The following is a 115343-nucleotide window of genomic DNA, read 5'->3' as shown; positions in this document are numbered from 1 at the left end:
GCGGTAAGGCTGCCTATTTGATCGGCCGTATTTGTATGCCGGATGATACTCTACCATTCGTACTTGCGCTGCAAACCAATGACTCACAACAGATTTTCGTTGATGCGCTGCTCACTGAACGCAAAGACTTGAGCGTCATATTTGGCTTTGCTCGTTCCTATTTTATGGCCGATACCCAATTCCCGGCCGAAGTTGTCGCATTTTTGCAAGAATTACTCCCCAATAAAAAGCAATTCGAATTGTATATGGCCTTGGGTTTTTATAAGCATGGAAAAACCGTATTTTATCGGAATTTTCTTGAACATTTGCAGCAAAGTAACGACAACTTCTGTATTGCTCCCGGTATCCGCGGGTTGGTCATGGCCGTCTTCCATTTACCTTCTTACGGCGTGGTGTTTAAAATCATCAAAGACGAATTTGCAGAAAGCAAAAAAATCACTCGAGACCACGTAAAAGATTGCTATCGGCTGGTAAAAACCTCAGACAGAGTTGGACGTATGGCCGACACTCACGAATATGTGAATTTTCGTTTTCCGCGCGCACGCATGGAGCCTGAGCTGATCGACGAGCTGCTCGAAACTTGCCATTCCAGCATAGAACTAACCGATAACGAGGTGATCATTAAGCATCTCTATATTGAGCGCAAGATGATCCCGCTTAACCTTTATCTACAGCAAGAAACCGACCCAGAAAAGATCCGCAATGCTATTGATGAATTGGGTACCTGCATTAAACAAATTGCGCTCGCCAATATTTTCCCCGGCGATATGTTACACAAGAATTTTGGCATTACTAAGCATGGCCGAGTTGTATTTTACGACTATGACGAAATTTGTTTCATGCATGAGCGCAACTTTAGAGCTTTGCCGAAATCTGATGATCCCTACGTATTGGATACTCTTTCTGTAGCGCCTAACGATGTTTTTCCTGAACAATTTGAACATTTCATCGTTGGCAAAAAACAATTTAAAGATATTTTAAAAGAATTGCATGGGGATCTAATGACTCCAGAGTATTGGCAAGAGGTACAGCGCATTACTGCAACTGGAGCCATCCAAAATTTCTCCCCTTACCCGCCTAGCCGACGTTTTACTCGCTAGCTTTTGATTGCGGCTTGTTTTAACCAAAGGCCATTAGCAAACGAACTAACAAAGTGATTGCGCAAGCAAAGCCAAGCACCCAGAAGATACTCCGCAAAACGTGCCAATTAAACCAATAACACAGCAAATAGATTAATCGGCTTGCGACAAAACCAACGGCTAACAGCTTAGCGGTGTCATCGATTGCCCCAAGGGCAATGACAGTCACTGCCGCAGGGGTGAAATAGGCGATAGCTTCAAAACTGTTTTTGTGTGCCGCGAGTGCGCGCGCGCCGAATCCGTGCAGTTGGGACTGCTGCTCGCGCGGATGCCGGTTATCATAGCCTGCCAACTGGTGCATGGCTAAGGCAACGGGAGCTTTGGCCACGATAGGTAAAATAAGGGTAATTAACAAGCAAATTAGCATAACCGCCATAGTAGCGTCCTCTATTGTTTTTCTGGTCTGGTAAATAACCTGGATGAAAAATTTGTCATGTAAATAAACTAATCTAAATTTAACTACGCCCACGTATGAATGGCAAAACTTTCGATACCGACTCCTATGAATTGTTTAATCATTGAAGACGATAATGCGGTAAGCCAATACATACAGCATGGCTTACAAGCACATGGGCATGACTGCACTGTGTGTCGAGATGGAGAAGCTGGCTTGCAGGCATTGGCGACGGAGCAATTTGCCGCGGTTATTTTAGATCGCATGTTACCTAAACTTGACGGATTGGCGGTTTTACAAGAGGTTCGACAAACTTATAACGATCTGCCTGTGCTGATATTAAGTGCCCAAAGCAAAGTTGATGACCGCGTTTCCGGCTTGCGCGCAGGCGCTGATGACTACCTTACCAAGCCTTTTGCTTTTGAAGAATTGCTGGCGCGCCTGGAAATACTGGTTCAACGCCATGGCAAAAATCCAACAGTTACTGTTCCGGAAACCACGCTAGCAATTGGCGATCTTAGACTTGATCTGCTCAATCGAGAAGTCACGCGTGAAAATGAAAGCTTTGTGTTAAAAGCCCGTGAGTTTCGGTTACTCGAGTTTTTGATGCGCAACCCAAATAAAATAATAACCCGTTCTATGTTACTTGAACACGTGTGGGATTATAACTTTGATCCACAAACCAACATTATTGATGTGCATATTAGCCGTTTACGCAACAAAATTGATAAAGGTTTCGCGCATACTATGATTGAAACTGTGCGGGGTGCTGGGTATCGGTTACACGCTGAAACCGAAACTAATACGACGTAGTATCTCGGCCTTTGCGCTTACCCTCATACAAATGATGATCGGCAACATTAATGCATTCGTCCAACGTTTGCCCAGGCTTGATCTCACTAACCCCAATGGTTAACGTAACCTTTACTACCTGCTGTTCGAAATTAACTTCAAGTCCCTGCATCGCTTGACGAATTTTATTTGCTGTCGCAACTGCCGCTGTCAAGTCAGTATTTACCGCAAGCAAGATAAATTCCTCTCCGCCCCAGCGCGCCAAAAGATCATGCTTGCGGACTAATTGGCTCATAACCTGCGCGCATGCTACTAATACACGATCACCGCAGGCGTGACCCATTGTGTCATTAATTTGTTTGAAGTGGTCGATATCAATCATCAAAATAGAAAACGGCACACTCAAACGTTTGAAACGATCCAATTCAAGCTCAGCATGAGCGCGAAAGTCACGTCGATTGCGCAAGCCGGTAAGTTCATCGGTTGACGATAAACGCATTAATTTCCGGTTACTGTCTTCCAAATCTTGCGTTCGTTTTTCAACTAAGCGCTTCAACTTTTCTGAACGTTTTTGCAGATCCCAGACCCGCCACTTGTAAATGGCAGTGATTGTTAGCAGCGTCAATAATACCCACAACACTTGTGACCAGGTATTCCAATACCAAGGGGGAGTCACCACAATCTCAATACTGGCTTGATTCTCACTCCAAACGCCATCTTTGTTAGTTCCCCGCACGTGTAAGCGATAGCGGCCCGGGTCCAAGTTTGTATATGTTGCAACCCGATGACGCGCGATTGCAGTGTTCCAGTCTTGATCAAAACCATCCAATTTAAATGCATATTGATTGGTTTCGGGTGCGGCGAAATCTAAAGCACTAAATTCAATACTAAATACATTATCGCTGTGGGCTAGGTTGATGCGTCTAGCAATATGAATAGGTGCATTCAATATGCTTATTTCAGCATTATCCAAGTTCGCGATTACCGGTTTATTCAAGACCAATAAATTCGTTAACACCACATTAGGCTGCCATTGCGAAACGCCGATTTCGTCGGGATAAAAATGACTAATCCCACGTGGACCAGCGAAAACCAACTGGCCATTCGTCGCTTGAACACTATGGTTAATATAATAGCCCTCGGAAAATGCCCCGTTTTTCTTATTGAAATAACTGATTTCTTGCGTTTTGATATCGACGTGTGCAATACCTTCGGTAGTACTGGCCCATATGTCACCTTTTCGATCAAGCTGGATCCCACCAATCGATAATGAGGCTAAATGTGAGTCAGGATAAAGTGCCTCGAATTCTATTTCAGCATTTCTCTTAATCGACATTGCATAAATGCCCGAGCCTTGCGTCCCCAATAAAAACTCCGTTGCATTAACTTGAGAGACCCAAGTAACGACGCGCGGACTGCGTTGTGCTGATACCCTTGAGTCATCGTGAAGGTTGGTAATTTGACCGGTTTTCTTATCTATCATTAACAACCCTTCAATGGTTCCGGCCAAGACAAAATCCGGGTGAGATGCTAATGCATGAGTGACAGTCGCGACTTCCCAATGACCCAGCTGTGCACCTGATTGTGCATTGATCCGATACAGTCCACTATTGAAAGTTCCGACCCAAAGTTCACCATTTGCGTAAGCAATATGAAAAACATTCGCATCAGACAAAAAACTGGCTGGCTCCAGTTGGGGTTGCCCTAGAGAAAGACGATAAATGCCAGTTGTCGTGCCAACCCAAAACTGACGGTTTGGTTGGTCAAATGCCAAACTCCGAATAGTGACGGTACTTATTTGCTGAATGCTTTCAGGTGTTGGGAACTTTATTGGTCCGCGTACGACTCCAGATTCATCTCGATACCATATGCCGTTTGTAGTGCCAAACCAAAGTCGCTCAGCATCATCAAATGCAAGGCCGCGCACCCAGGTATTGGGGGCTGCATTTAATGATTTTATTTGCAAACTATTGGGATCAAATATAGAAAACCCACCCGTCCAAGTTCCTTGCCAAACGAGTCCTGACTGACTTTCGAAGGTACGAGTCATGTGCGCAGAACTAAGGATGCTCGCTCCCTTGTTATGGTAATAAAAATCGGCCGCTTGAGTGGGATCATCTTGACGCATGATCCGTAATCCCGTCATTGCGCTTATCCAAATATCGCCGTTGCGCAGTTGCTTTATCGCATTGACGCCAGACCGGGTTAATTCGTCGGGTAATCCATGTAAGGGCACTAACGCATCAATTCGGAAATCAGGGGCAGTTAACCGCAATACGCCACGCTCTAGTGTAGAGAGCCAAAACTCTCCCGATTCCAAGCGCTCAATGTCGGTTACCTGAATACCTAGTAAACTTTGTTGCGGCGGAACTTTCGCCGTTAGGTCAATCAGTAATAGGCCTTCCGTTGTAGCAACCAGCGCAAGCTCTGGGGTTATGGCATTGACATCGAGTACCCAAGCACTGGCACTGATCGGAATATCAATCGATACAAAGGCGTCAGTTTCAGTGTTATACCGAAACAAACCATGCCGTGTACCAGCCCATACTTGGCCAAATTGATCCGCGGTTATACTGGGTACGATAAAGCGCTGCTCGCCATCGTTCGCAAGCAGAGGGTAATGTTTGAAGGAATTTGTTGCATATTGGTAACGGCTGAGACCACCAGAGGTTGCGATCCAAATGTCGTCAGATTCTGGGTCTAGCAGCAGCTTGTATGCGAACTCTCCGATCGGCCCTGAACCATCGAGTACTCGGTCTTTTTTATAGATGGCAAAGTTGTAACCGTCATAGCGATTTATGCCGTTTTGAGTTGCTAGCCAGATAAAACCCTGCCGATCTTGCACTATATCCGCCACCGTGACTTGGGACAGTCCGTCACTAACACCAACATGACGAAAATGCGTCGGAATCTTTAGGGTTTCGGCTTTAACAGGGGCCGTATCACCGAACACCAGCGATGCACAGAATACGGTCACTACACACAAATAACGCCTGAGGCAAAGGGTCGGATATATGGTCAGTTCCTGCGCGTTTTAACTTCTACATCATTAAACATAGTCCAGCTTTAACCATCTGCAAGCTGAACGACAAAAGTGAGCCAAACTCTACCGGTCAACAGATAAATCTCTAATGATATCCACCATTTCATTGGTTCGATTATTTATTCGCGCAATAATCGCCCCAGCTTCTTTGATTTTTGTCAGACTGTCATTGGAGTGCTCTTGGATATGATTGATTGCTGTTACTGCAGAAGACGTCAATGCATTGTTTTCCTGCACCATTGCTTCAATTTCTCTGGTTGAGGAGGAGGTGCGCGATGCCAGTTGTCTCACTTCATCGGCAACCACAGCAAATCCTCGCCCTTGTTCACCGGCCCGAGCCGCCTCAATCGCTGCATTGAGAGCTAATAAGTTGGTTTGATCCGCGATCTCATGGATAGTATTCACAATTTTCGCTATTTCCTGCGACTGCTTGCTGAGTTTGTCAATGTTTTCAACGGAAGCATCAAGTTCGGCTTTGGCTTTGTCCATGGTTTCAAGTGTTGCTGCGATACACTCGTCCCCCTCATTGGCAATGTCGTCGGTCTCAACGCTGGTTTTAAGCGCCAGCTCGGCGGTTGTATTGTGTTTTTGGATAGTTGCAGTGATATCTGTGGCGACTTTTACAATTTTTATCAACTTGCCATGAATATCAAATATAGGGTTGTAGGAAGCTTCGAGCCATAGATCATTACCTGACTTATCTTTACGCAGGTAACGGCCCTGTTGATACTCGCCTTGCCCCAACGCTAGCCAAAAGTCACGGTACTCTTGACTGTTAACTAATTCATCGGGACAGAATAAACGATGATGTTGACCTTGTATGTCGGTTAGCGAATAACCGGTGGCATTTAAAAAATTATCGTTCGCAGTTAAGATAATTCCTGCTCCGTCGAACTCAATCGTTGCCATGGAACGGTCAAATGCCGATAACACAGCCTCGGACGCAGTTCTAGCCTTAACATTCGCGGTGACATCTGAAGCGATCTTTACGATTTTAAACACTTGCTGTTGCGCATCAAAAACCGGACAATAAGTAGCTTCCAACCAAATATCGTCACCCGTTTTACCTTTTCGTAAGCACTCCTGTGAGAATGCTTCACCGGCTTTCAGCTTTGACCAAAACGCCTTGTATTCAGGCGAGTCAACCAAGGCTTCTGGGCATAGTTTACGATGATGTTGCCCAATCAACTCCTCTGCGGCATAGCCTACTACCGCAAGAAATTTGTCATTCACTTTCTCAACGATGCCATCGGGTGTAAAGAATATCATCGCATTATTACGATCGAGGGCATCTAAAACCGCTTGATTGCTTTGTGCGATTACTAATTGAGGATGATTATCTAACTGATCTTGCTGTTTACCAAACCACATGAGTGAAACTGCTCCAGTAAAAACAATGCCTTATTGGTATAAGTATATGTCAGCATTTACAGTTATCCATAAAACCCCTTAATATCGCGGCAAAATCTTTACTGTTTTTGCATAAAAATAGTGACTTCGGCCATGACCAAACCAAACTTTCGAATATAGCTACGGTTCATCATGGTATTTTCATCAAAAGCCCAAAACCAATCATCGAACGCAACACGATAGGTGGTACCATCAACGGGTAGGTCCATTTCATAACTGAAATTAAACGCATTTCCATACGCGATCCCTTGCGCTGGTCCGGCTATATCGCCAGCATTGCCAATATAATCACCGCTAGACGTGCGCTGGATCCGCCAAACGCGACTGTCAGGGCCTTCCCCGACGCCATAATCAAACGTTTCATCGAGGATCAATACATCGTCTTGCATACGCCCATCGATATTCACAATGAAGCGCTGAACCACTTCACCACTGCGGTTTTGTACAATCCCCCATGCCCTGACTTGGCCGTTAAAGAAACTGTTAATATCAAACGTCGGTTGAACATTTTTGTAATCTTCACCATCAATCGATACGCTACAGCCTGACAACGCTAGTAGCGCCCCAATGACAAGTGAAAAACGGAAAAGCTTATACATAATCCCTCCAATAGAATAAGTAATTAATATCAACGTTGCATGATGATCTAAAACATCGGTTTATTTTGCGCTTGAAAGTTAGGCTGACGTCCTCGTTGGCGTGTTACTACAAGTTAAGTAGTTTGCGCCGCAAAGCAGGTTCTGATGTGCGCTCACCTAACCAGATATTGAAAAACTGGCGAGTAAACTCAGCATCATCGACTGAACCCAGCAGAGTCGAATCCAAGTAAAATTGGGTTACCCCATCGGCTGCTATGCCAGTGATAGACTGCCCCTCTTGTACATCTGGGAATAATGCCGTCATAGTCTCGCCCCACTGCCGTAAACGCTCCGTATCTTCAAATCCTTGCTGACGAATTTCCTTCACCGAACGCTCAGCAATGTCTTCACCTTTAAAATCGCGCAGATAAGTAATTACCAACGCGAAGCCTTGGTCTGCAGTGTATTGACCTTCGGGCGCATACAGCTTGGCTCGATAAACATCCCAAAAGAAATATTCTAACTTGGCCTCTCCTACCAATTGATATTCCGCCAATCCGAGATTGGAAATTAGTAAATTCGCCATCGTTTTTCCATGCAATCCGAGGAGCAGCAATAAGGCAATTAACCAACGTTGACCGCGCATAAGAGTCTCCTTTTAATAAACCCTATAGTGGTTACGCGGATTTGCTCTCTATGATCAACTCTAGAGATTAATTTTTTGTCATTTCCCGATACTCGCATAACGCTACTTAGGGCGGTTTAAAGCACATAGAAAACAGACATATCAGCCATACAACCCTATACACAAGCGAATAAATGCCGAATAATCCAGAGTTAATTAGTTCCGGATTTGACTGAATCGCATACTTTTGAACGCGCTTATTCACTCGCAATTATCGATAGCCACGCCGAGCCCACTGCAGCGTATATGCCCCACATGGCGAAACGCAGATAAATACGGGCTATGGATCAAACGCGATGATTTGATCCATCCTGTTATTTCGGGCAACAAGTGGCGCAAATTACAACCGTTAGTTGTCGACATCGCGACTACTGCCGAACGGGGTGTCGCGAGTTTTGGCGGCGGGTTTTCTAATCATATTCACGCACTTGGCTACATTTGCCACCGTTTGAATATTCCTTTTTACGCTATTATTCGCGGCGACTACGAGAGTACCCCTACCCCGATGTTGCAAGACATTGACGCTTGGGGAGCAAACATCCGTTATGTAACTAAAAGCGAGTATAGACAACGCACGGAAATCGAGTACCTGCATACTCTGCAACAACGCTTACAGGTAGATTTAGTGATCCCTGAAGGTGGTAGTAAACAAGGTTACCTTCAGGGAATGCAACTGCTGCATGATGAGATCGTGGAACATATCGACCTTCTGATTTGTCCTGTTGCCAGTGGTGGCACACTTGCTGGACTTGCCATGAGTGAGGGTTGTGTGAAAGCATTGCTCGGCGTGGCGGTATTAAAAGGGTCCGACTATTTGGCATCACTCGTCACCGGCTTAATCGACCGAAAACCTCAAACTCCGTATACGCTTACGCATGAACATCATTTTAATGGGTATGCCAAAGCACCAAAAGAACTGAGAAACTTTTGCCAAGACATGGAGCAACAATTAGCAATCCCTTTTGAACCCGTATATTCGGGTAAGGCACTCCATGCGTTTAAACATATCGTTGAAAGTGGTCAATATGCCGCCGGTAGTCAACTTGCCCTGTTGCATACGGGCGGCCTCCAGGGAGCTCGCCCGCTGAAGCGTTGAACCAATAAGCGTGTTCATTCGTTTAATCCGGACTATGTGTGAGGAGAGGCCAATGCGAAAACCACGCTCAACTTCAGCTCCCCCTAAACTGTCACCATTGGTAGAGCGCTCATTAAATTTTGCTAAGTTGCTATTGAATCTTGGGAACTCGTTTTATCCTTTTGCAACACTGACCTACGGCAGCAAAGCCCAATCCGTGTGTTGTTCCGATCATGAGGCAGAAAATGGCAATCTCATTGAACAATTGGAGTGGTTGTTATTTGAGAAAAGTTATCAGCGAGACAACTCGGGGAGTGTGCTAGTTTATCTGGCAGAATATCAGGGCAACCAAACATGCACAGAAGCTGTGGTTGTCTCACTTGTTAATGCGCAGCAGCAAACATCCCAGTATATTTACCCGATAAACCGCAGTAAAAGTGGTATTACTTTCGGGTTGCCACAACTGATCTAGCTGATAACTTCACTTGCAAGATCGTGATTTACTGCTAGCATTCAGCGCAAATTCAAAGAGAGTCTTTAGGATATTAGTTTATGGCAAAAGTACTAATTATTGGCGCCGGTGGCGTAGCCGCGGTAACCGTTAAAAAATGTGCCCGTTTAAGCGAACACTTTGACGAAATTTATTTAGCAAGCCGCACCGTATCAAAATGTGAAGCCTTGCAGCAGGAGGTTGGTGCAGACCGAGTTAAGGCCGTTTTCGCCATCGATGCCGATGACGCGAGTGAAGTAGAAGCCTTGATCAACAAGGTTAAACCAGACTTGGTCATCAACCTCGCCTTACCCTACCAAGACTTGCCCATTATGGATGCATGCCTTGCGACTAAGACCGATTATTTGGATACCGCCAATTACGAACCCAAAGATGAAGCCAAGTTTGAATACTCTTGGCAGTGGGCATATCAAGAGCGCTTTAAGGAAGCCGGCATCATGGCGTTGCTTGGTTCTGGATTTGATCCGGGTGTTACTAACGTTTACACCGCCTATGCGGCAAAACATTACTTCGACGAAATTCATTACTTAGATATTGTTGATTGTAATGGTGGCGATCACGGTCAAGCGTTCGCAACTAATTTTAATCCAGAAATTAACATCCGCGAGATCACCCAACGTGGCCGTTATTTTGAAAATGGCGAGTGGAAAGAAACCGACCCACTAAGTGTACGCGAGGATTTGGATTATCAAAATATCGGTGTCCGGGCTTCCTATTTAATGTTCCACGAAGAATTGGAGTCTATAGTTAAGCACTTCCCGACCCTCAAGCGAGCGCGATTCTGGATGACATTTGGCGATGCCTATCTGACTCATTTACGAGTCTTAGAGGGCATTGGCATGACCAGCATAGAGCCTATCGAATTCCAAGGTCAGAAAATTGTGCCATTGGAATTCTTGAAGGCCGTGTTACCTAATCCAGGGTCACTAGCAGAAGGTTACACAGGTAAAACCTGTATCGGCACTTATATTACCGGTGTTAAAGACGGTAAGGAAAAAACCATCTTCATTTATAATAACTGTGACCACGCAGCATGCTTTGAGGAAGTCGGTGCACAAGCGGTTTCCTATACCACTGGCGTCCCAGCAATGATCGGTGCAGCACTCATGCTGAACGGTACTTGGAAGCAGCCCGGCGTTTGGAATATGGAACAATTCGATCCTGACCCATTTATGGACATGTTAAATAAGCATGGTCTGCCATGGCATGTGCTTGAATGTGACAGCCCATTTGCCCGCTAACGAGGAATGACTATGGACCTGACCACTCGCAGCGATATTCCATCACCGTGCTACGTGCTGATAGAAGAGAAACTCGAACGCAATTTGCAGCTGATGCAACGAGTGCAAGCTGAATCTGGGGTAAAGATCATTCTTGCCCTAAAGGGCTTTTCGATGTGGTCAGCGTTCAAGCAAATCGGTCAATACTTACACGGTGCAACAGCCAGCTCAGTCTGGGAAGCAAAGCTTGCAAAGTATGAAATGGGTGGAGAAGTGCATGCTTACTCGCCAGCCTATAAAGAAGCCGACATGCAGGCTCTGGTTGAGCTTGTGGATCATCTCTCGTTCAACAGCATCGCGCAATGGCAACGGCATCAAGCAAGCGTAGAAGCGGCGGGACTGTCAGTTGGACTTCGTGTCAACCCCGAGAATCAAGAGGCTGACACGCCGTTGTATGATCCCTGTGCCCCAGGTTCACGTCTCGGCATTCGGGCAGACCAGTTGCGAGGCATAGATCTGACCGGGATTGATGGCTTCCATGTGCATAACCTATGTGAATGTGATTCGTTTGCGACCGAACGCACCCTGAAAGCGATTGAAGAAAAATTTTCCCCGTGGCTTGGGCAATTAAAATGGCTAAATTTAGGCGGCGGGCACTTAATGACGCGCCAAGGCTACAATGTCGAGCATCTAATTGCGACTTTGAAGGATTTTAAAGCCCGGTATCCGCATCTAGAAGTGATTATGGAGCCGGGCTCAGCTGTCGCTTGGGATACTGGCCCTTTAATTGCTGAAGTCGTCGATATTGTAGAAAACCAACAGCAAATTGCGATCCTCGACATTTCTGCCACTGCACATATGCCTGATGTACTTGAGATGCCGTATCGGCCTCGCATTTTGCATGCGGGCCAGCCAGGCGACAAGCCTTACAGCTACAAACTAGGTGGTAACTCTTGCCTTGCCGGTGACGTGATTGACGAATACAGTTTTGAACAGCCGCTACAGGTCGGCGACCGCCTGCAGTTTGAAGATATGATGCACTACACCATGGTAAAAACCACATTTTTCAATGGTGTTGAACATCCCGCAATCGCGATCTTACGCAAAGATGGTACGTTGGATGTTATCCGGACCTTTGATTACGAAGATTTTAAAGGGCGTTTATCTTAACGCCCGTTAAAAATAATACTGCACACCTAACTGACCGCTACGTGGCTCGCCGGGGAAATACCGCGGTCCACTAAAAGAAGTAAAATCACCTCGCTCAGCGTAGTGCCGATCAAACAAGTTGTTGATTTGTAACGTCGCCGTCAATTGTGGCGAGAGTTGCCATACTCCGCGTAAATGGAACAGGTGGTGGCCATTGTAACGGTCGGTGTTTTCTGGCGCGATGAAATAATCATCGCTGAATTCCCAGTCTAGCTCGGCGCGTAATGCTGGACTTACCTGCCATTCCAGCTGCGCCCCGCCAAGCCATCGCGGCGCGGTATCCATATCCTGGCCAACCACATCACCTATGCCGAAATCGCTGGCGTAAGAATGCTTGTTATAACTCAGTGCAGACGCTAACGTCCAAGTATCCGACAGCGGTACACGCAGCGAAACTTCAATACCTCTATGCTGAGTCTTGGCATCACTGCGATTAAAAAAATCACTATCACGAATAATGACATTGTCTTTATTCATGGCATATACCGCCGTTTGTAAATTCCAGTCGTTGCCAAAATATTGATAACCGACTTCCACATTTACTGCCGATACGCTATCTAGGTCTGCGCTGCTTTGCGCTCGCTGCAGACGATAGAGTTCGGTGGCCTGGGGGGCTCGATAGCCTTGACCAACCGTCGCATACCAAGCGGCGTTGGGATCAACTTGATAGTACAACGATACTCGTGGGGTCAGATTAAAGAAGTTATCTTTGCGATCATCCGGACGAGAATAGCGACAACCGCCAAAGCTACATGCTTGACCGTTCTCATCCACCCGCCCGCTGACCATACGGTTATCGTAGTCATAGCGCATCGATTCGGCACGCAAACCTACGGTAACCCGCCAGTCTAAAGCCACTTGCCAGTTAACTTGCGCAAATGCAGCCAGTTGTGTGGCATCGACCTGATAATCATATTGTTTACCCGCTGGTATTGTCGCTTGTAAAAAGGCAGACCCTGGCGTTGCCTCCGCTTGGGTTTGCTGTAGCTGCGCTTGAGTCGCTTCAGCATCAGCACCAACCTGCAACTCAATATCAGAATGCAGTTGCCACTGCACCGTTGATAATACGCCGATGCTTTGCTGGCTGTTATCTTCCAATGGCTGGCCCGGTAAAAAGTGCATTAGAAAGGTCATATCCTGCCAACGAAAGTAGGGCGTAATTTGCCAGCTTACATCTTGCTTGGCGACACTAGTAAATTTTGCCCACCCCCGAACGGCACTGGCCTGCCTAAAAGCTTCTGGGTTTGCATTCGAGCGCGCAAGTTCGGTATTTTTATAACTATCCAAGCCGACAATATAGCCGGCAGTTTCTTGATCCAGATGACTCGCACTTATCCCTATTTCCACGTCGGTTTGTGAGCCAGCATTACGATAACGAATATGCATTTTTTGCTGCAATAAGCCTTCTTCATCTCGATATCCATTGTCATCCGTCAGCGACAACTGAATACCCAAGCCGTGCGCTTCGCGATCATTGCCGACAGATATTTGGCCACGCTGATATCCGTAAGAACCCCACTCTGCTTTTACCTGATCAGGTGCTACTATTGGATCTTGTGTAAGTACATTAATCACGCCATGAATCGCATTAGAACCATACACCACAGTACCCGGCCCTTTGAGTACTTCGATCGCTTGAGCGTATTCCGTTCCAGCTTCAAGTAACTCATTAATGTTACAGAAGCCCGCCGCGCGTAAAGGTATTCCATCTTCGGCAGTCAGTAACTCACCGCACGCACCAGCCCCAGTAAAAACCGGCGAGCGAACTGCGGGAAGATATTCTTGGCCATTTCCGCGTTGCAGATTAACCCCCGCAATTCGATTGAGTACCTGTTCGATATGCTGAGGGTTGACCATCACCAGGGCTTGCTCATCCAGCCAACCTAATGCACCAGCGTGATCTTTTGCGACGCTTGCGAGACGCGATGATGTCGTGGTGATCCGTTCAATATCGTTCGCATCAGATCGAGCAAAAGCAATCTGACTTGCAAATAAACAAAGGGGAAAAAGAATGACCAGATATCGTTTCATTTATCTCTTAAATTCAGTTTGAGTGGTGCTGTGCGAACATAATACCAAGTCAGAGTGAGTACACCGTAAGGCTCATCGCAGTGGACTTGCCATTAGTCGAAGCATAACAACATTAAATACAACGTTTATTCGACTGAGCGTTGACTTAAACGCGCGACTCTGGGTTACCGATCATTTGTTTTCCATTAACCAAGCGTAAAGTGTATTTTTTTTCACTCCGAAGTGATCAGCAACGATTGCTGCGGCCTTCTTCGGCGGTAATTCATTGCGCAAAGCTTGCAGCAATGTCAAAGCTTCAGGGGGAATATCTTCATGCGCGGCCTGAGACGGTGAAATCATGACTACAAACTCGCCTTTTTGGTGCTTTTCATCGGCCAACAACCACGCTTTTACGTCTTCTGGTGAACCACTGATATAACGTTCGAAAGCTTTGGTTAACTCTTTGGCTAGAACTACGGTTTGGCTAGGGTGAAGACACTCACAGCAGGCTTCTATGGTCGCTAAAATTCGGCGTGGCGCCTCGTAGCACACGGTCGTCATCGGTGCTGACGCTATCGCTTCTAAACGATTTTTTAACGCTTGCTGTTTCACGGGTAAAAACCCGATAAAGTGAAACTGATCAGTGGGTAGCCCTGCCGCACTCAGTGCGGTAATAGCGGCGCACGGGCCAGGCAGGGCAATCACGGGAAGACCATGAGCACGACAGTGCTGGACCATGACAAAACCGGGATCACTGATTAGCGGGGTGCCTGCATCCGATATCAACGCCACGCTTTGGCCATCTTTTAGGCGCTCACATAACATTTCCGCACGCTGCTGTTCATTGTGCTGATGCAATGAGATCAATTTGGCTTGGATAGAGAAATGCTCAAATAACCGCTTGCTGTGTCGGGTATCCTCTGCGGCAACCACATCAACACTAGACAATATTGCCACTGCTCGCAGCGTCATATCGGTTAGATTACCTATCGGTGTTGGTACAATATATAGCGTGCCGGGTTCAGCGCTTTGATTATTGAGCGCAGCAAAATTTTCAGTCAACTCATTCAGCGGTTGCATAAACTTTCAAATGGGTCCAATCGAGTAAGGCAGTAATTGTACCACGTGATTTGATTAAGCCTCTATTGGAAGTCCAATTGTCCTGTACTTTAGCCCGAATTCGTTCTGCGGTAGTGGTACATCGCAAATACCTAGTGTTACACTCTTAAGCCTGAACTTAATTATTGATCGGTATGCGAGCATTGAACCTTACGGCTAAGTCACACTATGGATTACATCAGATACTGCTAGTCGCACTAGTTCTTCTGGTATCTGGTTGTGGGTCAACCCCTAAGAATACGACCAGCAGACCAGCAGTCCCTGTCCCTAATCAAGCTGAGCAAGCCGAGCAAAATGATCCGTTATCACCTGTAGCATTGATTGAACTTGCGCGGCAGGCCGCTGAACTGGAGTCAACTGAATATGGACTCAACTCAACGGCAGTCGAGTACCTATTACAAGCCGCAGATATGTATGTCGATCAACAACAGTGTGAGCCAGCGCTAACGCTATTACAAGCGCTAAAACCTTCGATTAGCGTAAAGGAACAAGCCAAGTTTAACCTCATTCTAGCAGCCTGCGCTGGCCGCGACGGTTTATCGACAGAAACTCGCATAGATTTACTGCAAACGGTATCCAATGACCCCGCTGTGGTCGCTAAGCAACGTCGGCTATTAGCCCAAGTCTACGCGCAGGAAGGTCTATGGGTCGAGGCCGCCGCTGCATTAGCACGCCAGAGCAATATCTCAGAAGCAGACAATAAACAGATCTGGCAGTGGCTAAACCAAGTACCTGCGTCGCAACAATACCAATGGTTGAAGCAACAAACCGAACTTTCCCCTTGGTTAACGGTAGCGGCGATGCTACGGGAACATGGTGCCGACCCAGAGCGGCTATTTAATACCTTTCAACAATTTGTTATCAGTCATCCTGAACATCCAATTACCTTGTTTCCCCCTGCCGAACTGGTCAATGGTGTGCAAGTGCAGCCTGCTAAGATAAAGCAGGTAGCAGTGTTGTTACCCTTCAGTGGTCGTCTAGCAACTCAAGCGCAGGCAATTAAACAGGGCATTATTGCTGCGTATATTCAACATCAACAAACTGTGACTGCGGAAAATAGTCCCGTCAGCTTGCAGTTTATTGATTCAGAAACGCTAACTACTGACGTTATTGCCACGCAACTTCAAGATATAGACATTGTCATCGGCCCGCTATTGCGGGATGAAATTGTACGCATTGAACCACTCCTACCGGCTTCTACAACATTGCTAGCGCTCAATCGCGTAACCGACAATCTAGTTTTGGAGAACCCAGTCACTGCAACGCACAATGAACTCGATGGTAACGACGCTATAACTGCGAGCGAAATGGCTGCAGACCAGGCCATGCATGAGCGCTATTTCTTTGCTTTGGCGCCGGAGGATGAGGCCCGCCAATTGGCGCGTCAAATCTTCAACCAAGGATACCGAGCACCGGTGATGGTGCATTCACAAGACAATATTAATCAGCGAATGGCAAGTGCATTTTTAGCACAATGGCGAGAACTCAATCAGCGTGCAGACAACCAAGGCATTACTATTGTTAGTTATGACAGCATTAACAGTATGCGCGAAGGTATTGCAAGTGCCTTGGATGTTGCCCAGAGTAAAGCGCGGATCAGTCAACTAGAAAATATTTTAATCCCTGAACTGTACAATGTGCCACGCAACCGCCGCGATATTGATGCCATAATAGCTTTTTCTAGTCCGGATCAAACTGAACTTCTTAACCCCGTTATCGAAGCCAGCCTCAGCCCATTTACCGACAAAGATGTTCCCGTTTATGTCACCTCACGAAGTATTCGTTTTGATAGTAGTAAAAACCTACTGCGAGATTTACAAAACATTCACTTCATCGATATGCCCTGGATGATGCCGAGCCCTGAATGGCAGACATTGATAACAGAGTACGATACGCTCTACCCCAATCAGCGTGAATCATTAAAACGTTTGTTTGCCCTCGGCTACGATGCATTCCAGAAGATGCATGTTATGCGGCATATGGCAGTGATCCCGCAATTAAGTCAATACGGCCTTACTGGTCGGCTGCATTTGAATAGTGAAAAAGAAATTGTTCGGGAGTTACCGCTCGCGATTATTGATAATGAACAGGTTAGAGTGATTGCCAGCCCGAGGTAACCAAAATAAAGCGATTGGTGATATTGCTGAAAGTCGCGCATTGAAGTATTTGTTAGCGCACGGCTTAACGTTTGTAGCTCGTAACTATCGCTGTAAATGCGGCGAAATTGACTTAATTTTTCGGGAACAAGCAACCTGGGTATTTGTCGAAGTGAAGTTCCGCAGTGCCGACCAGTTTGGGCATCCAATTGAACAGCTCTCTCGGGTCAAACTGTGTCGGGTGGTTAATGCAGTACGCGTATTTTTATTGGATAATCACCTCAATGAATTTAATACTGCTATACGGATTGATTTAGTCGCGCTAACTGAAGACTCAATCCAATGGATTAAAAACGTAACGGGATAACAATGATAGAAAAAATCAAAGCGAATTTTACGGAAAGTGTACAAACCAAACTGTCCGCACTGGAAGTGCTTCCTGAGTCCATCGAAAAAGCAGCCACTATGATGACCCAGTGTTTAATCAATGGCAATAAGATCCTGAGCTGTGGCAATGGTGGTTCAGCCGGCGATGCGCAACACTTTTCCTCTGAATTACTCAATCGCTATGAACGGGAGCGACCCAGTTTGCCTGCGATTGCATTATCAACCGATACATCAACCTTAACCTCTATTGCCAACGATTACAGCTACGATGAAGTCTTTGCCAAGCAAGTCCGTGCACTTGGCCAACCCGGAGATATTCTTCTTGCGATATCGACCAGTGGCAATTCTCGCAACGTCATCAATGCCATGCAAGCCGCATTATCACGAGATATGACAATCGTAGCGCTGACCGGCAAAGACGGCGGTGAGATGGCGGGATTCTTTGGTCCCAATGATGTCGAGATCCGCGTACCATCATCGCGCACAGCGCGCATTCAAGAAGTGCATTTGTTAGTGATCCACAATTTGTGTGAATGCATTGACGATACTTTATTTCCTATTGCCGCGGATAGCTAAGCATGCGTAACATCAAAAAGGTTTCACTCTTGAGTGCGATTCTTGCCCTTTCGCTGGTGACGCAAAGTGGCTGTACCCTTTTAGCGGTTGGCGCAGCTGGAACCGTCGCCGCAGTTAGTGCAAATGACCGGCGCACCGTGGGTACTCAACTAGACGACACGACAATTCAAGGGCGTGTTGCTTTTCAGCTTGCCCAAGTAGAGGCCCTGCGCAATCAAGCCAATATTCAGGTTAATGTGTACAACTCGGTAGTGTTGTTAACTGGGCAAGCGCCCAGTGAAGCTTTGCGTCAGATGGCTATCAATGCAACCCAGAAAGTCGAAAATATCAGCAAGATCCACAATCAAATTAGAGTTGCGCAACCAATTGGCGCATCGACACAAGCCAATGATATTTGGTTAGCCAATAAGATCAGAGCCAAATTCATCACCGATGAGCGAGTGCCTACACTTAACGTTTCAGTAATAGCTGAAAATGGTGAGATTTTCTTGATGGGGCGACTATCGACACTGGAGGCCAACGCTGCTGTTGACATTGCTCGCAATGTCGAAGGCGTTAACAAGGTAATCCGTGCTTTTGATTTGAAATCCTAGATTACGCAAGAATCGACGGATTTGGCGCTACGCATTAATGACTTTACCTTGGCTGAGCACATCGAGCTTAGCCCTAAGATTGACAACCACGCGCTACCTGCGTTTGCTCATGCGATAAACGCGTTCGCGCGTCGTTGTCGTAAGCTTAACTCTTAGCGTTTATAGAGTGCTTCCAAGGTAACTGAAGCCAAAGCATGCGCGTTAACCATAAAGCCAGCGACAGCAGAGGATGCCCCTGCGGGGATATCTAATACGTCACTGAGCGCGAATACGGTAAATTGGTAGCGATGGGCAATGTGCCCTTCAGGCGGACAAGCACCGCCGAAACCAACCGTGCCATAATCATTAGTTTTCTGAAAACTCCCAGCAGGAATATTAGCAGAGTCGCTACTACCTGCGCCCGATGGTAGTTCAGTAACATCAGCCGGTATATTGATCAACTGCCAATGCCAAAAGCCACTACCCGTAGGCGCATCAGGATCATAACAAAACACGGCAAAGGCTTTGGTTCCATTGGGCGCTCCATCCCAGGCTAGATGGGGTGAAACATTCTCACCATCGCCACCAAACACATCGGCTTCGTGCTTTTTACTCATAAATTCGCCATGCGCGATATCATTGCTACGAATGGTCATCGCGCCAGGCATGATGGATTTCAGTAATGTTGTCATAATAGAGCCCTCTTATTTTTACTGCTGATACGTTCAGATACGGTAAAAGCGACCATTATTAATTGCCTTTTAACGCAGGCAAAAAACATCAGGAATTCAAATAAACAAAAAAATACCACAAAGTAATAAAATACCGACGTAAGGCAAAGGCGATTGATACCAACGCAAAGGTTTTCGCGAGTGCTCAATAGCCAGCTCAGGGTCTCCACTTTGCGCAGGGAAAAATGGCAACAGAACTAATACCATTAGAAAAATGCACCACACATATGCTGAACCACCAGAAAACAAGGCGCCGAGACATGATCCGATAAACCCGGCGACGAGTACTATTACCCATCAATGAATGCCTTTTATATTAATCTTCTATCGTTTGTTCGTTTAGCCAGTCGTTAAGCATAACCATATCCTTGTGCACGGCTTCTTGGAGCTCTTCCACCCAATCCTGAACATTTTGCCACCATGCAGGGTGATCACCCTGTTGGATTTGATTGGCAATACGCTGCACCCGCGCAAGTCCAACGGAACCAGCAGCCCCTTTAATTTTGTGTGCTTGAGCACAGACTTCGGACTTCTCGTCTGCACTCAGGCTCAACTGTAATATTTCCATGTACTCTGGCATCTTTTCTTGGAACACTTTTACGCTGGTACGCACCATGTCCTCACCTATGGTATCCACTAACATCTGGAGTAAATCCAGATCGAGCACATTGCCTAAATCCTTATTGGGTTTTGCTGTGGTATTGACTCGGTTCGCTGCGCCAGGAGAATAGTCAAACAAGGCGTTAAAGACTTCAATAACACGGCTCTTCTTCAATGGCTTTGCGATAATGTCATCCATGCCATTTTCTAAATACTCTTCTCGCTTTTTAATTACATTCGCGGTCAACGCAACGATGGGTGTTTGCATTACTAAGTCTTCTTCGTGCAGTGTTTTAGCGACTTCAAACCCATTCATGTCAGGCAATTGAATATCCAGCAAAATCAAGTCATAGGTATTTTCACGTGCCTTATCAATAGCTTCTTGGCCGGTCATTGCCACATCGACTTTTTGGCCTAATTTTTCCAGCAGTGCTTTGGCAACCATCACATTCAGCTCAATGTCTTCCACCAATAAAATGTGCAGATTATCAACTTTGAGCGATTCTAATTGCACAGGTTTAGTCGAAATAGCCACCGGTAATTCAACTTCAAAACAAGAACCTTGTCCCACTTCAGAATGCACGGTAATTTTACCATTCATCAAATCGACCATCTGTTTACAAATTGCCAAGCCTATACCCGTGCCGGTTGCAGTCTGGTGATCGGGATGGTCAACTTGATAATACATGGCGAAGATCTTATCGAGTTCCTCTTGTGGGATCCCTACCCCTGTATCCTCAATGACAAATTTAACCAAGGACACGCCCTGTTCGGGTAAGGTAGCCGACACCGTAAGTGCGACACGCCCACGTGGAGTGAATTTGACTGCATTAAACATAATGTTCCATAACACTTGGCGCAGTCGTGTACCGTCAACCTCAATGAGCGTAGGTAATGGTTCTTTGATTTCCCACACAAAATCGAGCCCCTTGTCCGCGGCCAATAGACGAATGATACTGCCAAGCTCATCGGTAAATTCGTGCAACGAAACCGTCTTTAGCGATAGTTCCAATTTATCACGATCAAGCCGGTCCAAATCGATAATATCGTTAAAAATATTTCCCAGCGTTATAGCACTGGCGTAGATTGTACTGACCCAGTTAAATTGCTCTTTACTTAGCTCTGTATCACGCAACATGCGACTTAAACCAACAATCCCGTTCAGTGGAGTACGTAGCTCATGACTGATCGTCGCGATAAAGCGGGTTTTATCTTTACTCGCTTTCGCGGCTTTACTCTCAGCTTGTTTGCGCTCCGTCATATCGCGGCCGAATGCTAACAGCCCCAAACGATTTCCTTCGTTGTCGAAAAATGGGACTTTACGCATTTCAAAATAACGATGACGACCATCGGCAAATCGCAACCAGAGTTCTTCTGTAATACTGGCGTTACTTTCTAATACCTCATGATCACTGGCAACTACCTGTTTCGCCAGATCCTCTTCATAGACATCATGCGGGGTTAAACCCAGCAATTCTTCTTGTGTCTTGCCGGTTAGCTGCTCTGCAACGCGGTTACACCCGGCAAATCGCCCCTCTTCATTGCGGTAGTAGATTAAATCAGGAGAAGCATCGATGATTGAGCGCAATAACGTCGATAAACGACGGGCTTGCAACTCTTGTTCAGACTTATCTTTAATTTCCTTTTCAAGCTCAACAAATACTGTTTCACGCTCAAGTTGAGCGGCTTTACGTTGCTCTATTTCATGATTTAGCTGACGAATATTGTTTTGTAATTCGCGATTAAGAAATACATCTTCTTCCCGCAATTTCTCCATCTGTTGAACCAAATCTTGTAAATCGGTTCTGGAGTGTTCCAAATGTTTCACTAGTTCACTGAAAAAATACAACACCCACGGCGCACTCAACATAGTCAGCACGATGGCACTGATGAAATCATCCGGTTCAATTGAGCTATTTAAACTGACACGAATAATGTATGAACCACCAATGGTAAAGACGAGACTGGCAAGGACAAACAGTATACTTAGCTTTATGGTACCGATACGTTCTACAAATTGTGCAAAACGAATCGCCCAGGAATCTTTTGAAGGTTGTTGTTGCATGTAAATGGTCGTATTGATTCAGCAATACATGCATGTTACCAGTATTAAGCCAAAGTGTTAGCCTCTGCTCGCCCCCTATTTTAGGTATTTTTGGCTCCCTCAACCACTTACCGTGTATTCAGTCGTCCATCCGAATATGTCGGCAGGCATGAAGGGGATAGGCGATTACGACGTAACCCCCTAACCACATAGTTATAATTGCTACAGTTCGAAGCGAGCGCTAGATGCATAGAAATGCAACAAAATCTCTACATTTTGAATATTTATGCTTACCATTACCTTCCAAGAGCACGCCGTTCAGGTTTGTAAACTGGATGTTAATACGCCGTAATTAGTACGAAATTAGAACCATAAAGGCGTAAATTAGTTGCATATGCAACTGTTATATAAATAAGTTAACTTGTTGTTTATATTAAAATTATATCCATTCGTCGCAAACTACAAGAAAGAACAAGGAATCTCCAATTGATTTTCCCGCTGGACACGGGTATTTTGTTCCATCCGCAATAAATAAAAATGAATAAAAATGCGGTTCAATAGGGCCTGTATCCTCACAAGTACAACGACAGTTATGCATTACACACACGCAGTTCAGACATAGCCGAAGGGTGGTCTATGTTAGGTCAGCGTGCATATTAACGTCTGCTAGATCTGCCCTCTTAACGTTGCAGTTAGCACGCTAAGAAAAGCAATAGGAGTTTTGGAATGAGTTTATATAATCCTGCTGACTCACGGGATAACTGTGGATTTGGCCTGATCGCCCATGTACAGGGCGAGGCTAGTCACCGTTTGATATCCACAGCTATTGAAGGGCTGGACCGCATGCAACATCGTGGTGGGATTGCTGCCGATGGTAAAACCGGAGATGGTTGCGGACTCTTATTACAAAAGCCCGACTCATTCTTTCAGGCCGTAGCCGATGACAATGGCTGGCGTTTAAGCAAGAAATACGGTGTCGGAACTATCTTTTTTAGCCAAAACGATGAGCGTCGCGAACGAGCTCGCGCGGTTATAGAACAAGAATTAACCAAAGAAACACTGGCTGTCGCTGGCTGGCGCCAGGTTCCCGTTGACCACAGCGTGTTGGGTGAGCTAGCAAAAACCGGTGTACCGCAAATTGAACAAGTGTTTGTTAACGCTCCCCCAGGCTGGCGTAAGAGAGATTTAGAACGGCGCTTGTTCATGATCCGGCGACGAGTAGAGAAGCAGTTGACGGATGATCCTGATTTTTATGTTGCCTGTTTATCTGCCTTAGTAACCATTTATAAAGGGCTTGTGATGCCCTGCGATTTGCCTAAATTCTATTTAGATCTGGCAGATCCTCGCATGGCAAGTGCGATCTGTGTATTCCACCAGCGCTTTTCAACAAATACCTTGCCCAAATGGCCATTGGCGCAACCCTTTAGATTTCTTGCCCATAATGGAGAAATTAATACCATAAAAGGCAACCGTGATTGGGCCATGGCACGGACCGCAAAGTTTGCCACGCCACTGATCCCAGATTTAAAAGATGCAGCCCCATTTGTGAATACCGAAGGTTCCGATTCGAGTTCGTTGGATAATATGTTGGAGCTGTTTCTCGCGGGCGGTATGGATCTATTCCGAGCGATGCGACTCCTGGTGCCTCCGGCCTACCAAAACAACAAAACCATGGATCCAGAATTACGTGCTTTTTATGAATTTAATTCTATGCACATGGAACCCTGGGATGGGCCTGCAGGTATTGTTCTGACCAATGGGCGTCACGTAGCCTGTAATTTGGATCGCAATGGTTTGCGTCCTGCACGTTATGTGATCACCGATGACGGGTTTATCACGCTCGCTTCAGAGGTCGGGATTTGGGACTATGCACCGGAATCAGTGCTCGAAAAAGGTCGAGTTGGTCCGGGTGAGATGCTGGCGGTAGATACTTATACCGGAAAAATCATGCGTTCTGCTGAAATTGATGATGATCTAAAGAGTCGTCATCCCTATCAAGAATGGTTAACTAAGCATATTCGCCGACTCACGCCGATTGAGCAGATGGACTCGGGGTTGATTGGTAAGCGTGTATTTGATGATGATGTCATTGCGACCTATCACAAGCTGTTTAATTACAGTTATGAAGAAATCCAGCAAATTATCAAAGTTTTAGCTAAAGATGGGCAAGAAGCGGTGGGGTCCATGGGGGATGACACCCCAATGGCGGTCATGTCATCGCGCCAACGCACTCTCTATGACTATTTTCGTCAGCAATTTGCCCAGGTGACCAATCCTCCGATTGATTCATTGCGCGAAAACCACGTTATGTCACTGGCCACCTGCATAGGACGCGAACAAAACGTATTCAGTGAAACCAGTGGTTATGCTGACCGAGTGCTATTTGAATCGCCAGTATTAATGTACACCGATTTAAAGCAGCTGAGAGAATTCAATCCGGATAACTATTATTCCGAAGTTGTCGACCTTAACTATGCCCCGGACGAAGGCCTCAAGAAAGCAATTGAACGTATTTGTGGCGAAGTTGAATACCTGGTGAAACAGAAGCACGCCGCTTTCGTGATTTTGTCAGACCGGCATATTAAGCCAAACCGCATTCCAATCCCGGCAGCCATGGCAGTAGGTGCAGTACATCAACGGTTGGTTGCGAAGCAGTTACGTTGCGACGCTAATATAGTGGTTGAGACCGGCAGCGTGCGCGACCCGCATCACTTTGCCGTATTAATTGGGTTAGGGGCGACAGCGATCTATCCATTCTTAGCCTATGAAACGATTGAACAAATGGCAGAGCATAAAGAATTCGATATTCCTGTGCTCGATGCGGTGTTGAACTATCGTAAGGGGATCAACAAAGGTCTCTACAAGATAATGTCAAAAATGGGGATCAGCACCATTGCCAGTTATCGCAGCGCCAAGTTATTCGAAGCTGTGGGTATTAATCGCAGTGTAATGGACTTATGTTTTAAAGGGGTTACCAGTCGCATCCAAGGGGCCAGCTTCGATGATTTCGAGCAAGACACCTTAAATCTCGCACGCGTTGCTTGGCTGAAGCGTAAAAAGCTAGCACATGGTGGGCTGCTGAAATATGTTCATGATGGTGAATATCATGCATACAATCCAGATGTTGTGCAGAGTTTACAAAAAGCCGTCAAAACAGGTTCATACGACGACTATAAAGTTTACGCCGACCTAGTAAATCACCGTGCCCCTGCCCATTTGCGCGACTTATTAGGTTTAACCAGTTCACTTGAGCCAATTGACATCGCTGAAGTAGAATCTGCCGAACATTTGTTCCCGCGTTTTGACAGTGCCGCCATGTCAATTGGTGCACTGAGCCCCGAGGCACATGAGGCGCTCGCGATAGCCATGAACCGACTAGGCGGCAATTCAAATTCAGGCGAAGGTGGTGAAGATCCCGCACGTTTCAACACTGAACGCAATTCTAAAATCAAACAAGTGGCTTCTGGTCGTTTTGGCGTAACCCCCCACTATTTGGTCAACGCTAATGTTATTCAGATCAAAGTAGCCCAAGGAGCTAAACCGGGCGAAGGCGGGCAGTTACCTGGTGATAAGGTCAATAAATACATCGCTGAGTTACGTTACTCGGTGCCCGGTGTAACCTTAATCTCACCACCACCGCATCACGATATCTATTCGATCGAAGATTTAGCCCAACTGATCTTTGATTTAAAACAAGTTAATCCAGCCGCGCTTATTTCGGTGAAACTGGTCTCGGAACCGGGCGTGGGCACCATTGCGACTGGGGTTGCCAAAGCGTATGCCGATTTGATCACGATTTCAGGTTATGACGGCGGTACCGGCGCAAGTCCGTTAACATCAGTAAAATATGCTGGCAGTCCATTTGAGCTGGGTTTGTCTGAAACGCAACAAGCCCTTGTGGAAAATGGCTTGCGGCACAAAGTGCGTGTGCAGACTGACGGTGGATTAAAAACCGGCCTTGACGTGGTTAAAGGTGCCATCTTAGGTGCTGAAAGCTTCGGTTTTGGTACCGGACCAATGGTTGCACTAGGCTGTAAATACTTACGTATCTGCCACCTAAATAACTGTGCAACTGGCGTTGCAACGCAAGATGAAAAACTGCGTGACAACTATTTTATCGGCCTGCCAGAGATGGTTATGAACTACTTTAAGTTCGTTGCTCAGGAAGTTCGCGAAATCCTTGCTTCACTTGGCGTGCGCCGCCTTGACGATGTGATCGGTAGAACCGAGTTTCTAAAAGTCTTAGATGGCCAAACTGCCAAGCAAACTAAGTTAGATCTGCAGCCATTATTGGACAAGCCAGCAGCCGGCGAACATACGCGCCTATTCTGCTCAGAAACCACCAATGCGCCGCTCGATAAAGGTCTTCTTAATCAGCAAATCATGCGCGACTGTGAAACAGCCATTGCGACTGGCAATGGCGTAAATCTAGAGTATGCCGTTCGCAATACCGATCGCAGTGTTGGCGCGACCTTGTCTGGCGCTATTGCTAAAGTACATGGTAACGAGGGGCTTGATGACAGTCCGATTAAGATCACCCTACGTGGTACTTCAGGCCAGAGTTTCGGGGTGTGGAATGCTGGCGGCGTACATCTGCATTTGATTGGCGACGCCAACGATTACGTGGGCAAAGGTATGGCCGGTGGTAAGATTGTTATTCATCCACCGCGTGGAATTCAGTTCAACCCGCATCACAGTGCCATCATGGGCAATACCTGTTTGTACGGTGCTACTGGCGGTAAGTTATTTGCAGCCGGACGTGCGGGTGAGCGATTTGCGGTACGTAATTCCGGTGCCATCGCAGTCGTGGAAGGGATAGGTGATAACGGCTGTGAGTATATGACGGGCGGGATCGTTGCTGTTCTTGGTAGTATTGGAGTTAACTTCGGTGCCGGTATGACCGGTGGCTTTGCTTATTTGTATGATGCTAATGATGATATTGCTGCACGCGTTAATCCAGAATTGGTAGAGATATTGCCAGTCGAACAAAAAGGTATATTAACTGAGCACTTACGTGGCTTGATTGATCAGCACTACGAGGAGACAGGCAGTGATCATGCGCTGCATTTACTGACCCATTTCAGCGATGAGGTCGCAAAGTTCCGACTCATCAAACCGAAAACCAGTGATGTGAAGAATCTACTAGGGCACATTAGCCGCTCTACGTCAGAACTTCAGTTGCAAGCGCAGTAGTGTGAGGAAGTATTAGTAATGGCCAAGAACGTTTATCAATTTGTAGATGTTGAAAGAATTGATCCGCCGAAAAAGCCCATCTTAGTGCGCAAAGAAGATTTCGGTGAGATCTATCAACCGTTGACGCAGTCGCAAACTGAAGGTCAGGCTGATCGCTGTTTAGATTGTGGTAATCCTTATTGTGAGTGGAAGTGTCCAGTTCATAATTATATTCCGCAATGGCTTAGTTTAGCGAATGAAGGGCGTATTCTAGAGGCTGCTGAGCTCTCGCATAAAACCAATAGTCTTCCTGAGGTATGTGGCCGAGTGTGCCCACAAGATCGCTTGTGTGAAGGAGCATGTACGCTCAATGATGATTTTGGCGCCGTCACTATCGGCAGTATCGAGAAGTACATCACCGATACTGCTTTTAAGATGGGCTGGCGACCGGATATGTCTGGTGTTACCTGGACTGACAAAAAGGTCGCAGTCGTTGGCGCAGGTCCTGCAGGGCTCGCATGTGCAGATATTCTAGTTAGAAATGGGGTCAAACCGGTGGTGTTTGACAAATACCAAGAGATTGGCGGTTTACTTACATTCGGCATTCCATCTTTTAAACTCGAGAAAGACGTAGTAAAGCTTCGTCGCGAGATCTTTACTGAGATGGGCGTTGAATTTGTGCTTAATACTGAGATTGGTAAAGACATTCCATTTCAACAATTATTAGATGAATATGATGCTGTTTTCCTTGGCATGGGGACCTATAAAGCAATGGAAGGTGGCTTTACTAATGAAGAAGCCCCGGGGGTATACAAAGCACTACCTTTTCTCATTGCGAATATCAATCGCTTGATGGGGTTTGAAAAGTCGCCAGACGAGTTTATTAACATGCAAGGCAAGCGTGTGGTCGTTCTCGGTGGTGGTGATACCACCATGGACTGTGTGCGAACCTCTATCCGTCAGGGTGCGGCCAGTGTTACCTGTGCTTATCGCCGTGATGAAGAAAGCATGCCGGGTTCACGCCGAGAGGTTGTCAACGCAAAAGAGGAAGGCGTTGAATTTCAATTTAATCTGCAGCCGCTGGATATTGCTGTAGATGAAAATGGCAACACGGTTGGCGTTAAGCTGGTCCGCACAGAAATGGGCCCACCTGACGCGCAAGGGCGACGCAGACCGGTTGAAGTCGCTGGGTCAGAACATATCCTCGAGGCCGATGCAGTTATCATTGCGTTTGGTTTTCAACCGAGTCCTGCAAGCTGGTTTGCTGATTTCGGCATTATTCTTGATGAGAAAGGCCGGGTACGCGCGCCTGCGCAGGGTACATTTGCGTTCCAAACCTCTAATCCTAAGGTATTCTCGGGGGGCGATATGGTACGTGGTAGTGATTTAGTCGTCACCGCTATCGATGAAGGTCGCAAAGCCGCGGAAGGGATCCTCGACTACATCGGCGTTTAGCGCATCTACAGCAATGCGCCAATGCTCTGGCGCTTTGCTGCATGGATTCTTAAGACTCCCTTACAAACTCACAGATAAAGGTTGTCCCCGATGGCGAATTATCGCTGATGGATATTGTTCCACCCAAACGAATGGTAACGATATTAGCAACAATTTGTAAGCCGAGCCCAACGTTACCCGCTTGGCGTCGAGTGGTAAAAAACGGCTTGAATATCTTTTCCTTGATCTCATCGCTTACGCCACAGCCATTATCACTAAACAGTAAACGCGCTTTATTGGCTTGTATGGACACATCAATCGATATCCGTGGTGACGGCGTCGAATTAAACGCGTGTTCGATAGCATTGAGCGTTAGTTGAGTAATGAGCTGGGCTATCGCACCGGGGTATGTGTCTAGCCGAATACCATCAGGACAATCAAGCTGCCAACTTACCTTCGCGCGCTCTAACGTTGGCCCTAAGTTTACCATTACTTCATATAGGTATGATTTTAAATCGATTGTTCGCTTGGTTTGCGAAATTTGATCGGTCGATAAATTTTTAAAGCTGTGCACTAAATGGTTAGCTTTTTCTAAATTCGAAGCAATCAATGCTGATCCTTCGGTAATACTATGCAGCGTTTTCTCAAAATCAGACCGGGTCACTTTATTTGCGGAAAATTTGCTTAATAGCTTTTGCGCATCATCGTGGATTAAGGATGAAGCCGTTACCGCAATGCCGACCGGCGTATTTATTTCATGCGCAACGCCTACCACCAAAGAGGTTAAAGATGCATTCTTTTCCGATTCTATGAGCTGGGTTTCTGCGTTTACTAACGCTTCACTGCGCTTTTTAATCTCTTGCTCAAGATGTTCGTTGCTCGCCTTCAGTGTCGCCATTCGCCAACGGCTCCACGCAGCAAAAAACAATACAGCGAGTAACACATAAGAAGCAATTGCCGCGGGGGTTTGCCACCAAGGTGCTAGAATACTGAAGCGGAAGTTTGCCATCTGCGCAGGTTGAATACCTTTGCCTGTACTAATGACTTGAAATTCATATTCGCCAGGTCCCAGACCGGCATAACTAACGCTGAATTGTTCAGCCGGGACTGACCATTCGTCTTTATGTCCAAGCAAGCGAAAAGAGTAGCTTGCGACAATGTTAGAAAGTAAATTCAAGTCTGCAAATTGGAATGTTATATCTTTGGTCGAATGTTTATACTCATGCTTTTGCGCCCCCAATTGAGAGGCAAACAAAACGTCCTTTTCATCGACAAAAACGTGACTGATCGTGATCCTAGAAGGGACTATTTTAGTTTGCAGAGATGCAGTCCGGATCCTCGAGAAACCTGTCGTCCCACCAAAATATAAGTCGCCATTGGCACTTGCAAAACCTGACTTGATCACAAATTGGTCCCCATGCAGCCCATTATCGGTAGTGAAATGCTCGAGCTGAGTGCGTTGTGGATTCAATTGATAGATACCATTAGCAGTGCTGAACCAAATGGCGTTATTTACATCAGCTAATACCTTTTTGAGCGCCAGATTTTGGATCCGGCGATCTTGTGGGAAATATTGAAAGGTGTTGGATATATCATCAAGCTGATTGAGCTTATTATCGGTTGCAACCCAGAGAGTGTTCTGAGTGTCTCGGATCATATCAACAATGTTATTGCTACTTAAGTCCCCCTCATCGCCTGCCTGAAAAATTAGTCGTCGCTCGCTATCTAAACGAAAGCGCAAAACGCCGTACCCCAAAACCGCAACGTTAATAAACTGATGTCGGTCTTCGGCGATTGCAGCGATTGCTGCTTGCATAAATTGCGGCAACAGCGCACTCAGGTCAACACGTTTAATTTCCTTTCCATCATAGACAAAAAGACCATTATGGGACGTTCCTATCCATACTAGCCCGTCAGAAGATTGTAATAATGATTCGACTAAATAATTTTGTGCATCGGGAAACAACGACTGCATATTAACAAATTCGTTCTCTCGACTGCGTTTCCTGAACAAACCTTTATTACTACCAACCCACAAGTCTCCTTGCTGATCTTCTATGATGGCAATCACGAGCCCGATATCCGGGTCAACGACTTGCGGGATATCCGTGCCGCGGTCAAGTCGCAGTAGGCCTTGAGTCGATCCTATCCACACTTGTTGCAACGAATCTTCGAGTAGCGCGTGTACGCGCCCAATATCAGCGGTGCCTCCCTGTGCATCCTGATAAGCAGTGAAACCGGTGATAGAGTCACCGATAAAGCTAACTTTAATTAATCCTGATGGGCGCGATGCTATCCACAGCACACCATTAGTATCATACACAATGTCTCTAATATCATCATGCGGAAGTATCGCTAACCGCTGCCCGTTGACTAACGGAATAAAATCTTGCGCTGCCGTGTCATATAGGTACAAACCGGATAACGTGCCGATCCATAATTGGTCTTGAGCTCCCTCGATCAATGCAGTTATGCGCACATCGGTGATATTTTCGGCATTAAACCCGCTAATGGTAATACAACTATCTCGGGTACTTGCCATCTTACAAATACCATTTTCGGTACCTACCCACATATCTCCAGCGGATGTTACCAACAAGCGTCGAATACGCTGTTGAAACAGTAGGCTGTCCTGTGCAACCAAATTATTTAAGGGAATAACGCTGAAACTATCTGTTTGAATGCGGTCTAACCCAGCGCCAGTAGCAATCCATATGGATCCATCCGAGTCTTGAGTAATATGCCATACACGATTGTGACTGAGGCTACGAGAGTCGCTGTCACTGTGCATAAAGGTTTGAATGCGGTTTGTCTCTTGTAGGAAAACTGACACGCCACCGCCATTGGTACCGACCCACACATTGCCTGACGAATCTTCAAAGAAGGTTTGGACTAAATTGCTATTAAGTCTGAAGGCCTCAGATGCTTGGTCAGATAAATGCAATTGCAGGCGTAACTGCTGATCATAAACAAACACCCCTTGGCCCCAAGTACCGACCCACAGACGCTGCTGACTATCAATAAATATATTACTGTTATTACGCGAAGCGACCTCTGTTCCTTGAGGGTTCGCCGCTGAAAAATTATCAAAAACTCGCCCATTAAATCGGGCAAGCCCGTTCGGAGTGCCTAGCCAAAGATAACCTTGTTGGTCGCGGGCAATACTGAACACAGTGCTGTCAGGCAGCCCGGATTTAACCGAATAACGATCCACATCGAAGAAAAACTGCTTCGCTGCAGCGGTCAAGCTGAGCGAACAAGCTAGAATACAAAAGCTAAGTAGAAAAAAACGCCGGAACAATGCAACGAGCTTAAAAGTGGCAAACATTAAATGAACGACTACGCCCCCAAAGTTTTGTATGACCTAACCTAAAACTGCGCATGGTCAAATCCATTGGAGCGCCGAACCTCATAGGAACAAGAATAGTTCAAGATCAACAAAAGTAGCAAAGTTAGGAGGGTAAATTAATCAGTAATTACCGCGAGTTACTACTCATCTTCATTAAACTTACCATCAATAAGTTGCTTAACTGCAGCAAATGCTTGATCGGCATCGCTCCCCTCACAAATAATATTGACGGATTCCCCTTGGTGACTTTCCAACATCATTAAACCAAGTACGCTACTTGCATCCGCACTTTTGTCATCCTTATTAAGCGTGATAGTTGCGTCGAACTGATTCGCAAGGGTCACCAATTGAGTCGCCGCGCGGGCATGCAAACCTAACTTGTTGACGATGGTTACAGTCTCTTCAATACGCGCCATAAATCCCTCTACCGATTCAGCTCACGATGGCGGATCTGCACATCAGGATGAATATCTTGAAAGGTCCGCGCTAAGCATTCAGTTACGTACACCGAACGATGTTGACCACCAGTACAACCAATCGCAACTGTCACATAGCTACGATTATTGCGCTCTAAATGCGGTAACCACGTCGAAATAAGGTTCTGGATCTGCCAAACAAATTTGGTGACAATCGGCTGCGAACCTAAAAACTGTTCAACCGGTGAATCTAAGCCCGTTAGGTGTTTAAGATCGGGCTCCCAATGGGGGTTAGGTAAAAACCGGGCATCGAAAACGTAATCGGCATCTTTGGGAATACCATATTTGAAGCCAAAACTCTCGAAGACCAAAACCAAACGAGAACTCTTTTTTCCCAACACTCGCTCACGGATCAATTCAGCTAGCTGATGGACGGATAGTTTGTCAGTGTCCAGATAGAGATCAGCGCGTTCAGCAATTGGAGCAAGTAACTGTTTTTCGGCAATGATGGCGTCTGAGAGTGAACGATTTTCCTTTGACAGTGGATGTAAACGTCGGGTTTCACTGAAGCGTTTAACTAGCTCATCATCGCTGGCGTCTAAATAGATGACGTTCATGTCCCATGCGTCAGGGAGATAATTAAGAATTTCTACAAGTTCATTGGGATCTTTTGGCAAGTTGCGAACATCAATGCTTACCGCGACAAGGTCATACTCATCGACCACGGCATGTGTCAGGGTGGGGAGTAGATTGACGGGTATATTATCAACACAATAGTAACCTAAATCTTCCAGTGCACGTAGCGCAATTGATTTCCCTGAGCCACTGCGACCGCTGACAATAATAAGTTTCATGTGAACGTATCAATTCCCTTAGATTAATGTGTACAGATTAGGCCAAAGCTTGCAGGATTTCATCACTTGTTTGCGCTTTGCGGATTAATTTAACCCGATCTTTGTCTGCTAACTTCCCAGCAACGCTCGCCAACGTTTGCAAATGGCCGTCAGCTTGATCTTCTGGCACCAGAATAGCAAAGAAAATATCGACGGGTTTATCGTCGATAGCGTCAAAATCGATTGCAGGCTCACTGGTTACTACGATTGCCATAACGTTACTCAAGCCCAACAAGCGACCATGTGGGATAGCAATACCATTGCCGATTCCAGTGCTTCCCATGCGTTCACGTTGCATGAGAGCAGCGAGAACTTTATCTTGGTCAATATCGGGATTATTGTCCGCAGCGAGTTGGCTAATGATTTCTAGAATTCGTTTTTTGCTATTACACTGAACCGCACATTGCGTGCGGTTCGTGCTTAATATTGTTTGTAGGTTCATGGTTTATTAAAAAACTCCAAATCTCCAAGATGGAGAGGACCGCTTTAATGCTTTTTCAGCTTTTCCTTATGCCGGATAACCTGACGATCAAGCTTATCTATCATGCTATCAATCGCTGCATACATATCAGTATCTTCCGATGATGCAAATATCTCCGCACCACTCAGATGCACAGTTGCTTCAGCCTTTTGATTTAACTTTTCCACATTTAATATCACGTGCACGTTGGAAATATGGTCAAAATGTCGTTCCAACTTTGAAAATTTGGTGTCGACGTAATTGCGGAGCGAATCGGTAATATCAACGTGGTGACCAGTTAAGTTAATTTGCATATATCGTCTTCCTTCTTGTTCGAGCTATTAGAGTAAACTCTTACGTTGATTGGACGGGGGAATCGCGAGCGATTCACGGTATTTTGCTATTGTCCGACGGGCCACTTGTATACCTTGGTCCGCCAACAATTGAGCAATCTTGCTATCACTCAGTGGCTTGCTCGGTTTTTCGGCTGCCACCAGCTTCTTAATTAATGCACGTATCGCCGTAGAGGAGCATTCGCCACCCCCGTCAGTCGCAACGTGACTAGAAAAAAAGTATTTCAGTTCAAAAATGCCGCGCGGGGTGTGCATATATTTTTGCGTTGTTACCCGTGAAATGGTTGACTCATGCATATCTACCATTTCAGCCACGTCATTTAACACCATGGGTTTCATCATTTCTGGCCCATGCTCAAAAAAGCCAATTTGCTGCTGCACGATACAGTTAGCCACCTTTAATAATGTTTCATTGCGGCTTTCTAAACTCTTTATGAACCACTTAGCTTCTTGCATATGCGAACGAATAAATTGCGAATCGCTGCTGTTGCGCGCGTTGCGACTCATGGCAGCATATTGCTGGTTTATACTTAGTTTAGGCAAACTGTCTGGATTTAGCTCGACATTCCAGCGACCATTTTTCTTACTGACTGATACATCCGGAATAACGTATTCTGGCTCCTTCGTAATCAGCGCACTGCCTGGACGCGGATTAAGCGTTTGCAATAAGCGTAGTGCCTCTCTTAGCTCTTCTTCCTTTAGTCTGCTTTTGCGCATCAAAGTTCGATAGTCTTTACTGCTTAACAGATCAGAAAATTCGATGAGAATTTGCTTGGCTTCTGCTACCCAAGGAGTGTCAGGCGCAAACTGGTTAAGTTGGACTAACAAGCATTCCTGCGGTGTGCGAGAGCCAGAGCCGATAGGATCAAACATTTGAATGCGTTTCAGCACACACAAGACTTCATCTTCTTCAACCTGCTCGTCCGTTACGTCATCATTCACACTGGCGAGAATATCTTCAACTGTGCAGGTTAAATAACCTGATTCGTCAATCGAATCGATGATTGCAATGGCGATGGCGCGATCGACTTCGCTAAAAGGAGTCAAGTCCATCTGCCACAGCAAATGGTCCTGTATATTGTCGGTGGTTTCCCCCTGAAAAACCTGGTCATCATCACTACTTGAAGACATTGGTGCTGGTGCCGATGAAGCACTGTAGTATTCATCCCAAGTACTATCGATGGGCAACTCATCCGGCAAATCGGCCTTTTCAAGCGCATCACCACTTTCAAGTGAATCATCACTGGAATTCGCCGTTGGCTCTTCCTTTTCCTTACTATTGGTCTGCAGATCACTGTTGCTGTCTGGCTCGTGAACCTCTTCTAACTCGAGTAATGGATTAGAATCAAGCGCCTCTTGGATTTCGGTTTGTAAGTCGAGCGTCGATAACTGCAGCAGTTTGATTGCTTGCTGCAACTGCGGCGTCATCGTAAGTTGTTGACTGAATTTAAGCTGTAACGAGGGCTTCATTTATTGCTCTTTACTTCCCACACCATGTGTTGACGAACTCTGCTTTGCACAAATTATTATCGTTAGGTTAACTATAGCCTGAATTGCTCGCCGAGGTATACATCTCTCACTTTTTGATTTGCTAAAACCTCGTCTGCCGTACCTGCAGCGATTAACTCTCCATGACTAACAATGTACGCTTTCTCACAAACATCAAGGGTTTCACGGACGTTATGGTCAGTTATCAAAACACCGATACCGCGCTCGCACAGGTGCTGAATAATTTTTTTAATGTCGTTGACCGAGATAGGATCAACTCCAGCAAACGGTTCATCAAGCAAGATAAATTGTGGGTTGGCGGCCAGAGCTCTGGCAATTTCAACTCGGCGTCTCTCCCCCCCCGACAAGCTCATTCCAAGACTGTTGCGAATATGATTAATATTAAATTCGTCGAGCAATGCATCTGCCTCTTGCTCCCGCTGAATAGTGGTTAATTCTTTGCGAGTCTGCAAAATAGCCATGATATTTTCGAGCACCGTTAATTTACGGAAAATCGATGCTTCTTGCGGTAAATAGCCGATACCTTGACGCGCCCGCTCATGCATGGGCAACAAAGTGAGTTCAGATTGGTCAATATAAATCCGCCCATGATCCAATGGCACTAGCCCCACAATCATATAAAACGTGGTTGTTTTACCGGCACCGTTAGGCCCCAGCAGGCCGACGATTTGACCGCTATCAACGCTGAGACTAACGTCTCTAACAACTTGTCTGGACTTATAAGATTTCGCTAAGTTCTGCGCGATCAGCGTAGCCATTATCGCGGCTCTTCCTGTTGCGGTTGCTCTTCTTCTGGCTCGTCGTCTTGCAGATCTTTAAACGTTTCTGGGCGAAATACGGTGGTAACCCGGCGCTCTTCATCGTTATCATTGCTTTGCGCAAGTAGCTGCTCTTTCTCCATATCAAATTGGATCAAATCACCTTGTACCATACTGCTGTCGCGCACCAACTGTGCTGAACCATCTAAGGTAATGGCGCGTGACGATACAGCATAAGTAATTGAATTCGCCTGCGCCGTTACTCGACTGCCATCATCCATATTTTGCGCGTACATTGCGGGGCGCCCACGTGCGATAAATATTTCGCGACCTTCACCTTCTGTGGCAATAACTTCAACCTCATCCGCATGAATTTCCATCGACCCCTGGGTAATATGAACATCATCCTTAAAAATAGAGGTTTTATTTTTACCATCGACAAACTGGCTTTTTGCATCCACTTTGATTGGTTGACTAAAGTCAGACTGCCCTGCCCACACGAATGTAGCAAACACGCCGTAGCCGAGAATCAAAATACTACGATAAACGGCTGTAAAAATCGGGGTCTGACTAATGCTATTAAAAAGGTTACGCAGCATACTAGAGGGCCTTGTTCGTGGGTGAATATACAGTCTGGACATGCTGTTGTAATTCATAAGTCTTATTCGTGAGATCCGCATTCAATCCATCGCTCTGTATTTGGTAATCCTCACCAATGATGGTGACTGCTTGATCAGATGTCATTATTTTAGTCGTTAAGTCTATTTGAAGGAACTCCGTTGCAATAGTTTTTACGAATTCCTCGTCATTCAGACTCCGAATGGTCACATTTCGTTCAAGTTGAATGCGATTGTCGTCATACAAGGTGCCTTCTTCAGCCGTTACCTGCCAGGGCGTATCCTCATCGTCCATGTAAATGGTATATTGTGGTTGCTTAAAGTAAACAAAACCAAGCTGTTCGAAGTGCTCCATTTGTTGGGCAAATATGCGGTGGCTAAGCTTACCCGATTCATCGTAGATTGCACTGCGTAAGTTTTTTGCTTGATAGGTCGGTTTATAAGCGTCTTCTTCATTTTCTACCGTGGTCACTGAATCTTCCTTTAACCACGTTGGGATGTAGGTAGCTAGGGCAAGGATAAACAACGCCGAGATACTATATCCAAGCCGATTCACACGCTAGCTCCGGTAAAATTATCCAGTTGTCCATGAATTTGCAAGAGCACATCGCAAACTTCTCGCACCGCGCCAAAACCACCGCGAGCAGATGTTGTCCAGCGCGCTTGCTGGGTAACTAGTGGATGAGCATCCGCAACCGCAATCGGCACCGCACTGAGTGCAAACATCCCTAAATCTGGTACGTCATCACCGATTGCAGCGACTTGCTCTGCAGTGAAATTTGTCACCTCAAGGATTTCTTGTAGTGCCTGCGCTTTGTTCTCTTGCCCTTGCACAATAAAATTGGTGTTTAATGCCTGCATCCGCTGGGCCACGATTCTCGACTCGCGCCCAGTAATTACCGCAGTTCTAATGCCTATCCGTTGCAATGCTTTAAAGCCAAAACCATCGCGGGTATGGAAGGCTTTCAGTTCTTCGCCTTGATTGCCCAGATAGATACGCCCATCCGAAAACACCCCGTCGATATCACAGACTAACAATCGCACTTGACTGAGTGCCGTGTAAACGTCACTTGGCAGCGTACCGTACAAGGTTTCAATTTGCTTCATTACAATACTCCAGCCATTAGCAGCATGTGCATGTTAAAGGCACCGACTGGCTTTCGTTCGCTGTCCACCGCAAACATAGCACTGATCTTATACTGTTCCATTAAGTTTAAAGCGTTCACAGCCAGTGTTCCTGGGGCAACCGTGACTCCGTCTTTGGTCATAACCTCGCCAACGGGCGTGGCGTGGATATCAATACGGGCATCCAAGATGCGACGCAAATCGCCATCAGTGAATATGCCTACTAGACTACCCTGTGCGTCCTGCACCCCAGTCATTCCCAACCCTTTTTGCGAAATTTCTAATAACGCCGCCGAGATACTTTGCGCAGGATCAACTAACGGTAACTGGCTTCCCGCCAACATAATATCACTGACTTTAAGCAGTAATTTGCGCCCTAAACTGCCGCCGGGATGTGACAATGCAAAATCATCTGACGTAAAACCTTTCGCATCGAGTAAAGCAACCGCCAGCGCATCTCCCATCACAAGTGTTACCGTAGTACTAGTCGTAGGCGCTAGACCGAGAGAGCAGGCCTCTTCGTTGACATGGATATCAAGCATCACGTCGGCATGCTTGGCCAAGTTGCTATCCCGACTATTTGTCATTGCGATAATGGGGATTTTTAAGCGTTTGACCACTGGCAAGATACTTAATAGCTCAGCTGATTCACCAGAATTAGAAATAGCCAAAAGCACATCATTTGCGGCTAACATCCCCAGATCGCCATGATTAGCTTCACCTGGGTGCATGAAAAACGCGGGCGTCCCAGTGCTCGCCAAGGTCGCGGCTATTTTATGGCCAATATGACCAGACTTGCCCATACCACTGACCACTACCTTGCCCGTACATCCTAAACAAAGCTCACAAGCTTTGGCAAAATCGCCATTGATGCGCTCTCCCAATGCGGTGAGCTCACGCTGTTCAATCTCTACAACCCGTTTACCGGACGCAATAAAATCTGTCATGGCTTATCCAAAAAGTACCCACTGATAGACAAAAAACGCGGCAACCAGTGAAAACGCTTCGTATCGATTGATGCGACGACGACCGCGCAAATCAAAACTATACACGATTAAGAGCACAGTGAGGCCTAACATAACAAAAATGTCACGTTCCGCGGCCTGAGCTTCGATGATGCCTGGCGTGATTAAGGCAGGCATGGCTAATACTCCAAGTAAGTTAAACATGTTCGACCCCACGACGTTACCTAACGCCAGATCATGTTCATTCTTCATAACCCCAGCAATACTCGCAGCCAGTTCTGGCAAACTGGTTCCCAAAGCAATCACGGTAAGTCCAATCACCAGTTCACTAACGCCTAAATAAGTCGCAATCTCGGTAGCGGAAGCAATAATAAAGTGCGCACTTGCGGGTAACAATGTCATGCCAAGCAGCACCCACAACCACGCATGTAAATTCGGCACTCCCTTCGGAATTTCATCGTCAGTTTCGTGATGAATAGGATCATTCTTTTCGGTAGTTATTGACAGAAATGCCATGCCAATCAAGACTAAAATCAAGCCAACCGTTAAGGCGATACCCTCTGCTCGACTGAGCGTTTGGTCATAAATAAACCAAGATGCAATCGCGCAAATAATCAGTAGAATGGGCATCTCGCGCTTAACGGTTAATGAACTAACCACCAGCGGCTTAATTAAAGCGGTAATCCCAAGAACTAAAGCAATATTGGTAATATTCGAGCCCAAGGCGTTGCCGACCGCAGTATTGCGATTATCATTGAGCGACGCGATGATTGAAACCACGATCTCCGGCGCGGAAGAGCCCATTGCCACAATCGTAAGGCCAATCATCATCGGAGATACGCCGCTGTTACGCGCCAATGCGGAGGCGCCATAAACAAAGCGGTCAGCTGCCCAGCTTAAGATTGCGATTCCGATGATAAAAATGACTATACTACTAAACATGAAGCACTGTCTGTTCCGGTATGATTGGGCGGCATGATCGCAAAAATTTAATCAGCTGCCTAGTGCACAGCTCTGACTTGGATTAATTTTTTTCCATCTTGCGCAACTCTTTGCCACTTTCTGCGGTCAGTAGGGGTATAATCTGGCGAGGTTGGCTCAGCATATGCTTTCACACCTGAGTTGTGGAGGGCATGTTTCGAAATATTTGGATATAAGTTGTTACTTTTTAACTTTGCTCGAAACACTTGAAAACCGTTAAAATGTCGCAACATCGTCGATTCGACAAATCGTTCTCAACTAACGCCATACTTTACAAGGCAGGCATGGATAATTTAGTTTCAATTAACAATATGACCTTCTCGCGTGGCAATCGAACGATTTATGATGGTATCTCGTTGCAAGTTCCGCGCGGAAAAATAACCGCAGTGATGGGACCCAGTGGTATCGGTAAAACTACACTGCTCAAACTAATCGGTGGTCAATTAACACCTGACACTGGCACTGTTGAGTTTGATGGTAAAAACGTGCACAGCTTATCCCGCTCTAAGTTATTTGAGTTACGTCGTGATATGAGCATGCTATTTCAAAGTGGCGCCTTATTCACCAATATTTCAGTTTTTGACAATGTCGCTTTTCCCTTACGCGAACACACCAATCTTGCCGAATCAGTGATTGAAACCTTAGTCGCACTAAAATTGCAAGCCGTTGGTTTGCGGGGCGCGGCGCATTTGATGCCAGCCGAACTTTCCGGCGGTATGGCCCGTCGAGCGGCGCTAGCGCGAGCCATTGCGCTGGATCCAAAATTAATCATGTTTGATGAACCTTTTGCCGGTCAAGATCCTATTTCAATGGGGGTTTTAGTGAAGCTAATTCGTGCATTAAACGATTCTTTAGGCGTTACCAGTATCGTGGTTACCCACGACGTAACTGAGGTGCTAACGATTGCCGATTACGTCTATATTCTAGCCGAGCAACGAATAATTGGTGAAGGTACACCGGCAGAAATTCAACACAGCGAATCAGCTCTGGTACAACAATTTTTACAAGGCAATGCCGATGGTCCGGTTCCGTTCCATTTTAAAGCGCAAAGTCTGGAATCCCAGCTATTTGGTGAACAAGCATGATAAATTGGATTGCCGATATAGGGCATAATACCCTAGCTAAAATTAGCGCCTCTGGACGCGCTGGGTTAATGCTATTTGGTGCCATTTTTGCGTTTCCACAATTTAAGAATATCCGCCTTACTATCCAACAAGTCTATGTGGTTGGTGTTCAGTCTCTGTTAATTATCATCGTGTCAGGCTTGTTCATTGGAATGGTTATGGCGTTGCAAGGTTATACCATTCTGGTCGACTATGGAGCTGAAGGTAGTCTTGGCCCCATGGTTGCGCTGTCGTTATTACGCGAATTAGGACCGGTAGTGACTGCACTATTGTTTGCAGGGCGTGCAGGTTCTGCATTAACCGCAGAAATCGGTTTGATGAAAGCAACGGAGCAACTAAGTAGCCTGGAAATGATGGCGGTTGACCCCTTACGTCGAGTGGTAGCCCCGCGCTTTTGGGCAGGCGTTATCGCGATGCCAATGCTCGCGGTAATCTTCAGTGCTGTCGGGATCCTTGGAGGTCACTTAGTTGGCGTTGACTGGTTAGGGGTCGATGCCGGCAGCTATTGGTCAATCATGCAAGCAACTGTCGAATGGGAAGCCGACGTAGTCAATGGAATTATCAAAAGTGTGGTGTTTGCCTTGGTGGTTACTTGGATTGCGATATTTAAAGGTTATGATGCAGTGCCTACCTCTGAAGGTATCAGTAAGGCGACCACAGAAACCGTAGTTTTTAGTTCACTCGCCGTTCTAGGCTTGGATTTTGTATTAACTGCACTCATGTTTGGCATTGAGTAGGAGAAAAAATGACAACGCGCAAAACAGAATTATTAGTGGGAATGTTCGTCTTGTTGACGATTGCCGCATTGTTATTGTTGGGGCTGAAGGTTGCCAATCAAGGCATGCAAGCGAATGGTGAAACCTACATTCTAAAAGCCAAGTTTGATAATATCGGCGGGCTTAAAGAACGCTCAGCAGTTAAGGTGGGTGGCGTAACGGTTGGACGCGTAGAGTCAATTACTTTGGACGCTGAAGACTTTACCCCAGTTGTGACCCTTACAATTAGCAAAGATTACAACAATTTCCCAGAAACAACGTCAGTGGCAATATTAACGTCTGGATTACTGGGCGAACAGTATGTTGGCCTGCAACCTGGGTTTTCATTCGGCGATATTGAAAACTTGAGTGACGGTGATTTCATCGAAGATACCAAATCAGCACTGGTACTCGAAGACCTAATTGGTCAGTTCCTTTTTAGTCGAGACAGTGAATAACAAGTAACCTAGGAGTAAATATTGTGAAAAATTGGTTGATAGGGATCCTCTCAGCGAGCTTTTTATTGTCTGCCAGTGCTCTCGCCAACGTCGAAGCGACTGATCCGTACGCAATGGTAAAAGATGTAGCCTCTAAAACCTTTGATCGGATAAAGCGCGAACAGCAGGACATTAAACAAGATCCTGAGAAACTGCGTACAGTTATGGAAGAAGAATTACTCCCTTACATTGACTACAAATTTGCCGCATTTATGGTGCTCGGCAAACATTTCCGCTCGGTACCAGAAGATAAGCTAGGTGAATATGTGCAAGTATTCCGTGAATATTTAATCACCAGCTATGCAATTGCGATGGGCTATTATGATGACCAAGAGGTTTTGTTTGAACCGTCTGGTGAATGGGACGATAAGAAAACAGTTACTGTGCGTGCGCTGATAAAGGATGACGAGCGTCCCGATATTAAAGTGGCATTTATGGTACGTAAAAATAAAAAATCAGACGAATGGCGGGCTTACGATATGGTAGCCGAAGGGATTAGCCTGATTTCCAGCAAACGCAGTGAATTCGAATCAATTTTACGCCAAGATGGGATCGAAAGAGTCATTGCCATTATGCGTGATACCATTGATAAGCCAATTGTTTTACAGCCGAAAGAAAGCTAGTTCATGACTCCATATTCAGTAACGCTGCAAGGTGGTAGCACCTTGCAGATTTCGGGTGACTTAACCATGTATACGCTCAATAAAGATTGGTGGCAGAGCGCTAGCAAGGAAACGTTACTACAGTTACAACAACAAACTGCTATCACTATCGCTTTGGCTCAAGTAGAGCGGATCGACAGTGCGGGTTTGGCATGGTTGTTAAACCTCATTCGTGACGCCAAAAAAGCAGGAATTGCAGCGAAATTGTTGGATCCTCCCAAAGAATTGCTAAATCTTGCAAAAATCAGCGACGCCTCCCCTCTTTTACCGTTAGAATAGCGCTCATGTTATTTAGTTTGTAGAGAACGCATGACGAACGAAGAAATCGAACTTTTATTAAAAGAAGCACTCAACCTTTCTGAAGTCCACGTGCAAAGTGAAGGTTCACATATCAAAGTGATTGCTATTGGCGATGTGTTTGACGAGCTTAGCCGAGTAAAAAAACAACAATATGTTTATGCCCCGTTGAAAGAACTAATTGCTGATGGCACCTTGCATGCTGTGACAATTAAAACTTTCAACACCCAACAATGGCAACGTGAACGTTTGTTCAATATGCCACGTTAGAATAGAGTTTCAATGGATAAATTGGTTATTAAAAAAAGTCCTCCATTACACGGGGAGGTCGTTATATCTGGCGCCAAAAATGCCGCACTGCCGCTGCTTATTACTTGCTTATTGACAGACCAACCGTGTACTTTCACTAACGTACCGAATTTGCGAGATATCAACACAAGTTTAGCGTTGCTCGCCGAATTGGGGGTCACTGTTGAGCAAGAAAATGATCGCGTCGTATTAAATGCAAGCACATTAACGTCGATCACCGCGTCCTATGAACTCGTGCGCACAATGCGCGCCTCCATTTTGGTATTAGGCCCGTTGTTGGCAAAACATGGAAAAGCAAATGTATCTCTCCCTGGTGGTTGTGCAATAGGTGCGCGACCGGTCAACCTGCATCTGGCTGGCCTTGAGAAAATGGGAGCGCAAATCGCGGTTGAAGAAGGTTATATTCGCGCCCACGTTGATGGCCGTTTAAAAGGGGCGCGGATTTTTATGGATATTGTCAGTGTTGGAGCCACTGAGAATTTGATGATGGCTGCTGCACTAGCCGACGGTGAAACCATCTTGGAAAATGCCGCCAGAGAGCCAGAAATTGTCGATCTTGCGGTCTGTTTAAACCGCATGGGTGCCAAAATTGAAGGCGCTGGTAGCGACAATATTCGTATCCAAGGTGTCGAGCAGTTGCATGGAGGCACGCATCGGGTATTACCGGATCGCATTGAAACCGGTACGTTCCTGGTCGCAGCTGCTGCGAGCGGCGGTAAAGTGCGTTGCACTAACGCAGCTCCAGAAACATTAGATGCCGTCATCGATAAACTTGAGCAAGCGGGTGCGACCATTACCACTGGATCGGATTGGATCGAGTTAGACATGGCTGGGAAACAGCCCAAAGCAGTCAACCTTAAAACCGCTCCACATCCTGGTTTCCCGACAGATATGCAAGCACAATTTGTTACTTTAAATTGTATTGCACAAGGCACTGGCGTAATCACTGAAACCATTTTCGAGAATCGCTTTATGCACGTGCCAGAACTGCACCGTATGGGGGCCGATATTGCGCTTGAAGGCAACAGCGCGGTTTCCAAAGGCGGGTCTAAGTTACGTGGAGCTCCCGTCATGGCAACGGACTTGCGCGCATCAGCGAGCCTTGTCATCGCCGGCATGCTGGCAGAGGGTGAAACTACGGTCAATCGGATTTATCACCTTGACCGAGGTTACGAGTCGATTGAGAAAAAACTCAGTGGGCTCGGCGCAAACATTGAGCGCGTTGCAGAATAGCAACGCGTATGTCTGTTACTTAGTAAGCAACGCCGTCATTGCCTGATTAAAAATCCGGATCCATTTCACGCTAAACTGTCCCTTAGCTTGCCGATTTATAGCGATTACTGCGTCTTTCTTTGAGAGTTGCTCTTTACCATTATGGGCTCTGGGATGCGTCATTGCATCGTAGGTATCTAGAATTGCTAACAACTTTGCGCCTTCACACATGTCCGCTTCTTTGATCCCTAAAGGGTAGCCACTGCCATCCACCCGCTCATGATGTTGCATAACAATTTTACGTGCACCGTCCCATAGATCCAAATGCTCAAGTAAGCGCGAACTCTTATACACGTGGGAGCGCATCAGATTGAACTCGATATCTGAGTACTTTTCCGTTTTATGTAGCAACTTTAGCGGCATAAATGCCATGCCAAAATCATGTACATAGCAAGCCACCGCGAGCTGTTCAGGGTCAATTTGATTGCCGGAGGCTTTGTTGACATAGCTGGCCAATTTAGCAATCCGATCACCCCGTCCCTCCCAGTAATCAGAGCGTCGCTCAATGGCTTTCATTAGATCCCGGAAAAATAATATATCTTTCTGTTTCTCTGAACTCAGATCTTTGGGAATACCAGTGTTTCCAAGGGTTTTACTCGTGGTTGCTGCTGGGCTGCCTTCACCGGCTTCGACATCAAGATCGAGACTAGGATCGAGCAACAACACGGCTTTCGCTAGCAATTTCTCATGGTCGCTTTTATTTTCTGGTTTGATCTGACTGATAGCATCAATCAGTTGCGTATGTAATTCACTATCATAACTAGCCTTCCCTTGCTCCATGCAGGCTTCAACAAACACTTTAACTCTATCCATAGTGATCAAGACGAGATCACTCATGGTGCTGGTATAGTCGATTTGACCTTTGCGCAGATAGTCTAAAAGGTCTTCCACGTGCTGTAGCAGTGGGATCATTGGCGAAAAGCTAACCAGCCCCAAATCACCTTTAATCGTATGCACCGAACGGAAAAGCGCGCGTTGAAGTTCATTATCTGTCGGACGTAACTCCAACTCAATGAGAGTTTGTTCACTGGCCTCATACAACTCTTGGATTTCTTCCATCAAGTCGCCCAGAATTTCGTCATCCAGTTCTTCCGGCGTAAATACTTGCATTCTCGACATTTTCCTCGCGCTATTGTCGGTAACAAAAGTGTATCGACCATATTAATTTAACACTTTAGCACAGCTTTGCAGTGAACAAATGAATTGGAGGTAAGAGGTGTGATATTAAGGCTTTAGATTTTGCCAGAGTGGCGTATACTTCCGCGCAAAAATCTTTTGAGCGTACACGTGTTAGCTGTTTTTCGTTGTCTATTTATTTTTATCTATTTCATCGTGATCAATTTGTTTTTGATCATGGTGTGTTTGGTGCGTCCCTTTCATCGCAATAATGTGTACCTTGCTGGGCAAGTCTATGGCTCGGTTTCTCGGCTTATCGGAGTTAAGGTCAAGCTTCGTGTCGCGCCCGAGATAAAGGCCGATCAACCCTATGTGTTTGTCGCTAATCACCAAAACAGTTATGACATTTTTACGATTTGTAAAGCCGCACTACCGGGTGTTGTCACGGTAGGGAAAAAAAGCCTGAAATGGATCCCGATTTTTGGCCAACTGTACTGGCTATCTGGCAATATCATGATCGATCGTAAAAACTCCGGTCGAGCGCGTGACACCCTCTCACAAACCGCGGAAAAAATTCGTGAGCGTAGGCTTTCCGTTTGGTTTTTTCCTGAAGGAACTCGCTCGTATGGACGCGGCCTTCTGCCCTTTAAAACTGGGGCGTTTCGACTCGCTCAAGACACCCAAACCCCGTTGGCATTAGTCTGCGCTAGCAATACTCATCGCAATATTAAGCTGAATCGCTGGGACAACGGCACAGTATTGATAGATATTTTGCCTCCACAAATGATTGATCACTCACACAGTGCCAAAGCATGGGCTGAAATTTGTCATCAGCAAATGCACAGCCACCTGCAAAAATTAGCTGATGAGGTCGCCTTGCTGGAAGCAAAAGAGTAAACTAAGGGTAAAAGGTTCAGAGTAGTTGTGTATGGATATTGAGCAAGAAAGACAAGAGTGGCACGAATTTAATCAAGAAACGATTGATGCATTGCGTGAGGATGGCAGTCAAATGGACGCTACCTATACTGTCGAGCACCATTTTGCTAGCGCCGACTTCGACAAGTTAGAAAAAGCTGCAGTCGACGTTTTTAAGGCCGGCTTTGAAGTTTCTGACGCTGAAGAGCTAGTACTTGATGATGGTGGAACCATTTTCTGTTTTGACGCTGTAATTGAACGCAAGCTAGAGCGTGTGGTCCTAGACAAAGATACCGATAATTTGCTCAATATTGCCGATAAACATAGCGTTCATTACGATGGCTGGGGCACCTATTTTATTGGTGAAGATGGCGCAGACAGCCACACCTTGAACGATTAGAAGCTTCGCTAAGACCCAACAACATCTTACCAAGGCTAAGTGAAATGATACTTAGCCTTTATTTTTTGCGCTTTTGCTTTTCTACTTTTGTTCCCTCTTTCCTTCCCCTCCACACTCTCTTATAACCTAGTGTGCTGCAGGCAATGTTATCTATTGGTTTTTTTGCAAAGTTCATGCAACTTTCAGTTTTTGTTCAGCTTACTCGGTGCACACTCTGCTACGTAAGATAATTTAAGCGCAGGGAGTTAAACATGAGAACAAAAGCTTTAGCTGTGATAGGCACATTAGCGATGTTTTTTTCAAGTTCGCATGCAGCCGCAATAGACAAAGATGTTCAAGTACAAAGTCGTGAATTTCAATACGACCAACCCTTTTCATCACCGCAAGGGATAGGCATTTCCAATAAGATGGCAACCGCAAATACAGCGCCTGCTCTTACATGGGAACAAAAGAATACTGAGCTGGCGGCAACGGATTGGCAGACCAAACAACGCTCAACTACCGGGTTTGTTGATACTAATCCTGACTTTTGGATTTACGATAGTTGGACCACCTTGTCCCATGATTTTGATTATGACGGTTATTTTTCCAAGTTAACTGTCGAGTTCGATGCCGACACAGTATTTAATCGTGCGTACGTATACGCCGTTATTTACCTCGGGGTAGATGGCATTTTTGACCCGATCCATACCACATCGGTGTTTGCCATCGACAGTGACTCTAGTAGTGACAGCTTCGTTGTAGAAAGTGAGTTGATCAGTGGCTTTCCGAGTAATGATTATGAAGTCTTAGTGGAGCTATATGATGCAGACTACGATGAGTTTGTCGCGTTTGCTGATGGCCTTGATGATGCAGACCTAACCTTCAATCCACTCGAAAGTGAGGATTATGAAGTGGTTACTGAAACTCGAGTGGTGATTGTTGATGAACATGGCGGTAGCAACTCAGTGCTCGTTTTATTTGCACTACTTACCAGTATTTTTATGCGCGCTCTGTTAAAGCGGGAAACACACTAAAACAGAGCCGCGGGAGTGACATTTGTCACTCCTTTTCGGTCGAGTCAGAGGAGTCAGTGTCTTCAATGTCAATGGTGACACGTTCAACAAGTTTGACTCGACCCTTTTTCACTAGCGCATCGCGCAGTACAAACTCAATTTGCGCATTTAAACTACGTAAATCATCATCCGCCCAGCGCTGCATAGCAGCTAAGACTTTCTCATTGATCCGTAGTGGAAAGGCTTTTTTACTCATGAATACAATGAACCCGTATTCACCACAGGTTGTGTACTTTTATCACCGCACAAAACGACCAATAAGTTACTCACCATGGCCGCTTTCCGCTCTTCATCGAGTTCTACAACCTGTTTCTCATTTAGCTTTGTTAAAGCCATTTCCACCATACTCACAGCCCCTTCAACAATACGTCCTCGGGCCGCAATAATGGCCGAGGCCTGCTGACGCTGTAGCATCGCGCTGGCAATTTCCTGCGCGTAAGCTAAGTGACTGATCCGCGCCTCATGTACCGTTATTCCGGCACGCCCAAGGCGCTCTTGGATCTCTTCTGACAAGCGATTGGCAATCTCAATCGGATGGCTGCGTAAGGAAATTTCAGCTTCCTCATCATCCCGCGGATCATAGGGGTAACTACTGGCTAGATTGCGTAACGCTGACTCACTTTGAATAGTGACAAAACTCTCATAATCATCCACTTCAAATACCGCTTCTGCCGTATCCGTTACTGACCAAACAACAACAGTCGCAATCTCAATCGGATTACCCTGATTATCATTAACTTTTATCTTAGCACTTTCAAAATTACGAATACGTAAGGAAATGGATTTGCGCATAAACAGCGGAATGGTCCAACGTAACCCTGCGCGCTTTTCTGTGCCCACATAAGCGCCGAATAGGGTCAGCACTTTCCCTTGATTAGGCTGTACCATAAAAAAGCCAGCAAACAGCAGTAACTCAATACCCAGCAGGATTATTTTAAAAACTTCACCGCCATTTAAGGGCACCGTATTGCTCTGCACCCAGACAACGGTCCCTACAGTGACTGCCAGCAGGATCAATAAGCTCACATACCCATTAAACGACAGTGCCTTTTTTTCAGTAACCATGATCAACTCCAATTGATATCATTTTGATATCAAAATAGACTCATTCAATGATTAAGTCAAGGTGTTCGTTAATGGCATTAGCTGGTGACTGCGCACACGCTGTAAAGTTGCCCCTATGAAATTTGGACAATAGCGGCTCAGCAGACGGGTAGGACGATAAAAGTGAAGTTAATACAACGCTGGTCAGGTGTAAGCAATAATTCTAATGCCTGCGGTGGGCATAAAACTCCCTACCTACTGCGAAGCAGAAGCACGCAATAGGCAGGGTTGAGATTTACAGCTCTTGAATGGTTTTTTGTTGCTCTTGCAATTTATGCAGCTGTTGACTGGCTTCAGCCAGTTTCTGCTGCTCTTTTTCGATGACTGCTGCTGGCGCCTTACTGACAAAGTTCTCATTACTGAGCTTACCCTGTGTGCGCTGGACATCTTTTTCGATTTTTTCCATCGCTTTGGCAATACGCGCAAGCTCGGCCTCTTTATCAATCAGACCTGCCATCGGGATCAAGACTTCCATTTCTCCCACAATAGCACTTGCCGACGCTGGTGCGGTCTCATTGATACCAAGCACTTTGATGGACTCTAACTTAGCCATTCTTGTGAGGTACAGATCGAGTTCCGCTGCGCGTTGTTGGTCAATTTCACTGGCGTTCCGGAGCATTACATTCAGAGGCTTATTCGGTGAAATATCCATTTCGCCGCGAATATTACGGATCCCTACAATGACTTTCTTCAACCACTCAATGTCGGCCAAGACTTTCTCATCAATACCTGACTCGGGGGCTTGCGGGAATGCTTGCACCATAATGCTAGCCGATGGTTTATCCGCATGGTCAGTGAGGGCCGCTACACGTTGCCAAATACTCTCAGTGATAAATGGCATCATCGGGTGCAACAAACGCATTAGCTGTTCTAGCACATTAACGAGAGTGTGACGCGTGCCACGCTTTTGCGCGGCTGTGCTTTCCTCACTGTTTAACACCGGTTTGGTGAGTTCTAAATACCAATCACAGAATTGATTCCAAGTGAACTCATACAACGCTTGCGCGGCGATATCGAAACGATACTGGCTAAGCGCCTGCTCAAAATCGGCTACGGTTTGATAAAAACGTGCCCAGATCCAGCGATCCGCCATACTTAACTCTAATTGATCTGCGCTTGCGCCTTTACCGGTATCCTCCGTTTCGGTATTCATTAGTACAAAACGTGACGCGTTCCAAATTTTGTTACAGAAATTGCGGTAGCCCTCAACCCGACCCATATCAAAATTAATGTCGCGACTGGTCGATGCCATAGCAGCAAAAGTAAAACGCAAAGCATCGGTTCCATAGCTCGCAATACCTTCAGGGAACTGCTTCTCTGTGCGTTTGGCAATCTTGGCGGCTTTTTGCGGTTGCATCATTCCACCGGTACGTTTGGCAACCAAAGCGTCTAAGCTGATCCCATCGATCAAGTCGATAGGGTCGAGCACGTTACCTTTAGATTTAGACATCTTGTCACCCTGCTCATCACGGATAAGACCGGTAATGTAGATGTCTTTAAATGGGATCTTGCCAGTGAACTTCTTGGTCATCATGATCATACGAGCGACCCAGAAGAAGATAATATCAAAGCCGGTCACCAACACTGAGCTTGGCACAAAGGTCTCTAACTCAGGAGTTTTCTCTGGCCACCCCATGGTCGCAAATGGCCACAATGCTGAAGAAAACCACGTATCTAATACATCGTCATCTTGACGTAACACGACCTCATCCGCTAATCCATGCTGTGCGCGCACGGTCGCTTCATCTTCGCCGACATAATATTGCCCAGCATCATCGTACCAAGCCGGAATTCGATGCCCCCACCACAATTGACGTGAGATGCACCAGTCTTGAATGTTATGCATCCACTGGTAGTAGGTTTTGTTCCAATTCTCCGGAATAAAGCGGATTTCACCTGACTCAACGGCCTCGATGGCTGGCTTAGCGAGAGATTCAACAGCCACATACCATTGGTCTGTTAGGTAGGGCTCAATCACCGCGCCAGAACGATCGCCTCGTGGCACTTTCAGAGTATGCGGCTCGATTTTAACTAAAACACCAGCGGCGTCTAAGTCGGCAACAATCTTTTCGCGGGCATCAAAACGATCTAAACCTTGATAAACTGCAGGCACCTGATCATTCAGCTTGGCATCGTCAGTTAGGATATTGATCATCGGTAACTGGTGACGTTTACCCATGTCATAGTCATTGAAATCGTGCGCTGGAGTGATTTTGACGCACCCGGTTCCAAACTCCTGATCAACATAATCATCAGCAATTACCGGAATCAAACGCCCGGTTAACGGTAATTTTATTTCTTTACCGACAAAATCCTTATAACGCTCATCATCAGGATGCACCGCAACGGCGGTGTCTCCGAGCATAGTTTCAGGGCGTGTCGTCGCAACCACCAGCTCTCCGCTTCCATCCGCTAATGGATAGCGCATGTGCCACATGGAGCCAGATTCTTCTTCGTTCAGTACTTCTAAGTCAGATACCGCGGTATGTAGCACCGGATCCCAATTAACCAAACGTTTACCACGATAGATTAGCCCTTCATTGTAGAGCTCCACAAACACCTTGGTAACCGCCTTGGAGAGATTTTCATCCATAGTGAACACTTCGCGGTCCCAATCTGTGGATGTGCCTAATCGACGCATTTGCTGACTGATAGTGCCGCCAGATTCCGCTTTCCACTCCCAGACCTTCTCAATGAATGCGTCACGACCTAAGTCGTGCCGGCTCAGGCCTTGCGCATCGAGTTGGCGTTCAACCACCATTTGCGTGGCAATACCGGCGTGGTCGGTACCACATTGCCACAACGTATTATCACCCTTCATGCGATGGTATCGGGTCAGCGTATCCATAATGGTATGCTGGAAAGCATGCCCCATGTGCAGGCTGCCAGTAACATTCGGTGGCGGTAGTAAAATACAGTAAGGCTCACCGTTACCTGACGGTTTGAAATAACCATTTTGCTCCCAATCGGCATAGCAAGTTTGCTCGATGGCGCTGGGGTTAAAGGTTTTATCCATTGCTACTCTCTTTAGAAATTTGCTTAAATTGCATTGTGCAGCCGGCAGCTTGATACGCTTTATACTTTTCCCGCGCAGCCTGTTTAGCTGCATCATCGGTCGGCACAAATTCAATAATATGTTGCGTCGTGCGCGGCAGGCTTAGTTGCTCTGACGATAAATTAATCATTACTGTTTTAGCTTCACTCACAGGCGGCCACAACAGCGTCACAGGTGCACCTGAAGAAGGCCCTTCGCCGCGTAAATTATGCGCGATAAAGGCATCATTTGGCTGTTGCCACAAATGTTCGTCCCATTGTTCTGCTTGGGACTTCGTTTCACAGATCAATGCGACCGGTTTGCGTGCACGATAAAAATCCACAATCAACGGTGTCGCTGCGGCTAGCATGTCGGCATTTTCGAGCTGGTAAAACGTAACATTTATCGGCATGGATTAATCTTCCGTTTTAATCCCAGCGCGATTGAGTAAAAACTGCGTCAGCATAGGTACAGGGCGTCCAGTAGCCCCTTTATTTTTGCCTGACTGCCATGCAGTGCCGGCAATATCCATGTGTGCCCAATTGTACTTCTTGGTAAAGCGCGACAAGAAACAAGCGGCGGTAATAGTCCCTGCAGGACGGCCACCTAAGTTGGTCATATCTGCAAACGGACTCTCAATCTGCTCTTGATACTCATCCCAAAGTGGCAAACGCCAAGCGCGATCAGCACTTTGTTCAGACGCATTGACCAACTCATGAGCCAATGGATTATGTGGACTCATTACGCCCGTTGCATGTTTACCTAGGGCAATAACACAAGCGCCAGTCAGGGTGGCAATATCAATAACCGTATCCGGTGAGAATCGTTCAACATAGGTCAGTGCGTCACACAAAACCAGGCGTCCTTCGGCGTCGGTATTTAATACTTCAACGGTTTGTCCAGACATGGTGGTTAAAATATCACCCGGACGATATGAGCGCCCGTCTGGCATGTTTTCACAGCCAGCTAGTACACCAATGATATTCAAAGGCAGGTTTAGCTCAGCCACCGTATGCATGACACCGTACACTGATGCTGCGCCACACATGTCATACTTCATCTCATCCATGCCTTCGCCAGGCTTAAGAGATATACCACCACTATCGAAGGTTAATCCTTTCCCGACCAGGACAATCGGTGCAGCTTCTGGATCACCGCCTTGGTGATGCAAAATACTCATCATCGACTCATTTTCCGAACCACGACCCACCGCAAGGTAGGTATGCATGCCTAACGCTTCCATCTGCGCTTCGTCAACTTTTTCAGCGGTTAAACTCGCATATTGGTCCGCCAAGGCCTCAGCCTGTTGCCACAAATACGCTGGATTACAAATGTTGGGTGGCATGTTTGCGACATCACGCGCTGAACTGGTTCCCGTCGCCACCGCTAAACCATGTGCCAGCGCTCGTTCACCAATCGGCAATTCCTTCCGGGTAGGTACATTAAACACAATTTTGCGTAGTGGTCTGCGTGGCTCGCCCTTCTTACTTTTCAAACTGAGGAAGGTATAAAGCGAATCTTGAGTGGCTTCTACCGCTTGTCTAATTTTCCAATAGACATCGCGGCCTTTGACATGCAGGTCGGAAAGGTAACATACCGCTTCCATTGAACCCGTTTCGTTCAAGGTGCGAATGGTCTTAGCAATAATTTGCTTATACTGGCGCTCGTCTAACTCACGCTCTTTACCGCACCCCACTAACAATACACGTTCGCTAAGCACGTTGGGGACATGATGCAACAGCAGCATTTGCCCCGCTTTACCCTCAAGATCACCGCGGCGCAATAAACTACTAATGTAACCCTGACTAATTTCATCCAGTTGTTCTGCTACTGGGCTTAGTCGGCGCGGCTCGTACACGCCCACCACGATACAGGCGCTGCGTTGCTTTTCGGGGCTTCCACTTTTTACACTAAATTCCATAATAATCTCTCGTTCAACAATCCACTTTACGCCTTTCAAACTGTCAATTTTGTATAATTTGAATTAACCTTAGGCTGTTGGTTGTGATTTAATACGCGGGCAATTGAATGCGTTATTGTATGACCGCTGGTCGACAAAACTTGTCAAAACACTGAGTTTACTGAAATCTGTGACTTCTTTCATCAAAAATCCAAGTTTTCGTGTATCTAACTGATGTTGATTTTCCGTTATTTACTTAAAGAGAGCCTTAAGTCTCAACTCGCCATATTCTGCGTACTCATGGCAATTTTCATAACCTTGCGATTTGTGCGTGTGCTCGGCGATGCCTCTGACGGTGACATTCCCGCCAGTTTAGTTGTCGGATTTTTAGCACTGTACAGTCCAGTATTAGCCTCTCTTGTACTTCCCATCAGTGTGTTTTTAGGCATCATGCTGGCCTATGGTCGCTTGTATGTAGACAGTGAAATGACCGTAATGAAAGCGTGTGGGATCAGCGAGTGGTACGTGACTCGTGTAATGCTTGTGCTATCTGTGCTGATGATGGCCATCACCGCGATGATCACTCTATGGCTTGCACCGCTATCTGCTGAAAGTGAGTACCAACTTCGCGACAAAGCCGCATCTGAAGCTGGCATTGCCGCGATTATTCCCGGCAGATTTCAACAAACAGGTAATGATAGAGCCGTTATATTCGTGCACGAAGTAGACACTGCCGATGGCAAGCCACTCAAACGTATCTTTTTGTCTCAACACAAACAAGTCGACGGTGGTAAGCCGCAGGTTCACGTAGTATATGCCGATGCGGGAAGTGTTAGTGTTACGCCTAGTGGCGCACAAAATCTTATATTAAACGAAGGTAATCAGTACGAGGGTAATGTTGCACAGAATAACTACCGCATTGTGGCTTTCGATGAGTATCAGATTCAGATCAGTGAAAAAGCACCGACAGAGTCGAATCGAAAAATGGTGGCTGTTCCCACGTTAGATTTGCTGCAAGATGGGTCAATCGAAGCCATCGCAGAGTTGCAATGGCGCATTGCAATTCCCTTGTCTTTACCTTTCTTAGTGTTAATCGCTGTGCCGTTGTCGTCGGTTGATCCCCGTCAGGGACGGTTTGGCAAAATGTTTCCTGCCATACTGCTTTACCTCGGCTATTTCCTGTTATTATTGGCCAGTAGACGTGTCTTAGAAGACGGTAAAATTCCTGTACAAATCGGACTATGGTGGGTGCATGGGGTGATGTTAATCATTGGCATAACGCTGATTGCCCGTGAACGTAAAACAGGCTCCAAACTGCGCTCCTTGCTGTGGAGGCGCAGCTAATGTTTCGTATTCTCGATTGGTATATCGCTCGGACTTTACTCGGCACGGTATCGATTACGCTATCAGTATTGCTTGGCTTAAGCGCACTGATCAAGTTCGTTGAGCAATTGCGCAAAATTGGCGAAGGCGAATATGACATGACCATTGCTTTGGTTTATGTACTGTTAAGCTTGCCAAGGGATCTAGAACAGTTTTTCCCTATGGCAACGTTGCTTGGAGGCCTTATCGGTATGGGATTGCTCGCCAGCAATTCAGAATTAGTCGTAATGCAAGCCGCCGGACAAAGCCGCTGGAATATTATCAGTTCGGCGATGAAATCTTGTGTTGTCATGATCCTTGTCGTGATGTCGGTAGGTGAATTTGTCACTCCAGCCAGTGAAGCAAAAGCCAAAGAAATCCGCACTGAAGCCATTTCAGGGGGTAGCTTATTCTCTTCTGACCAGCTAGTTTGGGCCAAAGACGGCGATAATTTTGTTAGCATTGGTCAGGTAGTTTCCCGCGACTTATTGCGTGACGTGAGTATTTACTGGTTTGATGGCTCTGCTAATTTACGTCAATTGACCTACGCCAAAGAAGCGGTTTACCAGCAGGAGCGGTGGCAATTATTGAACGTCAACCACACCTATTTCAGCGAGCAACGCATCCAGCAAGAAAGTGTTGCTGCATTGGATTGGTCATCCACCTTAACCCCAGATAAACTCGGCGTTGTTGCAGTAAAGCCTGAAGCGCTCTCGATTCGCGGGCTACTCGATTATGTCACCTACTTGAACAACAATGCGCAAGATCCAGCCCGCTATGAATTGGCATTATGGCGCAAGATCATGCAGCCAGTGTCAGTGTCAGTCATGCTGCTTATGGCATTAAGCTTTATTTTTGGGCCACTGCGCAGTGTAACGATGGGGGCGCGCGTCATCATGGGCGTGTTGACTGGCTTCGCATTCTTTATTACCAATGAAGTGTTTGGACCGTTGAGCCTTGTGTATCAACTGCCACCCGCGATTGGCGCGTTGTTACCAAGCGTTGTATTTGTAGCGATTGCCGCTCTGCTGCTGCGGCGCTAGCACATTCTAACGCCAAGACTTGTGATCATTTTGCAGTTTATTGAGCTGCACAACCTCAATGCCAGAGACCCGATCCTGCAGCGCGAGCTTGTGGCGAAAATCTAATAATACCAAGAGTGTACCCATACCACCCAGCGAAGAGATTAAGCGCAGTAGTAGGCGACCATAGCCAACCGGTTTTTCATCCATTGCAAATAAACGTAATCGCCACGCGCGCATACCAAGTGTTTGTCCACCATGCTTCCAGAACCACAAAAAGAATCCCATCACCCAAAGCACAACCCAAGCTTGTACAAGGGATTTATAGAGCATTGAAGCCTGCATAAATTCATTGAAAGGCTGTTCGGCAGAATTCGCAATCACACCATTTTGATACAGAATAAGCAGTATAATGATGATCACTAATGCTGCACACATGCCCACGGCTACAGCCACTAACGCATCGTAGACCATAGCCGCTAAGCGTTTAAAAAAACCGGCTCTAGGTAAGTTGTCACTGGTTGCGGACACGTAATACTTCCTTTGATGAAATTTTGCCATAGCATGGCAAAACTCTGCGTCGCTGACCAGCCCGCTATAGTAAATATGGTCAACAATTAAGCATTCGCACCGGATTTTATAAAATCGCTTGCGTGGAAATTACAGCTGGTTATAATGCGCAGCCTGAAGTCGTTAATCACAACACTTCAGCGGTATGGTTACCATTGCCAGAGTGGCGGAATTGGTAGACGCAGCGGATTCAAAATCCGCCGCCCGTGAGGGTGTGCCGGTTCAAGTCCGGCCTCTGGTACCAAACCATCCAATAAACCGACGTCAGTCGGTTTTTTTGTGTCCAAAAATCCTGTTTTATTAGCTCCGTTCGCGCAAATCATTTTCTGATCTAGGATAAGACATCTATTGCTAATTTCACCTTCTGAAATCTCCAGAATCCACTGACAAACGACGGCTTGCGCTCGAGCAAACCGAATCCGTTCACATGTTAAGTGAACGCTAGACAACCAAGTAGTTGAGGAATGCCTTTTAGTTAGCAAGAGCGGGCACAGGGTTCATATCTACAATCAAGTATTTACTTAACTGTCGACACTGTCTGTTCGCTAACGCACAGATAATAATCCAGAAACCATATATGCTTTTTTACATGGTCCAAAACAGCGAAACGCAAGAAGGATGTATGACCAAAGTGAAAAATAATGCTAACAAAAGTCGCAACGATTTATACATGCCGCAGAGACAGGATGAGGTGATAGCTCAAGCAACAAGCCCGTACTGGCCAAAAACATTAGTTCATGCAACACAGACTGACCTAACTAAGAATGTAGTCCAACTCTCTGAAGTTGAAACAATAGATTAACCCGTTAATTAGATGCCATCCAAATAAAAAAGGAACCGCAAAAAAACTCAAGTAATTGGGGCAAGTAAGTGTTGTAATGGACTTAAAGCACATAGGCCAAAGTGGAATGCTTAATGTAACCAAAAGCTTTAATTCATCAGACAATAAATTACTTAAAGCATTCTCTGACGACAGCAAGTGTAGAGTATTCCCTCAACTTAAGTTGGTAAAATTAACATTAGGGGAAGTGCTGTTTGAGGCTGGCCAAAATGAGTCCGTTGTGTATTTTCCGATTGATAGCATAGTTTCACTGGTATCTGTAATGGAAAATGGTTCATCAGCTGAGATTTCTATGGTTGGGAAAGATGGCCTTGTGGGAATAGCCGTCTTCATGGGCGGTGAAAGTATGCTGAATCGTGCAATTGTGCAAAGCGCTGGTTTCGCATACCAGCTACCAGCGAAGTCTTTAGTTTATGAATTTAATAATGATCAGTCGACACGCATGGTTTTATTAATTTATACACAAGGCCTAATCGCTCAAATGGCCCAAACGGCAGTCTGCAACCGCCATCACTCTATTGACCAACAACTCTGTCGATGGTTACTCATGTCTCTGGATCGCTTATCAGGTGATGAGCTGGTAATGACCCAAGAATTGATTGCCAACATGCTTGGCGTTCGGCGTGAAGGAGTAACCGAAGCCGCTGGCAAACTACAAAGACTAGGTGTCATCACATATAGTCGAGGGCATATCACCGTGCTGGATAGAAAGCAGCTAACCTCTCTTTGTTGTGAATGTTATGCGACTGTCAGAAAGGAAACGGACAGACTTGAGAGATATTAAATCTCGCTATCAATAAATAACCTAACAACGGTTCGGCGGACGATTAAAAAGCCGTCGGGGTTCAACGGGGATGTGAGCATCGCCTTTGGAAACTACTGCATCCGAGACTGTAACTAATTTTGTGTAACTGCTAATCACATCATACTCTATTGAGAGTTAAGGATTGGCAGATGCAAATGAACAAAAAAGAGCTTGAAGCTTTCGCAAAGGAAGCGGCCAAAGGCATTAAAACGCCTGAGGACTTAAATGAATTTAGTCAGATGTTGAAGAAGATCACCGTTGAAGCGGCGTTGAACGCTGAAATGGATGAACATCTTGGCTATGAGAAACACCATAAATCGACCGCAACAAACAGCCGCAACGGGAAAAGCAGCAAACGGGTTAAAACCGAAGATGGCGAGTTTGAACTTGATACGCCTCGCGACCGTGATGGCTCTTTTGAACCCAAACTCGTCAAAAAGCACCAAACTCGTTTCACGTCCATGGACGATAAAATTCTCTGGTTATATGCGCAAGGCATGAGCACCCGAGAAATCGTCAACGCCTTTGATGAATGGTATGGCGCAGAGATATCACCCACACTGGTTTCTCGTGTGACCAATGCCGTTATCGAACAAGTGATTGAGTGGCAATCTCGCCCACTGGATGCAATTTACCCAATTGTTTATCTGGATTGTATCGTAATCAAAATCCGGCAAGACAAACGAGTCATCAACAAATCCATCTTTTTGGCGCTGGGTATCAATACTGAAGGCCACAAAGAGCTGATGGGCATGTGGATAGCTGAGAACGAGGGTGCCAAGTTCTGGTTAAACGTCCTGACTGAACTTCAGCAGCGAGGTGTTGAAGATATTCTCATCGCGTGCGTGGATGGTCTGAAAGGCTTTCCTGATGCAATTAATACGGTCTTCCCTCAAACGCATATCCAACTCTGTATCGTTCACATGGTTCGAAATTCATTAAAGTACGTTTCGTGGAAGGATTACAAAGCCGTAACCGCTGATTTAAAGCGTGTATACCGTTCAGCGACTGAGGACGAAGCCTTGCTTGAACTGGAACGCTTCAGCGATACCTGGGACGACCAGTACCCACAAATCGCCAAGTCTTGGCGTAACCATTGGCAAAATCTGAATACGCTGTTCAATTACCCTGAAGATATACGCAAGGCCATCTACACAACCAACGCGATTGAGTCGCTCAACAGCGTGATCCGTAAAGCCATCAAGAAGCGGAAAATCTTCCCCAGTGATGATTCTGCAAGAAAAATGGTTTACCTTGCGATCAAAGACGCCAGCAAGAAATGGACGATGCCCATTCGAAACTGGCGTCAGGCAATGAGCCGTTTTATGATTGAGTTCGAGGAGCGCCTCGAAAAGCACATTAACTAAATGGCAGTTACACAGAATCTGTTACAGGCTCCTGCATCCCGATGTGCTATCGCAAGTACTTGTATAACCAATGACGTGCATTGAAGCGATTCAGCATTTTGTCCATGTACTCTAAATCTGAGACGCGATTGTCGAGCTCTCGCAGAGACTGCCCCTGCTTTTCTATGTCCCTATCTTGCGCGCGATCCAAACCGCCACTGGCAATAAAGCTACGAATTTGCGCCAATTCATCTTTATCCAACCAAACGCCACAGTTCACGCACAAATCTATCATCACCCCAGAAATCGCCTTGTAGTTTTTTCTAATCATTAATTTTGAACAACACGCACAAGGTAGGTAACCCTCCGACTTATGCTGTCCTGGCCGGTAATATTTGGGATCAACTGTATCGTCGCGGTAGACATCATACTCAGTGGTTAATACGCGGAATGTTTCCGGTTCAATCCACATACCTTCGCAATCTGAACAGGTATCAAGGTCATGATGATTATATTGGTGAATCGTCAACGGAATCGAGCAGCGCGGGCACGTGCGCGGACCATCCTTCACCACCAGCTTCATTCCACCATTGCACAAAGGACATACGCGGCTGAGCCCTTTGACCTCATGGCTGCAGGATGTGCATTTTGAAATATCCATTATGCTGCCCACTGATGAAAATTTATCGATAATATTAGCATCAAGTCAGCAATAGGCTTTACAACATATTCAAAACGCATGAATAGATAACAATACCCAACATGAAAGGCTTTATACGTAAACCATAAATCGCTTGCAATCTGGCGCACATTTTTGCCAAATACAGAAGTGCTTGGGCACAGTCAATATGCGGTAATGTAGTCGTGAAGCAAACAAATTTAACCGCCTGTTTTAGGGCCAATGGCAAGAAAAGCTGGGCATTTTTAATAACTTGCCTTATTGGCTTGCTGCTATGTCAAACACATGCTCTCGCTCAGTCAGTACTCAATTTAAACGAAGATACAGCACTAACCGCAGGCCAATACGTTACCTATTTTCAAGAATCCGACCGACGATTGTCCCTGCATGAAGCAAAAGCAATATTTGCTCAAGAACCGCATAATGTCGGTGGGGGGTCATCAATATCGCTTGGCATTAGTGTTGATCCCGTGTGGCTAAAATTAGTCGTTAATAACCCTGCACAGCTTGAAAACATATACCGACTGAGCGTCGAGACACCATGGCTAGACCATATCGATGCATGGATAGTGCATGCTGACGAAATCCTAAAACATAGGGTTGGTGGCGATGCTTTGCCTTTTGAAAAACGCCCCATGCAATATCGATTCTTTGCTTTTGAAACAGACTTTCCTCAGGGCACTTCGGAAATCTATATACGAGTAGAAACGGTAGGCCCTATGGCTTTGCCTATTCGCATCTCTGAGTCTGAATTAGCCAGTCAACGGGATGCGTCAGCGGGATATCAATACGGCTTTCTTTATGGTTTGATGATTGCACTAGCACTCTACAATGCAATTATTTATTACAGTATTCGGCGCAACGAGTTCGGCCTATATGCCTTGTATCTGTTAGGTTTCGTGGTTAATAGTTTATCGTACACAGGCCAATTACATGCGTGGTTCACACCCGATTGGGGCCCTTATTTCCAAGATTGGCTCGATATCTTTTTAATGATCACCTATTCAATTGCTGGATTACATTTTGCTCGCGTACTGTTAAATACGAGAGCTTACGCGCCGCGGCTCGACAAACTAACCATTGCTGTGACGGTTTTTATTCCGGCAGGTATGCTATTGGGCGCGTTTCTCAATAATCTAACCCTGTCTCTCCTTCTGGCTTTTATCCTCAATACTAGTTTTGTGTTTTTGTTTATCGCCATTGGGCTACAAGCATACAAACATAAAATAAAGGCCGCGAAGCTCTTCTTACTTTGCTCGCTGACTGCAGCGGCCTGTATTTGCATATCAACCGGCGCTGTTGCCGGCCTGCTACCCTACAATGATGTCACATTTAAACTAATCGAAGTAGGCATGTCATTTGAAGCCGTGTGTTTGGCGTTTCTGCTTGCACAAAGGTTCCGTGAAGCTGAAATCGCCAAACAACTCGCACAACAGTACGCGCGTGTCGATAGTTTAACCGGAGTATATAATCGGCGCGGTTTTGAACAAATCACGCAAAAACTTTGGTTGCAGCACGTCAGGCAACAACATGACCTTGCAGTTATTCTGGTTGATATCGATTATTTTAAACAAATTAATGATCAATATGGCCATACCGCCGGTGATGAAGTCTTACGTTCAGTTGCAGAGATACTCCAACTAGGGATCCGCAAGAGTGACTTATTAACCCGTTGGGGGGGAGAGGAGTTTCTGATTTTATTGCCTGAAACAAATCAAACACAAGCCATTAAAGTCGCCAACAACTTACGTGAATCAATAGCGGCAATGCAAATACTCACAGAAGAAGCATCGATCAGTCTTACTGCTAGTTTTGGGATCAGCGGCACTGTCCAAAGCACCTATCAGAATAAAGCACTTAGCGAAACCAGCCTTGAGCAAATGATCCATCGCGCTGACATGGCGCTGTACACGGCTAAAGAAAGTGGTAGAGACCGAGCTGAATGTTTATAGGCTTATTGGAATTATAACTCTTTGACATTAGTTTTCTGTACCAAAAATCAAGCGCGAATTTAACGCGGTTACTAACTCTTGTGGAATATCATTATTTTGCAGAAAGAGCTTTTTACGCTGACTTAAATCCAGACCTTGATAGCGCGCCTTAAAATAATTTTCAAAAATTGGCATAAATTGCTGCTCTTGAATCAATTTATCAATCCCAAGTTGTAACTTGGCTTTAAGCCCTGGAGATTTATCTGACACAAAAAGCAAATAATAACTGGGGTACACGAGTGCTAGATGCGGCTCAATAACAATTCCCTGTTGCTGTGCTTTTTCCTGCTCATATTGAATTGTCATTGCTGAACGGGGAAAGTAATCGGCCACTTTCGTGCCAATAGCGCGCACCATGTTGTCATAATCAAGTTCCTGATTAATCGATAATCCATTGCTCAACAATACACCAGTATCAGACCACGATTGGTGCTGAAGCCCGATTAACTGGGCTAGATCATCGATTGAATTCACCGTTGAAAAACGTTGCTGGTTGTCGCGGTGGATCAGCAATAATCGAATGCCGTGCAGTCCCTGATACAACGGCAAAGTCACGTAGGAAAGTGTATTGACGTATTCATGCGTAGCTGGCAACCATGTGACATCTATTTGAGCATCATCCCCCATAAGCAGCATGGTGCGCTTAATGTTAGTCGGAAACGGATAATACTCAAACGTTACTGCGAGACCTTGAGTTTTTAGGGCTTGCTGGAGAAGCTCTTCAACATATCGATTACGCGAATTACGGTTGGGTGAGTGCGGTAATACAAGGGTGTAATTGTCCAACAATGGATCAGCTGAATTTAAAGCGTAGGCTGGCTCGACAACAACGCCTTGGCAAACCATGATCGTGATGCTCACCAATAAACATCTAATTCGCTTACTAATAAGCATTAGTGATCCCGAAAACTACTGCATGGTTGCACGCGCTAACTCCAATTCACAGACGCTTAATTTTCTATCGATAGTTAAAGGTATAGTCGATGCTTCGCTTGCTGGCAAAAAAACACCGGTAAGGTTTGGCAAAAAATATTGAACAAGTTGTTTTTTGCTTATTACTAGCGCGACTGCTCGCTCACTTGCTATTGGGTGTAGATAATTGGCTGATGATAAAATTTGGGGGGGCTTTAGGAAAAGAAGTAACGGCACCCAACAAGCATGTTAAGGTGCCGGCAACATAGAGTCGGTATGAACAGAATCTACATGATACGGGAAAATACTCTACGGCGACCTGCTGTTGACTTATTACGACGCAAGCGTGAGCGTAATTCGCTACGTTTATCATCCAGCCATGAGGCTCTATCAACACTAGAGTCTGCGCCTTTGCGATTTGTTTCTGTAATGCGGTATGCACAAAATGCTTGATATGCCTCTAAGTCTTCAGACAAATCACGGATAACTAACTCAATCATAATTGCATCATCAAGATACCCCAGACCAGGAATACTATCTGGCACTAGATCATGCGGCTCGGCAAAATAAGCCAATGAGGTTAACACTTCAATCCGTTCGTCTTCTGGCATTTGCCAGTCTTCATCTTGTACTGCCTGGATCAACATTTCGAGAGAAACTAAACGTTTGGCTACAAAATCAGGAACCCTTGCTTGCTCCATTTCAACGCACATCTCTTGCGCACGAGCAATAATTGTATCGGCTGGAAGGTCTTTTGCCTTCTCTATGGCAGCTGTCATTAAGCTTTTAAAATGCTCTAGATCACTTTCATTGAGTTCAATATTAATATCTAAAGACATGCGTGATTCCCTTTTTAATGTATTATTTGAAAGCTAAGCATATGCTATATCTATGCGAGTTTACAGACGCTAAGTAACGAAATCGACTCGTCATAATAAATTATGCTCGATTAGTGTATGTCATAGTAAACCTTGTCAGACGATTTTGCGACTACTCACCTTTGCAAAGCTATTACCTTGGGGACGATTGCGCATGTTGTTTAAAAAGATGAATTTGCAATTTTCTTGCTACACCAAGCGTTTGGCTTCGATAGCCATCCTATTAACTGTTTTGCAGTCATTGCCCGCAATCGCACTGTTAGCAAATAGCCTTCCCACTGTCGATGAAGCAATCTCAGATCATGTTCAAAATGGAAGTTTTGCTGGGGAAATATGGGTGATCAGAAACGCTGAAGTTGTGCACGCAAAGGCTTATGGTCGCCGCAGTGTTAACGCTGATACACTGCATACATTAGATCAGGAATGGCGCTGGGCTTCGGTAACTAAAATGCTTGCGGGACTGCTAGTAATGGAAGAAGTTGAGCGCGGCAATTTGAGGCTAGACACACCGATCACCGATTGGCTCAGTGAATTACCTGTCCACATGCAGACTGTAACACTCAGGCATTTGCTCAACCACACATCAGGAATTGCTAACCCTTACTATTCTGCCAAGGACCCGAATTCAGGTTTATTGCTGTGGGAAATGCAAGACCAACCCGATAAAGCGTATTGCTACGGGCCTGCTGTCTTTCCAGTTGGAGAAAAATTCGAATATAACGGATGTGACTTTATGGTCATTGCCGATGTTCTCTCTGCCGTAACAGGAATGTCGTTTGCTCAGTTGGTCAATACTCAGATCAATCAACGGCTGTCACTTCCATCAGTCAACCTAGTGACTTCACCTGATCGCGACTCTGAGGTCAAAGGAACGGCTGCAGGGATAGTTCTGGATCAAGGATTACGGCTTTCAGCTTTGTCAGCCCATGCTGGTGTAATTGGCAAATCTTCAGATTTGGTCAAACTTATCATTCATTATTTTAACGGTGCATTTATGCAGCAACAAAGCCTTCGCACAGAATTTGAAACCGGAGTTCCAGAGCTCGGTTACGTGGCACTATCTGTTTGGGGATACACCGTTCCATTAGCTGGCTGCAAAACACCTATGCGATGGGTTGAACGACAAGGTTATTTAATGGGCTCCATGGTAAAAATTCTCATGCTACCTGAAGAAAAATCTGCATTAATCATGTTTTCAAATTACCAAGAAACTGAGTGGGGTTACCTTTGGCAGGGCAGTGGTCTTAGCTTTGAGGTTGCTAGTGCTGCATTTTGTAACTAGTCTTCTAGTTAAAGTTTTAGAATTCATGGACACAGACCACCAACAATCATATTCTCACGTGAAAGGTATTGTCATGGTTGTATCAACAGATAATTGTTATGCAGTCAGTGTCTAGATAAGAAGAACCGCTATGCAGAAAGACGAAGAGCTATTAGTCGCGTTACGCAAAGTGATCCGTGCGATTGATCTGCGCTCAAAGCAACTCAGCAGGGATGTCGGTCTCACCGGGCCTCAACTGCTGGTTATGCAAAACATAGGTAAGCAACCAGGCATCATGGTGCGTCAAGTCGCTGAAAACATCAATTTAAGTCCAGCAACTGTGACCAGTATTCTGGATCGCCTAGAGAGTAAAGCTCTAGTACAAAGGGTCCGGAGTACCGAAGATAAGCGTAAAGTCGGACTATTTTTAACCGACTCAGGCACAACCATTTTGTTGGATGCACCCTTACCTTTTCAGGAGCATTTTACCAACCGTTTTGCCCAACTAAAAGAATGGGAACAAAGCCAAATGGTGGCTACTCTGCAACGTATAGCCAGTATGATGGATGCTGAAGATATCGATGCATCTCCAGTGTTAGAAGTAGGAAATATTGCTGATAAATAGGTATTTCACGTTCAGAACTGATTTTTTCTAAAAAATTCTTGCACGTAACCTAAATCATAGCTGTATCGGTCTTGAGCGAGACTTTCTATTGCGCTTTCAATGCAATCAAAAAATCGCGGCTCTAGTTCGGCGACTTCATAAGCGCTGCGTAATTGTGCTTTAATTGTTAATGCTACATTTGAGTCGAGAATAACCACTGAAAGCGCTTCCAGCCCAATTTGCTTACGGATGATCGTGTGTTTCACAAAGGAGTCAAAAGTGCTCGGTGGCATCAAACTTTCACCATACAAAGCACTAATTTGTGCCCACGGCCGTTTGTGATCGAACTGTTGAATATATCCAGCCATATCCCTTGAGCCAAAACGCATAGTTTGATCGTTCCAAGGGCCGCGGCCCGAAAACAATAACAATTGTCCACTACGGCGTGTGACAAAATCACCATGACGTTGAAACGTTGTTGTTTTATGCAAAGACAATCGGCAGTCCTGTTTTCACATCAATACGATCCAGTGATTTTCCAGTATATTGATCGAGCAGCATTTCAACAACCGCTTGACCATAACGTGCATACCAGAAATCGCCCATTTGTTTTAACTTAGCGATATTACCTGCACTCACATCATCCATTGCATCATCTGCTGGGTTAGGCAAACCGGGTTGATGAGTTAACTGTGAATTAACGCGAATGTACTTACCATTTGCAACCATGGTTATCGCTTGATAACCCACCACCATTTCATCCGACAAAATATCAATGATATTGCCCTTTGTCATCCACTGTAACGCCCCCCAATGCTGAGATTCCGGGCCATTCAGCTTGCGTGTTCGAAAACCTGTTCCAACCGATATCACGCGGAAATCATTGAGATCAGAATCCCGCCAACAACGTCTAGCTTCGGCAATCGCACACATGGTTGGATTATTCGCAATAACACCACCATCAATTAACCAGCTATCAAATTCATTATCTTCAAGACGCATGGCTTTGGTCGGAAAAAATGTAGGTGCCGCGCTTGATGCATCTGCTACATCAGCTGACAGCAATTGGCCATGCGCTGGCTTTGTTGTTTTAATCACATACGGACGACGCTTTTCGATCCCATAAGTCACACAAAGCACATGCTTGTCTGGCTCTACATCTTGTAACCTCGCATCCGCAAAGTTGGTCTCTAGCACCGCTCGCTTGCCCTTGGCGGAGTATTTTGGCGCATTAACACCATCAATCTCAAACCACCCCCGATTTTCACTAAAAATATGCTTCGCGTTTTCAACACTATATAACTGGTTAATATCAGCCATGCTCAAGCGAGTTGTTGCCAACGCAAGGGCAATGATACTGCCGGTGCTAGTGCCCGCATAAAAGTCGACACAATCTCGCAAGGTCTTTTGGGCTTGCTTGAAGAGCTCGGCTTCCACGTGAGATAGAAATTGTGTTGTTGCGGCGCCACGGATACCGCCACCGTCCAACGATAAGATAAGCTTGCTCATGGATGTCCATTATCCCGCAGAGGTAAAAGTAACTATTAGAATAGTTCAAGCGCTCGAAACTACCAGTTTAAGCGCCGCTTAAAAAATTCAAACTCGAGTTTGATAAAGGTAAGCTCCACTGTCAGATAATTCACTGCTGACTTGCTCAGACGCGATTAAGTAATTTAAATGTGCCAAGCCTTCAGCATTGGCAAAAAACATGGCTTGCCCGCTTAATGGGCGATTAAATAATTGCGGCAAGCACTGATCGAGAGTGCGGGGTATTTGACAAAATTCGCATAACCGATCTAACTGGTTTTGGTGATGCTTAACTAACGCGTCTATTCTGTCGTGCAAGCCATAAAATGGCTTCCGATGTGATGGCAAAACAAATGTATCTGCAGGCAACTTATTGAATGCTTGAAGCGTGCGTAAATAGTGCGCAAGAGGGTTTGCTTTTGGCTCTGTGCTGTACACACCAATATTCGGAGAAATTTCCGGCAATACGTGATCACCTGAAAGTAACAAGCCCTTTTCTGCACAATACAAACATACATGCTCAGGAGAGTGGCCTCGACCAACCAGTACTTGCCACTGTGCATCTCCCAACACCAACATTTGTCCTTCGTCGAGTCGTTCAAAGCTAGTTGGAATGGGGCTGACTACACTCGAGAAGCCCTGACGATTCGAAAGCGCTCGTTGAATATATTCGCGCGGCAGGTTGCAACGCTGCATAAACTGCTCTTCAATCCAAGGATCAGCGCCAGACGCTCCTGCGCGAATACTTCGTGCAGAAAAGTATTCTCCGAAACTCATGGCCAACGGTACACGGAATTTTTCTGTCAACCACCCAGCATTACCAATATGGTCCGGATGCATGTGAGTCACAATAACCTTAGAAATTCGCAAAGAATAATCAGCAATAAGCACTTCCCACAATGCCATCGTAGCTTGATCATGCACGCCAGTATCGATAATTGCGTAAGCATCACCGTCAGCGATCAGGTAGAGATTGATATGGTCTAACTCAAATGGCAATGGCATCCGCAGCCACATTACACCAGGTGCTAATTCGACTAATTTACCTTCTGCTGGCGGTTGTATACCGTCATATACACTAATCATGCAGACCCCTTACGCTAGAAACCTCATGAAACCACAAAAACTATAAATAACAATTCATCGATTGTGATTCACAACTATTGATCCGATTTATTGCCCTCTTAGCGATAAACAGACTATGCTTTCGATATCGAATTTGTGATCAAAAAACCGTTTTTTAGGCCGTCCAATTTGTATATCATCCAGCGCAATATCGCATTTGTTTTGCTCTTTGTAATAGCATTCGTCGTTGACGTGAAACAGATATTAGCAAGTGAATCTAATGCGCCAACCATTACTCCAACGAACACGACTCAAATTCGCGCGTGGCCGAGTGTAATAAAGCATCAACTTGACCAGCTAGAAACCAATCCTAACGGAGTCATAGAACACGCAATGTTGCAATTGCGCTCATTGAATTCAACCGCAGCAACCACAGGTCCAACGAGTGCCGAATGGTTATATCTACTCAGTCAGGCATTTTATGCACAAGTCAAGGCAGATCAGGCGTTATGGCATGCAGAACAGGGCCTGACGCTAACCAGTAAAGTGCAGCAACCCTGGCTGTATTATCAATTAACACTCGCTAAAGCTAATGCACTGGATCTTGCAGGTAAAGCTGAAGAGGGGACCGAATTAGTCAAAGAGGTGTTAGCGTGGGCAGAACAACAAGCTGATTTTGCGTTATTACAAGAAGCTGTAATTACCGACGGTTTGCTCAATCTAACCTTGGGGGATTACACCCAAGCACTTGCGAGTTTTCAGCACGCCGAGCAACTCAGTCGATACGCCAATACCTTTCCTGAACCCCATATTGCATCATTTATTGCGCTGGTCTACGAATACCGCGGCGACAATCAAGAGGCGAAGAGGTACTTTGAAATTGCTGCAAACTACTATCGAAATTCAAACAAATGGTTAGAGTTAAGCAATGCAACCTATGGCTTAGGGAGAGCGTACAAGTCATTAGGTGAGCTTGATAAAGGAAGAGCTGTTTTAACTGAATCGTTGCAATTGTCACAAAAAATAAATGATCCGCAGGGTGAAGCTTACACGCTTAAAGAGTTGGCTTCTGTTTACACTCAATTAGCAGACTTTGAGCAAGCACGTAAATTACTGACTCGGGCAATCGACATATTTTCAGATACATACAATCCTTACATGATGCTGAATTCGTACATGATCCTTACCGACATTGAAATCAAGGCCAGAGACTACCAAAGCGCCCTAGAAAACGTAGACATTGCTTTAGGCTATGTCACCGGTGAGTCGATGCGCCCACATTTAATCGATGCGCAACAAAAGAAGGCTCAGATTTTAAGTCTTTTAGGTAACTATCAGGCAGCGTATGAACTATTGACGGAAACTCAGAAGCTAGCCACTGATTACCGTGAACAACAAAGTGAAAGCGAATTTCAGCGCATTAGAGCCGAATTTGAACTCGATAAACAGACTGCAGAGAATGCATTGTTAAGCGCTGAAAATGAAAGACAACAAGCTCTCCTTGTCGCTAAAAATCAGCGTGAATTACTTTGGCTTATTTCTACCCTGTTCGTCATTGTTATTTGTATAGTGCTATTGGTGTTGTATTTTAATGGTAAACGAACGAAGTCCAGACTTGAAAAATTAGCCCATCATGACTCCCTTACAGGGCTTTATTCGAGACATTTTGTCATTGAGAGTCTTGAAAATTTAATGTCTTTTGCACATCGCTACAATGACCCGCTTACTATTGCCATGATTGATATAGACTACTTTAAGCAACTTAATGACGCGTTTGGTCACTCCGCTGGCGATGCTGTTCTGCAACAATTCGGTGAGTATTCGCGTGCTACTTTTAGAGACTCTGACGTGCTTGGCCGCATTGGTGGTGAAGAGTTTCTATTCATATTCCCACGTTCAAACATTACCGATACCCAACAAAGATTAGAAAATTTTGCCCAGGCTGTAAAAGCAATCCCGAGTCAATTAAGCATTGAAGATTGGAAATTTTCAGTCTCAATCGGTGTCCTAGAGGTCGATAACCAAACAACCCTTGAGGAAGTATTGCGTCGCGTAGACGAAGGCTTATACCAAGCTAAACATAATGGCCGGGATTGTATAGTCCAAGTCGAACAACTCAGATAACAGGAGAATTTAAATGCAGTACGCACCAACCGCACTGTTAATCGCAGGCGCATTTAGCCTTGCACCGCTTAGCAATGCTAGCGCTGAGCCTAGCCCAAACGACTTTATTGAACTCTTTGAAAAGCTCGGCGGGCAACACAAAGGGCTCCGCAGAGCGCATGCAAATGGTATTTGTGCGTCAGCGACATTTATGCCAAATCAAATGCTAACTAAATACAGCACCTCCGCGCTTTTTAGCCAAGAAACGTTGCCTGCCACAGTTCGATTCTCGATGGGTAGTGGGAATCCGAATGCTGATCAACGGTCTAATGGAGCGCGGGGTATGGCAATCCAAATAACCCTACCTGATGGTTCCAAACATCATATTGTGGGAAACAGCACACCAGTATTTGCCGCAAAGGATCCTGCTACATTTTTCGGCTTACTTGAAAATCTACTACCTAACGCAGAAGGTGTGGTCGATTACCAAAAAGTCGGAGCCTATATTGCTACGCACCCCAGCACTCAACCGTTAGCTCAATGGCAACAAATGACGCCCCCACCATTCTCTTATGGACACTCAAAATATTTTGGCTTACATGCATTTTATTTTGTCAATAACGATGGCGAACGCCAGGTATTTAGATGGCATACAACGCCGAATTCCGGCGAGCGATTACTGACGCAAGAGGAAAAGCAAACTCTCCCTGAACTATTCTTAAGCGACCACTTACAGCAACAATTTGATGCCGGCGAAGTAGCGTTCACTATCCACGCTACATTGGGATTACCAGAGGATACAACAACCGATCCATCACAAGCTTGGCCATCGGAAAGAGAAACCATAGAGTTTGGTCAATTAACACTTACTGCAGTGGGTGGTGATGCATGTACGCCGATCAATTTCGACCCAAATGTGGTCAGTGCCGGCTTTGCCACCAGTGAAGACCCCGTTCTTAAAATGCGTTCACCCGCTTATGCAATATCGTTTGGTAAACGCCTATCGGGACAGTAATTCACATTACTCAAAATATAAAAGGGCTATCAAATATAATAGCCCTTATTTTGTAATCCACGATCCTTAACAACTATCTATTTGGCCTGCGCCATAACAGTATTCATTCTGTGTAGGTACTTATGGTAATGAGGCGCATAAAGCAAAAAACCCAGCCGAAGCTGGGTTTTTTAGAATGGGAGTCTGGCGATGTGCTACTCTCACATGGGGAAGCCCCACACTACCATCGCCGCTAACGTGTTTCACTTCTGAGTTCGGAATGGATTCAGGTGGTACCACGTCGCTATTGTCGCCAGACATAAACTGTTGGTGCAAATTCATGATGATTGCGAAGCTTTCATCGTGACATTTGCGCAAGGAGGACTCACAGTACTCTCGAGGAGTATGCTAAGTCAGCCTTACTTAAATCTTAACTATTCGGAATCACTGATATCTTTAATCTAAGAGCGCGTTTTGTATGGTCTTACGATTGTCACCACAAACACATTAGGTGTTGTATGGTTAAGCCTCTCGGGCAATTAGTACAGGTTAGCTTAACGCCTTGCAACGCTTCCACACCCTGCCTATCAACGTCATCGTCTATAACAACCCTTCCAGGACTTACGTCCAGGGATGACTCATCTTGGGGCCGGCTTCCCGCTTAGATGCTTTCAGCGGTTATCCGTTCCGAACGTAGCTACCGGGCAATGCCTTTGGCAAAACAACCCGAACACCAGCGGTTCGTCCACTCCGGTCCTCTCGTACTAGGAGCAGCTCCCCTCAATCATCCAACGCCCACACCAGATAGGGACCGAACTGTCTCACGACGTTCTAAACCCAGCTCGCGTACCACTTTAAATGGCGAACAGCCATACCCTTGGGACCGACTTCAGCCCCAGGATGTGATGAGCCGACATCGAGGTGCCAAACACCGCCGTCGATATGAACTCTTGGGCGGTATCAGCCTGTTATCCCCGGAGTACCTTTTATCCGTTGAGCGATGGCCCTTCCATTCAGAACCACCGGATCACTATGACCTACTTTCGTACCTGCTCGACGTGTCTGTCTCGCAGTTAAGCTAGCTTATGCCATTGCACTAACCTCACGATGTCCGACCGTGATTAGCTAACCTTCGTGCTCCTCCGTTACTATTTGGGAGGAGACCGCCCCAGTCAAACTACCCACCAGACACTGTCCACACTCCGGATAACGGAGCAATGTTAGAACATCAAACATACAAGGGTGGTATTTCAAGGACGGCTCCACGTCATCTGGCGACAACGCTTCAAAGCCTCCCACCTATCCTACACATGTAGGGTCAATGTTCAGTGCCAAGCTGTAGTAAAGGTTCACGGGGTCTTTCCGTCTAGGTGCGGGTACACTGCATCTTCACAGCAATTTCAATTTCACTGAGTCTCGGGTGGAGACAGCGTGGCCATGGTTACACCATTCGTGCAGGTCGGAACTTACCCGACAAGGAATTTCGCTACCTTAGGACCGTTATAGTTACGGCCGCCGTTTACCGGGGCTTCGATCAAGAGCTTCGCTTACGCTAACCCCATCAATTAACCTTCCGGCACCGGGCAGGTGTCACACCGTATACGTCATCTTTCGATTTAGCACAGTGCTGTGTTTTTAATAAACAGTCCCAGCCACCTGGTCACTGCGACCCCCATCAGCTTACGGAGCAAGTCCTTCACTAACAGGGGCGTACCTTCTCCCGAAGTTACGGTACTATTTTGCCGAGTTCCTTCACCCGAGTTCTCTCAAGCGCCTTAGTATTCTCTACCTGACCACCTGTGTCGGTTTGGGGTACGGTTCATATAATCATAAGCTTAGAGGCTTTTCCTGGAAGCAGGGCATCAACCACTTCGTCACCGTAGTGACTCGTCTCGTGTCTCGGCCTTAGAAACCCGGATTTACCTAAGTTTCCAGCCTACTCACTTTCACGTGGACAACCAACGCCACGATGGCCTAGCCTTCTCCGTCCCCCCATCACTGATTATATAAGTACGGGAATATTAACCCGTTTCCCATCGACTACGCATTTCTGCCTCGCCTTAGGGGCCGACTTACCCTGCCCTGATTAGCATGGGACAGGAAACCTTGGTCTTCCGGCGTGGGGGTTTTTCACCCCCATTATCGTTACTCATGTCAGCATTCGCACTTGTGATATGTCCAGCATGCTTCTCAACACACCTTCATCCACTTACACAACGCTCCCCTACCCAGCGTACAAGTACGCTGCCGCAGCTTCGGTATATTGCTTAGCCCCGTTACATCTTCCGCGCAGGCCGACTCGACTAGTGAGCTATTACGCTTTCTTTAAAGGGTGGCTGCTTCTAAGCCAACCTCCTAGCTGTCTTAGCCTTCCCACATCGTTTCCCACTTAGCAATATTTTGGGACCTTAGCTGGCGGTCTGGGTTGTTTCCCTCTCCACGACGGACGTTAGCACCCGCCGTGTGTCTCCCGGATAGTTCTCATTGGTATTCGGAGTTTGCAAAGGGTTGGTAAGTCGGGATGACCCCCTAGCCTTAACAGTGCTCTACCCCCAATGGAATTCGTCCGAGGCTCTACCTAAATAGATTTCGGGGAGAACCAGCTATCTCCCGGTTTGATTGGCCTTTCACCCCCAGCCACAAGTCATCCCCTAACTTTTCAACGTTAGTGGGTTCGGTCCTCCAGTTGATGTTACTCAACCTTCAACCTGCCCATGGCTAGATCACCGGGTTTCGGGTCTATACCTAGCAACTAAACGCGCAGTTAACACTCGCTTTCGCTACGGCTCCCCTAGACGGTTAACCTTGCTACTAAATATAAGTCGCTGACCCATTATACAAAAGGTACGCAGTCACCCCGAAGGGCTCCCACTGCTTGTACGTATACGGTTTCAGGTTCTATTTCACTCCCCTCACAGGGGTTCTTTTCGCCTTTCCCTCACGGTACTACTTCACTATCGGTCAGTTAGGAGTATTTAGCCTTGGAGGATGGTCCCCCCATCTTCAGTCAAGATAACACGTGTCCCGACCTACTTAATATGACCCACTTGAACCTTCGCATACGGGACTATCACCCTGTATCGTTGTGCTTCCCAACACATTCTGCTAATTCAAATAGATTCGGCTGCTCCCCGTTCGCTCGCCGCTACTAGGGGAATCTCAATTGATTTCTTTTCCTAAGGGTACTTAGATGTTTCAGTTCCCCTCGTTTGCCTCGTTAAGCTATGTATTCACTTAACGATACCGCCGAAGCGGTGGGTTTCCCCATTCGGACATCTGTGGCTCAAATGCGTTTTGTCAGCTCACCACAGCTTTTCGCAGACTTACACGTCCTTCATCGCCTCTAACTGCCAAGGCATCCACCGTATACGCTTAGTCACTTAACCATACAACCCTAATATGTCTGCCTTTTGACTCCAGACTATCAGTGGCTCGCGCCAGGCTGTAACGTGACAATCGCTAATCGCGTATGATTTTACTCATACCCATACAAGTTTCGCTTGAAAGAACCGTCATTTAATAAAATAACAATTCAATCAGTTACTCTTGGATTAAATTAATATCAGCTTTTCCAAATTGTTAAAGAACATATTCAAGGCTTAAAAAAACCTTAATCAATAATTCTCATCATTCATTAAGGCTCTTACCTAACAACCACCGATCACTTACCACCCGTACCAATCAAACATCAGAAAATGGTAGGCTTGGGCAGACTTGAACTGCCGACCTCACCCTTATCAGGGGTGCGCTCTAACCAGCTGAGCTACAAGCCTGTGGTGGAGCTAAGCAGGATCGAACTGCTGACCTCCTGAATGCAAATCAGGCGCTCTCCCAGCTGAGCTATAGCCCCATAAGTATGGTCGTTCTTTTCATAACAAAACAATCTGTGTGAGCACTGCATCAAGTGCGTCCATCGACTTTAAGGTAAGGAGGTGATCCAACCCCAGGTTCCCCTAGGGTTACCTTGTTACGACTTCACCCCAGTCATGAAACACAAAGTGGTAACCGTCCTCCCGAAGGTTAGACTAGCTACTTCTTTTGCATCCCACTCCCATGGTGTGACGGGCGGTGTGTACAAGGCCCGGGAACGTATTCACCGCAGTATGCTGACCTGCGATTACTAGCGATTCCGACTTCATGGAGTCGAGTTGCAGACTCCAATCCGGACTACGATATGCTTTAAGGGGTCCGCTCCACATCACTGTCTCGCTTCCCTCTGTACATACCATTGTAGCACGTGTGTAGCCCTACACGTAAGGGCCATGATGACTTGACGTCGTCCCCACCTTCCTCCGGTTTGTCACCGGCAGTCTCCTTAAAGTGCCCAACTGAATGCTGGCAACTAAGGACAAGGGTTGCGCTCGTTGCGGGACTTAACCCAACATCTCACGACACGAGCTGACGACAGCCATGCAGCACCTGTGTCAGAGTTCCCGAAGGCACCAATCCATCTCTGGAAAGTTCTCTGCATGTCAAGTGTAGGTAAGGTTCTTCGCGTTGCATCGAATTAAACCACATGCTCCACCGCTTGTGCGGGCCCCCGTCAATTCATTTGAGTTTTAACCTTGCGGCCGTACTCCCCAGGCGGTCTACTTAGCGCGTTAGCTTCGCTACGCACGTATTAAATACACACACAGCTAGTAGACAGCGTTTACGGTGTGGACTACCAGGGTATCTAATCCTGTTCGCTACCCACACTTTCGCACATGAGCGTCAGTCTTTGGCCAGAGAGTCGCCTTCGCCACTGATGTTCCTCCAGATATCTACGCATTTCACCGCTACACCTGGAATTCCACTCCCCTCTCCAAAACTCTAGTCTGCCAGTTCTAAATGACCATCCCAGGTTGAGCCCGGGGCTTTCACATCTAGCTTAACAAACCGCCTGCGTGCGCTTTACGCCCAGTAATTCCGATTAACGCTTGCACCCTCCGTATTACCGCGGCTGCTGGCACGGAGTTAGCCGGTGCTTCTTCTGTTGCTAACGTCACAGCTAGCAGGTATTAACTACTAACCTTTCCTCACAACTGAAAGTGCTTTACAACCCGAAGGCCTTCTTCACACACGCGGCATGGCTGCATCAGGGTTTCCCCCATTGTGCAATATTCCCCACTGCTGCCTCCCGTAGGAGTCTGGACCGTGTCTCAGTTCCAGTGTGGCTGATCTTCCTCTCAGAACAGCTAGAGATCGTCGCCTTGGTGAGCCTTTACCTCACCAACTAGCTAATCTCACTTGGGCTTCTCTATAGGTGGGAGCCGAAGCCCCCTTTGGTCCGTAGACATTATGCGGTATTAGCCACCGTTTCCAGTGGTTATCCCCCTCCTAAAGGCAAATTCCCAAGCATTACTCACCCGTCCGCCACTCGTCAGCAACTAGCAAGCTAGTCCTGTTACCGTTCGACTTGCATGTGTTAGGCCTGCCGCCAGCGTTCAATCTGAGCCATGATCAAACTCTTCAATTGAATACTTGCGTCGTTTCTACGAATAGAAACTAAAAATAAATTGTCGTTGTGACACTCTTAACGAGTGCCCACACAGATTGTCTTGTTATAAATTGTTAAAGAACAAAGCAACTTTCGTTGCAGCTTAAGGCGCCTTAGTGACTCTCCTCAAGCGGGATGCGAATAATACGCTGTTTATTCGCTGTGTCAAGCATCTTTTTAAAAAAGTTAGCAAAGTTTTTTGCTTGCTTGTCACGGTTCGTTTCGTTTTGCTTTATAGCCCCCCGAAGCGAGGTGCGCATTCTACGTCGAAGAATTTGAACGTCAACTGTTTTTTTGGCTTTTTTGTCGGTTAAGCAGGATTTTGCGCATTAACGCTTATTTTTTACACTTTATTCCGTTATCAGACAGCGTTAGATAGAATCTGATTTGCTTCTAAGCTGGAGTTCAGTAGACTAACTAGTGCTTTTTATCTACGTATACATAATAAAAAAAGGTAAAGCTATGAACGTTAAATTTTTTCACTGCGTGATAGTGGCAGTCGCCCTAGCAGTATTCACCTTCTTTACTGCTGATTATCTTATCACAGTTGCCTCAACTAACAGCGTATTAGCGGCCCTCGTCCTAGTCGCCGGTCTTCTCACTCCTTCCATCGCCCAACTCTTTAGTAGAAAAGCGACATCTTTCACAGCGGATTCTGCAGAAACTACTGCCGATGTTACTACATTATATGTAGGCAACCTGCCGTACCGCGCTAATGAAGATGCTGTCAAAGAGTATTTTCAAGCTCATGCAACTGTACAATCTGTTCGGTTAATGAAAGATAAGCGCACTGGAAAGCGCAAAGGGTACGGTTTTGTTGAAGTGATTTCTAATGATGTAAGCAAAGCCATCAATAAGTTAAATGATTCGGTATTCCAAGACCGAACACTGAAAGTCCGTTATGCCAAAGATAAAGTAGCCCATTAAGGCCACTGCTAAATGATGTGCACGAAAAAGGCTGGTCATAACCAGCCTTTTCTTTTATTGATTACTCACTGCAGCTGAGTCCGACTTTGGTAAGGCCTCAAGTAATTGTTGATTGAAGGTGTGAAAGCGGTTTATCGCCTGCACCAAATCAGGTACTTGGACATCTTTCATTTCATTAATGATGCCATTGATCATCGTGTTGTAGTCTTCAGGGCCCTGCAGCTTTTGCTGCGCCTTATCTAACACGTTTAGCATTTTATCAATATATTGCGCCACAGGCTTAGTGGATTTTTCTTTCTCAGAATCTACCCCACTATTGTCCTTATAATGCTGTACATAGTCATAAGCTTGCACCACTTGCGTCTGTTCAATCCGATTTAGCTGCAGTGCGAAACCAACCAACTCCTGCTTATCATAGCCTAATTCAAGCGCCTGATTAAAAGCGGTTTCAATATCTCCGCGATAAAATGTATCGGCTAAGTCATTGGCATTGGTAACGAGATCAGCAATAGAGGCAAGCTCATTTTCATTTAGCTCCCCTTTGATTTGAATACTGTAACCAGAAAACTCTAGGGTTTTCGCTTGCAAGGATTCGCTAAAAGATTGAACGCTGCCAGAAGATTGTTGCTCAGACGCCTGCTGTTCTGCTGCATTTGTTTGACTGGCGGCCTCTGTTTGCGCATCGTTCACCGAACGTGTAAATGACGTTTCATTTAGATAGGCTACACTTTGCAAATCGCGGAACGTCAAGGTGACTTCATCACCTTCTTTGGTGCGGATCACAAGACTACCATTGTTTTCCTGGCTTGCAGTTAACTGAGTTAAAGAGGATACAGTTTCAGCTGACGCATCATCAGGTCGCATCAATTGTTGTTCAAGTTCAGCAATACGTTGGGCAATCAGTTGACGGCTACTATTGATGCCTTGATCAATTTCATCGTTCATTAATCCACCGATATCCTGCTCAGCCATCTTAATGCCTTTGGCTACACCCGAGCGTGCTTGTTCGAACAAACTGGCTAACTTGGCTTCATCAGCACCACTGCGTGCCGCGCCTTTGATAACACCTCCAACAAAGCGCATCACATTCTCAGCGACTTTCTCAAAGTCGAACATCGAAGCCGGTTTATCTTTATCAAAGGTTGTTGCTTGCGCCGCCTTTTCGTCGTTAACCACAACATTTTGCTGCATTGACCCGCTGTATATCTTCAAACCAACGGTCGTTTGTGAGCTCAATACACTGATTGACACGCCGGTGCTATTTGCTACCTGCGCGGCTTGAAAATTTGCCGCCTGCTTTAAACCCTCGGCCTGAAGCTGCTTATTCAGTGCGTCACGTGGTTTTGCCGATTGCGGCTGTTCGCTATGAAAAGCCTTTATTTCGCCAAAGTTCATTTTCGATACCTCTCTATCCTCGACTTCTTATCGGCGGGTCTAAAATATAGTTTAGTGTTTTTTTAAACTACTGCGCACTACCACGTAAAACGTTACAATATGGCTTTTGAATAATCAGTTATATTGTAATGCACATTGACCCAAGCACCTATGAACAACAACTTGCAGATAAAATTGCAGATTTACGCGGTGCCTTCGCCGAGTTTGCATTGCCAGAGCTAGAGATTTTTCGCTCTCCTCCCCAGCACTATCGAATGCGGGCTGAATTTCGTGTTTGGCATGATGGCGACGACCTATACCACATCATGTTTGATCAGCAGAGCAAGCAAAAATACCGCGTCGATAGTTTTCTTCCCGCATGTGAATTGATTAATCACGCGATGGAACTGCTGATCAACTATCTCAAGCCTGTCGATAGTTTACGCAGAAAGCTGTTTCAAATTGACTATCTCTCATCCCTGTCTGGTGAACTGGTGATTAGTTTGCTTTATCACAAACCACTAGATGATGAATGGCATGCAGCAGCGACTCAACTGCGCGAAGCGCTTGGTGAGTTAGGTAAAGTTAGCATCATTGGCCGGGCGCGTAAGCAAAAGGAGATTATCGGTGATGACTTTGTTATTGAAAAGCTTACCATTAATAATCAGTCGTATACCTTCAAACACATAGAGAATAGCTTTACGCAACCTAATGCTGAAGTCAATTGCCATATGATTGAGTGGGCAAAAAAACATTGTGCTGACGTCGAAGGTGATTTGGTTGAATTTTATTGCGGCGCGGGTAATTTCAGCCTGCCCTTGGCCGAACATTTTAACCACGTAGTTGGTACCGAAATAGCTAAACCGTCGGTTGAGGCTGCGCAATTTAATATCCAAAAAAATGCACTTAACAACGTTCAGATTGTACGTTTATCAGCTGAGGAGTTTACTCAGGCTATGCGCGGTGAGCAACAGTTCAAGCGCTTAGGCGATATCGATCTCAGCGTCTTCACTTTTAATACTGTACTGGTTGATCCGCCACGCAGTGGGCTAGATAATGAGACGTTGGCGCTGGTACAAGGGTTTGATCGTGTGATTTATATTTCCTGTAACCCAATGACACTTAAAGCCAATTTGCAGGAACTTCGCAAATCCCACGAAGTAGAGGCTTTTGCTGTTTTTGACCAGTTCCCTTACACCCCCCACCTAGAATGTGGCATGGTTCTTCGAAAACGCTAAACAGCCTAGCTGGTTTTAGCTCTCGCGCCATTCTGGATAAAGCGCAATTGTTGTTTGACCCTTTCGCCGATTGCAACTCGCAACGTAGGGTCAGACTCTAACGCTTCTGCGCCGGCACTAAAGACTAGCTTCACCATAGCTTCAGCTTGCAGATATGCCAACGAATGCTCTATGTTCTGAACCTCAATTATATAGTCGGTTAATTCTTCAATAAAATGCTGGATCTCGCGCTGCACCGCGGTCCGGTATGCTGCTGACGTCCCTGTATGTTCGCGCAACAATAGTCGAAATACATTGGTATTGGCGCTAATAAACTCTAGAAATGTATTCACCGACGTATCAATAACGCCACCACCTGACTCGATCCGGCGCCGTGCTTGACGCATTAATTGACGTAATGCCAGACCCGCTTCATCAACCAGTGTCAGACCTAAATCATCAATATCCTTAAAATGGCGGTAAAAGCTCGTCGGCGCGATACCTGCCGCGCGCGCCACTTCGCGCAAACTGATCGCAGACAGGCTCCTATTTTCATCTAACAGACTAAACGCAGCATTCACAATATTTTGGCGAGTCTTTAATTTTTGTTCTTGTCTGCTCAAGGCTTTCTTCGCGATTTTTGGTGTTAATAATCGATTATTGTTACCTATATTGAGCAATGTTCCAAGCGAGCATTATTTGAATCGGTTGCACAATTCTAAAATTGACGTAAAATCAGCGAACAGTTGTACGCCGAAAATTTTATCATGAAAAAACCACCTCTTATCCCGTTAAACATTGCTGTATTTATCATCACTGGAGCTATCGCCTTTCTTGTCGCGCCACTCTGGGCTTACTTTGTTGGCTTCAATGCCGCAGAAATCGTCACCACTGTCATTCTATTTTTCTTTACCGGGATTTCGATTACGGCTGGTTATCATCGCCTCTGGTCACATAAGACCTATCAAGCTCACCCTATAGTACGATGGATTCTGGCTGTTGGTGGCGCGATGGCTGTGCAAAACAGTATTTTACATTGGTCTTCAGACCATCGTGTTCATCATCGCCACGTTGATGACAACGACAAGGATCCATATTCTGCTAAACGCGGTTTCTGGTACTCACACATGGGGTGGATGTTACGCGAGTATCAAGCACATCGTTACGATAACTATGAGAATTGCCGTGATCTACAAAAAGATCCTATTGTGATGTGGCAACACAAACATTATCTGGCGATAGTGTTTGTTGCGAATTTTGGTATCACGGGATTCTTAGGTTGGTTAAATGGGTCGATTTTTGGCATGATCATTTTGGCCGGCGTGTTTAGATTGGTTGCGGTACATCACGTGACTTTTTTCATCAATTCATTAGCACACATTTGGGGTAAACAACCTTACACCGATGGGAATACTGCCCGAGACAATGGCATCGTAGCCCTATTTACCTTTGGTGAGGGTTATCATAATTATCACCACATTTTCGAGTACGATTATCGGAATGGGATCCGATGGTGGCAATACGATCCAACAAAGTGGCTCATTCGTGGGCTATCCTTCATTGGCTTAACATGGGATTTGCGCAGAACGCCAGAAGAGCGTATCGAAAAGGCAAAAGCAAAAATGCAACTACAATATGCTCAACGCAAGGTGGCACAGTTGCCAAATGCGGAAGAGATGCTGTCGCTGATCGAGCGTGAGTATAACGTGTTAATTGAAAAAATGGGTGAGTACTACGCGACTAAGAAGCGCTTAGTCGCAATTAAAAAGCGTCATTTACAACGCTCGTTAGACGGTTTAGAGCTTATGTACAAATACAAGGAACTGAAACAAACATTGGCGATCCAGAAAGAAAAATGGCTCACCATTCATCGTTTACAATATATGCAAATGGCATAACTCAACCTAGCTGGACGACTGTAGTTTATCTAAAGGCTTGCTGATTCATTACGCAAGCCTTTTTCTTATGTGCAAAGTCAACTAGACTATCTGCAAACAATTAACATGTTGATGATCATGGGAAAAAGCAAAAAAACTGAGTCTCAAACTAGTTCTTACCAATTTGATGCCGTGGTCATTGGCACTGGTCCTGGTGGTGAAGGTGTTGCTATGCAGTTGGCCAAGGCTGGGAAAAAAGTCGCCGTCGTCGAGCGCTATGAATCAGTAGGCGGCGGTTGTACGCATTGGGGCACCATCCCGTCAAAGTCATTGCGCCATTCCGTAAGCCGCTTGGTAGAATACAACAGCACGCCACTTTTCAACGAAAACACGATTCAAACATTGACGTTTAGCGACATTATGCAGCACGCCAGTGGTGTTATCCGTAAGCAATCACAATTGCGTTCATCATTTTATAGTCGCAATCGCGTTACTTTGATCCACGGTGAAGCTAGTTTTATTGACGCACATACTATCGAAGTTAGAAAACCCGATGGGTCCATTGATAAAGTAACCACTAACCAAGTCGCCATAGCTACAGGCTCTCGTCCATATACGCCAGACGATATCGATTTCACTCATCCGAGGGTTTACCATTCAGACAGCATACTGTCGATGAAGCATGATCCCAAGACCATCATAATCTACGGTGCGGGAGTCATTGGGTCTGAGTATGCCTCGATATTTCGGGGCATGGGAGTTAAAGTTGATTTGGTTAATATGCGTGAACGTTTACTCTCTTTTCTTGATGCTGAAGTATCAGATTCTCTCAGCTATCACCTATGGAATAACGGCGTTGTTATCCGCCATAATGAAGCCTATGAGTCAGTCGAAACTCACGACGATTGTGTGATCCTGAACCTACAATCCGGTAAGCGTATGAAAGCGGATTGTTTATTGTTCGCGAATGGACGTACCGGCAATACCGACATGCTTAAGCTTGAAAATGTTGGCTTAAAATCTGACTCACGTGGGCAATTAGCGGTCAACGAACATTACCAAACTGACATAGAAAACATCTATGCCGTTGGCGATGTTATTGGTTATCCGAGCCTGGCATCCGCCGCTTATAATCAAGGGCGTTTCGCGGCCGAAGCCATGCTCGATGGTGCCAGTCATGCAAGCCTAGTGGAAGACATTCCAACCGGTATTTATACGATCCCAGAAATCAGCTCTGTGGGTAAAACCGAGCAAGAGCTTACCGCGATGAAAGTTCCCTATGAAGTAGGCCGGGCACAGTTCAAACACTTGGCAAGAGCGCAGATCGCGTCAACCTTAGTGGGCAGCCTTAAAATTCTGTTCCACCGCGAAACCAAGCAAGTGCTCGGTATACATTGCTTTGGTGAACGTGCATCAGAAATTGTGCATATCGGACAAGCGATTATGCAGCAAGAAGGTAAAGGAAATAGTATTGATTATTTCGTTAATAATACCTTTAACTACCCTACGATGGCAGAAGCCTATCGTGTCGCAGCATTGAATGGACTAAATCGGGTATTCTAATCACGCTTAAACACACGAGATAAATAGTCGCAAAACTTTGTATGCGAACGGCCTGCAATAAGCGGTGCTGAAAGTTGCTATTGGGTAATAGTGGGGTATAAAAAAACCAGCGATTGCTGGTTTTTTATCGTTTAATTATTCGACGCGTCGAGCCTTTTGGCGTAGGTTGCATCACGGTGTGCAACGACTTCGATTAGACGCAGTTCTGGATAGAATGAAACAGTTGCCATCGCATTTTCTGAACTATCTTGGGCAGCCATCACAATAGACTGCTGTGCTTCAGCAAACGCGACATTATTGTTAATCTTCGCAGCCATACACTGGCTATTAATTTCAAAAGTCTTTGCATCCATACAATCAAACGCCTTAGCATTGTCGGCGTTTGCATGCGCACCCACGGCAGCTAAAGCCAACGTGATTACTGCTAAATATTTACGCATAACTCCTCCATATCGCCATTGTTTTTTATGCCCAGAGACCATTTCGTAGGGGCATTCCAATTAGCGTATTGAAGAGTATAGCAAAAAAAGCCCGCTGATTTCAATTGCGAATCACACCAATATGACAGAATTATGACAATAAAGTCACATTTTGATGACAGCGGTTATTCTTTCTCCGCAAGAAATGCCATCAATTGATCAAAGGGCATGGGCTTAGCATAGAGGTAACCTTGAGCTTCATCACAACCTAGCTTCAGCATGTAACTTGCTTGCTCTCGCTTCTCAACGCCCTCAGCAATAGTTGCAAGGCCAAGTTTATTACCTAAGGTTACAATCGTTTCGGCAATAAAGGCATTACCACCCGGCTGGATATCACTGACGAAAGAGCGATCCACTTTCAAGCGATCCAGTGGTAACTGTTGCAAATAACTCATGGAAGAAAATCCAGTCCCAAAATCATCAATGGCAATCGCAACGCCGTACTCTTTTAGCGAGCGTAATGCATCAATAACGATTTGAGGTTCGTCCATGACCACACTTTCGGTAATTTCCAGCTCTAATAATTTTGGATCAATACCGTTTTTCTCGATTGCATCTTTAACTTTTTGAACAAAAAATCGATCCCTAAACTGAGGAATTGAAATATTTACTGCAACGCGCAGGTGAGCATACCCTTTTTCACACAATTCCTTGATACGAGCACAAGAAGCCTCAAGTACCCATTGACCGATATCGACAATCAATCCCGAGTATTCCGCTAATGGCACAAACACTGCTGGCGATATATATTTCCCATCACCATCTGGCCAGCGCAACAAGCCTTCCATTCCCACGACTTTTTCACTGACTAGGTCCACCTGTGGCTGAAACCAAAGTTCTAATTTGTGCTCGCCAAAATCCGCCCGGAGACGACGGATCATATTCAATCGCCAGGTAGTTTTCTCTTCGATTTCTGGGGCAAAGTACTCGTAATTATCGGTTAAATTTTTCTTCGCTCGGTTTAATGCGATATTGGATTGTTTCAATAACGTATTACCACGATTCCGTTCACCCGTTAAACGTGTCAAACCGATAGTAACATTCAATGGTAAAGTGTGATCGCCGGCGATGAACGAGGTCTGAAATGCTTCATTGATACGCTCGGGATTGACCACCTCTTCATCACCGATGAGGCCAAATACATCAGCACCAATACGGCCTTTTTTTATATCTTCGTCAAAGCACTGTTGCAAACGGTCGGAGACAGCACTAAGTACTTGGTTCCCCACTTCCTGACCTAATCCATCGTTGATATCAGAAAAGTGATTAATATCGATTAATGCAACATTCACCATATTATGGGACCGGATTTGATGCGGCCTATCCAACATATTGATAAACTCGTTGCGGTTAGGTAAGCGCGTTAACCAGTCTCTAAACGCTGCATTACGCAGTTGATGGAACAAGTTCACATTTTCATAGCCAACCGACACACTAGACAAAAATATCTCTAATAACTGTCTGTCTAGCTCGCTTAACTCTTTCCGCATATTCACGTAAACAGCAGCCTCAAAGCCAGAACTATTAATGTAAAGCACAGAAAAATCTGTTTCAAAGACATGCTTTTGGAATTTCAAACAACGATTGACGTGCTCGACAATGATAGGCTCATGCAATTGTTCAATTCGTTCATTGATATAAGTTGCAAAATCCCCCGCTGCGCCTAACACATATACGCCGTCATCATCTTCCTTATCTAGCACTGATCCAGCACGAGCGCAGACAACCCCTTCGGCCTCAAGCCCGATCATCGAGCTGATTTGGGTCACGATACCTTCACAAAACCCTTTGACCGAATGCTCTTCCAACAAATGGGCTGCTGACTGAATGATTTTTTGCAAACCAATCCGACTTTGATTAATCGTACGCAGCTGTTGATAGGAACGGATTGAGGCGATGACGGCGGTCATCAACTTACCGCGAGTTAACTCTGTTTTGGTTTTATAATCATTAATATCATAGGTTTTAATGACTTCTTCTTCTGGTGCATAACCTGGTTGACCGGTGCGTAAAATAATCCGTGGTTCAACCAGCCCCATTTGCTCGCGCATGTGTTTAACAACGTTGAGACCGGCGTCGTCGGTCTCCATCACAACATCCAACAAAATGATTGCTATTTCGCGCTCATATTCACCCAATATTTCAATGGCTTGCTGGCCAGTATAGGCATGTAAAAAGTTGAGTTTACGATCACTGACAATTAAGTCTGACAGTGCTAATCGGGTGACGGTATGAATTTCTTCATCATCATCGACAATTAGGATATTCCAAACCCGGTAGTTTTCTACGGGTTGCTCGTCGCTGTTATCTTCTTCTTTGAAGATCAACTCATCGTTATCGTAATCGTTAGGGACCATTAATTCTTATTAGTTATTTAGCATACCTATACGTTATCCTAACCCCATATGGCTATTTTGCAAACAATGTGTGGATTAATCTTGTGCGGTTTTAATTTATGAAAATTGAGGATTCAACGAGTATTCGAGCAAAACCAGTTTCCGCAGGCGCTAAAACTGAGAAAATAAACCGCTCATTGCAGACGTCAGCATCCAAAGCGGAGACGGCAAATAGCGCTAAAAGCGAGCGTCAGCAAAGGTCCGCTGCGACAATTCGTCGTTGGTTTGCTCAGATCGGCGTAGAAGAAAGTTCTGGTCTAGATAGTAACATTGATTTGATCCGACAAACCCAACGGCGCGAACAGTTATTGGCTCAACAACGCCTGCTAAATTTACAACGTGTATTGGAACATGCTGTCAGCGTCAATATTGAAACTGAACATGCTGATAACCTGGACCCGGATTGGTTTTTTAGTTTTTCACGCTTTGCTGAAGACATTCATGCCCCTGGCATGCAAACTTTATGGGGCAAAATCATTGCTGTCGAAGTGGCTCGTCCGGGCAGTTTCTCAATTCAAACGCTAGCCCTACTCAAACAGTTAACGCAGAAAGATGCACGGTTATTTAGCAAAGTGGCAAGCATTGCCAGCCGGCGTAAACATGACAGCTCGCCGCGTCTTTTGGTGGGCTACCATCAAAAACCCAGTGTATTTACGTGGTTTGCTCAATCGCGTAGTAAGCACATAAATCTTGCCCAACACGGGATCACCTACCCAGATCTGTTGGCGCTCATTGATATGGGGTTGCTGTTTTCCAGTGAAATCGAAACCGGTGAGCTTGATCCTGCCAAAGGCGAGACATGGCGTTGTGGTGATGAGCAATTCGAATTGAGTCCCAAGAAAAATGGCACGGCATTGGTCTATTATAAGTTTACTCGTATTGGCAGTGAGCTATATCGCCTGATATCCCGACAGCCTCGCGCAAACTATTGCAGCGATTTATTCGCCTTATTGGAGCACGCTTTTTACATCACCAAACTGTAATGCACCACTGCTCCACAAAGTTAAATACCATCACCAAATTCGTGTAAGCCGCATTCGCGTTTTAGCCCAAAGAAACGCGTATCTTGCTCACTCATGCCTTCTTGCAAACTTTGCGTTGTGTGCCAATCACCAATTGAAACATAACCTTCATCCCACAATGGATGATAGGGTAGTTGATGATCTTTTAAATAAAAGTGCAGATCTTTATTCGTCCAATCGATAATCGGCAATACCTTGAGGCGGCCACCGACCTTCTGCAACACAGGCAAGTGTTCACGTGAGTCAGATTGAGAACGGCGTAAACCCGCGAACCAAACACCAGCATTTAATTCATTTAGCGCTCGTTGCATAGGCTCAACTTTGTTCATTTTGTTATATTGCTCAATTCCCTCTATGCCCTTTTCCCATAGCTTTCCATATCGAGCTTCTTGCCATGCGGCAGAAATTTCGGCACGGTAAACATGTAAATTAAGCTTGAGCCGCTCGCAAAGCTGATCAATGAACTGATACGTCTGTGGAAACAAATACCCAGTATCGGTTAACACTACGGGAATATCCGCTTGTTGCTCTGTTAATAAATGCAACATCACCGCCGACTGTGCACCAAAACTACTGGATACAATCGCCTGTTCAGGCAGTGCCGAAAGTGCCCAGCCAATCCGCTCTTGTGCCGTCATTGATTCAAGTAACTGATTAGCTTCTGCAATCAATTCTGGTGCCGATTCAACGGAAACAGTAGGCATGTTTGCCAAGCCTGCTTGCGTTTTTATATTAACCTTACTCATAAAAATCCTTGGCCGAATTGACCACAGGTTTAATGATGCCAACGCGCACGACAAAGTCGCCGAAAGCCTCATTAGATTCACGCTCTGCAGCCCAACGAGCAATTAACTCGTCCATGTGCTGCATAATTTCATCGTGGCTGATATTTTCTTTGTACATTCGCGGGATACGAGTACCTTCGCGATTACCACCAATGTGAAAATTATATTTACCCGGTCCTTTACCTACTAAACCAACTTCAGCGAGCATTGCGCGTCCGCACCCGTTCGGGCAGCCGGTCACGCGGAAAATGATGCTGTCATCGGCTAGGCCATGTTTTGCTAATAAGCCTTCGAGTTCGGTAACTGCATCAGGTAAATAGCGCTCGGCTTCTGCCATTGCGAGGGGGCATGTGGGTAAAGAAACACACGCCATAGAGTCTTGACGTTGCACGCTAGTATTGGATTCTAGTAATCCATACTCTACTGCTAGAGCTTCTATTGCAGCTTTCTGCTCTGTAGGGACTCCTGCGATAATCAAGTTCTGATTAGCCGTTAAGCGAAAATCTCCTTGATGGATCTTAGCGATTTCAGCACAACCGGTTTTTAACGGCTTACCAGGAAAATCAAGGATCCGGCCATTTTCTATGAACAGGGTCAAGTGGTGCTTGCCATCAATACCTTCAACCCAACCAAAGCGGTCGCCACGGCCGGTAAATTCATAAGGACGACTCGCAGAGAAAGTGATCCCCGCTCGTTTTTCCACTTCAGCTTTGAACGTCTCAACACCAACACGCTCAAGGGTATATTTGGTTTTAGCGTTTTTCCGATTGACCCGATTTCCCCAATCGCGTTGTGTAGTAACCACCGCTTCAGCCACTGCCAAGGTGTCTTTAAGCGCGATAAAACCAAAATCGTCGGCTTTGCGCGGAAACGTTGATGTATCGCCGTGGGTCATGGCTAGGCCCCCACCAACCAAAACGTTGAAACCGACCAACTTGCCGTCTTCAGCAATCGCAACAAAATTCAAATCGTTAGCATGCACATCGACATCGTTTTGTGGCGGTATTACAACCGTCGTTTTAAACTTACGCGGTAAATACGTTGAGCCTAAAATTGGCTCATTATCGGTGGTTTCGAGCTTTTCACCATCCAACCAGATCTCCGCGTATGCGCGGGTTTTCGGCAATAAATGTTCACTAATTTTCTTCGCCCATTCCCAAGCTTGTTGATGCACTTCGGACTCAACAGGGTTAGAGGTACATAAAACATTCCGATTCACGTCACCGGCGGTAGCGATAGAATCAATACCAGCCTTGTTCAGGGTTTGATGCATCTGTTTAATGTGCGGTTTTAACACTCCGTGGAATTGAAATGTTTGCCGAGTGGTAAGGCGAATACTGCCGTACATAGAATAATCTTGAGCAAACTTGTCGATCACTAACCACTGCTCAGGAGTGATCACACCGCCGGGTAAGCGTGCCCGTAGCATTACATTATGCAGTGGCTCTAATTTTTGCTTGGTTCGCTCGTTACGGATATCGCGGTCATCTTGCTGGTACATGCCGTGGAAGCGGATCAGCTGGAAGTTGTCAGCACTAAATCCGCCCGTCACTGGGTCGGCTAAATCAGCTTTAATGGTGCCGCGTAAAAAGTCACTTTCACGTTTTAAGCGTTCATTGTCAGAAAGTTTACCTTCGACGATTAGATCCGGTTTATTGCTCATTAGTAAACATCCTTCTGATAACGTTTCGCTTTACGTAGGCCAACCAAGTAGGCTTTGGCTGCACTGTCGTCTAAGTTGCCATGGGTACGGATCACTTCTAACAAAGCATCCTCTACATCTTTGGCCATGCGCATTGCATCGCCACATACGTATACATGGGCACCACTTTCAAGCCATGCAAAGACGTCTTTGCCTTCCTCGATTATGCGATGTTGGACATAAATTTTTTCCGCTTGGTCACGCGAAAACGCCAAGCTAATTCGGCTTAATATGCCGCCTTTGAGATATTGTTGCCATTCCGTCTGGTACAGAAAGTCTTGAGTAAAATTAGGATTCCCAAAGAACAACCACGATGCACCTTCCGCCCCCTGCGCATCACGCTCTTGCATAAATGCTCTAAAGGGCGCAATTCCCGTACCTGGCCCTATCATAATAATTGGCGTGCTGGGATCGGCTGGGAGACGAAAATTATCATTCTTCTCCACAAAAACTTTCACCGTTTCGCCTTCTTCAACTCGTGTAGTAAGAAATCCAGAGGCGCCGCCTTGGTGACGCTTGCCACCAAATTCATAGTCAACGTGTGCGACTGTTAAATGCACCTCTTCTTCAACTTCAGCCTGACTGGAAGCTATCGAATACAAACGTGGAGTGATTGGGCGTAAGGCGTCAATCAATGCCTGAGCTTCAATTTTTGCTGGATGCTCTCGCACAATATCGACTATCTGCCGCTCTGCTAAGTACGCTCTGAACGCAGGTGCATCCTGCATAAGTTCAGCAAGCGCAGAACTCTCGGTCGCTGCGGCAAACGCTTTAACAAACCCGGGGTAGCTGAGGGTAAGTTCCAGTTTCTCCAACAATGCTTGGCGCACACTAAGCGTTTCACCTTTCACGTCGACCGATGCTTCGGGTGCAATCGCTAGTAAGTTTAGAATTTCATCGACAATGCTAGGGTCATTGGTAAACCATACGCCTAACGCATCACCTGGCTGATACTGCAATCCTGAATCTTCAAGACTAATTTCGATATGCTGGATATCCTTCACGGAGTCACGACCCGTGATCTTTTGAACTTGCAATAATGATGCTGGAAACGGATTTTGCTTGGTATAGCTAGAGGCGTTCGTTGTGCTAGCGGTCATGGCCACAACGTTACTGGCAGCATCAGATGAAGCAGCTGTTAAGTTGGTTTTTGCATATTCAACAATCTTTGTGATCCATTCAGCAGCCTGCGCTTCATAGTCGACATCACAATCAACTCGCTCCGTGATGGCTGCTGCACCGAGTTTGGCTAAACGCGCATCAAAATCCTTACCGGTTTGGCAAAAGAACTCGTAACTAGTGTCGCCTAAGCCAAGCACAGCATAATTCAATGCCGGTGTTTTAGGCGCTTTCTTGCTCGCCAAAAACTCATGTAGTTCAATTGCATCATCGGGCGCATCCCCTTCACCATGGGTGCTTACCGTAATAGCTAAGTGGGTTTCGCTCTTTAACTGACGCGGCTTATAATCAGCCATACTCACTAAGTTCGCCTTAACCCCAGCCGCCTCTAATTGTTTGTGAAGATCGACAGCAATTCCCTTCGCATTGCCGGTTTGCGAACCAAACATGACGGTGAATGTTGCGGTATCCGGGGCAGAGCTCACAGCCTGCGTGGTGGCCGCGTCTCCTGCGGCACCAGTTGCCAGGCCTGCGATGTATCCACTTACCCAGTGCAATTGATCGCGATTTAACGGCGCAATTGCCTGCGTAATTAGATTCCATTGTTCTGGGCTCAAAACACCCGGTTGTTGACCACTCACGTGAAAACTCCAAATATCAATAATCAAAGGATAGGAACGCTAACCTAGCAAATTAATTGCAAGGCTAGCGTGTGTTTTTCAAAACAGGAAAGAATTAAAAACGATTTTTTATTACTTAATTGACTTATAGACAAATCAATCAGAAGTGGAACTCAATCCCCGCAAACGCACCATCAAAGGCCAGATCGGAATACGTATCGTCTAAATCATCAAGTTCGACCGTGGTATCTCGATAACCGACTTGCAACGTCAGGTCTAAGGCTAAACTTTCAATAAAGCTATAGGTTATCGCTATCTGGTAGTCGCTTACCGTGCTATCGTCAATTGCGAGATAACTCCCCTCTGCATATACGCCAAGGCCGGTAAAGGGTAATCCAAACGCAATCCGGGAATACCCCATTGGAACGATCCCACTAAACGATTGAGTCGCAGTGAGGCTGGATGCCGCATCTTCCACAAGCAAAGTACCATCAACATGCTTACCATTGATACCGATATCAATACTGACTAAATCATTGTCAAAGATTTCGTAATACAGAATGTAGTCGGTTGTCGTTAGATCGATGTTGGTAGCGACCAAAGAATCGGCAGTAAACAATTCTCCATCGAAGGTAAACGACGACGTCAACGTAGTATTACCATTAGTATCTAAGACTGTGCGATTGATCTTTATATTCGGAACGAAAGGCACGGGGTGCTCTAAAGCTGCATACACAGCGCTGTTTGTTTGTGAATCAAAACCAAACTGAGTAATGGTTGTATCATCAGCAAAACCACCCGCTGTTGACATATCCCACCCTTGCGCACCTGCATACACACCGAGAACCGTATCTGCCAGGGCGTAAGGTGCTGAGGTTGCACTAATCAGCGCCATCGCAATAAGTGTTTTGCGCATTAAAATTAACCTTGATTGAGTAATTCAGATAACTCTATTAAAGCAGCATTTGCGCGAGAAATATAGTTGGCCATAACCAATGAGTGATTGGCTAAGGTACCGAATCCACTACCATTCAGGATCATAGGGCTCCAAACCGTTTGTTGTGTGGCTTCAAGTTCACGGATAATTTGTTGCAAACTAACAGTCGCATTTTTCTTCGCCAGCACATCTCTAAAGTCATACTCAATAGCCTTAAGGAAATGCAACAAAGCCCAACTTGCACCTCGCGCTTCGTAGAAATTATCATCTAACTTGAACCAACTGGTTTTGGTTTGCAGTTTGTGCTCCGTTGGCGTCGATTGATGCGCTTGTGGGTCGCCAGCCAAGTCTGTATTTAATACTTCTGTTCCCACACTGGCACTGAGGCGTTGTGATAAGCTCCCCAAACGCTTCTCAACTTGCTTCAACCAATCACGCAGATTGTCTGCACGTGTGTAGAACTGACTATCGTCAATGGTTTGATCACCCAATTGACTGCGATACTCACGGAGTAAATCAAGCGCATCGGAATATTGCGACTCTGCTGAAGGTAACAACCAACTACGATGATCAATATTCAGCTTCGGCTGGGCTTTTATGAGCATGGGATTTTCGACTGACTGCGACTGCGAGCGACTGAAATCCTTGCGCATTGCTAACGCAAGGTCACGCATCATCTCTAGCGCCCCAAACTCCCACGCTGGCATGTTATCGATAAACAGTGATGGCGGCGTTACATCATTAGCAAGATAACCACCGGGTTTGTTGAGCAACGTGTCGCCAACTTCAATCAACGCGGTAGAAACTGTATAACCAGCGACTAAGGTTTCATTACTATCCAATGCGTGTTGACTGGCTCGCTCGCTGACATCAAACACCTCGGGTTCGTTGCTCCAGTACCAACCAATCATCGTCATCAAGATGAGGATTACTGCGGCCGCAATAGTGATAGTTTTACCCGTCAAAAATGATTTCATAATTCCCTTAAACAATCTGCTGTGTGATATTTCATAGATACCCTAATAGTAGTCTAGCTGATCACTTTGTTGAAGGCTTAGGTCGCGACCTGATTATCGCGACACAGTAAATATACACCTATACCCATGGCTACTGGCCAGAAGATACTCAATCCCATAGCGGCAAAAGACACTACAGCGACAATCACCGCAACCACAAACAAAATGATGATGCCGGTTGCCATAATCGTTGCCAACAGTACAAAGGCAGCAACTAGCGCCAGCAAGCCAAAAAACCACTCACCAGCTTGAAGATGGATATCTTGTAGATCAAGGTGAAAATGCATGTTGTCTAACCATGAATAATCAACCCAATAAAATAATGTCCATACGATCAACAGTGCAATGAGTAGTTTGCGCATTTTACCGCTCCTTTAACAGCATGCTGGCAATTAGATAAGCCATGCCACAAAACATCGGCGCAATAAACATGCCGATAACCATGGCGACACGCACATAGAAAACATCGAATTCAAAATGTCTGGCTAATCCACCCGCTAATCCTGTGATAATTTTTTCGTGGCGGCTGCGATAAAGACTACTAAGATCAAATTCCTGTTTCATAATCCCCTCCTACAAGGTGTGTGCCACTGAGCTGAGATTGAACCAGTCGGTGGCATATTCACTTAATGCCGAGTGCTACCGCCTAAACTAGGCGGCTTGGGCACTTTTTTGATTGCTTTTCTTGCTGTCTTTAGTTTGAGCTGCCTTAGCATTGACTTTAGCCTTAAGCTGCGCCAGCGCACTTTCTACTGACTCGTCTTTCTCTAGAGCTGCAAAATCTTGTGCCAGCTGTTGCGACGAAGGTACAATGTCAAATGCATCTACTTGTGCTTCCAGCGTTTCTACACGCGTCTCGTAATGCTCAAAACGAGCCATCGCTTTTGTAATAGCATCACTATTTACGCTTTGTTTGGCATGTAAACGCACTACTGAGTTTTGCTTGCGTGCAACTAAGCTTTTCTGTTTACTGCGCGCTTCACTCAATTTGGCTTGCAGACGCGCGGTATCGTCTTGAATACTGGTAATCAATTCAGCCAATTGGGCTTTCTGTTGCACCAATTCAGCTAATGCTTGTTCGGTTGCATGTTTTTCACTCAAGGCTGCACGAGCTAGATCGTCACGCTCTTTGGTGACAGCTAATTCCGCCTTTTTGCCCCACTCTGCCACTTTGCTTTCAGCATCGGCGATTTTACGGTCGAGCATTTTCTGCTCTGCCAAATTTTTCGCTGCCACCGAGCGGATCTCAACGAGCGTCTCCTCCATTTCTTGGATGATTAGGCGAATGACCTTCTCCGGATCTTCCGCTTTATCAAGCATGGCATTAATATTTGATTGAACGATATCTGAAATACGTGAAAACATTCCCATGGTTTCTCTCCTCAATTAACTTATTCTGATTTAGGTAATTCTTTGTCTTGCGATGCGGTTGCGGTCAATTCAGTGACTTTAACTTTCGCTTTAATGTCATTGTCGTGCTCAGAAATACTGTGAGCGGTATTCGCCACAGCTTCGGCTGCTTGATTCTGCAATTCATCGACCGTAATTTCGACAACACTGGTTAACATGCGGCTAACCATACTTTGTAAGACATTTTCCTGTGCCATCGCAGCAGGGCTTAACAGACTTGCGCCAAGAACCAATGTCGCTGTAATGCGTGTCATAACTTTCATAATCCATTCCCTCTATCGTGGTATTCACCGTTGACTTGGAATAGTTGTAGCGAAGCTTGTGCCAATTCTGCAAAATCAGCACAGGCTATTGTTTTATAATTGTTTTTTAACCCGGCAGGTAAATTGGTGAAAGGTAACTTCAGCGTTCCAAAAGTTAAGGTTGGTCAAATTAACCACATTGCATAGTCATTCTGACCAAATTGTGAACAGGTCTTTTAGGAGGCTAACGAAGAGCGTTGTCGCACTTGCTCTGCTGCGGTTAAAACGGCATCTAAACCATGCAGCACGATATCGGGCTGTGGATTACGCCCGGTACCATTTTGACTAAGGTAACGGCGCCATACCCGACCACCAGGCTGCCCTTGAAACAAGCCCAACATATGCCGCGCGATGTGCCATTCACGTGCTCCCGCAGCAACTTCTTGGCGGATATAATCGCTCATTTTCGTAACAATCTGCTCACGCGTTAAAGCCGGCGTTTTTTGCCCAAAAATTTCGTGATCAGCTGCAGCCAGCAAATACGGATTCGCGTAGATTTCTCGCCCAATCATTACGCCGTCAACATACTCAAGATGCTTGTGCGCCTCGGCAAAGGACTTAATACCGCCGTTAATACTGATTGAGAGTTCTGGGAATTCCCGTTTTAACGCATACACTCGTGGATAACATAACGGGGGTATATCACGGTTTTCCTTCGGGCTAAGGCCCTGTAGCCAAGCTTTGCGTGCATGTACAATAAACGTATCACAACCAGCCGCAGCGACTGTTTGAATAAAGTTGCTCAGGTCGGCATATTCATCCATATCATCGATTCCGATGCGACATTTTACCGTGACTGGAATGTCTACTTCAGATTGCATGGCTTTTACACAGTCTGCCACCAATGTTGGTTCAGCCATCAAGCACGCACCAAAACGACCGTTTTGCACGCGGTCTGAGGGACATCCAACGTTTATATTTACTTCATCGTAGCCACGCTCTTGCGCCAACGCAGCACATCGAGCCATTGCACTGGTATCGGATCCGCCCAGTTGCAACGCAACAGGATGCTCAGCCGCGTTAAATTGCAGGTAATCGCCTTTGCCATAAATAATTGCCCCCGTGGTTACCATTTCGGTATAGAGCAGGGTGTACTGTGACATCAAGCGATAAAAGTAACGGCAATGCTTGTCTGTCCAATCCAGCATGGGTGCCACAGATAGTCGTCGATGCTGTTCCAGATTGTTCACGCTGATTGCCTTTTACTTGAGGATAAAAAATTGCACGAGGATGATATCACTTCCCCCATGAGATTTAAAAAGTTACGGCGATTTGCGTTCTGAGGTTAGATTTCACTATTAACCAGTAATTGGGAACGTCGTTGTTTTGTGCATCAGCCGTTAGAGCGGCAATGAGCGGTTAGGCGTCACTCAGTTTGTCTTTGGTAATATGCACTATTGCTATCTTTCGATTACTAAATGCAGACATTCAAATAAACCTGGTGTAATATTGCACCAGTTAATAACTATTGGAGTGAACATCATGCCTCGTCAAAGTATTACTCTGACTGAAAAGAATGATGCGTGGCTCAAAAGTCATGTTGAAGAAATTCGAGATTATGCAAACAAAAGTGAACTCGTAAATGATTTAATTCGTCGAGCCAGACGCGCAGAGGCCATTAATCAAAAGCTGGTAAGTGCAGAGAGAAGTGGATTCATTGAGCAATCACCCAAAGAGATGCTGAAAGAGTTCAAAGCTGAATTAAAACGATAAATGAACAACTACAAGATATCGCTAAATGCTAAAGAGGATCTTAGACGTATATATACATATGGATTTGTTGAATTTGGCGAACTCCAGTCAGATAAGTATTTCGAAGGCTTTTTTCATGCATTTGAAAAAATAGCGAGTAATCCATCTTCATACCAATCAGTTGACCATATTCGACCGGGTTACCGACGTTGCGCCTATGGTTCTGACAGTATCTATTATCGTGTCAATGGTGTTGAAGTTGAAATAATGGCAATTCTGGGTGGGCAAGATATGGATGAATGGCTTTAGACCACTCAAAACCTCAAACCTCAGTGTACGCCTTTTTTTCAAGTACTTCACAAGTCTAATAAAACCTTACCGCCAGCCAATCGCACTCAGCCTACCTAAAAAAACCAACCTCCAATCACCATATACAGATTTAATCGTTACGATAAAAAAAAGTCACTCAAATAACCTCTGTGGATACTTGCGTTGGGGCAAGAATAGCCTATATTCCACGCGTCTTTTGATTACACTTTATACCTCGTGGCCAAACCATTAATCGTTACCGATTCCGAAATTGATATCGGTACCAATGACATTCCGGTCGAACTCTTTGCTGACTATTTAGCTCATTACCCGAAAAAGGGCGAGCCCAAAATGTTAGTAATCAATTTGTGTGACACTAGCCGCTATTTAGGCGAGGGCTACTATTGTTCATTGTTAGCGGAAGCCCGCAAGCACCAAGTGTTGCCGAGCGTTAGTACCATCAATGATTTAAAGCTGGACGCCCATGGTCAGGCCCGTCAAGTAGCCTTGACCAACACCCAAAGCAAACACCTAAAACTGGATGAAAGTATTGAGTTGTTGGTATTTTTTGGCCAATGCGCGAATGATCACTATCGTAAGCTCGCTAAATACCTGTTTGGTTTATTCCCAACACCGATTCTTAAAGTCGAATTGAGTAAGACTCAAACTGTTGCGTTAGCCTCAGTCCAAGCGGTATCGGTTGAAAGCCTTAAGGCAGAGGAAGCTGAACTATTTGCTACAGCTTTACAGCGTTTCACTCAGTCAACCTTTCAGGGGGCGCGAAGCAGTAAAACGGCGCGCTGGGATATGGCTATCCTGTATAACCCTGAAGAGAAAACCCCGCCAAGCGACAGCAAAGCGTTAGCCAATTTCGTGAAAGCTGCGCAACGTGTTGGCATCGATGCAGAACTGATCACACCTGACCAAGTCCATTTAATCGACACCTATGACGCGCTATTTATTCGCGAGACAACAGCTATCAATCATCATACATACCGCATAGCACGGCGTGCCGAACAACATGGCTTAGTCGTAATAGATGATGCCACGTCGATCTTACGCTGTTGCAATAAAGTGTTCTTACAGGATGCCTTTACCTACAGTCAGGTGCCAGCGCCACGCAGTGAGTTTATTTCAACCTGCACCGATGCCACCTGTGCAGACTTGGAAGATCGCTACGGTTATCCCATGGTACTCAAATTACCTGAAAGTGCGTTCTCGCTGGGCGTACATAAAGTCGAAAGCCGCGACGAATTGCGCACGCGACTCACACTGATGCTCGAGCATTCCTCAATTGTGCTGGTGCAGGAGTTTTTGTTTACTGACTACGATTGGCGCATTGGAGTGCTCAATGGTAAGCCGATTTATGCGTGTCGCTATTTTATGGCACGCAACCATTGGCAAATTTATAACCATGAGTCGAAAAAAGACTTTAGTGGTGGGTTTGAAACTTTGCCGACTTTTGAAGTTCCTCGACCAGTCCTGGATGCTGCAGTGCGAGCAAGTGCAGTCATAGGTAAAGGCCTCTATGGCGTGGACATTAAGCAAATTCAAAATAAAGTCTACGTGATTGAAGTTAATGACAACCCATCCATAGAATCCAAAGTTGAAGATGCCTATTTGGGTAAAGAACTCTACACCATCATCATGGAGGAATTTGCGCAACGGTTGGAGGCTCGGGGCCGCTAACCATGTTGAAATTGGATTCGGTGATTTTTCGTGCGGCGCAGCGCTCCGATGTTGCCCCTCTTTACGCACTAGAATGTGAAGCCTTTGTTACTGACCGCTTGTCAACCAAACGATTTAAGCACTGGGTTGGCGCCGACAATTGCATTTTTATAGTCGCTGAAGCTAACAACCAGTTGCTAGGTTATGGGCTGGTTTTGCTGCGCAAAGGTACTCAGCTTGCCCGCCTATACTCTATTGCTATCAGCCCCTCCACCCGGGGCTCAGGGCTGGGTGCAGCTCTGCTGGAACGGCTCGAGCAAGCCGCGCTCAAGCAAGACCGTTTGTTTATGCGCCTAGAGGTTGCAGAGAATAATGCTGCAGCTATCGCCTTATACAAACGTGCTGGCTATGAGCCATTTGGCGTTTATGCAGAGTACTACGCCAACAATATTGATGCGATTCGGATGCATAAGCCTATTCGTCAGTTAGCTGTGCAAACGTTGTTACCGCGTTATCCATGGTATCGTCAAACCACCGAATTTACTTGTGGACCGTCAGCACTCTTAATGGCCATGCATCATCTGGATGACAATATACAGATGACCCAACACCACGAGTTAGCCCTATGGCGAGAGGCGACCTCAATCTACATGACCTCCGGCCATGGCGGCTGTCATCCCTATGGGTTAGCTCTCGCGGCTCACCGGCGTAATTTTGCTGTTGAAGTTTATGTGTCATACGCGGAAGGGCTTTTCATCGACGGGGTTCGCAGTGCTGAAAAGAAACACATCATGCAGGTTGTAGAGCAAACGTTTCGTGACGAGATAGAGCAAACGGCTATTCCATTACACGAGACGACGCCTGCATTAGACACCTTAAAACAGCATTTGGCCCAAGGTGATGCCATTGTGGGTTTGATTAGTACCTATCACCTTAGTAACAGTAAAACCCCCCATTGGGTTTGCATCACCCACATTGATGAAGCCTGTTTCTACTTGCATGATCCAGATGCCGAAAGTGAAACCACCAATCCGCTGGAATATCAGCATATACCGATAAGTAACCAGGATTTCCTCAAGATGTCTGGGTATGGCAAACAAAAACTACGCGCATTTATCATCTTGCGACGGTGCTAAGTTGGCGTTTTATTAATTTTATCGTATAGCCAATTAATAATGTCACGCCATGTGATAACCCCAACTGGCTTACCCTCTGAATTGACTACCGGTAAACAAGAAACCTTATACTGTTTAAATGTAGTTATCGCGTGCTTTAGCGAATCACCCTGACGAATACAGACGAGTTTCCGTTTTACAATCTGATGAACGCGTTTATCTAAGGTTGCCAAATCTTTCGCGCGTGCGGCTGGTAAATCAACCGTAGGCGTTGTTGCTTTGAAGTAGTCGCGATCAGAAATGACCGCCACTAATACGTGATTTTTATCAACGACTAACAGGTGGTGGAAGCGGTGTTTGATAAATAAATCCCGCACCACCTTTAAGCGATCATCCATGTCCACGGTGACCACGTTTTTCGTCATCAAATTATCCACAGCCATCGGTTCTTGCGCTCCTCTTACTCAACTTCAGCGGCAAACAGATACTTAGCGTGGAAGGCCAAGTGTTGATCAATGAAGGTAGCAATAAAGTAATAACTGTGGTCATAGCCTGTATGCAGAGAGTAGTTCAGGCTAAGATCATTGCCCTGTGCCGCTTTGATCAAACTGTCGGGCATTAGCTGCTCTGGCAGAAACTCATCGTCGCTGCCCTGATCAATACGTATTGGCAAAATTTCTGTTGCCTGCGACATTAACTCAGTGGCATCGTACATCGCCCATTTGGTTTTGTCGTTTCCAAGGTAACCTGTGAATGCCTTTTGTCCCCACCCGCATTCCATCGGATGGCAAATTGGACTAAAAGCAGAAATCGAGCGGTACGCTGCAGATTCGCGCAACCCAATCACTAAGGCACCATGACCGCCCATAGAGTGACCACTGATGCTCTTAACCTGAGTCACATTAAAGTGCGCCTCAATCACTTGCGGTAATTCCTGCGTGACATAGTCATACATATTGTAATTGAGTGCGAACTCAGGTTGTGTCGCATTCAGGTAAAAACCGGCACCTAAACCAAAGTCGTACGCACCATCTGGATCATCGGCAACACCATACCCACGCGGGCTGGTATCCGGCATAACGATAGCGATATTAAGGTCCGCCGCGGCACGAAACGCCCCTGCTTTTTGAGCAAAATTCTGGTCATTGCAGGTGAGGCCCGAGAGCCAGTACAACACTGGCACTGGCTTGGGTTCAGTACCTTGAGTCGCCAATGGCGGCAAAAATATACTAGCAGTCATGGTGCAATGATTAACATTCGAAGGATGCTCAAAGCGGATCAACAGGCCCTCAAAAATCCGCTGCGTCGATAGAACTTGCATAATGGCTCACCTACCTTGTTAGAAATTGATGACACTACGAATGCTTTTACCTTCGTGCATTAAGTCAAAAGCTTGATTAATATCCGCCAGACCCATCTTATGCGTCACGAATTCATGGAGCGGGATTTCTCCCGCTAAGTATTGCTCAACAATGCCCGGCAATTGCGTTCTACCTTTAACGCCACCGAACGCTGTGCCGCGCCAAACACGGCCTGTAACCAGCTGGAAGGGTCGCGTTGAGATTTCTTGCCCCGCGCCGGCAACACCGATAATGACCGATTCCCCCCAACCTTTGTGACAACATTCCAGCGCACTGCGCATGACATTCACATTGCCGATACACTCAAATGAGTAATCGACACCGCCATCGGTCATTTCGACAATAACCTCTTGAATCGGTTTATCATAATCCTTTGGATTCACCACATCAGTAGCGCCCAACTTCTGCGCCAAATCAAACTTACTGTCATTGATATCTATCGCAATAATCCGCGAGGCTTTAGCCATCACAGCACCAATAACAGCAGAAAGTCCAATTCCACCCAAACCGAAAATTGCTACCGTCGCACCTTCTTCAACCTTCGCGGTATTTAACACAGCCCCCATTCCTGTGGTCACGCCACAGCCCAGCAAACAAACCTCTTCAAGCGACGCTGTTGGGTTTATTTTTGCAAGTGATATTTCAGGCAGTACTGTGTACTCAGAGAATGTTGAGCACCCCATGTAGTGATAAATGGGTTGGCCATTGATCGAAAACCGTGTAGTGCCGTCAGGCATTAATCCCTGGCCCTGAGTGGAACGGATTTTCTGGCATAAATTGGTTTTCCCTGATTGACAAAACTTACACTCGCCGCACTCTGGCGTGTACAGCGGTATCACATGATCGCCGACAGCAACCGATGTTACACCTTCACCGACTGATTCAACGATACCCCCACCTTCGTGGCCAAGAATGCAGGGGAATTTTCCTTCCGGGTCGTCCCCTGAGAGTGTATAAGCATCGGTATGGCAAACACCGGAGGATACGATCCGGATCCTGACTTCGCCAGGCTGTGGCGGCATGACATCCACAGTTTCAATGGACAGAGGCTTACCCGCCTCCCACGCTACAGCGGCTTTACATGAAATGATGTCTGACATAATGTGCTCCTATTGTTTTTATCCACGCACGTATTCGGATTTTAGCGGTTTTCGTTTACAATGCGCGCTTTTATTGGTCGCAAAAGGGTTAGTTGCAAAATGTTAAAGCAAATAGGCTACACCATTGCTGGCAGCCTGTCCGTAATTCTGTATTTTCTGAATACACTTTTTTGGGTGATCCCGATTATGTTGCTTTCGGTGCTCAAATTAATTCCGATTTCAGTTTGGCGGCGCGCCCTATCCTACTTGCTCGACGGCTGTGCAACGAACTGGATTACAATAAACCGACTCAACCAAAACATATTTAGTCGGGTTAAGTGGCACGTGACTGGACTAGAGGCATTATCAACCAATGATTGGTATCTAGTCATCGCCAACCACCAAAGTTGGGTCGATATTTTAGTCTTACAACGGGTATTTAATCGCCGTATCCCATTCTTGAAATTTTTTCTTAAAAAAGAGTTGATTTGGGTACCCTTTTTAGGGCTTGCCTGGTGGGCACTCGATTTTCCATTCATGCGCCGCTACAGTAAATCTTTCCTTGCCAAAAATCCGCATTTAAAAGGGAAGGATTTAGAAACTACGCGTAAGGCCTGTGAAAGGTTTCAACATAAGCCTGTGAGTGTAATGAATTTCATCGAAGGTACTCGTTTAACGCCCAGTAAACACGCTCGCCAACTGAGTCCGTATGAGTATTTATTGAAACCGCGCGCAGGCGGCATTGCATTTGTACTTAGTGCTATGGGTTCGCAACTCCACAAACTGGTTGATGTTACGATTTACTATCCGCAAGGTATCCCTACATACTGGGATTTCGTCTGCGGTAAGGTAAAGGACATTAAAGTGACTATTACCGTCACTCCGATCGCTGATCTCTTTAGTCAGAATATTTTCACTCAACGCTACTTTGACGACCCTGAACAACGAGCCATTTTTCAGCAATGGCTGAATGGTGTTTGGGCGCAAAAAGACCAGCAACTTAAACAACTCTCAACGCAGGATTAGCAGTATGATGCGTGTCGTTTTCGCTCCAATTATTTTCCTTCTCCACTTACCCCTGCAGTTACTCAATCTAGCGTTCTGGGGATTACTCATCATCACTTTCGGTTTGCTAAAACTGATTATTCCTCAAGCGATTACGCAGCGTTTCATTAATCCTTTAATGAACCTATTTTTACTCGCCTTTGGGCAGATCAGCGTTGCCCTTATCAAACTATTTAACCCAATTACCATTGAGTATCGCATCGAAGGCCAACTTAGCCAGCAAAGTTGGTATTTAATTATTGCTAACCATTTAAGCTATTTAGATATTGTACTGCTGATCCATTTTGCCCATAAACGTATCCCACCGCCAAAATTTTTCCTTAAGAAAGAACTGATTTGGATGCCATTTGTTGGGCTTGGTGCCTGGGCGCTCGATATGCCGTTTATGCGTCGCTACTCGCAAGCTTTTGTGGCAAAGCATCCACACCTACGAGGCAAGGATATCGAAACAACACGCAAATCCTGCGAGAAATTTAAGTCGCAACCCACCACTGTGATCAACTTTGTTGAGGGTACGCGTTTCACCCCAGAGAAACATCAATTGAAAGGGAGTAATTTTGAATGTCTGCTACCCCCCAAAGCCGGTGGGATAGCCTTTACCCTAGCCGCCATGGGGGAATTGTTTACCAATATTCTGGATATTTCTCTGGCCTACCCGCACAACCGTCGCCACCCCATGCTCGAAATGTTAAGTGGCCAGATGCGCAGCATAATCATAGATGTTAATGTGTTGCCTGTAACAGAGGACGTGATTGGTGACTATTTCAATAACGCATCTTTTAAAACGCGCTTCCAGCGCTGGCTAAATGAACTTTGGAGTGCCAAAGATCAACGCCTAAAAGCACTTCTAGGAAATTAACCTATGCTTAGCAACCTCAACGTTAAACAGGTTTTGCTTGATCAAGTTCAGATGCTAGCCCCCTCTGCGACACTGGATAGTTTCACGTATTTCGCTGCGGCGTGTGTAGTGATACTGCTCAGTGCCGTATTGTCGCTCTGGGTCACTCGTATCGTAGTGAGTGAAAAAGTAACACATTTTGTGATGCGCACTCGGAGTAAGTGGGACGATGAGCTTCACCGCCACCACTTTTTCAAACGTTGTGGACATATTGTACCAGCGATAGTAATCAGCCTGATTGCATATGCACTGCTACCTGAAGAATCTAAACTACTGGCGGTCATTGAAAAGTTATCTATGGTCTATCTGGCGTTTGCGTCGCTGTTAATTGTTAGTGCGGTTCTTAACACTATCGAAGACATCTACAATGCGTCTGCACTTGCCAAACGCGCCCCTATTACCGGCTTTATTCAGGTTGCTAAGTTACTGTTTACCATGATTGTAATTATTCTGGTGATCAGTCTATTGATTGACAAAAGTCCAATCATTCTACTCTCTGGGATGACCGCTATTGCAGCCGTTTTATTGCTCATTTTCCGCGATACAATTCTGGGCTTTGTAGCGGGAATTCAAATTGCCGCCAATCGCATGTTTAACACGGGTGATTGGATTGCCATGCCGAAGTATGATGTGGATGGCGAGATACTATTAATCGGACTAACTAATGTAAAAGTACAAAATTGGGACAAGACCATATCTACGCTACCCACCTACTCGTTGACCACTGAAGCAGTCAAGAACTGGCGTGGTATGAGTGAATCTGGCGGTCGCCGAATTAAACGAGCAATTAACATCGATCTGCGTAGCGTGAAATTTTGTGACCAAGATATGCTGCAGGAATTTGGCAAAATTCGTTACATCAAATCGTACATAGCTGAGAAGCTCAATGTCCTGAAGAGCTATCATGATGATCAAGCAATTGATGAGCAGGATCTACTCAACAGTCGTCGCTTGACCAATCTCGGTACGTTTCGCGCGTACTTACGCAATTACATCAGCAATCATCCGGAAATTAATAAAGACATGACCATGATGGTCAGGCAACTAGCGCCCACTGAAGTCGGTTTACCGTTAGAAGTGTACTGTTTTAGCGCCAATAAAGACTGGGTGGCTTATGAGGGTATCCAAGCAGATATTTTTGACCACGCCATCGCGATGTTGCCTCTTTTCGGTTTAAAGGCTTATCAGCGCGACAACGTGATGCAAGTTAAGGATTAAAACAGCAAATAACTGAGTAATCCACTGAGGGCGATACCCGATACCCCTAGGTAACCGTATTCAATGCGCTCTTTGAGCGCCTCTGCACCGGTTTTATCCGATAAGAAGCCCATAATAACACTGCTTAATCCAAGGACCAGTGCAACCAATGTAACGCCAAATAAAACCGCGTTTAACCAATCAGCCATTTGAAAACCCCCTAAACAAAAGTGCGCGCATTATGCCTGAAGCTGTTATTCAATGGTATGCCAGTTAGCTATTTTTTGCAGATTTATTGACCTTGGTCAAATTGACTAACAGTTTGTAAAGATCACCACTTTTTAAGAGGGACGAGTTATTTGATCTTCCTTTCAAAATTTTATCTTATTGATATTTATAGTTTTTTAAAGTTGGCCTAAGAAATGAATAAGGATAAACAAACCACGATAAGGAACCGATCAATGATGAAAATGCGTACTATAATGACTCACTCTGCAATAGCGGTAATTCTAGCCACCAGCTCATCTGTAATGGCACATACTGAATTCTCTGACAGTTGTCATATTCGCTTTGAAGGTGAACTGACTTTTAAAGATGAAGTGTTGTCTATCACACTCGACAATGGTGACGTTGCGCATTTTACCCCGGACGGCCAGGTTGATATTAATCGTAAAAGCTTAGACTTAACCGCTGAGCAACAGGCCGATGCGCAGCAATATTACAGCTCAATTACCACAGCTATTCCTATGACGGCTGAAATTGCCGTGGATGCATTACATATTGCCAGCACCGCTGTTACCGAGGCCTTTGGTGAACTACTTGGCTATGACGACCCACTGGTGCATGAATTTGATGATTTTTTCGCGGATTTGAACACCAGTGTTAATGAACAGTTCTATGCAGCAGATGGAACTTTCACGATGCAGTCTTCAGATGCGAACGAAGGGCGTTGGGTAAGCCCCGCATGGGAATCTGAATTAGAAAACAAAATTGAAGATATGGTCGGCAAATCCATTGGACGTCTGTTGGTTGCCATTGGTACAGAGATGGTCATGGGGGGTGGCGACATGAGTGCGTTCGAAGCCAAAATGGAAAATTTCGGCGAGCAAATCGAGCAACGCGTTGAGTACCAAACCACGGAGCTCGAAGAAAAAGCTGAAAACCTTTGCATGACCCTAAGCAGTGCCGATCTAGCAGAAGCTAAATTAGCAAATAGCGTGAAAGAACTTGGTTCACTGGACATGTTGGATATCGAGAACCCACGCTTTAAAATGTAATTATACGCTGAAAGCATTACAATACCCCGCATCAGCGGGGTATTTTTTTGGGTCTTGTATATGCAACAAACAGATAAACCAACGATCGCGGTGATTGGTTGTGGCTGGTTAGGTTTCCCATTAGCGCAACACCTAATTACCCTTGGCTATCCGGTAGTGGGTACGTCACGCTCTGTGTCCACCCTGGAAAAACTCAGTGCGCACGGCATCGTGGCACAATACGCAGATGTGTATCAACCGGAGACCTTCGCTACGCCATCACTGTCAAATGCTTCAACTTGGATTTTTAGTATTGCTGCGGGTCGCAAGGATACAGATTTCAACGCTTACGTGAGTGCGATGCAATCCTGCTTAACGATGGCGCAACTAGGCAAGGTATCACGGATTGTATTTGTGAGTACTACATCAGTGTATGGCAATATTACGGGGCATGTAGACGAGCACACTCCTACCTCTCCAGTAACCGAATCCGGCAAGGCGCATGTTGCAATTGAAAACTACATACGCCAACTATTCCCCACGCAACACACAATCTTGCGCCTCGCAGGGTTAGTGGATCGTGAACGTCACCCGGTGCGTACTTTGTGTCATAAACAAAATATTGAGAATGGCCAACAGCGGGTCAATCTGATACACCAAGCGGACGTTATCGGTGCCTTAACCGCAATTATTACACGCCCAACAAAGAACCTTGCCACACTGCTGCTGGCGAGTCATGAGCATCCGCGACGAGATGATTACTATCGTTGGGCAGCGGCTCAACTCGATTTGCCAGAACCTGATTTTATTAAGGTCGATCAAACTGCTGAGCAAGACACCGGAAAGATTATTAATGCACAAGCGTCATGTGCAGAGTTGGGGCTGACATTACGCTTTGCCAGCCCTTTTGAAATGTTAGCTGAATAGCGACACACCGAAGTACTTCACGGCAACTGTATTAACGAAAATAATCAACAGGATCACCGGAATGAACGTGCCCACCGACAGATCAACATAACGTTCAAAAAGCGACCCTTTATATGCAGGAGCACCTTCGTCCAACTCAGCGTTAAAATTATGCTTCTTCCAGCGATAAATCACGAAAACACAAATCAATAACCCGTTGAGCGGCAAGATGGTGTCATAAAAGACATCATAGACAACATCAAAAAAGGATTTTGACGCGCCGGCATAACCTGTAAACTCGGTGAAAAAGCTTACCATGCCAAAGGACAGTGCACAGAATACCGCTAGAATAGCCAATAAAATCCCCAGGATCCCAAGCGCAGCTTTGCGTGACACGCCCTTTTCATCAATTAATGCAGCAACAGGTACTTCAAAGATGGAGACAATTGACGTGATCGCTGCGAAGAACACTAACAAAAAGAACACACTCGCCACGACACTTGCACCAAAGTAGCCAAGTGACGCTTGCAGCGCTAAAAAGATTTTCGGCAAGAACGTGAAGATCATACTGATTGATGATTCACTCAAAGCTGTCGGATCCACATTGGGATTGAAGGAAAAGATTGCCGGCAAGATCATCAGACCTGCGACAAAGGCGACCGCAGTATCGGTTAAGGCGACCAATTTGGCAGAGCCTGGGATGTCAGCACGTCGATTAATATAACTGCCATACGTGATCATGATACCCATACCCAAAGACAAGGAGAAGAAGGCTTGCGACAGCGCACCATTCACAACCGAAGCATTGATCTTACTGAAATCAGGGATTAAGTAATATTTAACGCCTTCAATTGCGTTATCGCGGGTCAAAACGAAAATTACCAACGCCAACAACATCACAAATAATGCCGGCATCATCAACTTTGCGGCTTTTTCGATACCTTCTTTTACACCGCCTTGGAGGATCATATAAACAATACCCAGTACCACAGCCATATAAATAAAAATCGACTGGCTATTGATAAACGTACCGAAAGTTTCAGGATCAGCAAGATGAACCAGATCACCGGTGGCAGACTCAAATAGATACCCAAAAATCCACACCGTTATAACCAAATAAAATACGGCAATCATAAAAGGGGTGATAATTGAAAGCCAACCAGCCACTTTCCAAGGAGTAGAGCCGTTCGTTAGCTTGCTGTATGCGCCCAGAGGATCTTTACCTGCATGTCTTCCGACTGACATTTCAGCCAGCATAACAGGTAAACAAATTAAGAAAACGAAGAGCGCGTAGATAAGTAAGAAAGCACCGCCACCGTTTTTAGCAGCACCAACGGGGAAGCCCACCAAATTACCGATACCGACCGCTGACCCTGCGGCAGCTAAAATAAATCCTAAACGAGAGCCAAATTCTTCTCTAGAAGCGGCCATAACTTCCTTCCTTTATCATTATTATTGTTTTCACGCTGTAGCGATGACAGCGCATGTGTTAGCGGTATGTTAACAGTAGAATGGCAACCTGCCTAGTTACTGTATCGCTTCTTCTCGCCACTTGTCGAAACAGTTGGTAGGGAATACAAATTTCCATTCCAGAGCTCACCACGGAATAGGCTTCCCATCCCAGTCGATGTAGGACAAGTTATGCTCATCGGGTAACGTCGATAAATGCTTGATGAGTTGAGATGCGGAGTAGTCAGGTGTGAACAGCTTGTCTGCTTTTACATTCGCCTGGAAGGGTTTTGACAATGGCGTATCCACCGTGCCCGGGTGATAACAGACCAATTTAGCTTTTTTAAAGCGCCGAGCGAACTCAATGCTAGCGGTCTTCATTAGCATATTGAGCGCAGCTTTAGAGGCACGGTAACTATACCAACCGCCTAATTGATTATCGTTGATACTCCCCACCCGCGCACTGAAAACTACCCACTCGCTACGTGCGTTTTGAGGTAAAAGTTGCGCAGCATATTTCAGCCATAGAGCATTGATCCCAGCATTCACCGTCATCACTCGGGTAAAAGTATCAAGATTCAAGTCTTCGAGCTTTTTTTCCGGCTGCACATCTGCAGAATGCAGCATACCTACAGTGCTAATAACACGGCTGAATCGGACCTCTTCGCCGCGCCATCGCGCAACTAAATCTTTAACCTGTGACTCGCTACTCGTATCACAGTTAGTCCATACGAGCTTGGCTGAAACTTGAGAAAAGGACGTCTCCCGCCGGGATACGACGAAAACCCGCTCTATTGCCGGATCATCGAGGTGCTGCTCAATCAAAGCGTTAGCAATCGCGGAGCTTCCACCAATAATTAAAATGTTGAGTTGACTACTGCTCATTGGAATCTTCCTTTATAGGTAAAGCACATTGGCCATTGTCACAGCGTTTTTGCCCGGTGAGCCAGTAAGAGAGGGAATGACGGTGGCGAGCAAACCAAAGATAAAATCGATCGGCGAGAGGCCGAATCAATGGCCAACGCAATGGTGCATACAACCAGCCATGGCCAACCAGTTTCCAAGCCGTATAAGTAACGTCCAGCCCAGTCAACACCCTGCCGTCAGACCAACGCCCGTGGATCCTGGCGTCTAGCGTGGCATAATCAAATTCGGGGAACCGCTGTGCAAACTCTGGCTGATTAATATCTTCAAAGATTAGCTTGCCTGCTTGATTGCGTTGCATCAGATGCCGCATTTCTTTCATGCAGAGTGGGCAGTTGCCATCGTAAAACAGGGTGAATTGCATCATTATCCTATCTATTTTAAGAGTTTCGCTTTATAAGTACGGTCAGATAGCCTGAGCGGATGACTTGATTTTCTCAGCGCAGTGCATACGTTATGTGTTCTAATGCAAAGGAGTCCTACATGAGTCATTTACAAAAAGCTACGCTAGCCGGTGGCTGTTTTTGGTGCCTTGAATCAGCGTTTAACAGTATCAAAGGGGTAGAGATTGCTTACTCTGGCTATGCCGGCGGTAGCGTGGAAAATCCAACTTATGAGCAAGTGTGTTCGGGCGATACAGGGCACGCAGAGGTCATTCAAATCATCTTTAATGAACAGGTGATCAGTTATCGTAGCTTGCTAGAAATATTTTTTGCACTACATGATCCCACACAGTTAAACCGGCAAGGCAATGATGTTGGCACCCAGTATCGCAGCGCAGTGTTCTATCATGATGAAACGCAAAAGCAACAGGCCGAAGAAATCATTGCTGAAATCAATCAACAAGGTATTTGGCCAGATCCCGTGGTCACGGAAGTAGTGCCGTTAACAAATTATTGGCAGGCGGAAGACTACCATCAGGATTATTTCAGTAATAACCCACAGAACACCTATTGCAATATGGTGGTTGCACCCAAACTGGCAAAATTTAAGAAGACCTTTGCCGACAACTTAAAGTAAGCCATTGAGCATCAAGTTAACCGCTCTCAATAGTGCAGTAACGCAATAACTTTAAGGGCTTGTTGGCACAAAATTTCATAGACAAATGCGGCTTCATCAGTAGAATTCCGCTCGCTAAATCAAGTTGGATTAGCGTTAAAAAGGAATTCTACAATGAAAAAAATCGTATGTGCCCTCGCACTGGCTGGGATCAGCCATATCGCTTCTGCTCAAAACACTCTACCCGCACAATCAACCTCAGGAGAGTGGGACCTTGGGGTACGCGCTGCCACAATAAACATCGATGAAGCGACAGCATCGTCGCAGGGTGTTGAAGATACCGCTTACTTTATCGGTTTTACCGGTAACTATGTGCAAAGTAATTGGATTACAACGTTAGGTATGGACATTGTTGTTTATGATGATAACGCTGAATTCAGTCAAGTTGTTGTTGGTGATGGACTATTTAATGATGGCGATGTCTCAACAGAATCATCATCTGCGAACGGTATTTTGCTATCCGTTGCCACGGGCTATCAATGGGTCTTTGGTGAGCAAGCCGATGTTTCGCTGGCACTACAGGGTGGCTTCAGCCAAATGCTCTATTCTGAGCGTTCCATTGACTACTGCTCCAATTGCTACAGCGAAGACATTGATGTTGATGGCGGCCTATTTCTACAAGCGACGTTGATGAAACATAATGAATCTATTGATGTAGGCCTGTTTCTGCAGCAATACGTCAGTGGCGATGGCGTGGATAACGCGTTAGGCGCTCATCTTAGATTTAAATTCTAAAGTCTGTGCATTCACTTCAGTAATGATATTACATTCCGCAAGACCTCGAACATTCGAGGTCTTTTTTTTTAATTTAAATAGCGGTGTAACCATTCCGGTTGAATGGGAAGTTTAAACAACAGCGGTGCCATAGCTTCATAGCGCGCGTGATTAGAGGCACACTGGACATTCTTCATGTAATTCTTTTTCCACGGATCATTCACCAAATACAGGTCAACCCCAACAACTGCAACGCCTTCCAGTGAGGCGTTATTCATTAACTCATACTCACCGCAGCTTGGGTCATTACTCATCGTTGGTGCATTAAACTTTAGGTCGATCATCTGTGCTGGCTGTTGTTTCGTCAGGTCTATCAACCATAATTGATTGTCATTGCGAGCAGCGGCAACGAGCAGACCGGGGTGCTCACCCGCCAATGGCATGTAATCCATGCCATTAATCGGATGATTGCCGCCGTTGGGGAAACTAGGTAACCATAGCTTAGGATCGTTGACCTCAGCGAAGTCAGCTTGCTGCCAAAAATCGCCATCCACCGTTACACTGAAAATACGTGGATTTCCCGCCGCATCTTTTTCAAGCCCCAGATAAAGTACACGATCTGGACCGAAAGCCATGCCTTCGATGCCATCGTTAGGAAAATCACCCACATTGAATTCTAGTGCAAACCGCAAAGGCCGCACGTGCGTCAAGGTAACACTATCGTCGTTCACAACGGCTCTAACGAGTAACGTAGGGTAAGCCGTAGAACCGGTTTCTTCAAAACGCTGCTGGCAACGAGGGGTTAGCGCACCTGTACGAGTGGCATCTTCAGTGACAATAATGAAAACATTCGCTTCATCAGGGTCCTGCACGATAGCCTCATAGTCAGGTTCATCCGCCAAATATTGACTGAAACAACTTCTACGCACGGCTGTGCTCATCTGCATAGGGCCCAGCTTTTTTTGCACAATTGCCGTAGCGGGATCAATCAGGTGAAGCCGCCTACGTTGCTGGGGCAGCGCACTCCCATCAGAGATGCTGATGAGATACTCACCATAAGCAATCAAACCAGAGGTCTGCGGATCGGCCATGACTGAACCGTCTTGCTCAGTAATCCACACGCCATCAACAGCGAGCGGCGTAGGTGCAGGCTCTGCGCTTATCTGAGCACCCTCTTCTGCTGGCGTACAGCCTATGCCTAAGGTAATACCAAGCATAAACAGTGTGCGCGTAAACAGGCCTCTGCGAGATGCATAGAAATCAGACATCAAACACTTCTCCGTCGTCGCTTTGTTGTCATTGACTGAATTTAAGTCGGTGTATCATAAGCAAAAATGACACAGAGTTCAGTAGAAATTCTCGCCTAGATGACTTTATGAAAATGTTTGTCACTGTTAGACTCAGGCATCGGTAGATCAATTAATACTTAGCATTGACAAACACTAAGCGCACAACAAACTCGTCGAGTAAGTTACCCGCAATTCTTGCCGGCCCTATCTTAAGGCGCGTTGACCCTGAACAATTGGTTATCTGGTTAGTCAGCAGTCGACCACTGAACTTAGGTGTAGACCTGTTTGATGCCGATGGTAATCGTTTGAATCGCTACACTGCTAATGATGAGGCATACCAATTTCAGCAAATTCCGGTTGGCACACATGCCTTTGTCAGCTTGGTTCAAATCAAACAAACTGCGCTGTTTGGCGAGGGTGAAACCTATGCCTATCGGTTAGTCGATTGCGCCGATGAAGAGCACGACCTGTGTGATAGTCAACTCTACTATTCAGCAGAAACCGCATTTAGTTT

104 protein-coding genes, 3 tRNA genes and 3 rRNA genes (2 of these 110 cut by a window edge) are annotated in these 115343 nt (G+C 45.8%); 49 read left to right on the top strand and 61 right to left on the bottom strand.

Going from position 1 to position 115343, the window contains the following annotated elements:
• A protein-coding gene (aceK, locus tag AC121Z_RS03405; RefSeq protein WP_498126682.1) for a bifunctional isocitrate dehydrogenase kinase/phosphatase crosses the window boundary here: on the top strand, nucleotides 1-1100 show its 3' portion. The gene continues 610 nt to the left of window position 1, outside the view; 1100 of the gene's 1710 nt are visible here — the last part of the coding sequence; its start codon lies beyond the left edge, outside the window; it ends in the stop codon at nucleotides 1098-1100.
• Between the two features lie 19 nt (nucleotides 1101-1119).
• Here aceK and AC121Z_RS03400 read toward each other — a convergent pair whose 3' ends face one another.
• On the bottom strand, nucleotides 1120-1515 hold the full coding sequence (locus AC121Z_RS03400) for an MAPEG family protein (RefSeq protein ID WP_498126681.1): 396 nt from the start codon (nucleotides 1513-1515) through the stop codon (nucleotides 1120-1122).
• 126 nt (nucleotides 1516-1641) lie between these two features.
• Between AC121Z_RS03400 and AC121Z_RS03395 the strand changes: the two genes are divergently transcribed.
• Entirely contained in the window at nucleotides 1642-2346 is a 705-nt protein-coding gene (locus AC121Z_RS03395) for a response regulator transcription factor (protein ID WP_498126679.1), read from the top strand.
• Here the strand turns inward: AC121Z_RS03395 and AC121Z_RS03390 are convergent.
• The 4 genes from AC121Z_RS03390 to AC121Z_RS03375 all read right to left on the bottom strand — a co-directional run bounded on the left by AC121Z_RS03390 (nucleotide 2333) and on the right by AC121Z_RS03375 (nucleotide 8002).
• A complete protein-coding gene (locus AC121Z_RS03390) occupies nucleotides 2333-5302 on the bottom strand; it encodes a diguanylate cyclase (RefSeq protein ID WP_498126677.1) in 2970 nt (989 codons plus the stop codon). The two genes, AC121Z_RS03395 and AC121Z_RS03390, sit on opposite strands and share 14 nt — an antisense overlap.
• Before the next feature lie 129 nt (nucleotides 5303-5431).
• Complete coding sequence (locus AC121Z_RS03385) at nucleotides 5432-6739, bottom strand: methyl-accepting chemotaxis protein (protein ID WP_498126675.1); 1308 nt, start codon at nucleotides 6737-6739, stop codon at nucleotides 5432-5434.
• A gap of 98 nt (nucleotides 6740-6837) precedes the next feature.
• Nucleotides 6838-7377, bottom strand: a complete 540-nt coding sequence (locus tag AC121Z_RS03380; protein ID WP_498126673.1) for a DUF3833 domain-containing protein — start codon at nucleotides 7375-7377, stop codon at nucleotides 6838-6840.
• Between the two features lie 106 nt (nucleotides 7378-7483).
• Nucleotides 7484-8002, bottom strand: a complete 519-nt coding sequence (locus tag AC121Z_RS03375; protein WP_498126671.1) for a chalcone isomerase family protein — start codon at nucleotides 8000-8002, stop codon at nucleotides 7484-7486.
• A 226-nt stretch (nucleotides 8003-8228) separates the two neighbouring features.
• Here AC121Z_RS03375 and AC121Z_RS03370 point away from each other — a divergent pair, with 226 nt between their 5' ends.
• From AC121Z_RS03370 to nspC, 4 genes are all read left to right on the top strand, one after another.
• Nucleotides 8229-9137, top strand: a complete 909-nt coding sequence (locus AC121Z_RS03370; protein WP_498126669.1) for a 1-aminocyclopropane-1-carboxylate deaminase/D-cysteine desulfhydrase — start codon at nucleotides 8229-8231, stop codon at nucleotides 9135-9137.
• 52 nt (nucleotides 9138-9189) lie between these two features.
• Nucleotides 9190-9588, top strand: a complete 399-nt coding sequence (locus tag AC121Z_RS03365; protein WP_498126667.1) for a hypothetical protein — start codon at nucleotides 9190-9192, stop codon at nucleotides 9586-9588.
• Nucleotides 9589-9668: 80 nt separating this feature from the next.
• Complete coding sequence (locus tag AC121Z_RS03360; protein WP_498126665.1) at nucleotides 9669-10868, top strand: saccharopine dehydrogenase family protein; 1200 nt, start codon at nucleotides 9669-9671, stop codon at nucleotides 10866-10868.
• A gap of 12 nt (nucleotides 10869-10880) precedes the next feature.
• Nucleotides 10881-12017 carry a carboxynorspermidine decarboxylase gene (nspC, locus tag AC121Z_RS03355; protein ID WP_498126663.1) on the top strand — a complete coding sequence of 379 codons (1137 nt, stop codon included), beginning with the start codon at nucleotides 10881-10883 and terminating at the stop codon, nucleotides 12015-12017.
• Nucleotides 12018-12023: 6 nt separating this feature from the next.
• Here the strand turns inward: nspC and AC121Z_RS03350 are convergent, their stop codons facing one another.
• Entirely contained in the window at nucleotides 12024-14087 is a 2064-nt protein-coding gene (locus tag AC121Z_RS03350; protein ID WP_498126661.1) for a TonB-dependent receptor, read from the bottom strand.
• 171 nt (nucleotides 14088-14258) lie between these two features.
• Nucleotides 14259-15146 carry a 16S rRNA (cytidine(1402)-2'-O)-methyltransferase gene (rsmI, locus tag AC121Z_RS03345; protein ID WP_498126659.1) on the bottom strand — a complete coding sequence of 296 codons (888 nt, stop codon included), beginning with the start codon at nucleotides 15144-15146 and terminating at the stop codon, nucleotides 14259-14261.
• A 173-nt stretch (nucleotides 15147-15319) separates the two neighbouring features.
• Here rsmI and AC121Z_RS03340 point away from each other — a divergent pair, with 173 nt between their 5' ends.
• From AC121Z_RS03340 to AC121Z_RS03325, 4 genes are read left to right on the top strand one after another with little or no spacing between them, the layout of a single operon-like run.
• Nucleotides 15320-17302, top strand: a complete 1983-nt coding sequence (locus AC121Z_RS03340; RefSeq protein WP_498126657.1) for a penicillin-binding protein activator — start codon at nucleotides 15320-15322, stop codon at nucleotides 17300-17302.
• On the top strand, nucleotides 17286-17648 hold the full coding sequence (locus AC121Z_RS03335) for a YraN family protein (protein ID WP_498126655.1): 363 nt from the start codon (nucleotides 17286-17288) through the stop codon (nucleotides 17646-17648). The genes AC121Z_RS03340 and AC121Z_RS03335 overlap by 17 nt, the downstream gene beginning before the upstream one ends.
• Nucleotides 17649-17650: 2 nt before the next feature.
• Entirely contained in the window at nucleotides 17651-18244 is a 594-nt protein-coding gene (locus AC121Z_RS03330) for a phosphoheptose isomerase (RefSeq protein WP_498126653.1), read from the top strand.
• Between the two features lie 2 nt (nucleotides 18245-18246).
• On the top strand, nucleotides 18247-18837 hold the full coding sequence (locus tag AC121Z_RS03325; RefSeq protein ID WP_498126652.1) for a BON domain-containing protein: 591 nt from the start codon (nucleotides 18247-18249) through the stop codon (nucleotides 18835-18837).
• Between the two features lie 152 nt (nucleotides 18838-18989).
• Here AC121Z_RS03325 and AC121Z_RS03320 read toward each other — a convergent pair whose 3' ends face one another.
• A complete protein-coding gene (locus AC121Z_RS03320) occupies nucleotides 18990-19508 on the bottom strand; it encodes a YbhB/YbcL family Raf kinase inhibitor-like protein (protein WP_498126650.1) in 519 nt (172 codons plus the stop codon).
• A 355-nt stretch (nucleotides 19509-19863) separates the two neighbouring features.
• Nucleotides 19864-22212 (bottom strand): aerobic respiration two-component sensor histidine kinase ArcB, encoded by a 2349-nt coding sequence (gene arcB / locus AC121Z_RS03315; RefSeq protein ID WP_498126649.1) that lies wholly within the window; start codon nucleotides 22210-22212, stop codon nucleotides 19864-19866.
• Nucleotides 22213-22917: 705 nt separating this feature from the next.
• Here arcB and gltB point away from each other — a divergent pair.
• Entirely contained in the window at nucleotides 22918-27384 is a 4467-nt protein-coding gene (gene gltB, locus AC121Z_RS03310; RefSeq protein WP_498126648.1) for a glutamate synthase large subunit, read from the top strand.
• An 18-nt stretch (nucleotides 27385-27402) separates the two neighbouring features.
• The gene (locus tag AC121Z_RS03305) at nucleotides 27403-28818 is read left to right on the top strand and encodes an FAD-dependent oxidoreductase (RefSeq protein WP_498126647.1); all 1416 of its coding nucleotides are present in this window, start codon (nucleotides 27403-27405) and stop codon (nucleotides 28816-28818) included.
• 49 nt (nucleotides 28819-28867) lie between these two features.
• On the opposite strand, the gene AC121Z_RS03300 is transcribed toward AC121Z_RS03305, so the two are convergent.
• The 12 genes from AC121Z_RS03300 to AC121Z_RS03245 form a co-directional block, all read right to left on the bottom strand.
• Nucleotides 28868-32125: a sensor histidine kinase gene (locus AC121Z_RS03300; RefSeq protein WP_498126645.1), complete on the bottom strand. Its 3258-nt coding sequence runs from the start codon at nucleotides 32123-32125 to the stop codon at nucleotides 28868-28870.
• Nucleotides 32126-32286: 161 nt separating this feature from the next.
• On the bottom strand, nucleotides 32287-32562 hold the full coding sequence (locus AC121Z_RS03295; RefSeq protein WP_498126643.1) for an HPr family phosphocarrier protein: 276 nt from the start codon (nucleotides 32560-32562) through the stop codon (nucleotides 32287-32289).
• 8 nt (nucleotides 32563-32570) lie between these two features.
• Nucleotides 32571-33416: an RNase adapter RapZ gene (rapZ, locus tag AC121Z_RS03290; RefSeq protein ID WP_498126642.1), complete on the bottom strand. Its 846-nt coding sequence runs from the start codon at nucleotides 33414-33416 to the stop codon at nucleotides 32571-32573.
• A gap of 37 nt (nucleotides 33417-33453) precedes the next feature.
• On the bottom strand, nucleotides 33454-33897 hold the full coding sequence (gene ptsN, locus AC121Z_RS03285) for a PTS IIA-like nitrogen regulatory protein PtsN (RefSeq protein ID WP_498126640.1): 444 nt from the start codon (nucleotides 33895-33897) through the stop codon (nucleotides 33454-33456).
• A 44-nt stretch (nucleotides 33898-33941) separates the two neighbouring features.
• Entirely contained in the window at nucleotides 33942-34229 is a 288-nt protein-coding gene (hpf, locus tag AC121Z_RS03280) for a ribosome hibernation promoting factor (RefSeq protein WP_100644515.1), read from the bottom strand.
• Nucleotides 34230-34256: 27 nt separating this feature from the next.
• Nucleotides 34257-35738 carry an RNA polymerase factor sigma-54 gene (locus tag AC121Z_RS03275; RefSeq protein ID WP_498126639.1) on the bottom strand — a complete coding sequence of 494 codons (1482 nt, stop codon included), beginning with the start codon at nucleotides 35736-35738 and terminating at the stop codon, nucleotides 34257-34259.
• 71 nt (nucleotides 35739-35809) lie between these two features.
• A complete protein-coding gene (lptB, locus tag AC121Z_RS03270; protein WP_498126637.1) occupies nucleotides 35810-36535 on the bottom strand; it encodes an LPS export ABC transporter ATP-binding protein in 726 nt (241 codons plus the stop codon).
• The gene (gene lptA, locus AC121Z_RS03265; protein ID WP_498126636.1) at nucleotides 36535-37134 is read right to left on the bottom strand and encodes a lipopolysaccharide transport periplasmic protein LptA; all 600 of its coding nucleotides are present in this window, start codon (nucleotides 37132-37134) and stop codon (nucleotides 36535-36537) included. Before lptA ends, lptB begins: the two co-directional genes overlap by 1 nt.
• A gap of 1 nt (nucleotide 37135) precedes the next feature.
• The gene (gene lptC / locus AC121Z_RS03260; protein ID WP_498126634.1) at nucleotides 37136-37708 is read right to left on the bottom strand and encodes an LPS export ABC transporter periplasmic protein LptC; all 573 of its coding nucleotides are present in this window, start codon (nucleotides 37706-37708) and stop codon (nucleotides 37136-37138) included.
• Nucleotides 37705-38259, bottom strand: coding sequence for a 3-deoxy-manno-octulosonate-8-phosphatase KdsC (kdsC, locus tag AC121Z_RS03255; RefSeq protein ID WP_498126632.1), 555 nt, complete (start codon nucleotides 38257-38259; stop codon nucleotides 37705-37707). Before kdsC ends, lptC begins: the two co-directional genes overlap by 4 nt.
• Nucleotides 38259-39224, bottom strand: coding sequence for a KpsF/GutQ family sugar-phosphate isomerase (locus tag AC121Z_RS03250; protein WP_498126630.1), 966 nt, complete (start codon nucleotides 39222-39224; stop codon nucleotides 38259-38261). The genes kdsC and AC121Z_RS03250 overlap by 1 nt, the downstream gene beginning before the upstream one ends.
• Nucleotides 39225-39227: 3 nt before the next feature.
• Nucleotides 39228-40184, bottom strand: a complete 957-nt coding sequence (locus AC121Z_RS03245) for a calcium/sodium antiporter (protein WP_498126628.1) — start codon at nucleotides 40182-40184, stop codon at nucleotides 39228-39230.
• Between the two features lie 323 nt (nucleotides 40185-40507).
• Here AC121Z_RS03245 and AC121Z_RS03240 point away from each other — a divergent pair, with 323 nt between their 5' ends.
• The 7 genes from AC121Z_RS03240 to murA are packed head-to-tail and all read left to right on the top strand — an operon-like array spanning nucleotide 40508 to nucleotide 45100.
• Complete coding sequence (locus tag AC121Z_RS03240; protein ID WP_498126626.1) at nucleotides 40508-41308, top strand: ATP-binding cassette domain-containing protein; 801 nt, start codon at nucleotides 40508-40510, stop codon at nucleotides 41306-41308.
• The gene (gene mlaE, locus AC121Z_RS03235; RefSeq protein WP_498126624.1) at nucleotides 41305-42084 is read left to right on the top strand and encodes a lipid asymmetry maintenance ABC transporter permease subunit MlaE; all 780 of its coding nucleotides are present in this window, start codon (nucleotides 41305-41307) and stop codon (nucleotides 42082-42084) included. The genes AC121Z_RS03240 and mlaE overlap by 4 nt, the downstream gene beginning before the upstream one ends.
• 8 nt (nucleotides 42085-42092) lie before the next feature.
• Nucleotides 42093-42560 carry an outer membrane lipid asymmetry maintenance protein MlaD gene (gene mlaD, locus AC121Z_RS03230; RefSeq protein ID WP_498126623.1) on the top strand — a complete coding sequence of 156 codons (468 nt, stop codon included), beginning with the start codon at nucleotides 42093-42095 and terminating at the stop codon, nucleotides 42558-42560.
• Nucleotides 42561-42604: 44 nt separating this feature from the next.
• Nucleotides 42605-43222, top strand: coding sequence for an MlaC/ttg2D family ABC transporter substrate-binding protein (locus AC121Z_RS03225; RefSeq protein ID WP_498128134.1), 618 nt, complete (start codon nucleotides 42605-42607; stop codon nucleotides 43220-43222).
• A 3-nt stretch (nucleotides 43223-43225) separates the two neighbouring features.
• Entirely contained in the window at nucleotides 43226-43540 is a 315-nt protein-coding gene (locus AC121Z_RS03220) for an STAS domain-containing protein (RefSeq protein WP_498126621.1), read from the top strand.
• 30 nt (nucleotides 43541-43570) lie between these two features.
• Complete coding sequence (locus AC121Z_RS03215; protein WP_498126619.1) at nucleotides 43571-43828, top strand: BolA family protein; 258 nt, start codon at nucleotides 43571-43573, stop codon at nucleotides 43826-43828.
• Between the two features lie 12 nt (nucleotides 43829-43840).
• The gene (gene murA / locus AC121Z_RS03210; RefSeq protein ID WP_498126617.1) at nucleotides 43841-45100 is read left to right on the top strand and encodes a UDP-N-acetylglucosamine 1-carboxyvinyltransferase; all 1260 of its coding nucleotides are present in this window, start codon (nucleotides 43841-43843) and stop codon (nucleotides 45098-45100) included.
• A gap of 15 nt (nucleotides 45101-45115) precedes the next feature.
• Here the strand turns inward: murA and AC121Z_RS03205 are convergent, their stop codons facing one another.
• Entirely contained in the window at nucleotides 45116-46249 is a 1134-nt protein-coding gene (locus AC121Z_RS03205) for an HD-GYP domain-containing protein (protein ID WP_498126615.1), read from the bottom strand.
• A 177-nt stretch (nucleotides 46250-46426) separates the two neighbouring features.
• Between AC121Z_RS03205 and AC121Z_RS03200 the strand changes: the two genes are divergently transcribed.
• The 3 genes from AC121Z_RS03200 (at nucleotide 46427) to AC121Z_RS03190 (ending at nucleotide 48586) form a co-directional block, all read left to right on the top strand.
• A complete protein-coding gene (locus tag AC121Z_RS03200) occupies nucleotides 46427-47152 on the top strand; it encodes a 1-acylglycerol-3-phosphate O-acyltransferase (protein ID WP_498126613.1) in 726 nt (241 codons plus the stop codon).
• Between the two features lie 31 nt (nucleotides 47153-47183).
• Complete coding sequence (gene rraB, locus AC121Z_RS03195) at nucleotides 47184-47570, top strand: ribonuclease E inhibitor RraB (RefSeq protein WP_498126611.1); 387 nt, start codon at nucleotides 47184-47186, stop codon at nucleotides 47568-47570.
• Nucleotides 47571-47821: 251 nt separating this feature from the next.
• Nucleotides 47822-48586, top strand: a complete 765-nt coding sequence (locus AC121Z_RS03190) for a choice-of-anchor H family protein (RefSeq protein WP_498126610.1) — start codon at nucleotides 47822-47824, stop codon at nucleotides 48584-48586.
• Between the two features lie 25 nt (nucleotides 48587-48611).
• Here AC121Z_RS03190 and AC121Z_RS03185 read toward each other — a convergent pair whose 3' ends face one another.
• From AC121Z_RS03185 to pepA, 5 genes are all read right to left on the bottom strand, one after another.
• Nucleotides 48612-48821, bottom strand: a complete 210-nt coding sequence (locus AC121Z_RS03185; RefSeq protein ID WP_498126609.1) for a type II toxin-antitoxin system antitoxin — start codon at nucleotides 48819-48821, stop codon at nucleotides 48612-48614.
• Nucleotides 48818-49690, bottom strand: coding sequence for an SPFH domain-containing protein (locus tag AC121Z_RS03180; RefSeq protein WP_498126607.1), 873 nt, complete (start codon nucleotides 49688-49690; stop codon nucleotides 48818-48820). The genes AC121Z_RS03185 and AC121Z_RS03180 overlap by 4 nt, the downstream gene beginning before the upstream one ends.
• Before the next feature lie 274 nt (nucleotides 49691-49964).
• Nucleotides 49965-52745: a valine--tRNA ligase gene (locus AC121Z_RS03175; protein WP_498126606.1), complete on the bottom strand. Its 2781-nt coding sequence runs from the start codon at nucleotides 52743-52745 to the stop codon at nucleotides 49965-49967.
• A complete protein-coding gene (locus AC121Z_RS03170; protein ID WP_498126605.1) occupies nucleotides 52738-53175 on the bottom strand; it encodes a DNA polymerase III subunit chi in 438 nt (145 codons plus the stop codon). The genes AC121Z_RS03175 and AC121Z_RS03170 overlap by 8 nt, the downstream gene beginning before the upstream one ends.
• 3 nt (nucleotides 53176-53178) lie before the next feature.
• On the bottom strand, nucleotides 53179-54684 hold the full coding sequence (gene pepA / locus AC121Z_RS03165; RefSeq protein ID WP_498126603.1) for a leucyl aminopeptidase: 1506 nt from the start codon (nucleotides 54682-54684) through the stop codon (nucleotides 53179-53181).
• A 213-nt stretch (nucleotides 54685-54897) separates the two neighbouring features.
• Between pepA and lptF the strand changes: the two genes are divergently transcribed.
• Both lptF and lptG read left to right on the top strand, forming a co-directional pair.
• Entirely contained in the window at nucleotides 54898-56007 is a 1110-nt protein-coding gene (gene lptF, locus AC121Z_RS03160; RefSeq protein ID WP_498126601.1) for an LPS export ABC transporter permease LptF, read from the top strand.
• Nucleotides 56007-57068, top strand: coding sequence for an LPS export ABC transporter permease LptG (gene lptG, locus AC121Z_RS03155; RefSeq protein WP_498126599.1), 1062 nt, complete (start codon nucleotides 56007-56009; stop codon nucleotides 57066-57068). Before lptF ends, lptG begins: the two co-directional genes overlap by 1 nt.
• 6 nt (nucleotides 57069-57074) lie before the next feature.
• Here lptG and AC121Z_RS03150 read toward each other — a convergent pair whose 3' ends face one another.
• Nucleotides 57075-57578 carry an RDD family protein gene (locus AC121Z_RS03150; protein ID WP_498126598.1) on the bottom strand — a complete coding sequence of 168 codons (504 nt, stop codon included), beginning with the start codon at nucleotides 57576-57578 and terminating at the stop codon, nucleotides 57075-57077.
• 196 nt (nucleotides 57579-57774) lie between these two features.
• On the opposite strand from AC121Z_RS03150, the gene AC121Z_RS03145 reads away from it, so the two are divergent.
• From AC121Z_RS03145 to AC121Z_RS03135, 3 genes are all read left to right on the top strand, one after another.
• Nucleotides 57775-57861: transfer RNA gene (locus AC121Z_RS03145), tRNA-Leu, on the top strand.
• A 664-nt stretch (nucleotides 57862-58525) separates the two neighbouring features.
• Nucleotides 58526-59242 (top strand): Crp/Fnr family transcriptional regulator, encoded by a 717-nt coding sequence (locus AC121Z_RS03140; protein WP_498128132.1) that lies wholly within the window; start codon nucleotides 58526-58528, stop codon nucleotides 59240-59242.
• 176 nt (nucleotides 59243-59418) lie between these two features.
• A complete protein-coding gene (locus tag AC121Z_RS03135) occupies nucleotides 59419-60630 on the top strand; it encodes an IS256 family transposase (protein WP_498128131.1) in 1212 nt (403 codons plus the stop codon).
• A gap of 46 nt (nucleotides 60631-60676) precedes the next feature.
• Here the strand turns inward: AC121Z_RS03135 and AC121Z_RS03130 are convergent, their stop codons facing one another.
• On the bottom strand, nucleotides 60677-61270 hold the full coding sequence (locus AC121Z_RS03130) for a zf-TFIIB domain-containing protein (RefSeq protein ID WP_498126596.1): 594 nt from the start codon (nucleotides 61268-61270) through the stop codon (nucleotides 60677-60679).
• Nucleotides 61271-61473: 203 nt separating this feature from the next.
• Between AC121Z_RS03130 and AC121Z_RS03125 the strand changes: the two genes are divergently transcribed.
• Nucleotides 61474-63240: a diguanylate cyclase gene (locus tag AC121Z_RS03125; protein WP_498126594.1), complete on the top strand. Its 1767-nt coding sequence runs from the start codon at nucleotides 61474-61476 to the stop codon at nucleotides 63238-63240.
• A 27-nt stretch (nucleotides 63241-63267) separates the two neighbouring features.
• On the opposite strand, the gene AC121Z_RS03120 is transcribed toward AC121Z_RS03125, so the two are convergent.
• Together AC121Z_RS03120 and AC121Z_RS03115 are read right to left on the bottom strand one after the other, a co-directional pair.
• Nucleotides 63268-64173, bottom strand: a complete 906-nt coding sequence (locus tag AC121Z_RS03120) for a transporter substrate-binding domain-containing protein (protein ID WP_498126592.1) — start codon at nucleotides 64171-64173, stop codon at nucleotides 63268-63270.
• 305 nt (nucleotides 64174-64478) lie between these two features.
• Nucleotides 64479-65030 (bottom strand): YkvA family protein, encoded by a 552-nt coding sequence (locus AC121Z_RS03115; protein WP_498126590.1) that lies wholly within the window; start codon nucleotides 65028-65030, stop codon nucleotides 64479-64481.
• A 193-nt stretch (nucleotides 65031-65223) separates the two neighbouring features.
• Here AC121Z_RS03115 and AC121Z_RS03110 point away from each other — a divergent pair, with 193 nt between their 5' ends.
• Both AC121Z_RS03110 and AC121Z_RS03105 read left to right on the top strand, forming a co-directional pair.
• Nucleotides 65224-66351 (top strand): serine hydrolase domain-containing protein, encoded by a 1128-nt coding sequence (locus AC121Z_RS03110; protein ID WP_498126588.1) that lies wholly within the window; start codon nucleotides 65224-65226, stop codon nucleotides 66349-66351.
• Nucleotides 66352-66481: 130 nt separating this feature from the next.
• Nucleotides 66482-66955 (top strand): MarR family winged helix-turn-helix transcriptional regulator, encoded by a 474-nt coding sequence (locus AC121Z_RS03105; RefSeq protein ID WP_498126586.1) that lies wholly within the window; start codon nucleotides 66482-66484, stop codon nucleotides 66953-66955.
• A gap of 11 nt (nucleotides 66956-66966) precedes the next feature.
• Here the strand turns inward: AC121Z_RS03105 and AC121Z_RS03100 are convergent, their stop codons facing one another.
• The 3 genes from AC121Z_RS03100 to AC121Z_RS03090 form a co-directional block, all read right to left on the bottom strand.
• A complete protein-coding gene (locus AC121Z_RS03100; protein WP_498126584.1) occupies nucleotides 66967-67431 on the bottom strand; it encodes a hypothetical protein in 465 nt (154 codons plus the stop codon).
• A complete protein-coding gene (locus AC121Z_RS03095) occupies nucleotides 67418-68443 on the bottom strand; it encodes a patatin-like phospholipase family protein (RefSeq protein WP_498126582.1) in 1026 nt (341 codons plus the stop codon). The genes AC121Z_RS03100 and AC121Z_RS03095 overlap by 14 nt, the downstream gene beginning before the upstream one ends.
• An 87-nt stretch (nucleotides 68444-68530) precedes the next feature.
• The gene (locus tag AC121Z_RS03090; protein WP_498126580.1) at nucleotides 68531-69547 is read right to left on the bottom strand and encodes an MBL fold metallo-hydrolase; all 1017 of its coding nucleotides are present in this window, start codon (nucleotides 69545-69547) and stop codon (nucleotides 68531-68533) included.
• A gap of 231 nt (nucleotides 69548-69778) precedes the next feature.
• Here AC121Z_RS03090 and AC121Z_RS03085 point away from each other — a divergent pair, with 231 nt between their 5' ends.
• Nucleotides 69779-71650, top strand: coding sequence for a GGDEF domain-containing protein (locus tag AC121Z_RS03085; RefSeq protein ID WP_498126579.1), 1872 nt, complete (start codon nucleotides 69779-69781; stop codon nucleotides 71648-71650).
• A gap of 13 nt (nucleotides 71651-71663) precedes the next feature.
• Complete coding sequence (locus AC121Z_RS03080; protein ID WP_498126578.1) at nucleotides 71664-72644, top strand: catalase family peroxidase; 981 nt, start codon at nucleotides 71664-71666, stop codon at nucleotides 72642-72644.
• 181 nt (nucleotides 72645-72825) lie between these two features.
• On the opposite strand, the gene rrf is transcribed toward AC121Z_RS03080, so the two are convergent.
• The 5 genes from rrf to AC121Z_RS03055 all read right to left on the bottom strand — a co-directional run bounded on the left by rrf (nucleotide 72826) and on the right by AC121Z_RS03055 (nucleotide 78081).
• Nucleotides 72826-72941, bottom strand: a 5S ribosomal RNA gene (gene rrf, locus AC121Z_RS03075).
• A 200-nt stretch (nucleotides 72942-73141) separates the two neighbouring features.
• Nucleotides 73142-76009: ribosomal RNA gene (locus AC121Z_RS03070) — 23S ribosomal RNA — on the bottom strand.
• Nucleotides 76010-76319: 310 nt separating this feature from the next.
• Nucleotides 76320-76396, bottom strand: a tRNA-Ile gene (locus tag AC121Z_RS03065).
• Nucleotide 76397: 1 nt separating this feature from the next.
• Nucleotides 76398-76473 (bottom strand) — tRNA-Ala (locus tag AC121Z_RS03060).
• 75 nt (nucleotides 76474-76548) lie between these two features.
• Nucleotides 76549-78081: ribosomal RNA gene (locus tag AC121Z_RS03055) — 16S ribosomal RNA — on the bottom strand.
• Together the 16S, 23S and 5S rRNA genes with 2 tRNA genes alongside form the textbook arrangement of a ribosomal RNA operon.
• Before the next feature lie 483 nt (nucleotides 78082-78564).
• Here AC121Z_RS03055 and AC121Z_RS03050 point away from each other — a divergent pair.
• Nucleotides 78565-79029, top strand: coding sequence for an RNA recognition motif domain-containing protein (locus AC121Z_RS03050; protein WP_498126576.1), 465 nt, complete (start codon nucleotides 78565-78567; stop codon nucleotides 79027-79029).
• Between the two features lie 54 nt (nucleotides 79030-79083).
• On the opposite strand, the gene AC121Z_RS03045 is transcribed toward AC121Z_RS03050, so the two are convergent.
• A complete protein-coding gene (locus AC121Z_RS03045) occupies nucleotides 79084-80424 on the bottom strand; it encodes a DUF5610 domain-containing protein (protein WP_498126574.1) in 1341 nt (446 codons plus the stop codon).
• Between the two features lie 128 nt (nucleotides 80425-80552).
• Here AC121Z_RS03045 and trmA point away from each other — a divergent pair, with 128 nt between their 5' ends.
• Nucleotides 80553-81641 carry a tRNA (uridine(54)-C5)-methyltransferase TrmA gene (gene trmA, locus AC121Z_RS03040; RefSeq protein ID WP_498126572.1) on the top strand — a complete coding sequence of 363 codons (1089 nt, stop codon included), beginning with the start codon at nucleotides 80553-80555 and terminating at the stop codon, nucleotides 81639-81641.
• A gap of 5 nt (nucleotides 81642-81646) precedes the next feature.
• On the opposite strand, the gene fabR is transcribed toward trmA, so the two are convergent.
• Complete coding sequence (gene fabR / locus AC121Z_RS03035) at nucleotides 81647-82243, bottom strand: HTH-type transcriptional repressor FabR (protein ID WP_498126570.1); 597 nt, start codon at nucleotides 82241-82243, stop codon at nucleotides 81647-81649.
• 144 nt (nucleotides 82244-82387) lie between these two features.
• Here fabR and AC121Z_RS03030 point away from each other — a divergent pair, with 144 nt between their 5' ends.
• Both AC121Z_RS03030 and sthA read left to right on the top strand, forming a co-directional pair.
• Nucleotides 82388-83518, top strand: coding sequence for an acyl-CoA desaturase (locus tag AC121Z_RS03030; protein WP_498126568.1), 1131 nt, complete (start codon nucleotides 82388-82390; stop codon nucleotides 83516-83518).
• Nucleotides 83519-83635: 117 nt separating this feature from the next.
• The gene (gene sthA / locus AC121Z_RS03025) at nucleotides 83636-85060 is read left to right on the top strand and encodes a Si-specific NAD(P)(+) transhydrogenase (RefSeq protein WP_498126566.1); all 1425 of its coding nucleotides are present in this window, start codon (nucleotides 83636-83638) and stop codon (nucleotides 85058-85060) included.
• 131 nt (nucleotides 85061-85191) lie between these two features.
• On the opposite strand, the gene AC121Z_RS03020 is transcribed toward sthA, so the two are convergent.
• Both AC121Z_RS03020 and AC121Z_RS03015 read right to left on the bottom strand, forming a co-directional pair.
• The gene (locus tag AC121Z_RS03020; protein ID WP_498126564.1) at nucleotides 85192-85500 is read right to left on the bottom strand and encodes a pyridine nucleotide transhydrogenase; all 309 of its coding nucleotides are present in this window, start codon (nucleotides 85498-85500) and stop codon (nucleotides 85192-85194) included.
• A 164-nt stretch (nucleotides 85501-85664) separates the two neighbouring features.
• The gene (locus tag AC121Z_RS03015) at nucleotides 85665-87896 is read right to left on the bottom strand and encodes a bifunctional diguanylate cyclase/phosphodiesterase (protein ID WP_498126562.1); all 2232 of its coding nucleotides are present in this window, start codon (nucleotides 87894-87896) and stop codon (nucleotides 85665-85667) included.
• Between the two features lie 98 nt (nucleotides 87897-87994).
• On the opposite strand from AC121Z_RS03015, the gene AC121Z_RS03010 reads away from it, so the two are divergent.
• A complete protein-coding gene (locus tag AC121Z_RS03010; RefSeq protein ID WP_498126560.1) occupies nucleotides 87995-88918 on the top strand; it encodes a TIGR03899 family protein in 924 nt (307 codons plus the stop codon).
• A 20-nt stretch (nucleotides 88919-88938) separates the two neighbouring features.
• Here the strand turns inward: AC121Z_RS03010 and AC121Z_RS03005 are convergent, their stop codons facing one another.
• From AC121Z_RS03005 to dusA, 10 genes are all read right to left on the bottom strand, one after another.
• Nucleotides 88939-89661 (bottom strand): phosphoadenylyl-sulfate reductase, encoded by a 723-nt coding sequence (locus AC121Z_RS03005; RefSeq protein WP_498128130.1) that lies wholly within the window; start codon nucleotides 89659-89661, stop codon nucleotides 88939-88941.
• A 34-nt stretch (nucleotides 89662-89695) separates the two neighbouring features.
• Complete coding sequence (gene cysI / locus AC121Z_RS03000; protein WP_498126559.1) at nucleotides 89696-91405, bottom strand: assimilatory sulfite reductase (NADPH) hemoprotein subunit; 1710 nt, start codon at nucleotides 91403-91405, stop codon at nucleotides 89696-89698.
• Nucleotides 91405-93204 carry an assimilatory sulfite reductase (NADPH) flavoprotein subunit gene (locus AC121Z_RS02995; protein ID WP_498126557.1) on the bottom strand — a complete coding sequence of 600 codons (1800 nt, stop codon included), beginning with the start codon at nucleotides 93202-93204 and terminating at the stop codon, nucleotides 91405-91407. The genes cysI and AC121Z_RS02995 overlap by 1 nt, the downstream gene beginning before the upstream one ends.
• Nucleotides 93205-93343: 139 nt before the next feature.
• Nucleotides 93344-94099 (bottom strand): TIGR04219 family outer membrane beta-barrel protein, encoded by a 756-nt coding sequence (locus tag AC121Z_RS02990; protein WP_498126555.1) that lies wholly within the window; start codon nucleotides 94097-94099, stop codon nucleotides 93344-93346.
• 5 nt (nucleotides 94100-94104) lie between these two features.
• A complete protein-coding gene (locus tag AC121Z_RS02985) occupies nucleotides 94105-95097 on the bottom strand; it encodes a DUF2333 family protein (RefSeq protein WP_498126554.1) in 993 nt (330 codons plus the stop codon).
• Nucleotides 95098-95174: 77 nt separating this feature from the next.
• A complete protein-coding gene (locus AC121Z_RS02980) occupies nucleotides 95175-95498 on the bottom strand; it encodes a hypothetical protein (RefSeq protein ID WP_498126552.1) in 324 nt (107 codons plus the stop codon).
• Between the two features lies 1 nt (nucleotide 95499).
• Nucleotides 95500-95700, bottom strand: a complete 201-nt coding sequence (locus tag AC121Z_RS02975) for a PspC domain-containing protein (protein WP_498126550.1) — start codon at nucleotides 95698-95700, stop codon at nucleotides 95500-95502.
• Nucleotides 95701-95787: 87 nt separating this feature from the next.
• Nucleotides 95788-96507 carry a phage shock protein PspA gene (gene pspA, locus AC121Z_RS02970; RefSeq protein WP_498126548.1) on the bottom strand — a complete coding sequence of 240 codons (720 nt, stop codon included), beginning with the start codon at nucleotides 96505-96507 and terminating at the stop codon, nucleotides 95788-95790.
• A 20-nt stretch (nucleotides 96508-96527) separates the two neighbouring features.
• Nucleotides 96528-96809, bottom strand: a complete 282-nt coding sequence (locus AC121Z_RS02965) for a hypothetical protein (RefSeq protein ID WP_498126547.1) — start codon at nucleotides 96807-96809, stop codon at nucleotides 96528-96530.
• Between the two features lie 215 nt (nucleotides 96810-97024).
• On the bottom strand, nucleotides 97025-98038 hold the full coding sequence (dusA, locus tag AC121Z_RS02960; protein WP_498126545.1) for a tRNA dihydrouridine(20/20a) synthase DusA: 1014 nt from the start codon (nucleotides 98036-98038) through the stop codon (nucleotides 97025-97027).
• A 292-nt stretch (nucleotides 98039-98330) separates the two neighbouring features.
• On the opposite strand from dusA, the gene AC121Z_RS02955 reads away from it, so the two are divergent.
• From AC121Z_RS02955 to AC121Z_RS02940, 4 genes are all read left to right on the top strand, one after another.
• Nucleotides 98331-98561, top strand: a complete 231-nt coding sequence (locus tag AC121Z_RS02955; RefSeq protein WP_498126543.1) for a ribbon-helix-helix domain-containing protein — start codon at nucleotides 98331-98333, stop codon at nucleotides 98559-98561.
• The gene (locus AC121Z_RS02950; protein ID WP_498126542.1) at nucleotides 98562-98849 is read left to right on the top strand and encodes a type II toxin-antitoxin system RelE/ParE family toxin; all 288 of its coding nucleotides are present in this window, start codon (nucleotides 98562-98564) and stop codon (nucleotides 98847-98849) included.
• Between the two features lie 237 nt (nucleotides 98850-99086).
• Nucleotides 99087-100538: a RimK family ATP-grasp domain-containing protein gene (locus AC121Z_RS02945; protein WP_498126541.1), complete on the top strand. Its 1452-nt coding sequence runs from the start codon at nucleotides 99087-99089 to the stop codon at nucleotides 100536-100538.
• 2 nt (nucleotides 100539-100540) lie between these two features.
• Nucleotides 100541-101653, top strand: a complete 1113-nt coding sequence (locus AC121Z_RS02940; RefSeq protein WP_498126539.1) for a GNAT family N-acetyltransferase/peptidase C39 family protein — start codon at nucleotides 100541-100543, stop codon at nucleotides 101651-101653.
• Here AC121Z_RS02940 and AC121Z_RS02935 read toward each other — a convergent pair.
• Genes AC121Z_RS02935 through AC121Z_RS02925 form a run of 3 tightly spaced genes read right to left on the bottom strand, consistent with a single transcriptional unit; the run spans nucleotide 101650 to nucleotide 104093 of the window.
• The gene (locus AC121Z_RS02935) at nucleotides 101650-102057 is read right to left on the bottom strand and encodes a CBS domain-containing protein (RefSeq protein WP_498126537.1); all 408 of its coding nucleotides are present in this window, start codon (nucleotides 102055-102057) and stop codon (nucleotides 101650-101652) included. The genes AC121Z_RS02940 and AC121Z_RS02935 overlap by 4 nt on opposite strands.
• 35 nt (nucleotides 102058-102092) lie before the next feature.
• Nucleotides 102093-102953, bottom strand: a complete 861-nt coding sequence (gene fghA / locus AC121Z_RS02930; RefSeq protein WP_498126535.1) for an S-formylglutathione hydrolase — start codon at nucleotides 102951-102953, stop codon at nucleotides 102093-102095.
• 18 nt (nucleotides 102954-102971) lie between these two features.
• Nucleotides 102972-104093 (bottom strand): S-(hydroxymethyl)glutathione dehydrogenase/class III alcohol dehydrogenase, encoded by a 1122-nt coding sequence (locus AC121Z_RS02925; protein WP_498126533.1) that lies wholly within the window; start codon nucleotides 104091-104093, stop codon nucleotides 102972-102974.
• 99 nt (nucleotides 104094-104192) lie between these two features.
• Here AC121Z_RS02925 and yihG (AC121Z_RS02920) point away from each other — a divergent pair, with 99 nt between their 5' ends.
• From yihG (AC121Z_RS02920) to AC121Z_RS02910, 3 genes are read left to right on the top strand one after another with little or no spacing between them, the layout of a single operon-like run.
• Nucleotides 104193-105098, top strand: a complete 906-nt coding sequence (yihG, locus tag AC121Z_RS02920) for a 1-acylglycerol-3-phosphate O-acyltransferase, YihG family (RefSeq protein WP_498126531.1) — start codon at nucleotides 104193-104195, stop codon at nucleotides 105096-105098.
• Nucleotides 105099-105102: 4 nt separating this feature from the next.
• The gene (gene yihG, locus AC121Z_RS02915; RefSeq protein WP_498126529.1) at nucleotides 105103-105996 is read left to right on the top strand and encodes a 1-acylglycerol-3-phosphate O-acyltransferase, YihG family; all 894 of its coding nucleotides are present in this window, start codon (nucleotides 105103-105105) and stop codon (nucleotides 105994-105996) included.
• A gap of 3 nt (nucleotides 105997-105999) precedes the next feature.
• Complete coding sequence (locus AC121Z_RS02910; protein ID WP_498126527.1) at nucleotides 106000-107253, top strand: mechanosensitive ion channel family protein; 1254 nt, start codon at nucleotides 106000-106002, stop codon at nucleotides 107251-107253.
• Here AC121Z_RS02910 and AC121Z_RS02905 read toward each other — a convergent pair.
• The gene (locus AC121Z_RS02905; protein WP_498126525.1) at nucleotides 107250-107441 is read right to left on the bottom strand and encodes a hypothetical protein; all 192 of its coding nucleotides are present in this window, start codon (nucleotides 107439-107441) and stop codon (nucleotides 107250-107252) included. The genes AC121Z_RS02910 and AC121Z_RS02905 overlap by 4 nt on opposite strands.
• Nucleotides 107442-107693: 252 nt before the next feature.
• Here AC121Z_RS02905 and AC121Z_RS02900 point away from each other — a divergent pair, with 252 nt between their 5' ends.
• Together AC121Z_RS02900 and AC121Z_RS02895 are read left to right on the top strand one after the other, a co-directional pair.
• Entirely contained in the window at nucleotides 107694-108509 is an 816-nt protein-coding gene (locus AC121Z_RS02900) for a DUF2884 family protein (RefSeq protein ID WP_498126523.1), read from the top strand.
• Nucleotides 108510-108569: 60 nt separating this feature from the next.
• Complete coding sequence (locus AC121Z_RS02895; RefSeq protein WP_498126521.1) at nucleotides 108570-109415, top strand: NAD(P)H-binding protein; 846 nt, start codon at nucleotides 108570-108572, stop codon at nucleotides 109413-109415.
• Here AC121Z_RS02895 and AC121Z_RS02890 read toward each other — a convergent pair.
• The 3 genes from AC121Z_RS02890 to AC121Z_RS02880 all read right to left on the bottom strand — a co-directional run bounded on the left by AC121Z_RS02890 (nucleotide 109404) and on the right by AC121Z_RS02880 (nucleotide 112131).
• Nucleotides 109404-110825 (bottom strand): sodium-dependent transporter, encoded by a 1422-nt coding sequence (locus tag AC121Z_RS02890; protein ID WP_498126519.1) that lies wholly within the window; start codon nucleotides 110823-110825, stop codon nucleotides 109404-109406. The genes AC121Z_RS02895 and AC121Z_RS02890 overlap by 12 nt on opposite strands.
• Before the next feature lie 165 nt (nucleotides 110826-110990).
• Nucleotides 110991-111728 carry an SDR family NAD(P)-dependent oxidoreductase gene (locus AC121Z_RS02885; protein ID WP_498126518.1) on the bottom strand — a complete coding sequence of 246 codons (738 nt, stop codon included), beginning with the start codon at nucleotides 111726-111728 and terminating at the stop codon, nucleotides 110991-110993.
• Entirely contained in the window at nucleotides 111718-112131 is a 414-nt protein-coding gene (locus tag AC121Z_RS02880) for a thiol-disulfide oxidoreductase DCC family protein (RefSeq protein ID WP_498128129.1), read from the bottom strand. The genes AC121Z_RS02885 and AC121Z_RS02880 overlap by 11 nt, the downstream gene beginning before the upstream one ends.
• A gap of 119 nt (nucleotides 112132-112250) precedes the next feature.
• On the opposite strand from AC121Z_RS02880, the gene msrA reads away from it, so the two are divergent.
• Complete coding sequence (gene msrA, locus AC121Z_RS02875) at nucleotides 112251-112787, top strand: peptide-methionine (S)-S-oxide reductase MsrA (RefSeq protein ID WP_498126516.1); 537 nt, start codon at nucleotides 112251-112253, stop codon at nucleotides 112785-112787.
• A gap of 153 nt (nucleotides 112788-112940) precedes the next feature.
• On the top strand, nucleotides 112941-113561 hold the full coding sequence (locus tag AC121Z_RS02870) for a hypothetical protein (RefSeq protein ID WP_498126513.1): 621 nt from the start codon (nucleotides 112941-112943) through the stop codon (nucleotides 113559-113561).
• A gap of 68 nt (nucleotides 113562-113629) precedes the next feature.
• On the opposite strand, the gene AC121Z_RS02865 is transcribed toward AC121Z_RS02870, so the two are convergent.
• Complete coding sequence (locus AC121Z_RS02865; protein WP_498126512.1) at nucleotides 113630-114808, bottom strand: hypothetical protein; 1179 nt, start codon at nucleotides 114806-114808, stop codon at nucleotides 113630-113632.
• A 164-nt stretch (nucleotides 114809-114972) separates the two neighbouring features.
• On the opposite strand from AC121Z_RS02865, the gene AC121Z_RS02860 reads away from it, so the two are divergent.
• On the top strand, nucleotides 114973-115343 hold the 5' portion of the coding sequence (locus tag AC121Z_RS02860; RefSeq protein ID WP_498126510.1) for a metallophosphoesterase family protein. It continues 1546 nt past the right edge of the window; 371 of the gene's 1917 nt are visible here — the first part of the coding sequence; the start codon lies at nucleotides 114973-114975; its stop codon lies off the right edge, out of view.

The sequence above is a fragment of the Alteromonas sp. DYW1 genome (assembly GCF_059752595.1).
The sequence above is the reverse complement of the archived record's forward strand: the minus strand, read 5'-3'. Positions and strand labels throughout refer to the sequence as shown.

Excerpts from the sequence above, each read along its gene's own strand:
- AC121Z_RS02985 (WP_498126554.1), bottom strand. The coding sequence starts at position 95,097 with ATGAAATCATTTTTGACGGGTAAAACTATCACTATTGCGGCCGCAGTA.
- rapZ (WP_498126642.1), bottom strand. The coding sequence starts at position 33,416 with ATGAAACTTATTATTGTCAGCGGTCGCAGTGGCTCAGGGAAATCAATT.
- yihG (WP_498126531.1), top strand. The coding sequence starts at position 104,193 with ATGTTAAAGCAAATAGGCTACACCATTGCTGGCAGCCTGTCCGTAATT.
- AC121Z_RS02950 (WP_498126542.1), top strand. The coding sequence starts at position 98,562 with ATGAACAACTACAAGATATCGCTAAATGCTAAAGAGGATCTTAGACGT.
- cysI (WP_498126559.1), bottom strand. The coding sequence starts at position 91,405 with ATGAGCAATAAACCGGATCTAATCGTCGAAGGTAAACTTTCTGACAAT.
- AC121Z_RS03170 (WP_498126605.1), bottom strand. The coding sequence starts at position 53,175 with ATGCCGATAAATGTTACGTTTTACCAGCTCGAAAATGCCGACATGCTA.
- AC121Z_RS03215 (WP_498126619.1), top strand. The coding sequence starts at position 43,571 with ATGACGAACGAAGAAATCGAACTTTTATTAAAAGAAGCACTCAACCTT.
- AC121Z_RS03400 (WP_498126681.1), bottom strand. The coding sequence starts at position 1,515 with ATGGCGGTTATGCTAATTTGCTTGTTAATTACCCTTATTTTACCTATC.
- AC121Z_RS02890 (WP_498126519.1), bottom strand. The coding sequence starts at position 110,825 with ATGGCCGCTTCTAGAGAAGAATTTGGCTCTCGTTTAGGATTTATTTTA.
- AC121Z_RS02965 (WP_498126547.1), bottom strand. The coding sequence starts at position 96,809 with ATGAAAGTTATGACACGCATTACAGCGACATTGGTTCTTGGCGCAAGT.
- AC121Z_RS02990 (WP_498126555.1), bottom strand. The coding sequence starts at position 94,099 with ATGCGCAAAACACTTATTGCGATGGCGCTGATTAGTGCAACCTCAGCA.
- murA (WP_498126617.1), top strand. The coding sequence starts at position 43,841 with ATGGATAAATTGGTTATTAAAAAAAGTCCTCCATTACACGGGGAGGTC.
- AC121Z_RS03365 (WP_498126667.1), top strand. The coding sequence starts at position 9,190 with ATGCGAAAACCACGCTCAACTTCAGCTCCCCCTAAACTGTCACCATTG.
- AC121Z_RS03360 (WP_498126665.1), top strand. The coding sequence starts at position 9,669 with ATGGCAAAAGTACTAATTATTGGCGCCGGTGGCGTAGCCGCGGTAACC.
- AC121Z_RS03080 (WP_498126578.1), top strand. The coding sequence starts at position 71,664 with ATGCAGTACGCACCAACCGCACTGTTAATCGCAGGCGCATTTAGCCTT.
- AC121Z_RS03110 (WP_498126588.1), top strand. The coding sequence starts at position 65,224 with ATGTTGTTTAAAAAGATGAATTTGCAATTTTCTTGCTACACCAAGCGT.
- AC121Z_RS02935 (WP_498126537.1), bottom strand. The coding sequence starts at position 102,057 with ATGACGAAAAACGTGGTCACCGTGGACATGGATGATCGCTTAAAGGTG.
- AC121Z_RS03275 (WP_498126639.1), bottom strand. The coding sequence starts at position 35,738 with ATGAAGCCCTCGTTACAGCTTAAATTCAGTCAACAACTTACGATGACG.
- lptG (WP_498126599.1), top strand. The coding sequence starts at position 56,007 with ATGTTTCGTATTCTCGATTGGTATATCGCTCGGACTTTACTCGGCACG.
- AC121Z_RS02975 (WP_498126550.1), bottom strand. The coding sequence starts at position 95,700 with ATGAAACAGGAATTTGATCTTAGTAGTCTTTATCGCAGCCGCCACGAA.
- mlaD (WP_498126623.1), top strand. The coding sequence starts at position 42,093 with ATGACAACGCGCAAAACAGAATTATTAGTGGGAATGTTCGTCTTGTTG.
- AC121Z_RS03205 (WP_498126615.1), bottom strand. The coding sequence starts at position 46,249 with ATGCAAGTATTTACGCCGGAAGAACTGGATGACGAAATTCTGGGCGAC.
- AC121Z_RS02980 (WP_498126552.1), bottom strand. The coding sequence starts at position 95,498 with ATGCGCAAACTACTCATTGCACTGTTGATCGTATGGACATTATTTTAT.
- pspA (WP_498126548.1), bottom strand. The coding sequence starts at position 96,507 with ATGGGAATGTTTTCACGTATTTCAGATATCGTTCAATCAAATATTAAT.
- AC121Z_RS03115 (WP_498126590.1), bottom strand. The coding sequence starts at position 65,030 with ATGTCTTTAGATATTAATATTGAACTCAATGAAAGTGATCTAGAGCAT.
- AC121Z_RS03020 (WP_498126564.1), bottom strand. The coding sequence starts at position 85,500 with ATGCGTAAATATTTAGCAGTAATCACGTTGGCTTTAGCTGCCGTGGGT.
- rraB (WP_498126611.1), top strand. The coding sequence starts at position 47,184 with ATGGATATTGAGCAAGAAAGACAAGAGTGGCACGAATTTAATCAAGAA.
- AC121Z_RS03175 (WP_498126606.1), bottom strand. The coding sequence starts at position 52,745 with ATGGATAAAACCTTTAACCCCAGCGCCATCGAGCAAACTTGCTATGCC.
- AC121Z_RS03190 (WP_498126610.1), top strand. The coding sequence starts at position 47,822 with ATGAGAACAAAAGCTTTAGCTGTGATAGGCACATTAGCGATGTTTTTT.
- AC121Z_RS03305 (WP_498126647.1), top strand. The coding sequence starts at position 27,403 with ATGGCCAAGAACGTTTATCAATTTGTAGATGTTGAAAGAATTGATCCG.
- AC121Z_RS02895 (WP_498126521.1), top strand. The coding sequence starts at position 108,570 with ATGCAACAAACAGATAAACCAACGATCGCGGTGATTGGTTGTGGCTGG.
- mlaE (WP_498126624.1), top strand. The coding sequence starts at position 41,305 with ATGATAAATTGGATTGCCGATATAGGGCATAATACCCTAGCTAAAATT.
- AC121Z_RS03380 (WP_498126673.1), bottom strand. The coding sequence starts at position 7,377 with ATGTATAAGCTTTTCCGTTTTTCACTTGTCATTGGGGCGCTACTAGCG.
- AC121Z_RS03030 (WP_498126568.1), top strand. The coding sequence starts at position 82,388 with ATGAAAAAACCACCTCTTATCCCGTTAAACATTGCTGTATTTATCATC.
- AC121Z_RS03320 (WP_498126650.1), bottom strand. The coding sequence starts at position 19,508 with ATGACAACATTACTGAAATCCATCATGCCTGGCGCGATGACCATTCGT.
- rsmI (WP_498126659.1), bottom strand. The coding sequence starts at position 15,146 with ATGCAACCGCTGAATGAGTTGACTGAAAATTTTGCTGCGCTCAATAAT.
- AC121Z_RS02910 (WP_498126527.1), top strand. The coding sequence starts at position 106,000 with ATGCTTAGCAACCTCAACGTTAAACAGGTTTTGCTTGATCAAGTTCAG.
- AC121Z_RS02870 (WP_498126513.1), top strand. The coding sequence starts at position 112,941 with ATGAAAAAAATCGTATGTGCCCTCGCACTGGCTGGGATCAGCCATATC.
- AC121Z_RS02955 (WP_498126543.1), top strand. The coding sequence starts at position 98,331 with ATGCCTCGTCAAAGTATTACTCTGACTGAAAAGAATGATGCGTGGCTC.
- AC121Z_RS02900 (WP_498126523.1), top strand. The coding sequence starts at position 107,694 with ATGATGAAAATGCGTACTATAATGACTCACTCTGCAATAGCGGTAATT.
- AC121Z_RS02905 (WP_498126525.1), bottom strand. The coding sequence starts at position 107,441 with ATGGCTGATTGGTTAAACGCGGTTTTATTTGGCGTTACATTGGTTGCA.
- AC121Z_RS03295 (WP_498126643.1), bottom strand. The coding sequence starts at position 32,562 with ATGGCGCGTATTGAAGAGACTGTAACCATCGTCAACAAGTTAGGTTTG.
- hpf (WP_100644515.1), bottom strand. The coding sequence starts at position 34,229 with ATGCAAATTAACTTAACTGGTCACCACGTTGATATTACCGATTCGCTC.
- lptF (WP_498126601.1), top strand. The coding sequence starts at position 54,898 with ATGTTGATTTTCCGTTATTTACTTAAAGAGAGCCTTAAGTCTCAACTC.
- AC121Z_RS03395 (WP_498126679.1), top strand. The coding sequence starts at position 1,642 with ATGAATTGTTTAATCATTGAAGACGATAATGCGGTAAGCCAATACATA.
- AC121Z_RS03185 (WP_498126609.1), bottom strand. The coding sequence starts at position 48,821 with ATGAGTAAAAAAGCCTTTCCACTACGGATCAATGAGAAAGTCTTAGCT.
- msrA (WP_498126516.1), top strand. The coding sequence starts at position 112,251 with ATGAGTCATTTACAAAAAGCTACGCTAGCCGGTGGCTGTTTTTGGTGC.
- yihG (WP_498126529.1), top strand. The coding sequence starts at position 105,103 with ATGATGCGTGTCGTTTTCGCTCCAATTATTTTCCTTCTCCACTTACCC.
- AC121Z_RS02865 (WP_498126512.1), bottom strand. The coding sequence starts at position 114,808 with ATGTCTGATTTCTATGCATCTCGCAGAGGCCTGTTTACGCGCACACTG.
- pepA (WP_498126603.1), bottom strand. The coding sequence starts at position 54,684 with ATGGAATTTAGTGTAAAAAGTGGAAGCCCCGAAAAGCAACGCAGCGCC.
- AC121Z_RS03330 (WP_498126653.1), top strand. The coding sequence starts at position 17,651 with ATGATAGAAAAAATCAAAGCGAATTTTACGGAAAGTGTACAAACCAAA.
- AC121Z_RS03350 (WP_498126661.1), bottom strand. The coding sequence starts at position 14,087 with ATGAAACGATATCTGGTCATTCTTTTTCCCCTTTGTTTATTTGCAAGT.
- kdsC (WP_498126632.1), bottom strand. The coding sequence starts at position 38,259 with ATGAAGCAAATTGAAACCTTGTACGGTACGCTGCCAAGTGACGTTTAC.
- AC121Z_RS03180 (WP_498126607.1), bottom strand. The coding sequence starts at position 49,690 with ATGGTTACTGAAAAAAAGGCACTGTCGTTTAATGGGTATGTGAGCTTA.
- AC121Z_RS03045 (WP_498126574.1), bottom strand. The coding sequence starts at position 80,424 with ATGAACTTTGGCGAAATAAAGGCTTTTCATAGCGAACAGCCGCAATCG.
- trmA (WP_498126572.1), top strand. The coding sequence starts at position 80,553 with ATGCACATTGACCCAAGCACCTATGAACAACAACTTGCAGATAAAATT.
- AC121Z_RS03385 (WP_498126675.1), bottom strand. The coding sequence starts at position 6,739 with ATGTGGTTTGGTAAACAGCAAGATCAGTTAGATAATCATCCTCAATTA.
- AC121Z_RS03105 (WP_498126586.1), top strand. The coding sequence starts at position 66,482 with ATGCAGAAAGACGAAGAGCTATTAGTCGCGTTACGCAAAGTGATCCGT.
- AC121Z_RS03090 (WP_498126580.1), bottom strand. The coding sequence starts at position 69,547 with ATGATTAGTGTATATGACGGTATACAACCGCCAGCAGAAGGTAAATTA.
- AC121Z_RS03220 (WP_498126621.1), top strand. The coding sequence starts at position 43,226 with ATGACTCCATATTCAGTAACGCTGCAAGGTGGTAGCACCTTGCAGATT.
- lptB (WP_498126637.1), bottom strand. The coding sequence starts at position 36,535 with ATGGCTACGCTGATCGCGCAGAACTTAGCGAAATCTTATAAGTCCAGA.
- AC121Z_RS03300 (WP_498126645.1), bottom strand. The coding sequence starts at position 32,125 with ATGTTTGCCACTTTTAAGCTCGTTGCATTGTTCCGGCGTTTTTTTCTA.
- AC121Z_RS03130 (WP_498126596.1), bottom strand. The coding sequence starts at position 61,270 with ATGGATATTTCAAAATGCACATCCTGCAGCCATGAGGTCAAAGGGCTC.
- AC121Z_RS03015 (WP_498126562.1), bottom strand. The coding sequence starts at position 87,896 with ATGGTCCCTAACGATTACGATAACGATGAGTTGATCTTCAAAGAAGAA.
- AC121Z_RS03095 (WP_498126582.1), bottom strand. The coding sequence starts at position 68,443 with ATGAGCAAGCTTATCTTATCGTTGGACGGTGGCGGTATCCGTGGCGCC.
- AC121Z_RS03120 (WP_498126592.1), bottom strand. The coding sequence starts at position 64,173 with ATGCTTATTAGTAAGCGAATTAGATGTTTATTGGTGAGCATCACGATC.
- gltB (WP_498126648.1), top strand. The coding sequence starts at position 22,918 with ATGAGTTTATATAATCCTGCTGACTCACGGGATAACTGTGGATTTGGC.
- AC121Z_RS02880 (WP_498128129.1), bottom strand. The coding sequence starts at position 112,131 with ATGCAATTCACCCTGTTTTACGATGGCAACTGCCCACTCTGCATGAAA.
- AC121Z_RS03240 (WP_498126626.1), top strand. The coding sequence starts at position 40,508 with ATGGATAATTTAGTTTCAATTAACAATATGACCTTCTCGCGTGGCAAT.
- AC121Z_RS03340 (WP_498126657.1), top strand. The coding sequence starts at position 15,320 with ATGCGAGCATTGAACCTTACGGCTAAGTCACACTATGGATTACATCAG.
- AC121Z_RS03375 (WP_498126671.1), bottom strand. The coding sequence starts at position 8,002 with ATGCGCGGTCAACGTTGGTTAATTGCCTTATTGCTGCTCCTCGGATTG.
- AC121Z_RS03140 (WP_498128132.1), top strand. The coding sequence starts at position 58,526 with ATGCTTAATGTAACCAAAAGCTTTAATTCATCAGACAATAAATTACTT.
- AC121Z_RS03250 (WP_498126630.1), bottom strand. The coding sequence starts at position 39,224 with ATGACAGATTTTATTGCGTCCGGTAAACGGGTTGTAGAGATTGAACAG.
- nspC (WP_498126663.1), top strand. The coding sequence starts at position 10,881 with ATGGACCTGACCACTCGCAGCGATATTCCATCACCGTGCTACGTGCTG.
- AC121Z_RS03050 (WP_498126576.1), top strand. The coding sequence starts at position 78,565 with ATGAACGTTAAATTTTTTCACTGCGTGATAGTGGCAGTCGCCCTAGCA.
- AC121Z_RS03010 (WP_498126560.1), top strand. The coding sequence starts at position 87,995 with ATGAAAATTGAGGATTCAACGAGTATTCGAGCAAAACCAGTTTCCGCA.
- fghA (WP_498126535.1), bottom strand. The coding sequence starts at position 102,953 with ATGCAAGTTCTATCGACGCAGCGGATTTTTGAGGGCCTGTTGATCCGC.
- AC121Z_RS03325 (WP_498126652.1), top strand. The coding sequence starts at position 18,247 with ATGCGTAACATCAAAAAGGTTTCACTCTTGAGTGCGATTCTTGCCCTT.
- lptA (WP_498126636.1), bottom strand. The coding sequence starts at position 37,134 with ATGCTGCGTAACCTTTTTAATAGCATTAGTCAGACCCCGATTTTTACA.
- sthA (WP_498126566.1), top strand. The coding sequence starts at position 83,636 with ATGGGAAAAAGCAAAAAAACTGAGTCTCAAACTAGTTCTTACCAATTT.
- AC121Z_RS03005 (WP_498128130.1), bottom strand. The coding sequence starts at position 89,661 with ATGCCTACTGTTTCCGTTGAATCGGCACCAGAATTGATTGCAGAAGCT.
- AC121Z_RS02940 (WP_498126539.1), top strand. The coding sequence starts at position 100,541 with ATGTTGAAATTGGATTCGGTGATTTTTCGTGCGGCGCAGCGCTCCGAT.
- AC121Z_RS02925 (WP_498126533.1), bottom strand. The coding sequence starts at position 104,093 with ATGTCAGACATCATTTCATGTAAAGCCGCTGTAGCGTGGGAGGCGGGT.
- AC121Z_RS03245 (WP_498126628.1), bottom strand. The coding sequence starts at position 40,184 with ATGTTTAGTAGTATAGTCATTTTTATCATCGGAATCGCAATCTTAAGC.
- ptsN (WP_498126640.1), bottom strand. The coding sequence starts at position 33,897 with ATGAACCTACAAACAATATTAAGCACGAACCGCACGCAATGTGCGGTT.
- AC121Z_RS02885 (WP_498126518.1), bottom strand. The coding sequence starts at position 111,728 with ATGAGCAGTAGTCAACTCAACATTTTAATTATTGGTGGAAGCTCCGCG.
- arcB (WP_498126649.1), bottom strand. The coding sequence starts at position 22,212 with ATGCAACAACAACCTTCAAAAGATTCCTGGGCGATTCGTTTTGCACAA.
- AC121Z_RS03135 (WP_498128131.1), top strand. The coding sequence starts at position 59,419 with ATGAACAAAAAAGAGCTTGAAGCTTTCGCAAAGGAAGCGGCCAAAGGC.